Here is a 112,615-nt window from a genome sequence, read left to right as displayed (position 1 = left end):
GCACTGAAAGTGAAACTCAAGGATTCGCCGGTCTATGTCGGCGTGAACAAAGGCCAGCCTGAGCTGCTCGCCAAGGTCAACGAGATCCTCAACGCTGCCAAGGCTGACGGTGCGCTGGAGAAGAACTCCCAGACCTGGCTCAAGCAACCTCTGCCAGCCGATCTTTGATCGCCACGCTCTGATCTCTGCGTCCGGGAACTGCCAATGGCTTACCACTTCGACTTTCTACCGGTCCTGCAAAACGCCAACCTGTTGTTGCGCGGGGCCTTGTTCACGCTGGAGCTGACGGCCATCGGTACGCTGCTCGGGGTTGCCCTGGGCATCGTCGGCGCCATCGTCAGGGCCTGGAAGATTCAGCCGTTCTCGGCCATTTTCGGGGTCTATGTCGAGCTGATCCGCAACACGCCGTTCCTGGTGCAGCTGTTCTTCATCTTCTTTGGCCTGCCATCATTGGGAGTACAGATCTCCGAATGGCAGGCGGCGGTGCTGGCCATGGTGGTCAACCTGGGCGCCTATTCCACGGAGATTATCCGTGCCGGTATCCAGGCCATCCCCCGCGGCCAGCTTGAAGCGGCGGCGGCCCTGGCCATGACCCGTTTCGAAGCCTTCCGCTACGTGGTACTGATCCCCGCGCTGGGCAAGGTCTGGCCGGCGTTGAGCAGCCAGATCATCATCGTCATGCTCGGTTCGGCGGTGTGTTCGCAGATTGCCACTGAGGAGTTGAGCTTCTTCGCCAACTTCATCCAGTCGCGTAATTTCCGTGCCTTCGAGACCTACATCGTTACCACGCTGATCTATCTGTGCATGGCGTTGCTGATCCGCCAACTGCTGGCCTGGATCGGGCGTCGCTATATATCGAGGAGAGGTTGATGGATTTCACTCTTTGGGACGTAGTGCGCAACCTGCTCACCGGCCTGCAATGGACCCTGGCGCTGTCGCTGGTTGCTTTTGTCGGCGGCGGTCTGATCGGCCTTGCGGTGATGACCGCACGCATTTCTGAAAAAAAGCTGCCGCGACGTCTGGCGCGGGTGTACATCGAATTGTTCCAGGGCACGCCCCTGCTGATGCAGCTGTTCCTGGTGTTCTTCGGGGTGGCGCTGATCGGTTTCGATATTTCGCCCTGGGTTGCCGCCGCTTTGGCGCTGACCCTGTTCACCAGTGCCTATCTGGCGGAGATCTGGCGTGGCTGCGTCGAATCCATCGCCAGTGGTCAGTGGGAAGCTTCGGCCAGCCTGGCCATGACGCCTTTCGAGCAACTGCGCTATGTGATCCTGCCTCAGGCCCTGCGTATCGCCGTGGCGCCGACAGTCGGCTTCTCGGTGCAGGTGGTCAAGGGCACGGCCGTGACCTCGATCATCGGTTTCACCGAGCTGACCAAGACCGGCAGCATGCTGGCCAACGCCACCTTTCAACCTTTCATGGTCTACGGCTTCGTTGCCCTGGGCTACTTCCTGCTTTGCTACCCCTTGTCGCTCAGTGCCCGCTACCTGGAAAGGAGACTGCATGCCTCTGCTTAGAATTTCCGCCCTGCATAAATACTACGGCGACCATCACGTTCTCAAAGGCATCGATCTATCGGTCGAGGAAGGCCAGGTCGTCGCGATCATTGGCCGCAGCGGTTCGGGCAAAAGTACGCTGCTGCGCACCCTCAATGGCCTGGAATCGATCAACGACGGCGTCATCGAAGTCGATGGTGAATACCTGGATGCCGCCCGCGCCGATCTGCGCTCGCTCAGGCAGAAGGTCGGCATGGTGTTCCAGCAGTTCAACCTGTTCCCGCACCTGAGTGTCGGCGAGAACGTGATGCTGGCCCCGCAGGTGGTGCAGAAGGTCTCCCGGCCGGACGCGGCCAAGCTGGCCAGGCGCATGCTCGAACGGGTAGGTCTGGGCGAGAAATTCGATGCCTTCCCGGACCGGCTGTCCGGCGGCCAGCAACAGCGCGTGGCGATTGCCCGGGCGCTGGCCATGTCGCCCAAGGTGTTGCTGTGCGACGAAATCACCTCGGCCCTCGACCCCGAGCTGGTCAACGAGGTGCTCAGCGTTGTGCGGCAATTGGCCGCTGATGGCATGACGTTGATCATGGTCACCCACGAGATGCGTTTTGCCCGTGAAGTCGGCGACAAACTGGTGTTCATGCATCAGGGCAAGGTGCATGAGGTCGGTGATCCGAAAGAGTTGATGGCCAATCCGAAGACCCCGGAGCTGGCAAATTTCATCGGTTCCACCGAGCAATAGTCCTTCGCTTGAGGGCCGCTGACGCGCTTCGCGTTGGCGGCAGGCATGGATCATGGCAGGATGGCGCGGTTATCGACCGAGATTTGCTGACTATGCCGAATTCCACCGCCAAGAATCTTTCCCTGATTGCCGCTATCGACCTGGGTTCGAACAGCTTCCATATGGTTGTTGCCAAAGCCAATCTCGGGGAAATCCGCATTTTGGAGCGCCTTGGCGAGAAGGTTCAGCTGGCTGCGGGCATCGATGACGAGCGTCGCCTCAGCGAGGAATCCATGCAGCGCGGCCTGGACTGCCTCAAGCGCTTTGCCCAACTGATCAACGGCATGCCCCTGGGCGCTGTGCGTATCGTCGGTACCAACGCCCTGCGTGAAGCCCGCAATCGTGGCGAGTTCATTCGTCGCGCTGAAGAAATCCTCGGTCACCCTGTCGAAGTCATCTCCGGGCGCGAAGAAGCGCGTCTGATTTACCTTGGCGTGTCCCATACCCTGGCCGATACCCCCGGCAAACGTTTGGTCGCGGATATCGGCGGTGGCAGTACGGAATTCATCATTGGCCAGCGCTTTGAGCCGTTGCTGCGCGAAAGCCTGCAAATGGGCTGTGTCAGCTTCACTCAGCGTTACTTCAAGGACGGCAAGATCACCCCGGCCCGCTACGCCCAGGCCTACACGGCGGCGCGCCTGGAGATCATGAGTATTGAGCACGCGCTGCATCGCTTGAAGTGGGATGAGGCCATCGGTTCTTCGGGCACCATTCGCGCCATCGGCCTGGCCCTCAAGGCCAACGGCCATGGTTCGGGCGAGGTCAATGCCGAAGGCCTGGCCTGGCTCAAGCGCAAGATTTTCAAGTTGGGCGATGTCGACAAGATCGACTTCGACGGTATCAAGCCTGACCGCCGCTCGATCTTCCCGGCGGGCCTGGCGATTCTCGAAGCCATCTTCGATGCCCTGGAACTGCAACGCATGGACCACTGCGAGGGTGCCCTGCGTGAAGGCGTGCTCTATGACCTGCTGGGCCGCCATCATCACGAAGACGTGCGTGAGCGCACCCTGACTTCGTTGATGGAGCGTTACCACGTCGATATGGAGCAGGCCGCCCGTGTCGAGCGCAAGGCGCTGCTGGCGCTGGAGCAGGTTGCCGGTGCCTGGGGTCTGGAAGACGATCTGTATCGCGAGCTACTGAGCTGGGCCGCCAAGGTGCACGAAGTGGGGCTGGACATCGCCCACTATCACTATCACAAGCACGGCGCCTACCTGATCGAGCACTCGGACCTGGCCGGTTTCTCCCGCGAAGACCAGCAAATGCTGGCCCTGCTGGTGCGTGGCCACCGGCGCAACATTCCCAAGGACAAGTTTGCCGAGTTCGGCGATGAAGGCATCAAGCTGATTCGCCTGTGCGTGCTGCTGCGCTTTGCCATCCTGTTCCACCACATCCGCGGGACTCAGGAAATGCCCCAGCCGGTATTGAACGCCAACGACAATCAGCTGGACATTCAATTCCCGGATGGCTGGCTGGAAAACAACCAGCTGACTCAGGCCGACTTCGCGCTGGAAGCGGAGTGGCTGACCCGAGTCGGCATCGTCCTCACTGTACGCTGAGGACGGGGATGCTCAGGCGCTCGAGGAGAGTGGCCTGGGCGCTGCGCGGGTTCTGGTTGCCGGTTGGCGTGCTGCGGGTGTAGCGGCCGTCTGAGTGCAGAATCCAGCTGTGGGTGTTGTCCGTCAGATAGCTTTCCAGCTCCTTCTTGACCCGCAGAATCAGTTTCTTGCCCTCGACCGGGAAGCAGGTCTCGACGCGCTTGTCGAGGTTGCGTTCCATCCAGTCGGCACTGGAGAGGAACATCTGCTCTTCGCCGCCGTTGAGGAAGTAGAACACCCGGGTATGTTCCAGGAAGCGGCCGATGATCGAACGCACATGAATATTGTGCGAGACCCCGGCGATGCCTGGACGCAGGCAGCACATGCCGCGCACCACCAGATCGATACGCACGCCCGACTGACTGGCCTTGTACAGCGCACGGATGATCTTCGGATCGGTCAGTGAGTTGAACTTGGCGATGATGTGGGCCGGTTTGCCCTCGAGAGCGAACTGAGTCTCCCGGGCGATCATGTCGAGCATGCCTTTCTTCAAGGTGAAGGGGGCGTGCAGCAACTTCTTCATGCGCAGGGTTTTACCCATGCCGATCAGTTGGGTGAACAGCTTGCCCAGGTCTTCGCACAGGGCGTCGTCCGAAGTCAGCAAGCTGTAGTCGGTGTACAGGCGCGCGTTGCCGGCGTGATAGTTACCGGTGCCCAAGTGCGCGTAGCGAACGATTTCGCCCGCTTCGCGGCGCAGGATCAGCATCATCTTGGCGTGGGTCTTGAAGCCCACCACACCATAGATCACTACCGCACCCGCTGCCTGCAGGCGGCTGGCCAGTTGCAGGTTGGATTCTTCATCGAAGCGCGCGCGCAGCTCGATCACCGCGGTGACTTCCTTGCCGTTGCGCGCGGCATCGACCAGCGCGTCAACGATTTCCGAGTTGGCGCCGCTGCGATACAGGGTCTGGCGTACAGCCAGTACGTGCGGATCCTTGGCGGCCTGACGCAGCAGGTCGACCACCGGGGTGAACGATTCAAACGGATGGAGCAACAGGATGTCCTGCTTCTTGATCACGTTGAAAATATTGTCGCTGTTCTGCAACAGCTTGGGGATTGCCGGGGTGAACGGCGGATATTGCAGTTCCGGGTGGCTGTCCAGGCCGGTGATGCTGAACAGGCGGGTCAGGTTGACCGGGCCATTGACCTGATACAGCTCGGTCTCGGACAGGTTGAACTGCTTGAGCAGGTAATCCGACAGCTGTTTCGGGCAGGTATCGGCTACTTCCAGGCGCACCGCATCGCCGTAACGGCGGGAGAACAGCTCGCCGCGCAAGGCGCGGGCCAGGTCTTCGACGTCTTCGGAGTCCAGCGCCAGGTCGGCGTTACGGGTCAGGCGGAACTGATAGCAGCCCTTGACCTTCATGCCCTGGAACAAGTCATCGGCGTGGGCGTGGATCATCGACGACAGGAATACATAGTTGTCGCCAGGACCGCCGACGTCTTCCGGCACCTTGATGATGCGCGGCAGCAGGCGCGGGGCCGGGATGATCGCCAGGCCTGAATCGCGACCGAAGGCGTCGATGCCCTCCAGTTCGACGATGAAGTTCAGGCTCTTGTTCACCAGCAATGGGAACGGGTGTGTCGGGTCAAGGCCGATGGGCGTGATGATCGGCGCGATTTCGTCGCGGAAATAGCGGCGCACCCAGGTCTTGAGCTTCACCGTCCAGTGACGGCGACGTATGAAGCGAATCTGATGCTTCTCCAGCTCGGGCAGGAGAATGTCGTTGAGGATCGCGTATTGACGGTCAACATGACCGTGGACCAATTCGCTGATACGGGCCAGTGCCTGATGCGGCTGCAGGCCGTCAGCGCCCGCCTGTTCGCGGGCGAAGGTGATCTGCTTCTTGAGACCGGCGACACGAATTTCGAAGAACTCATCCAGGTTGCTGGAGAAGATCAGCAGGAACTTCAAGCGCTCCAGTAGTGGATACGACTCATCCAGTGCCTGTTCCAACACGCGAATGTTGAACTGCAGCTGGGACAGCTCGCGATGAATGTAGAGGCTGCTGTCGTCGATATTGAGGCTCACGACTGCCGGAGCGGCCACAACAGGCGGCTCGATGGCAGGAATGACCTCGATGCTTGGCTCGACCACTGGCAAAGCTTCCTGAGCGTCGACTTCGACTTTTGCTTCGACAGCGGCCTGGGTGAGTCCTTCGGTATTCATGGATATTCCTGTAGGGACTATTGCCCTTTCAACAGTTGAGCAGCGCGGACGGCAAAGTAGGTCAGAATGCCATCAGCTCCTGCGCGTTTGAAAGCGGTAAGGGATTCGAGAATCACCCCTTCGCTCAGCCAGCCGTTCTGAATCGCGGCCATGTGCATCGCATACTCGCCACTGACTTGATAGACAAAAGTCGGCACCTTGAATTCATCCTTGACCCGGAAAAGGATATCCAGGTAAGGCATGCCCGGCTTGACCATGACCATGTCAGCACCTTCCGCCAGGTCAGCCGCCACTTCGTGCAGGGCTTCGTTGCTGTTGCCCGGGTCCATCTGATAAGAGGCCTTGTTGGCCTTGCCCAGATTCAATGCCGAGCCGACCGCATCGCGGAACGGACCGTAGTAGGCGCTGGCGTACTTGGCCGAATAGGCCATGATCCGCACATTGACGTGACCGGCGTGCTCCAGGGCTTCACGGATGGCCTGGATGCGACCGTCCATCATGTCCGAGGGCGCAACGACCTGGGCACCGGCTTCAGCGTGGGACAGTGCCTGCTTGACCAGGGCATCGACAGTGATGTCGTTCTGCACATAGCCGCTGTCGTCGAGGATGCCGTCCTGACCGTGTGTGGTGAACGGGTCGAGGGCAACGTCGGTGATCACGCCCAGCTCCGGGAAGCGTTCACGCAGGGCGCGGGTGGCGCGCTGGGCGATGCCGTCCGGGTTCCAGGCTTCGGCGGCGTCGAGGGATTTCTTCTCGGGCGGTGTGACCGGGAACAGGGCCAGTGCCGGAATACCCAGGGCGACCCAGGCTTCGGCTTCCTTGAGCAACAGATCGATACTCAGGCGTTCGACGCCGGGCATCGAGGCAATGCTTTCGCGCTGGTTTTCACCATCGAGTACAAAAACGGGAAGAATCAGATCGTCGACGGTCAGAACATTCTCACGGACCAGTCGGCGGGAAAAATCGTCGCGGCGGTTACGACGCAGGCGAGTGAGAGGAAACAGGCGGTTTGCGGGGGTAAAGCTCACGGCGAGACTCCTGAGCCCGCATACGCGGGCAAGCGCGACAGTTATAAGCCGCCATTATGACTAATGTGTGACAGTCTGACTCAGGCTGCGACTCGAGGCCGCAGCCATGCGGTCCAGACGAGTGTCGCAGGACCTGTAAACATAATGTTCAGAGGCTGTGGGCATTGTCTTCGTCACAAACTTTAACGTCGAGACACATCTCCACACTTTCCTCAATGACACTGGCGGGTTAGGCTGCGCGTTCATTTCGCCAGCACCCAGAAAATGCTCCAACATTTCTTGCAGGAATTTGGTTACTTTGCCCTCTTTCTCGGCACCTTCTTTGAAGGCGAGACCATATTGGTTCTTGCCGGATTCCTTGCGTTCCGGGGTTACATGGATATCTACGTGGTCGTGGTGGTGGCGTTCTTCGGAAGCTATGCCGGTGACCAGCTCTGGTATTTCATGGGGCGCAGACATGGCCGCAAACTGCTCGCGCGCAAGCCGCGCTGGCAACTCATGGGCGATCGGGCACTCGAGCATATCCGCAAACATCCGGATATCTGGGTCCTGAGCTTTCGCTTCGTCTATGGCCTGCGCACGGTAATGCCGGTGGCGATTGGCCTGTCCGGCTACCCGCCGGGCCGCTACCTGTTGCTCAACGGCATCGGTGCGGCGATCTGGGCGGCGGCACTGGCTGCGGCGGCCTATCACTTCGGCGCCGTGCTTGAGGGCCTGTTGGGCAACGTCAAGAAGTACGAGCTGTGGGTCCTGGGCGGCCTGCTGCTGCTCGGCCTGGCCCTGTGGCTGCGTCGGCGCATCAAGAATGCCCGTGCTGCGCGTATCAAGGCAGCAGAAGCCGCAGAGGCCAGTGTTCAGCCGGTGGCGGTGGAAGTGCCGGTCGAGGTCAAGAAAACGGCCGACGAGTGAGCCACGTGGTGGCTCTACACAATCTGTAGGAGCTGCCGAAGGCTGCGAATGGCCTCAATGTGTGTAGCCGGCTTGCTGGTAATGCGGTCGGTCAGTCGATGCCGCCATCGCCAGCAAACCAGCTCCCACAAGATTCCATTCCATTTCAAGTCATGAAGGTTTGGCTGAGGCGGTCGCCAATCGCGTCAGTATCCGGTCCAGGGCATTGGCAAACGCCTGCCTTTCCCGCTCGCCATAAGGCCCCTGGCCTCCCCCCATCTGGCCTTGTTCACGCAAGTCGGTAAACAGATTACGCACCGCCAGGCGTTCGCCCATGTTCTGTGGGTCGAACTCCTTGCCGCGCGGGTCGAGCGCGGCCACGCCTTTCTTGATCAGACGATCCGCCAGAGGCACATCACTGCAAATCACCAGTTCGCCGGGTACCGCCTGCTCTACCAGGTAATCGTCGGCCGCATCCGGTCCCGCCGGGACCACGATCAATTTCACACAACTGAAGGCCGGTTTGATCTGGCCCTGGCCCGCTACCAGGACCACTTCGAATTTACGTTTGAGGGCAAATTTGACCACCTGCTCCTTGGCGGCCTTGGGGCAGGCATCGGCATCGATCCAGACGCGCATGTTCATGCCGGTTGCCTGCACAGGCAAAGCATCGGCGCAAAGCAGAACATGGAGGCGCAACGCAATGGCATTAAAGACTCGAGCAAGGTTGTGGAGGTGCCGCATTGTTCACCTGCTGGCCGCATCGCTCAAGGTGGATATACATATTTATTACCTGAAATGAGGGTGTAAAAGGTTCAATGCCGCTCGTCGAAAGGGCTGTGATGTCATTCACATGCTGGCAAATGGGGTTGAAAAGGCCATTGTTTTCACGATATGGCTGTTTATAATCGCCGCCTTCCTGCAAGCGCCGCGACCGCTCTGCTTTGCGGGTAATTCGACCCGATTTTATTACCGGGGCAAATGGACTTGCATGATGGCCTCTCAATCGGCCCGTCATGACTCTCTAAGGATTGAACGCATCATGTCCTCTCGTGTCCTGACCGTGGCCGCTCTGATTGTCTCCCTGCAGTTGGCTGGCTGCTCCGCATTTCGCAGTTATGACACCGAGCTGAAGGAAACCAACCAGCAATTGTCGGGCGGGAACGTCGATGGCGCCCTGCTGACCCTGGAAAAGAACAACACTGGCGCTGACAAGGACCTTCTCTATTACTTCGAAAAGGGCGAGATTCTGCGCGCCAAGGGTGACCTGACCGGCAGCCAGACGGCCTGGCGCTCGGCTGATGATGTGGTGTTCAAGTGGGAAGAGTCGGTCAAGTTCGATACCGACAAGTACGTGGCCCAGTTTGGCAGCTATCTGGTCAACGACAAGGTTCGCCGCTACGAAGGCTATGACTACGAGAAAGTCATGCTGACCACCCAGATGGCCCTGAACCTGCTGGCCCAGAATGACTTCGATGGCGCCCGTACCGAGATCAAGAAGACCCACGAGCGCGAAGCCGTTATCGCCGATCTGCGCGACAAGGAATACCTCAAGAGCGAAGACGAGGCCCGTGAAAAGGGTGTGACTACCCAGTTCAAGGATCTCAAGGGCTATCCGGTCGCGTCTCTGGACGCTCCGGAAGTCGTCGGCCTCAAGAACAGCTACCAGAGTGCGTTCAGCCACTACCTGTCCGGCTTCGTCTACGAAGCCCTGGGTGAAAAAGACCTCGCGGCACCGGGCTATCGTCAGGCAGCCGAACTGCGTCCGAACACGCCTCTGCTCGATCAGGCCCTGCTGGACCTGGATGACGGTGGCAGCAAAGTCACCGCCGGCAAAGCCAGCAAGGGCAAGAAAGGCAGCAAGGAGAGCAAGTCCGTCGTCGAAGCGGCGCCAGGCACTGAAGGCACCAGCGACGTGTTGATCGTCGTGCAGAGCGGCTTTGCCCCGGCCCGTGATTCGGTGCGTATCCCGTTGCCGTTGCCGATTGCCAACAACATCGTAATTACTGCCCTGTCGTTCCCGGTGATCAAGCCCGATACATCGACCCAGCGCTTTTCGCAAATCGTCGTCAACGGCGCGCCGGTCAACCTGACCCTGCTCAACAGCACCACGGACATGTCACGTCGTGCCCTGCGTGACGATATGCCGGGCATCATCGTGCGTACCACGGTGCGCGCAATCAGCCGCGGTGTGGCACAGAAACAGCTGAACGACGTCAACCCCCTCGCGGGCCTGGCCATGGGCATTACCTCGGCCATCGTCGAAGGTGCCGATACCCGTACCTGGCGCACCCTGCCGGACACGACTCAGGTCGTACGCTTGCGCTTGAAGCCGGGCGAGCACGATGTCGTGTTGCCATCCGTCACCGGTGGCACCCACGTCAAGGTCAGGATCGACCGTCCTTATCAGGTCGTGGCCCTGCGGGCCGTCAGTAATCAGGTCTACGCCGATGGCCTGATGGCCCAGGTCGTGCCATCGACCCTGCCGCAAGCCGTGGCTAGCAAACAACCTTGAACGGAGACACCCGCATGCGTATGAAGATGCTTGGCGCGCTGGCCTTGGCCCTGCTCGCCGGATGCGCCACCCCGCCGCCGCCCGCACCGGGCAGCGCAGCCAGCAAAGTGGTCTCGCTGGGCAGCATGGATAACATCGAAGTCGGCGCAATGCGCGTCGCTCGGGAAAACGGCTTCCTGACCGTGAAGGTCGAGCTGCACAACACCAGCTTCCGTAACAAAAGCATGTTTTATCGCTTTGCCTGGCTGGGCAACGACGGCTTCCCGGTGGGCGATGAGGACAGCTGGAAGAGCGTGACGCTGTACGGGTCCCAGACCAGCTTCCTGTCCGCCATCGCGCCGCTGCCAAAGGCCACTGACTTCCGCCTTGAAGTTAAAACCCCTTGATCCGTCTTCCCTTTCGATCAGTTCAAGAGAAACCGCATATGTTGTCTATCCGCCTCTGCTCTATTGCCGCTGTCGCCCTGCTGGCTACCGGTTGCGTTAACAACTCCCCGACCCTGGGCAGCAAGAACATCAGCTACGGTGATACCAAGGCTGTAGAGACTGTCACCAACGAGTTCGGCTCCACCGACCTGCAGATGATCGCCGAGAGCATGACCCGCTCCCTGGCCCAGTCCGGTGTGTTGCAAGGCCGTCCGGTGGTACAGGTCTACGACGTGAAGAACAAGACCAGCGAGTACATCGATACCCGCGAAATCACCACGTCGATCAAGACCCAGCTGATGAAGACCGGCACCGCCCGCTTCGCCAGCGACAATACTGACATGCAAAGCCAGGTCGACCAGCTCAAGCTGCAAAACCAGAGCGGCCTGTACAAGAAATCCACGGTCAGCAAGACCGGCAACATGCAGGCGGCCAAATACCGTCTGGAAGGCTCCATCAGCTCCATCGTCAAGCGCAGCAGCGACTACAAGGACGTCTTCTACAAATTCAGCCTGCAACTGATCGACGTCGAGAGCGGCATTGCTGAGTGGATGGACGAGAAAGAAATCCGCAAAACCACGGAGCGTTAATCAATGCGTGCATGGATCGGTATCCTCGGCCTGATGTGCGCCTTTGGCGTGCAGGCCGCGCCCAAGGTCGCCGTAGCGGACCTGGCGTTCCAGCAGCGTGTGGAGCAATACATCCACACGGTGTCTGCCCAGACCAATATGCAAGCCAACCGCTACAGCGCCAGCGCCTCGGGCAGCTACAACGAGTACGAGGAGCGCAGCAGCTATATCGAGCAGGGCGAACTGCGCAAATTTACCGGTGACATCAAGGGCGAGATCCTGCGCACCGGGATGTTTCAGCTGGTCCAGGGCACGCCTTACACGGCCAAGTCCACCGAAGACGTCTACGACGTCATCAAGCGCATCAAGAATGGCAACTTCAAAGGCGCCGACTATGTGCTGTTCGGCACGGTGTCGGATATCGACTTCAATCAGGACATGAACGAGCTGGCCAATACCGACAGCTACTCGGCCATCCTGAGCCTGACGCTGGTTGCAGACTTCAGCCTGATCAACACCCGTACCTTCGAGATTACCTCTGCCTTCACGGCAACGGGCGAAGGCCAGGACACCAAACTGGTCAATGGTCGCGACGTGCATGTCTCGCTCAATCGCGGGCGTGTGGTGCGTGATGTATCGAAGTCGATCGGTGAAGACGTGGCAGGCCAGCTGCGCCTGCAACTGCGCGGTGAGGTACCGTACGATCAGCCGCAGCCGATGCAACGCAACAACCTGCCGCCTGATGAGGCACCACGCATTCTGCGTTGAGTCTCGCTTGGCTTGGTTATGTAGAGTGAATCCTGTGGGAGCGAATTCATTCGCGAAGAGGCTAGTACATTCGACGTACTTGTACCGTCTATAAGTCAGCCTTCGCGAATGAATTCGCTCCCACAATCGCCTCTGTAACTCGCTCCAACATCCCCTCTCCCTATATCAAGCCCGATGCAAAGTCGCCAGAAACGCCGCCGCGCTGACAAACAGCCCGGCAAAAGTGCGGTTCATGCGGCGCTGCTGCTTCGGCGTCTTCAGAGCGCGCAATACCTTCGACGCCAGCCCGGTATAGCCCGCCATCACGGTCAGGTCCACGGCCACCATGGTTGCGCCGATGATCAGGTACTGCGTCAGCAGCGGCGCGTTGGGATCGATGAACTGCGGCAGGATCGCCAGCATGAACACCAGGGCCTTGGGGTTGCTGATGTTGACCAGAAAACCACGAAATACCAGGCTCAACGGCTTGCCAATGGGGCGCGGCGTAGCGTCGTCGGTGAGGTCGCTGGGCAGCGCTCGCCATTGCTTGACGCCCAGGTAGACCAGGTAAGCCACGCCGAACCATTTAATCAGGGTGAATGCGGTGGCCGAAGTCGCCAGCACCGCGCCAAGGCCGGCAGCAATGATCGCGATTTGCAGGACCAGCGCCAATTGCAGGCCCAGGGCATTCCAATAGCCGCGCCAGAAGCCGTATTGCAGACCGCTGGACATGGACGCAATGGCGCCCGCGCCAGGTGACAGGCTGATAACCCAACAAGCGGCAAAAAACGCCAGCCACGTTTCAAGTGACATCACACACCTCAGGCAGAACGGAGTAATCGTTAAGCTAATAGGTGTTGCAAAAAATGACCATCGATTTCTATGGGTTCTGTGGGGGCGTAGCTTACGAATCCTGCGGCTTGTCGATCAGTGAGGTCAGGGGCATGGCATCACTGCCGCGCCAGCGACGCACCGACTTCTGGAAGAACTGGCTGTTGGGTACCTGCACCAGTGCCCCGCCGTTTTCCGGTGGCTCGATCAGGGTGGTGAACATCAGGTTGATCGCTGTGACCCGGCCTTTGACGCCCGGTTTATCGAGCGTGTCGACCAGCTCCACGACATCGCCGATGCGGAACGGCCCGATGGTGAAGATCAGCACCGCACACAGCAGATTGGACAGCACGCTCCACATGGCGAAGAACGCGACTGCCGCGACGGCGACAAAGCCCGACAGAGCCGTCCACAGTACCGTGGCGGAGACCCCGAGCCGTCCCAGGACGATAACGAAGGCACTGCCCATGATCAGCCAACGCAAACCGCCGCGCACTGGGATCAGCAGTTCAGGTGGCAAGGGGTAGCGTTCGCCCAGATTGTTGAGGAAGCGCGCTACCAGCCGCTGCGCCAGGTAACCGGCCAGCAGGATCAGCAGGATTTGCAGGCCCAGCCAGATCGGTTCGATCCAGTGGGCGGGCAACATTACACCGAAAAACTCCATTACAACTCCTGAATCACGACGACAGGGCTTCCAGCTCGGCCTGCATCGATTCCAGCAGCTCCAGAGCCTCCATCCACGCCTCTTCCAGCTCGCCTTCACGAACCTTCAGCCTGGCCTGCTCGGCGAGCATGTCGCGCAGCTTGTCCTTGTTCGCCGCCTCGTAAATATCACTGTCGCCCAAAGCCGCTTCGACCTTGGCCAGCTTCTCGTGCAGGGTGCCCAGGTCCCGTTCCAGCTTGTCGGCTTCGCGCTTGTGCGGCGCGAGTTGCTGACGCAAGGCGGCAGCCTGCTGGCGCTGGGCCTTTTTATCAGTCTTGTCGGCGTTGACCGGCGTATTGCTGGCCGGGGCGTTGCGCAGGCGGTAGTCAGCGAGCCAGCGCGCATAATCTTCCAGATCGCCGTCGAACTCCTGGACGCGGCCGTCGGCGACCAACAGGAAGTCGTCGGTAGTGCTCTTGAGCAGATGACGATCGTGGGAAACCACCAGTACCGCGCCACTGAATTCCTGGAGGGCCATGGTCAAGGCCAGGCGCATTTCCAGATCCAGGTGGTTGGTCGGTTCGTCGAGCAGCAACAGGTTGGGTTTGTCCCAGGCAATCAATGCCAGGGCCAGACGGGCTTTTTCGCCGCCGGAGAAATTCAGCACCGGTTCATCCAGGCGCGCGCCACGGAAGTCGAAGCCGCCGAGGAAGTCGCGCAGGGTCTGTTCGCGTTCGGTCGGCGCGATGCGTTGCAGATGCAGCAGCGGGCTGGCCTTGGCGTCGAGTGAGTCGAGCTGATGCTGGGCGAAGTAACCGACAACGGTGTTTTCACCACGAGCCAGACGACCGCTCAGGGGCTCCAGCTCACCGGCCAGGTTCTTGATCAGGGTCGATTTACCAGCACCGTTGGGCCCCAGCAAACCGATGCGCGCACCGGGGGTGAGCTGCAGCTTGACCTTCTCCAGGATGGTTTTGTCACCATACCCAAGGCGCGCGTCGGACAGGTCCAGCAAGGGGCTGGAGATCTTGTCGGACTCGCGGAAGGTAAAGTCGAACGGTGAGTCGACATGAGCCGCCGACAGCTCCTCCATGCGTTCCAGGGCCTTGATCCGGCTCTGGGCCTGCTTGGCCTTGGTGGCCTGGGCCTTGAAGCGCGTAATGAATTTCTCCATGTGCGCGCGTTGGGCCTGCTGCTTCTCGTAAGCTTGTTGCTGCTGGGCCAGGCGTTCGGCGCGGGCGCGCTCGAAGGCGCTGTAGCCGCCGCGATAAAGGGTGATCTTGCGCTGTTCGACATGGGCGACGTGATCGACCACCGCGTCGAGGAAATCCCGGTCGTGGGAAATCAGCAGCAGTGTGCCGGGGTAGCTCTTGAGCCAGTCTTCGAGCCAGAGAATGGCGTCCAGGTCCAAGTGGTTGGTTGGTTCGTCGAGCAGCAGCAGGTCCGATGGGCACATCAGGGCCTGCGCCAGATTCAGACGCATCCGCCAGCCACCGGAGAAATCTCCGACTTGGCGTTCCATTTGTTCGTTGGTGAAGCCAAGGCCGGCCAGCAGCTTACGAGCCCGGGCATCGGCGGTATAGCCGTCGGCGCTGTCCAGCTCGGCATGCATGCGTGCCTGAGCGGCGCCGTCCTGGGACGCTTCGGCTGCGGCCAGCTCACGCTGCACCTGACGCAGGCGCAGATCGCCATCGAGGACATAGTCCACCGCCAGGCGCTCGAGGGTGTCGACCTCCTGACGCATATGGGCGATGCGCCAGTCGGCAGGCAGCAGGCAATCGCCGCCATCGGGGGTCAGTTCACCCCGCAGCAGGGCGAACAGGCTGGATTTACCGGCGCCATTGGCACCGATCAGGCCGGCTTTCTGGCCGGCGTGCAGGGTCAGCTCGGCGTCTTCTAGCAGACGTTGCGGACCACGCTGTAAGGTAAGGCTTTGAAGTCGAATCATAATGGCGGCGGAGTCTACCAGCTTCGTCTCGAACAAGTGGATCACTATGCCTTCTGACCTGTGGAGTTTCACCCTCGATTTCTACGCCCGACCGGGAATCGAGCAGGCCTGTCTGGACTTGCAGGCCAGCGGCGCCAATGTCTGCCTGCTGCTGCTGGGTGTCTGGCTGGATAAGCGCGGCGTGGCCTGGCAGGCCTCGCGAGCGCGGCAGATTGTCGAATTGACCGTGCCGTGGGACGAAGAAGTCATTCAGCCCCTGCGTCACTTGCGCACGCAATGGCGTGCAGCAGCGGGCAGTGATGCGATCCTGAGCGGCATGCGTGACGAGATCAAGGCACTGGAATTGAAGGCCGAGCGGGAGTTGCTGAGGCGTCTGGAAAAGCTTGTGCAGGCATGGCCGACGCACATCGCCCAGGGCGAACGTCAATGGCTGAAGGTGCTGGCGGGTGAGGCGCAAGGTCTGAGCCGCGACGCGCTAACAGCGTTGCGCGTCGCGGCGGACCAGGCGTGACGCTTAGGAAGCGCTTGGCGTTGTCGAGCTGGTAGCAGGTGCTGCTGGTGATGCTGGTGCAACCGGTGCAGCGGGAGCTGCTGTTGCAGTAGAGGCCGGAGTCGCTGGAGTTGCCGGCTTTGCAGCGGCAGGCTTGGCAGCAGGTTTGGCGGCGGCTGGTTTAGCGGCAGGCTTGGCAGCGGGTTTAGCTGCGGCCGTTGCAGCAGGCTTGGCTGCTGCTGGTTTAGCGGCAGGCTTGGCGGCCGGTTTTGCAGCGACTGGCTTGGCAGCAGGTTTAGCGGCTGGTTTGGCCGCTGCTGGTTTGGCAGGCGCTTTGGTTGCAGCAGGTTTGGCAGCCGCTTTTACCGGTGCTTTCGCAGCAGTGGCGGGTTTTGCAGCGGCAGCCGGAGCTTTCGCGGCTGCAGCCTTGGTCGCGGCCGGTTTAGCTGCGGGTTTGGCAGCCGGCTTTGCAGCGGCTGGCTTGGTAGCGGGTTTGGCAGCGGCCGGTTTTGCAGCGGCGGTTTTAGCAACCGGCTTGGCGGCCGGTTTAGCAGCAACCGGTTTGGCAGCAGGTGCAGCTTTGGTGGTGGCAGCGTTGCCAGTTGCTTTGGCCGGGGCCTTGGCTGGAGCTTTGGCGGCAACCGGTGCCTTGGCAGCAACAGCTTTGGCGGCTGGTTTAGCGGCAGGCTTGGCAGCGCGATCGATCAGCAGCTTGCCAACGGCTTCTTTGACGCGGCCAACACCCTGGGCCAGCTTCAGGCTTTCCTGAGCGTCGCGTTTGAGTTGCAGGATGTAGGCGCGGGTTTCGGTCTGGCGATCTTTGAGGGCATCGAGCAGGCCTTCGAGTTCGGCAACGCCGCTCTTGGCTTTCTCTTGCGCCTTGGCCTTGCCGGCGGTGGCGGCGGTTTGCAGCTTGGTGCGCGACTTGTGCAGTTTTTCCTGCGCTTTGACGCGTTGTTTTTCCAGCTTGGCGAGCAGTTTTTCTGCATCAGTCAGAGCTTGCGAACAGGCGCTTTCGAGATGCTCGAGCAAGCTGCCCGATAGTTGTTGGAGCAAATGCAACGGCGTGTTTACGGTCTTCTTCTTGGCCGACATGGTTTACCTCCTGACTGACTGAAATTGCGGCCCATACTAGCCCTCTGTATCCAGCGCCGCTAGGGCATGTTGACAGCATCCTTTGCACCTTGTTGCACGGGGCCGTAACTGAGTTGGATGGCTGTGCTGAAATTCCTTTGTAACTTCATCACATACATGCGCTCGCACTGGCATAATCGCTGCCTTCCCGGGTCGGAGAGCATGTATGTCGCGCTACCTGTTATCGTCTTTGTTCCTCTTGCTGCCGCTGGCTCAAGCCGCTGAGCCAGAACCTTCCACCGATGCCCACGACCTCGCCTACAGCCTGGGGGCCAGCCTCGGTGAGCGCCTGCACCAGGAGGTACCGGATCTTGATCTCAAGGCGCTGGTCGATGGTTTGCAGCAGGCCTACAAAGGCAAACCGCTGGCGCTGAAGAAAGAGCGCATGGACCAGATCCTGGCCGATCATGACGCTGCCGTGGCACAGGCCGAGGCAAGCGGTGATCCCGAGCCGCAGAGCGAAGCCGCCCTGGCGGTGGAGCGCAAGTTCATGGACGCGGAAAAAGCCAAGCCCGGAGTCAAGGAACTGGCCGACGGCGTCCTGATGACGGAGCTCAAGGCCGGCACCGGGGCCAAGCCTACGATCAACAGCCGGGTCCAGGTCAATTACGTGGGGCATCTGCCCGATGGCACGGTCTTCGATCAGAGCAGCCAGCCGCAATGGTTTCGTGTCGACAGCGTGATCAGCGGCTGGACCACGGCCCTTGAAAGCATGCCGGTCGGAGCGAAGTGGCGTCTGGTAATTCCGTCGGCGCAAGCCTACGGCGCAGAAGGTGCAGGCGATTTGATCGACCCGTACACCCCGCTGGTTTTTGAAATCGAACTGTTGGCCGTCTCGCAGTAAAAAAACTTTGCGTCAGACATGAAAAAGGGGCGCCTTGAGCACCCCTTGGTCAACACTGCATCAGCGCAATCAGGCCTGAGCCATGTTTTGCTCTTGATGGGCGTTATGCAGCACTTCGATCAGGCAGTCTTCCAGTTCGAAGCGTTCGTGCAGTTGGCTGCCAAGTTTTTTGAGCTTCTCTGCAACCTTCGCGCTATCCGAGCAATCACCCTTGTCGCAATGATCATTGAAAGCCAGAGCGGATTCGGTCAGGGCTTCAATGCGCGGGTAAATGGTTTTAGCCAATTCAAGGCCGCGTTCATCATTGAAAGCCTTGGCTTCGCTGTTGAGCTGCTCGTAAATTTCGAAGTGCCCGGCCGAAACGTAATCGAGCAAAGCCTGACAGAGCTTCAGCAATTGCGCTCGATCCATCGCTTCTGCGCCCAACTCGTCGTAGGTCTCGATCAACTTGGCGCGGTCCTGCAGCCAACGATCGATCAGAAGGTGGACACCACCCCAGCGTTCCTGAGCATTCCGACAACTTTCCAGCATGATCTTCTCTCTTCCCTTATGGGTATGCGCTCTGCGCCGGCCTCAAGACAAGAATCAACTCTCCAGATGAGAGGGGCCTGATAACGCAGCAGATGCGACATTGTTCCAGTGATTCATGCGGCCCAGATTATGCCCGCATGACAACCCCTTCAAGGTACGCAGGAGAGAAAGTTCATACAAGTGTTTAATCCTCAACGGTTGGAAACTGCCGCCAGCCCCGGCACAGCGCCCATAGCGCGAACAGACCGACAGCGCAGAACGCCAGCAGACTCCACTCGGGAATACTGAAGCCGAACAGTGACCAGTTGACCTCGGCACACATGAGCATTTTGGCTCGTAGCGGATCGATTTCGTGGAACAGTTGAAGTGCGTAGAGAATGCGTTCAAGCACCGCCATGAGTGGCACCAGGACGTCCATCGAGGCGGTCTGCAGCCAGACTTGGGTACCTGCCGCAGTACCTCCGCTCAGCGTCGCCAGCACGAGCAGCGCGCTGTACCAGCGTCCGGCAACCACGCCGGGACCGTGGACTGCAACGCACAGGCAGAGAAGCGCGCAGACAAGCATGATCAGCCGTTGCAGTAAGCACAGCACACAGAGCTCAAGGAAGAAGGCCTGTTGCAGGTAAATGGCTGCGCCAAGGATCGATGCACATGCGGTGAACGCCAGGAGGAACAGGAAGCGCAGGTGGCCCAGAGACATGGCAGATCCGTAACAAAAAACGAAGGCAGTTACGGTAGAGGAAAGCCCGTAGCCCTTTCAAGGCGCGTAGGTAGGGATATTTCCTTGATCCGATGGGGGTTTGCGGACTGGTAAGTGCGATTTTTTACTTCTGGATGCAGGAATAATCCCGAAAAATAAAAAAATCGAGAATATTCCTACAAAGTCTGCATGGCCACGCCGCGAAACCACGCCGTGGGAACGGCTTCAGCCAGGAGCGCTTCCTTGAAGCTAAAGCCAATCCTACAACGCGCATTTGAAATCTTGGGTTACGTTCAAACCCTGGCCAATGCCGGCAAAGGCCGTGACAGGAAGCGCTCGTCAAGCAGGCCGAGACCTTCCTGGAACAACTGGTTACTGCGTTCGGTCTCGCCCAGTTGGGCCAGCAGGCGGGCCAGTTCAGCGCAGGCTTCGGGGCTGCGTTGTTCGCGCAGGCTGCTTTCCAGGTAGTCCCGTGCCTTGCCCCATAAGCTGTTTTGCAGGCAAAGACGGCCGAGTGTCAGCAGCAGGCTCGGGTCGTTGGCGTGCTGCTTGAGCAACCCTTCGGCCATTTGCAGTTGCCTGGTCGGCTCGGCGCCATGCACCAGGCCGTACAGGCGGGCCAAATGGCTGCTGTACTCGCGCTTGAGGGCGGTACGCAGGACCTCTTCGGCCTGGGCATCGGCGCCAAGGCGGCGCAATTGTTCAGCGTAGGCCAGCACCAGCGGTGGTTCCTGGCGTTGGGCCGAGGTCAGTTGCTGCCAGGCCTTGTCCAGTGACGGCAAGCCGGTCAGGCCGTCCTCACCGTCGTTCTCGCGGTAGGCGGCGAGGCTGAGGTTTTCGCCCCATGCTCGGCGCTCCAGTTCGGCCAGCTCCTGAGGAGGCAGGATCTTGTCCTTGCGCAGCTCCGGCATCATGCGAATCAAGGCCGGCCAGTCACCACGTTGCTGATAGAGACGTTGCAAATGACGCAGCACCTGGGCGTTGTGGGGATGACGCTCGCGCATGGCTTCAAGCGTCGCCAGGGCGCCGTCGATCTCGCCGCGGTCTTGCTGCAACTGGGCATGACTCAGCGCAATTGCCAGCTCGGCCTGTGGCTGACGCTCCAGGGCGCGCTCGAGCAGGTTGTCGCTTTCTTCGTAGCGGCCCTGCTCGTTGGCGGCACGGGCGGCACCGAGGTAATACAGCAATGGTTGGCGTTCGGCTTCTGCGGCGCGATGCAGGTGACGTTGGGCGCTGGCCCAGCGGCCTTCGGCCAGGTCCATCTGGCCCTGTGCAATGGCGACCTGGGCGCGACGGCTGCGATGACGGCGCGACCACGGGTTAACCAGGCCGCCGGAAGTGGTCACCAATCTCACCAGGGCGCGAATCAGCACTACCACCAGCCAGATCACGGCTAACAGTGCCAGGGTGGCCCACAGGCTCGATTCATAGCGGAAGTTCTGGTACGCGATCAGCACGTAGCCGGAGTGCTCCGAAATGGCGACGCCGATCAGCGCTGCAATCAGGATGGCTGCGAACAGCAGCAGGTAGGTCCGCTTCATGGGCTGGTCTCCTGATGCGTCTGGTCAGGCTGGCCGCCTTTGCGCACCAGGTCTTCAGCCGGAGCATGGCGTCGATTGAGGTAGGCCTGGACCGAGCTGAGGCTCTGGGTCAGGTCCGGGGTCATCACGGCCACCGGTTGCTTGGCCAGTTCGTCGAGGCGCTCGTTGAGACTCTTGCTTTGCGGATTGTCGGGGTTGAAGCTGCCCTGCAGGACGTTCTTGGCTTCAACCAGGGCCTGGCTGTAGACCTTGGGCTCGCCGTTGAGGGCTGCCCATTGCGCCTGCTCCAGCGCCAGGCTCAGGGCCAGGCGCACCTGGCTCAGGCTCTGCCCGGCCAGCAGCGGACGCACGCTCTTGTCGGCGCTGAAATCGATCCGCACGTAATGGGAAAGGTCATTCCACCATTGGGCCCAATAGTTGTCCTGTTCCTTGCCGGTGGTCAGGCCGAACAGAGACTCGCCCTTGTCGACGTACTCGGGGGCAAGCTCGTTGAGCTGAGCGACTTGATCGCGCAGGGCGGCCAGTTGCAGGAACAGGCCGGTGCGGTCCGGCTGATCAATGCTGCGCAAGGCGGCGAGGCTCTTGGCCAGTTGCTCGCGTGCGGCGAACGCACCGGGGTCATCCTGTTCGCGCAGAATTTCGTCGGCACCCTGGACCAGCGCCTGGGCGCTGTTTATGTCCTGCAGAGCGGAAAGGCGCAGGCTGGCCAGGCGCAGCAAATGCTCGGCTTCGGCCAGGCGCCAATCCTTGCGGCTGGCACCGAGGACGGTTTCCAGGCGCTGGTTCAGGCGTTGCTGATCGCCCTGCAACTGGGTGACCAGTCGGCGTCGGTCTTCCAGTTCGCTGGCGGCCGGCAACTGCGCCAGTCGCGCAGACATTTGCTGCTCGCTCTGGGAGAGCGCCTGGGTCTGGGCAACGATATCTTCCATCTGGCTATGTTGCTGGACGTGGCTTGACTGCAGCGTGCGCAGTTGCAACACGCCCCAGCCAGCGACTGCGATACCTGCGGCGCCAAACAGCAAAGCAAGCAGGGCCAAACCATTGCCGCGGCCGCTCGTACGTTGCGGGCGGATTGCATCGGGCGCAGGTGCGGAAGTTGTCAGCACCGGCTCTGCATTATCTTTGGGCAAGATTGTTTCGCTCACGTATCCATCCTTTGCATGGGGGCGTATGTCAGTTCAATACGCCTGATCAGCGGGTGCGGGATGAGCCCGCAACGCCGCCAGCAAGGCCGCGGCGTTCGCGCCGCGACAATCCACAACTGTTAAAGCCCCGGCGCTATGCGCCAATTCGGCAACCCGGGGGCTCGGTGCGAACAAGGGCAGCCTGGCCAGTTCGGCCCAGCTTTCTCCTGCCAACTGCCGCAAGTGTGCAAAACCCTGCCCACTGCTGACCACCAGCCCGTTCAGGCGTTCCTCAAATACCCTCCGGGGTAGGGTTGACGCAGGGTAATCCGGGAGAAAGCGGCGGTACAGCGGCAGATAATCGACACTAACACCCTGTTCGCGCAAGCGCTCGGCCAACATCTCTCTGCCGTCCTCGCCACGCAGGATCAGAACCCGTGCGCCGGGAATGTTCAGGGCGCTCTGAAAGGCAGGGAGGTCCAACAGGGCTTCGCTGTCGTCACCTTGCTGTGGCCAGGCGACGTCCAGTCCATAGTCGCGCAACAGTTGACCGGTGCTGGCGCCGACGCTGAACCATGGTTGGATGGGCGGCTGCGGCCACCATTCGTCCAGCAACTCGATGCCTGCGCGGGCTGCAGGTTTGCTGACGACGATGACGGCGCAATAGCGATGCAGTTCGAGAATCGGCCCACGCTGAACATCGGTGATTTCCAATGGCTGGGTTTCCAGCAGCGGCAGGCTGCTGCTGAAAATTCCGGCGTCGGCCAATAGCTGGGAGAGCGCCGCAGATTCTTCAGCTGGGCGGGTCAGTAACAGGCGCCAACCTGTCACTCTTGCCCTGCCTCGCCATAGACGGCTTGCAGGATTGCCTGCGCGCCCTGGTCCAGCAAGGCTTCGGCGACTTGTACACCGAGGGCTTCGGGTTCGGTCTGCGGGCCGTGGGCATCAGCATTAAGCAACAGACTGCCAGCCGGATCGCCGACCAGGCCGCGCAACCAGATTTGCTCGCCTTGCAAGACTGCATAGCAGGCAATGGGTACCTGGCAGCCGCCATTGAGGTGCTTATTCATGGCGCGCTCGGCCCGCACGCGCAGGGCGGTTTCCTGATGGTGCAGGGGTTTGAGCAGTTCATGGATATCCAGATCGCCACTGCGGCATTCGATACCGACCGCGCCTTGGCCACCGGCGGGCAGGCTGTCGTCGATACTGATCGCCGAGGTGATGCGGTCTTCGAAGCCCAGGCGGATCAGTCCGGCCGCCGCCAGGATGATCGCGTCATATTCACCGGCATCGAGCTTGGCCAGACGCGTATTGACGTTGCCACGCAGGAAATGAATCTTCAGGTCGGGACGCCGGGCCAGCAGCTGCGCCTGGCGACGCAAGCTGGAGGTGCCGACGATACTGCCCGTCGGCAATTGCTCAAGGCTTGTGTAGGTATTGGAGACAAAGGCGTCACGAGGGTCTTCGCGTTCGCAGATGCAGAACAGCCCAAGACCTTCGGGGAAATCCATGGGCACGTCTTTCATCGAGTGCACGGCGATGTCCGCCTGGTTTTCCAGCAGGGCTGTTTCCAGCTCTTTGACGAACAGGCCCTTGCCGCCGATTTTCGACAGTGGCGAGTCGAGCAGCTTGTCGCCCCGGCTGACCATGGGCACCAGGATCACGCTCAGGCCTGGATGCGCCTGCTCAAGGCGAGCCTTGACGTATTCGGCCTGCCAGAGGGCCAAAGCGCTTTTGCGAGTAGCAATGCGGATTTCGCGAGAGGACATGGATCAATCCGTACCTGAATAGATGCGGCGGATGATAACAGCTCAAACCCAATGGCTTGAGTGCTGTCGTTAAACATCCGCCGCCTACTGATCACGGTCAATGTTTCAGCGGCCGCAACGATGTTCCCGGCGCCGGGACTACAGTTGCTGCATCATCTTGCGCACACCCGCAACATGTCGCCGGCTGACGATCAGGGCATCGCCATTGAGCCCCCTGAGGAACAGCTGGAAATGCCCCAGCGGCGTGCGCTGCATACGCTCGATGCGCTCTCGGGAGACCAAGGCATTACGATGGATACGCACGAATCGATTACCGAATTCGTCCTCCAGCGCCTTGAGTGGCTCATCCAGCAACACTTCGCCACCGTCGTGACGCAGGGTCACATACTTATGGTCGGCGATAAAAAAGATCACGTCGTCCAGCGGGATCAGCTCTATGCCCTTGCGGGTCCGCGCGCTGATATGACTGCGCGGACCATTGCCGCTCACGGCAGCCGGGCGGGTCAGTGCCGCCAGTTGCACGCGATTGGGCCGTTCAGCCTTTTTCAAGGCTTCCTGCAGGTCTTCGGGACGTACCGGTTTCACCAGATAGCCGACAGCACTGACCTGAAATGCATCCAGGGCAAATTCATCGTGTGCGGTACAAAAAACAACGGCGGGCGGTGTTTCCCGCTCGCACAGTTTTGCCGCAACCTGCAGGCCATCGAGGCCTGGCATGCGGATATCGAGTAAAACCACATCCGGCTTGAGGTTGTCGATCAGTGCCAAGGCTTCTTCGCCATTGGAAGCACTGGGTTCTAAGACCCGGTAGCCCTCGATTTTGCCGACCATACGTTCAAGTCGTTCGCGGGCTAGGGGTTCGTCATCAACGATCAGGACATTCATATTGCTCTGGCTTCCTGCGTGAGTCTCGCACAAGGATAGCGTAGACAGGTGAAGTGACGACCGTCACGGCGCTCCACGCTCAGACTGGCGTGAGGGCCAAAAAGTGCCGTAATGCGAGCACCAATATTTACCAGGGCCTGTTGAGTACCGTTGGAAGTCTGCCGCGTGGCAACATCTTCATAGGGATTGCTTACACACAATACGAACTCTCCCCGCTCATAATCTGCCTGGACTCTCACCACGCCGCCCTCGACGCGCGGCGCGATGCCATAGATCAAAGCGTTTTCCAGTAGTGGCTGCAAGGTTAGCTGTGGAATCGGCAAGTCTTCCGGGATTGCACTCACCGCCCACTCCAACTGTAGACGCTCACCAAGACGATATTGCTCAATCGATAAATATCGTTTTGCCAATTCCAGCTCATCGCGCCACATCACCACGTTGCCGGGACGGGCCAGACTGGCGCGGAAAAGATCCGACAGATCGAGTACCGCCTGCTCGGCCTTGACCGGGTCACTGGCCACCAGACTGGCAATGCTGTTGAGCGTGTTGAACAGAAAATGCGGCTGGATCCGCGCCTGCAATGACTCGAGCCGGGCGCGCAGCTCAGCCTGCTGCTGCTTGCGCCACTGACTCTGCAGGTAAAAGTAGCGTAGCAAAAGCGCGGACATGATCAGTGCGATCAAGGCATAACGGATATAACGTTCGACCATACCCACCGCCGACGCAGGGCCCGCCAGTTCACAGACATCGGTCACCGCCGTGCACAACAGAGTTATCCCCACTACCAGCAGGCAGCACAGCGTCCCGGCAACTCCCGTGGGCAGGCGCGCCAGCCAGGGGCGCAGGCCGCACAGCAGAGCGGCGGACAGCAGCACAATCCACTGCACGAACAGCGAAATCAACGCCAGACGCACCCAGTCGAAATCCGGGTGCATGGGTTCGACCAGCACCAGGACCATGACCAGCAGCTCGGCGAGGACGACGAGCACCAGCAATGCCTGGGGCAGGCACAGTTCAGGGATGAAAAACTCTTTGCCGGGGCTCACGTCGGCTTTCAGCCAGTTGTTTTGCATAGGGCCAGTCTCGGCGTTGGCGATGGCCTCGGCAAGCGGCCCGGGGATAAATAAACGACAACCCTGTTATTATCTGTAACGGCCCGAAACAAGCACGGGCACGTCACTATTTCCGCAGATCATTCGAGCGAATCCATGAGCACCGACAAGACCAACCAGTCCTGGGGCGGCCGCTTCAGTGAACCCGTCGACGCCTTCGTCGCGCGCTTCACGGCCTCCGTTACTTTCGACCAGCGCCTTTATCGCCACGACATCATGGGCTCCATCGCCCATGCGACCATGCTCGCCCACGTTGGCGTGCTGACCGATGCCGAGCGCGACACCATCATCGACGGCCTGAAAACCATTCAGACCGAGATCGAGGCCGGTACTTTTGAATGGCGCGTCGATCTGGAAGACGTGCACATGAATATCGAAGCCCGTCTGACCGACCGCATCGGCGTCACCGGCAAGAAACTGCACACCGGGCGCAGCCGTAACGATCAGGTGGCTACCGATATCCGCCTGTGGCTGCGTGACGAAATCGACCTGATCCTGGCCGAAGTCAATCGCCTGCAACAGGGCCTGCTGGGTCTGGCCGAGCGTGAAGCCGAGACCATCATGCCGGGCTTCACCCACTTGCAGACCGCTCAGCCAGTAACCTTTGGCCACCACATGCTGGCCTGGTTCGAAATGCTCAGCCGTGACTACGAACGTCTGGTCGACTGCCGCAAGCGCCTGAACCGCATGCCGCTGGGCAGCGCGGCACTGGCGGGCACCACCTACCCGATCGACCGCGAACTGACCTGCAAACTGCTGGGTTTCGACGCCGTGGGCGGCAACTCCCTGGACGGTGTTTCCGATCGCGACTTCGCCATCGAGTTCTGCTCGGCGGCCAGCGTGGCGATGATGCATCTGTCGCGCTTCTCTGAAGAGCTGGTGTTGTGGACCAGTGCCCAGTTCCGTTTCATCGATCTGCCTGACCGTTTCTGTACTGGCAGCTCGATCATGCCGCAGAAGAAAAACCCTGACGTTCCGGAACTGGTGCGTGGCAAGACCGGACGTGTTTTCGGCGCCCTGATGGGCCTGTTGACCCTGATGAAAGGCCAGCCGTTGGCCTACAACAAGGACAACCAGGAAGACAAGGAACCGCTGTTCGACGCCGCCGATACTCTGCGTGACTCGCTGCGTGCTTTCGCTGACATGGTCCCGGCCATCGTGCCCAAGCACGACGTGATGCGCGAGGCGGCCCTGCGCGGTTTCTCCACTGCAACTGACCTGGCGGACTATCTGGTACGCCGCGGCCTGCCATTCCGTGACTGCCACGAAATCGTCGGCCATGCCGTTAAATACGGTGTGGACACGGGCAAGGATCTGGCGGAAATGAGCCTCGAAGAGCTGCGCAAATTCAGCGATCAGATCGAGCAGGACGTCTTTGCCGTACTGACCCTGGAAGGCTCGGTCAACGCCCGTAACCATATCGGCGGTACTGCTCCGGCCCAGGTTCGCGCTGCGGTTGGCCGCGGCCGGGCATTGTTGGCTGCGCGCTGATCCCTGGCAGCAATCATCAATATTGTGGGGACCGGCTTCAGCCGGGAAGACACCTTCCCGGCTGAAGCCGGTCCCACCGAGCTGCGTCGATTCGCGCAGCAAATCTTTTGAGAAGCATCCCCATGACCGACCCAATCGACAACGATGAAGAAGAATTCGCCGAAGCCACGCTGATCCAGGCCATCGAGAATCAGATCGAAAGCGACAACCCGCCTGCCGCCAAGGCTACGTTCAACAAGCTGACCCTGGTGGGTTACGAGCGTGAAGAGATCCTGGAAATGATGGCCCACGTGCTGGCCGTGGAGATCGACGCCCTGCTCGAAGAAGACCGTGCCTTCAATACCGAATGGTACGAAAAGGCCCTGCGCGCCCTGCCAGAGCTGCCCCCGCAAGCCCAGTAAGATATCGGCTGCAAAAAAACCAGACGCTGGCTACACTGCAAAGGCCCCGCTGCCACAGGTTTCCACGGGGTCGTCACGCCAAGCCAGCTTTAACGGTCATTCAGAACCGACGAGCACCGACCGCGTGCTCACCAGCACTGGTTCCAGAACTGACCGCCCCCGCTCGCGAGGCGTATTACTAGAAAAGTCTGGAGTACCTATGTCGTATACCCCTGAGTTGGTTGCCGAACTGGAAATTCTTGCACTGTTCAATCTGGGCAGCACCCATGAAGGCCTCAAGGTCCATCATGTGGCTGCTCCAACTGCCATCGCCGCCGCGAAACGACTTTTCGACAAGGGCCTCACGACCCAGGTCGATGGCGGCTATCTGACGAGCCTTGGACTCGAAGCTGCCGAGCACGCGCAGTCGCTGCTGACCATTCTTAACGTAAAAAAAGAAGCCGCCTGATCCATATCGGGGGGAGTACGCCGGGGCTCGCCTTGCAAAAAGTCGTTGCGAGCCCTTAATCTTTGCCGGAATCGGCCGATAAAAAATTGGCGCCAGAATAATAATCAACGCAAAGCACGTATTCAGCTTTCGACTGCTTGATCCCTGAATGCCACCTTTCGAGCCTTGCCAGCCGGTTTAAAGTTGCGATGACGCGTACCTCCGAGATTCGCCCTGACCTGGATGAGGGCATCGACCGTAAGGTTCTCAGCCAGCTTCGTAACCGTTTCCTGACGCTCAACGCCGGGCGGCTCAGCCGTGCCATGGACGGGCTATCTACCCGCCAGCAAGCTGTCCTGACCCTTCTGCCGTTGTTCTTCCACGTCAATCATCCGCTCTTGCCCGGTTATGTTTCCGGCAGCACGCCTGCGGGTGTGTCGAGTTATGAGCCCGAGGCCCAGGTGCTTTCCGAGGCTCAGCGGCTGACGCGCTCTTTCTCCTATAAGCCGCGGCGCGGCCCTCAACCCGACCCGATCCACGGGATATTCCTGATGGGCAGCCTCGGCAGCCTGGCCCAGGCCGAACAGAGCGATATGGATGTCTGGGTCTGTCACGAGCCTGGCCTGGCCCCTGACGATATCGCCGAACTGCGCAAAAAATGTGCGGCACTGGAAACCTGGGCCGCGACCCAGGGCGCCGAAGTGCACTTCTTCCTGATCGACCCGCAGCGCTTTGCCGTGGGCGACCGCGATGCCCGGCTCAGTTCGGAAGACTGCGGCACTACGCAGCACTATCTATTGCTCGACGAGTTTTATCGCACTGCGATCTGGCTGGCCGGGCGCACGCCGGTGTGGTGGCTGGTGCCGGTCTACGAGGAACCGCGCTACGCCGAATACACCCACACGTTGCTATCCAAGCGTTTCATTCGCTCCGATGAGATCCTCGATCTGGGCAACATGGCCCATATCCCCGCAGGTGAATACATTGGCGCGGGCCTCTGGCAGCTGTTCAAGGGGATAGAGTCACCCTACAAGTCAGTGCTCAAGCTGTTGCTGACCGAGGTCTATGCCAGCGAGCACCCCAAGGTGCAGTGCCTGAGCATGCGCTTCAAGCAGGCGGTGTTCGCAAATCGGTTGCACCTCGATGAGCTGGACCCCTACATGATGGTTTACAGGCGTATTGAGGAGTATCTGACCGAACGGGCCGAGCCAGAGCGTCTTGAGTTGGTGCGGCGCAGTCTTTATTTGAAGGTGAACAAGCGCCTCACCGGCCTGTCCCGCTCGCGTAGTACCAGCTGGCAGCGAGATTTGCTTGAACGCCTGACCCGGGCCTGGGGCTGGGACGAGCGCCATTTGATGCTGCTCGACAGCCGCAACCAGTGGAAAGTCCGCCAGGTCACCCACGAGCGTCGGGCGCTGGTCAACGAGCTGAACTACAGCTATCGCTTCCTGACCCAGTTTGCCCGCACACAACAGGTGGCCAGCTCGATCAATACCCGCGACCTCAATGTGTTGGGGCGGCGTTTGTATGCGGCATTCGAGCGCAAGGCGGGCAAGGTCGAGTTCATCAATCCCGGTATCGCCCCGGACATGGCTGAAGACACCCTGACTCTGGTGCAGTCGCCCAACAAGCGTGAGCCGGGCAAGAATCAGTGGGGCCTGTACAACGGTAGTCTCGGTGCCCACGAGTGGGAGCATTTTGCCCCGATCAAGCGCAGCCGCGAGTTGCTTGAGTTGCTGGCCTGGTGTCATCGCAACAGCGTGATAGACAGCAGCACTCGCCTGGCGCTGCATCCGGGCAGCAGCGATCTGACGGAGCTTGAGCTGTTCAACCTGCTCGGCGCTCTGCAGCAGGCGGTCGAATTGCCGTTGCCGGTGGTCAGCGAAGAGCGTCTGCTCAGCCCCAGTGTGCCTGATCAGATTCTATTGCTGGTCAATGTCGGGGTCGATCCGCTCAAGCATCACCGCGAGCTGAATATCCTCATGACCACCGAGCGTACCGACTCGCTGAGTTATGCCGGGGTGCGGGAAAACCTGGTGCTGACTCTGGACCAGATCACCCTCAACAGCTGGAATGAAACCCAGGTCAGTCGCTTCGACGGTGCTCACGCCCTGCTCGACTGCATGAAGGAGCTGCTCAACAGCCTGCCCGAAGGCCAGCCGCAGCCAACCATTCGAGTGTGCTGCTTCTGCCACAACCGTGCGCCGGCCATTGCCCTGCGTGTCGAAGAACTGATCAAGACCGCCCGGCTGCTGTTGGCCCGACGCCTGAACCATCGCTATCTGATTCAGGTGCAGCAGCAGTATCACGTACTGGAAATGATCCCCGGCCAGGTCAATCACGTTTCGCTGCCGGACTGGTCGAGCCTGATTGATTACCTGGGCAGCGAACTGCCGAGCTACAGCCCGCTGCATCTGGACCCCCAGGCGCTGGATGATCACGACCTGACGCTGATCCTGCCCCATGGCCAGCCCGAATGCATTCAGGTGTTCTACCGGATCAACGAACCCAGCGCCGACCTTTATGTGCTCGACGAGCACAACGCGCTGTGGCACCAGCGCCTGCCGTATCACGACGAACAAAGCCTGCTGTTACCGTTGCAGCGTTTCTTGCAGGCGCTGGTTTACCGGCGTGGGGCAATGCTGCCGCTGGAAAACCCGCAGGAGCCGATTTCCCTGGAAACCCTGTACTACAAAATCCTGCCCACCGGGCCGGGCCGTGCCCGGCGCATCGAACAGCGCTCCGTACCGACGGCGGTGGACAAACCGTTCTACGACGTACAGGCGATTGTGGAGGAGGCCTCGCCGGGGCAGATCAGCGTGACTCTGTACTGCAACGATCAGGAAGTGTCGGAGCTGGAGTACGGCGATCAGCTCTTCGATGTGGTGGCGCAACAGATTCTCGAACAACGCCACGAACCCCAGCGCTATCGCTGCTACATCACCGACCTGGACCTGTCCGGGCTGCTCGGCGATACCCATGGGCAGAGTATTTTGTTCCTGCGCTATAAGGCGGATCTGGAGAAATCGCTGAACGAGGCGATGGCGCGGGCGTAGTAAGGCAACTCAAAGTGTGGGAAGTGAAAGCGAATTTTGTGGGAGCGAATTTATTCGCGAAGCGGTATTCCAGGCGATAAATAGCTATCGGATGTAAGGGCTTCTTCGCGAATGAATTCGCTCCCACAATGACCTGAAGGCTCAGGTGCTCTGCGAGGCACTTTCCCGGCGTAGTTGCGCCTGCGCCTTGATCTGCCGCCGCCTGTCGTCATCGGCCGAGCGCCATTCGCGGATGTCTTCCACATGACGAAAACAGCCCATGCAGACTTTCTGCTCGTCAAGGCGGCACAGGCTGACGCACGGCGACGACACCGCCGGGCTGACATTGCTGAATAGCGGCTTGGGCGGGCGTGGCGTCGGGGTGGTTGCGGGCGAGTCGCTCACCATCAGATCTCGTCGAACTCCAGATCCATACCGGTTTGTTCCTTGACCAAGCGCGCCAGCATTTCGCTCAGCAGCTCGTCGCTGCTGTCACAGCTCCAGCGTTTCTCTTCTTCGTCGTAGTCGAAGTGGAAACCACCGGAACGGGCCGCCAGCCACAGTTGGCGCAGGGATTCCTGGCGGCTGAAGATCAGCTGGGCGCCGTTTTCGAACTTCACGGTCAGCACGCCAGCCGAGTTTTCCAGGTCCACATCGAGACCACTTTCATCGAAAATATCCTCCAGCTTTTCCTGGGTGGCATCGACCAGATCGTGGAAGCGGGCTTCGGTCAAACTCATTACGGGAACCTCGAAAAGTGTCTACTGATGGCACAGCGACGCAAGATACGGTCGCTTTCAGGCAAATGCAAAGCCTACCGGCCAGGACGCCAATAATCCGCATCCTTGTCATAAATAGCCAATACTCGCGTCAAAGGCCCGCCGGACGGGAGGTTCGCCGCATAGGCAAGCTGACAGGTGGCCGGTATACTCGGGCGCAATTAACGCTTTCCAAAGGATTTCGCATGAAGCGCCTGATCTCTTCCGTTGCCGCGCTCCTCGCGGTCGCCTGCCTTGTTAGCGCCTGTGGCCAGAAAGGCCCACTGTATATGCCTGATGGCGAGACCTCGTCCGCCCAGCAAGGCAAATCGCAATCGCACAAGCACTCGACTTTGTAAGGACTAACATGGACGCCTTCAACTACCGCGACGGTGAATTGTTCGCGGAGGGAGTGGCATTGTCTGCCATTGCCGAGCGCTTCGGTACGCCGACTTACGTTTACTCCCGCGCGCACATCGAAGCGCAGTACCGGGCTTACGCCGACGCGCTGAGCGGCATGCCGCATCTGGTGTGCTTCGCGGTCAAGGCCAACTCCAACCTGGGCGTGCTCAATGTCCTGGCGCGTCTGGGCGCTGGTTTCGACATTGTTTCCCGTGGCGAGCTGGAGCGTGTGCTGGCTGCAGGTGGCCAACCTGACAAGATCGTGTTCTCCGGCGTCGGTAAGACCCGTGAAGACATGCGTCGCGCGCTGGAAGTGGGCGTGCACTGCTTCAACGTCGAGTCCACCGACGAGCTGGAGCGCCTGCAACTGGTTGCCGCCGAACTGGGCGTTCGCGCGCCGGTCTCCCTGCGCGTCAACCCGGATGTCGATGCCGGCACTCACCCGTACATCTCCACCGGCCTCAAGGAAAACAAGTTCGGCATCGCCATCGCAGACGCCGAAGACGTGTATATCCGTGCCGCGCACCTGCAAAACCTGGAAGTGATCGGCGTCGATTGTCATATCGGCTCGCAGCTGACCACTCTGGAACCCTTCATCGATGCCCTGGATCGCCTGCTGGATCTGGTCGATCGCCTCGGTGATTGCGGTATCCACCTGCGTCACATCGATCTGGGTGGCGGTCTTGGCGTGCGTTATCGTGATGAAGAGCCGCCGCTGGCCGAGTCCTATATCAAGGCCGTGCGTTCCCGTCTGGAAGGGCGCGACCTGGGCCTGATGTTCGAGCCGGGGCGTTTTATTGTTGCCAACGCCGGGGTCCTTTTGACGCAGATCGAATACCTCAAGCACACCGAACACAAGGATTTCGCCATTGTCGATGCGGCGATGAACGACCTGATCCGCCCGGCGCTGTACCAGGCCTGGATGGACGTCAAGGCCGTGCGTCCGCGCGATGGCGAGACCCGCAACTACGACATCGTTGGCCCGATCTGCGAGACCGGCGACTTCCTGGCCAAGAGCCGTGACCTGAGCCTTGCCGAAGGTGACCTGCTGACCGTCCACTCGGCCGGGGCCTATGGTTTCGTCATGAGTTCCAACTACAACACCCGCGGCCGCGCCGCCGAGGTGCTGGTAGATGGCGACCAGGCATTCGAAATCCGCCGCCGCGAAACCGTGGCCGAGCTGTATGCCGGCGAAAGCCTGCTGCCGGAGTGACCCATGCTGCTGCGTTTTACCAAGATGCACGGCCTGGGCAACGACTTCATGGTCCTCGACCTGGTCAGTCAGCACGCGCATATTTTGCCCAAGCACGCCAAGCAATGGGGTGACCGGCATACCGGTGTCGGCTTCGACCAGTTATTGCTGGTCGAGGCGCCGAACAATCCCGATGTGGATTTCCGGTACCGGATCTTCAACTCCGATGGCTCCGAGGTTGAGCAGTGCGGCAATGGTGCGCGCTGCTTTGCCCGCTTTGTGCTGGACAAGCGCCTGACCGCCAAGCGGCAGATTCGCGTCGAGACCAAGAGCGGCATCATCGAGCTGGATATTCGCAGCGACGGCCAGATCAGCGTCGACATGGGCCAGCCACGGCTGGTGCCGGAGCAGATTCCGTTCCAGGCCAGCGAACAGGCGCTGAACTACAGCGTGGATGTCGAAGGCCAGGCGGTCGAGCTGTTTGCCGTGTCCATGGGCAACCCCCATGCTGTGCTGCGTGTCGACGATATCAATGGTGCGCCGGTGCATGAGCTGGGGCCGAAGATCGAGAACCATCCGCGCTTTCCGGCGCGGGTCAATGTCGGTTTCCTGCATGTGGTGGACCGTCAGCGTGCACAATTGCGCGTCTGGGAACGTGGCGCCGGGGAAACCCAGGCGTGTGGCACTGGCGCTTGTGCAGCCGCAGTGGCCGCCATCAGCCAGGGCTGGATGGATTCACCGCTACTGATCGACCTGCCTGGCGGCAGACTGTCCATCGAATGGGCCGGTCCCGGCCAGCCGGTGGTGATGACAGGCCCGGCTGTACGGGTCTACGAAGGCCAAGTTCGTCTATGAGTGAGCATATCCAATGACTGATCAGCCTCAGACTTCAACCGAAAAGCCCAGCGAGTCGCCCGTCGATACCGCAACGCCCAACCTTGAAGCAGAGGCGGTCATTGCTTACCTGCTCCAGCATCCGGGCTTTTTTGCCGAGCACGACGAACTGTTGGTCTCGATGCGCATTCCCCACCAGCGTGGCGATACGGTCTCGCTGGTCGAACGCCAGCTCAAGTTGCTGCGCGAGCGCAATATCGAGATGCGCCACCGCCTGTCGCAACTGATGGACGTGGCCCGGGACAATGATCGTCTGTTCGACAAGACCCGGCGTCTGAACCTGGCGCTGATGGATGCCGTCAGCCTCGAAGAAATCGTGATTGCTGTGGAAGACAGCCTGCGCCAGGAATTCATGGTGCCGTTTGTCAGCCTGATTCTGTTCAGTGACAGCGCCATGCCGGTGGGCCGTTGGGTCAGCAGCGCCGAAGCACAGAAGGCCATTGGCGGCCTGATGGGCGAGAAAACCGTCTGTGGCACCTTCCGTGAGCATGAGCTGGCCTTTCTGTTCGGTGCCGAGCAGAGCAAGGAAGTCGGCTCCGCCGCCATCGTCACCCTGAACCATCTCGGCCTGCATGGCGTACTGGCCATCGGCAGCCGCGATCCGCAGCACTACAAGAGCTCGGTGGGTACGCTGTTTCTCAACTACATTGCGGATGTCCTGAGCCGCCTGCTGCCGCGCTTTACCCACGCCCTGCGTTCGGTGCGCTAGCGATGGAACGACAACTGGAAGCTTACTGCACGCATTTGCGCAGTGAGCGCCAAGTGTCGCCCCATACCCTGGATGCCTATCGCCGCGACCTGAACAAGGTCCTGGCGTTTTGCGAGAAAGAGCGGATCACCAGCTGGACCGCGCTGGATACGGCGCGCCTGCGCAGCCTGGTGGCCCGTCAGCATCAGAAGGGCCAGTCGTCTCCCAGTCTGGCGCGGCTATTGTCGGCGGTGCGCGGTTTCTACCAGTACCTCAATCGCGAAGGCCTCTGCCAGCATGATCCGGCCAATGGCCTGTCACCCCCCAAGGGCGAGCGCCGCCTGCCCAAGACTCTCGACACCGATCGCGCCCTGCAACTGCTGGATGGCGCCATCGAGGACGATTTTCTCGCTCATCGCGATCAGGCGATTCTGGAACTGTTCTATTCTTCCGGTTTGCGCCTGTCCGAGCTGACCGGGCTCAATCTCGATCAGCTGGATCTGAATGACGGTCTGGTGCAGGTGTTGGGCAAGGGCAGCAAGACTCGCGTGCTGCCTGTAGGCCGTAAGGCCCGTGAGGCGCTGCAGTCGTGGCTGTCGTTTCGTAGCCAGGCCAATCCTCAGGATGATGCGGTATTTATCAGCCAACAGGGTCGTCGCCTTGGCCCGCGGACCATTCAGGTGCGTATCAAGGCCGCAGGCGTGCGTGAGCTGGGGCAGAACCTGCACCCGCACATGCTGCGCCACTCCTTTGCCAGTCACCTGCTGGAGTCCTCCCAGGACCTGCGCGCGGTACAGGAGCTGCTCGGCCACGCAGATATCAAGACCACGCAGATTTATACGCACCTGGATTTCCAGCATTTGGCCACGGTGTACGACAGCGCCCATCCACGGGCCAAACGCAAAGGTTCTTCCGACAATGAGCATTAAGCTGGTTACGTTCGATCTGGATGACACGTTATGGGACACCGCGCCAGCCATTATTGGCGCCGAAGCCGGCCTGCGTGACTGGCTGGCGGAAAACGCGCCCAAGCTTGGACCGGTGCCGGTGGAACACTTATGGGAGATTCGCGCGCGGCTGGTGGAAGAGGACCCTTCGTATCGCCACCGCATCAGCGCGCTGCGCCGCCGGGTGCTGTTCCATGCCCTGGAAGACGCTGGCTACCCTAACGAGCAGGCATTCGAGCTGGCAGGGCAGAGCTTCGAGGTGTTCCTGCATGGGCGGCATCAGGTGGAGATATTCCCCGAGGTGGTGCCGACCCTGGAAATTCTCTCCCAGCGCTACACCCTGGGGGTGATCACTAACGGCAATGCCGACGTGCGTCGTCTGGGGCTGGCGGATTATTTCGCCTTTGCCCTGTGCGCTGAAGATCTGGGCATTGGCAAGCCCGACCCGGCGCCGTTCATGGAAGCGCTCAAGCGCGGCCAGGTCGAGGCCAGTGCCGCCGTCCACATTGGCGATCACCCCAGCGACGATGTTGCCGGTGCTCAGCGGGCAGGCATGCGCGCCGTCTGGTACAACCCGGGCGGCAAGGTCTGGGAAGGAGATGTGCGGCCGGATGCGGAGATCAGAAGGTTGACCGAATTGTCCGAGGTGTTGGCTCGCTGGGCCTGACCAATATCTTTTGTGGAAATCCATTGTGGGAGCGAATGAATCCGCTCCCACTGCTCCAAGGTTGGCCGTTCAACAGGCAAAAAAAAGCCCGCAGCGACAGCGGGCTTTTTTCATACAGCGGCCAACACCTTAGATAGGGCGGCTGCCGTATTTGTTGTCAGGCTTCTTGGGCGGATCGGCGACCACATTGGCCTCCACTTCCTGCACCTTGCCGCCACGAGCGAGGAACTCTTCCATAGCGCGAGCCAGAGCATCACGCTCTTTGTTCTTGGCCTCGACGCTAGGCAGTTCGTCCACCGAGACAGCGGCCTTGGCCTTGCCTTTGGTGGGAGTAGCCGAGACTTCTACGCTGTCGTCGACTTCCGTGCCATCGTCTTCGGGAGCAGCTGCAAGCTCCTCGCCGTCCTCTTCCCCTTCCAGATCATCAACCAGATCGTCGTTGTCGTCGTCGCTCATGTTCTACCTCATGACTTGCGAAAGCAGATTAGTTATAGCCCAGCTGCGTCCAATTTCGAACACAGCCAGAAAAAATTCAACAGCCGTCGGCATCCCGACGGTCATGCACCCTCGCCCTGCAAAGTGGCGAGGACGCTGCGAGCACCACCCGCATCACGGTGTTCGCCAAGATAAACGCCTTGCCATGTCCCCACTGCCAATCGCCCTGCCGTAACCGGCAACAGTAACTGGCAGCCTAGCAAACTGGCTTTGAAATGCGCCGGCAAGTCGTCCGGTCCTTCGTCGTCATGTTCATAACCGGCTATGCCCTGGGGCACCAGGCGGTTGAAAAAACGTTCGAAGTCACGGCGTACCGCCGGGTCGGCGTTCTCGTTGATGGTCAACGACGCCGAGGTATGTTGCAGCCACAAATGCAGCAGCCCGATACGACATTCACGAAGCCCTGGCAGGCCCGCGAGGATCTCGTCGGTCACCAGATGGAACCCTCGGGGCCTGGCCCTCAGGGTGATTCTGGTTTGTTGCCACATACCGTTCTCCGCATGCTCGGCGCGCATTCTAACGCGCCTGAAGAAAAAACAAAGAGCGTAATAAACCGGCTTTTCAACAAGTTAGCCAAAGGTCTGACAGGCAGGCTGCCAGTAAGACCCAACAATGACGAAATCATCGGCGAAAAAGCCGTCCCAGCGCAATAACGCTTGTGCTCCAACTTGGCTAATTGACAAACACCAGACAAAAAAATGCCCGGTAAACCGGGCATTTTTTTTGCGCTGACTTACAGGTTGTAGCCACGCTCGTTATGTTGAGCAAGGTCGAGGCCGACAGCTTCTTCCTCTTCGGTGACACGCAGGCCCATGACCGCGTCCAGCACCTTGAGGATGATGAAGGTCACGATCGCGGTGTAGATGACCGTGAAGCCTACGCCTTTGCACTGGATCCACACCTGAGCTGCGATGTCAGTCACGGTGCCGAAGCCGCCCAGCGAAGGCGCTGCGAAGACGCCGGTCAGGATCGCGCCGAGGATACCGCCGATACCGTGTACGCCGAAGGCGTCCAGGGAGTCGTCGTAGCCCAGTTTGCGTTTCAGGCTGGTGGCGCAGAAGAAGCAGACCACGCCTGCAGCCAGGCCGATGACCAGCGAGCCCATTGGGCCAACGGTACCGGCAGCCGGAGTGATGGCAACCAGGCCGGCAACCACACCCGAGGCGATGCCCAGGGCGCTTGGCTTACCGTGGGTCAGCCACTCGGCGAACATCCAGCCCAGCGCTGCAGCGGCGGTAGCGATCTGGGTAACCAGCATGGCCATGCCTGCGGTGCCGTTGGCAGCAGCAGCGGAACCGGCGTTGAAGCCGAACCAGCCAACCCACAGCATGGCTGCGCCGATTAGGGTGTAGCCCAGGTTGTGCGGAGCCATCGGGGTGGTCGGGAAGCCTTTGCGCTTGCCCAGCACCAGGCAGGCCACCAGACCGGCAACACCGGCGTTGATGTGCACCACGGTGCCGCCAGCGAAGTCCAGAACGCCCCAGTCCCACAACAGGCCACCCACGCCGCCCCAGACCATGTGAGCGATTGGTGCGTAGACCAGAGTGAACCAGATGCCCATGAACACCAGCATCGCGGAGAATTTCATGCGCTCTGCGAAGGCGCCGACGATCAATGCCGGAGTGATGATGGCAAAAGTCATCTGGAAGGTAACGAAGACGGCCTCAGGGAAGAGTGCAGCCGCGCCAGTGATGCTCGATGGTGTCACGCCCGCCAGGAACGCTTTACCCATGCCGCCGAAGAAGGAGTTGAAGTTGACAACGTTCGCTTCCATGCCGGTCGTGTCAAACGCGATGCTGTAGCCGTAGATGACCCACAGGATGCTGATCAGGCCAGTAATGGCGAAGCACTGCATCATCACGGAAAGAATGTTTTTCGAGCGCACCATGCCGCCGTAGAACAGCGCGAGGCCCGGAATGGTCATAAACAGAACCAGTGCTGTCGACGTCAGCATCCAGGCGGTATCGCCGGAGTTGAGGACAGGTGCTGGTACCGGGTCAGCCGCCAGGGCCAGACCAGGTATTACAAGGGACAACAGGGCTCCTAGCCCTGCGAATTGACGCAGAGTCATATTGTTTCTCCTGGGGCGTTGGGGTTTGGCGGCTTAGATTGCGTCGGTATCGGTTTCGCCGGTACGGATGCGAATAGCCTGTTCCAGATTGACCACGAAGATCTTGCCGTCACCGATCTTGCCGGTGTTGGCTGCTTTGGTTATCGCCTCGATAACGCGATCCAGATCCTTGTCGTCAATGGCAACATCGATCTTCACCTTGGGAAGGAAGTCGACTACATATTCCGCACCGCGATACAGCTCGGTGTGGCCCTTCTGACGACCGAAGCCTTTGACTTCAGTAACGGTGATGCCCTGCACGCCGATCTCGGACAACGACTCGCGCACGTCGTCCAGTTTGAACGGCTTGATGATTGCAGTGACTAGCTTCATGAAACTTTCTCCCGAATTGGTGGACTTGCCCCAGGAAAACAAACCCGTCTCAAGTCTAAGCGCAGTACCTGGCTTTGTAACGTGTCGGTCACCCGTTCAGGCCCGACCAACCCCAGAAAACCGCTTCTGACGAAACACATCCCCGCTCCGCCTGCCGCACTGCATTCGTCACAGCGACTGCATCAGTGCATGGGTCATTACCCCTTAAGCAGAAACCTTGCCATCTCGTGAATTTTCATTGAATTCAGGGTGTTGACCCTTGTCACGAGCATAAAACAGCATATCTCGACACAACGAACGCACAATTACAGTGCGATCGTGCCCACCGTGATGCGCGATAAATGTGCATCGCTGGTGCGCGTGAATTGACTATAGACGCTGCGTGCTACACTGCCGCCCATCTGATTCCGGAGGTTGACCATGCTGGCTCCCAAAGCTTTTCTCGATGCCCTGAGCGGCCACGCCTCGCGTCTGTTCAATGGCGACAGCCCCCTGCCACGCAATGAATTCGAAGCACAGTTCAAGGCGCTGCTGCAGAGCGGCTTCAGTAAACTGGATCTGGTCAGCCGCGAAGAGTTCGACAGCCAGATGGCCGTCCTCGCTCGCACCCGTGCCCGTCTTGAGGCACTGGAAGCCAAGGTGGCAGAGATGGAAGCGAAGCTGACGCCGCCAGTTGAGTAACCCTTGCAGGCGTCAAACGCGGCTCTAACAGAAAACGCCAGACCCGTTGGAGCCGAGCTTGCTCGCGAAGAGGCCAGTGCTGTCGCTGAATTATCCGGGTTTGACCCATAGATTTCGCGGGCAAGCCTCGCTCCAACCGATCCGCGCCCATTTCGTCACACCCTGCAACCCATTCCCTGATCCCTCCTTGCCTGCAATCGCGCAGGATGCGCAGTTCATGCATATCAAGGAATGATCCATGTCCCTCGCCATTGTCCACAGCCGCGCCCAGGTGGGCGTCGAGGCGCCTGCTGTTACGGTTGAAACCCATCTGGCCAACGGCCTGCCGTCCCTGACCCTGGTCGGGTTGCCGGAAGGTGCGGTCAAGGAGAGCAAGGACCGGGTGCGCAGCGCGATCCTGACTTCGGGCCTCGACTACCCGGCACGCCGTATCACCCTCAATCTGGCCCCCGCCGACCTGCCCAAGGACGGCGGGCGTTTCGATCTGGCGATCGCCCTGGGCCTGCTGGCCGCCAGCGGCCAGCTGCCATTGGTGGCATTGCAGGATGTCGAGTGTCTTGGCGAGCTGGCTTTATCCGGCGCCATTCGCCCGGTGCAGGGGGTATTGCCTGCAGCACTGGCGGCGCGGGCGGCGGAGCGCACCTTGATAGTGCCTGCGGCCAATGCCGAAGAAGCCTGCCTGGCGTCGGGTCTGCGCGTGATAGCGGTCAGCCATTTGCTCGACCTGGTGGCACATTTCAATGGCCGTACGCTCATCGTGCCGTATCAGTCCAGTGGATTGCTGCATCAGGTCCAGCCCTATCCGGACCTGAGCGAAGTACAAGGGCAGATCGCCGCCAAGCGTGCCTTGGTGGTTGCCGCAGCTGGCGCCCATAACCTGCTGTTCAGCGGCCCGCCCGGCACCGGCAAGACCCTGCTGGCCAGCCGCTTGCCGGGTTTGCTGCCGCCACTGGATGAGCATGAGGCGCTGGAGGTGGCGGCGATCCAGTCGGTGGCCAGTCAGGCGCCCTTGCAACACTGGCCGCAACGGCCCTTCCGGCAGCCGCACCACTCCGCGTCCGGGCCTGCTTTGGTGGGCGGCGGCAGTCGTCCCCAACCGGGGGAAATCACCCTGGCCCATCACGGTGTGCTGTTCCTTGATGAATTGCCCGAATTCGACCGGCGCGTATTGGAAGTGCTGCGTGAGCCTTTGGAAAGTGGCCATATCGTCATTTCCCGGGCCCGGGACCGGGTGCGTTTCCCGGCGCGCTTCCAGCTGGTCGCCGCGATGAACCCCTGCCCTTGTGGCTACCTGGGCGAACCCACAGGCCGCTGCCGCTGTTCCCCGGAGCAGATCCAGCGTTACCGCAACAAACTCTCCGGCCCCCTGCTCGACCGCATCGACCTGCACCTGACCGTCGCCCGCGAAGCTACAGCCCTGAATCCGGGCGCTCCCAGCGACGACACTACGGCCCGCGCTGCCGCTCTGGTGGCCCAGGCGCGGAATCTGCAACTGCGTCGCCAGGGTTGCGCCAATGCCTTCCTCGACCTGCCCGGTTTACGTCGCCACTGCCCGCTGTCCGGCGAAGACGAAGCCTGGCTGGAGACTGCCTGTGAGCGGCTGACCCTGTCCCTGCGCGCCGCGCACCGCTTGTTGAAAGTCGCGCGCACATTGGCCGATCTGGAGCAGGTGGAGGCTATTGGCCGTGGGCATCTGGCTGAGGCGTTGCAGTATCGGCCTTCAAGTAACTGACCCTAGCCAGAGCACACTTGCCGCACACACTCGCGCAACCACCGATGCGCCGCATCCGCATCCATTCGCGGGTGCCAGAGCATGGAGACGACCAGGGGGGGTGTGTCAAAGGGCAGTGGGAAGCTGAACAGCCCGTTCTGCTGCGCGCCGACATGCCGTTCGGGCACTGTGGCAACCATATCGCTGGCGCGGGCCAGGGCCAGGGCGGCAGGGAATTCGCCGACTATGGTGGTGATTTCCCGTTCCAGGCCCAACGCTTTCAGGCTGTCGTCCATCGGCGTGACGCCTTGGCTGCGTCTCGCGACCAGCACGTGACGGGCGGATGCGTAACGTTCAGGGGTTATCGCGCCCTGACTCAGTTCATGGCCTGCGCGCACTACACCGATGAAGCGATCACGCAGCAATATCCGCGAACGCACTTCGGGGCTGGCGCTGCTGCCGACTACGCCGATTTCCAGATCGACAGTGCCATCGCGCAGCAGGCTGTTGTCCTTGTCGAGTTTGGGCATGAAGCGCAGGCGTACGCCCGGCGCATCTTGCTCAAGGCGAGTGATCAGGGCGGCGCCGAAGTTTTCCACGAAGCCATCTCGGCTACGCAGGGTGAAGTTGCGTTGTAATTGCTTGAGGTCGATTTGCTCGGCCGGGCGCAATACGGCTTCGGCATCCTGCACCAGTTGCGCAACGCGTTCGCGCAGTTCCAGCGCCCGTGGCGTCGGCACCAGTCCGCGCCCGGCTCTGACCAGCAGCGGGTCACCGGTGGTTTCCCGCAGCCGCGCCAACGTCCGGCTCATGGCCGAAGCGCTGAGTTGCAAGCGTCGGGCGGCGCGGGCGACGCTGCCTTCGGTGAGCAAGGCGTCCAGGGCGATAAGCAGGTTGAGATCGGGTGTCGACATGGGTTTATCCATAGGCGGCGTTGCATGCAGGTATTAACTGCATAGCGTGCGCCTTCCGCCATGTATGGCACAAGCATAGGCTTCCCTCATTGCTTTGTGGGAGCGAGGCTTGCCCGCGAATTGAGCGGCGCGGTGTGTCAGGTGCACCGCGTCATCATTCTTCGCGGGCAAGCCTCGCTCCAACAGTGCTTGATCACTCCAGGGGAGCCATTTCATGACCGAGTCATCCATTCCTGCATCTACATCGAACCTTTCCGACAACAAGACCCGCTGGGCGCTGACGGGCCTCGCCCTGTCGATGCTGATGCCGTCGCTGGATGCCAGCATCGCCAATGTCGGTCTGCCGACCCTGGCGCAGGCACTTGGTGCTTCTTTCCCGCAGGTGCAGTGGATTGTGCTGGCTTACCTGTTGGTGATTACCTCGCTGATTGTCAGCGCCGGGCGCCTCGGCGACAGGGTCGGGCGGCGGCGGTTGCTGTTGGTTGGCATCGTGGTTTTCAGCGCCGCTTCTTTGTTATGCGCCTTGGCGCCGACACTGTGGATGTTGATCGCGGCCAGGGCGGCGCAAGGGCTGGGCGCGGCAATCATGCTGGCCCTGACCATGGCCCTGGTCGGTGATGCCGTGCCCAAGGCCCGCACCGGCAGCGCCATGGGCCTGCTGGGCAGCATGTCGGCGTTCGGCACGACCCTTGGTCCGTCTCTGGGAGGCGTGCTGATCGGGCACTTTGGCTGGCCGAGCATCTTTCTGGTCAATCTGCCGTTGGGGCTTGTCTGCTTCTGGCTTGCCTACCGGTTTCTGCCTGTGGATAACCTTGCGCCGGTGCGGCAGCGTCCTGGGTTCGACTGGCTCGGCACGTTAGTGTTGGCCCTGACCCTCACTGCCTTTGCTCTGTCCATGACCCTGGGCTCGCACAATGGCCCGTTGCTGGGCCTGGCGGTTTGCGGCGCAGGTCTGTTTATCTGGGTCGAGTCGAGCGTGGCGGCGCCCTTGCTGCGTCTGGTGATGTTCCGCGAGCGGTCTTTGAGTGGTGGCTTGGCGATGACCTTGCTGGTAGCGACGGTGATCGCGACTACCATGGTGGTCGGGCCGTTCTACCTGGCCCATAGTCTGGGATTGGCTACGGCAGCGGTGGGCCTGACCCTGTCGGTCGGGCCGCTGACGGCGGTATGTGCCGGAGTACCTGCCGGACGCCTGGTCGACCGCTTTGGCAGCCCGTTCATAACGACACTTGGGCTGCTGGGCATGGCGCTGGGGTGCGGTGTACTGGCGCTGTTACCGAAAACCTTCGGCGTGGCGGGTTATGTCTTGCCGATCATGCTGCTGACCGCCGGATACGCGCTGTTTCAGGCGGCCAACAACACGCGGATCATGAGCGGCGTGCGTGCCGATCAGCGCGGGGTGATTTCCGCCACGCTCAGCCTGTCACGCAATCTGGGGTTGATCAGCGGCGTTTCGGTGATGGGCGCGGTGTTCTCTGCGGCCTCTCGCACGACCGATATCAGTCGTGCCGGAGCCGAGGCAATTGCCCACGGCACAAGCGGCACTTTCGCCGTCGCCGCAGGACTGATCCTGCTGGCGATAGCGATTGCCTGGGTGAGCAATCAGCGGAAGCGGTCGACTTCCTGAGTCAGCTCCGCCGCCAGTGCGTTCAGCTCCCGGGCTGTATCGGCCAAGTGCGACACTACTTCGCGCTGTTCGCTGTTGCCCAAAGCGATGCTTTGCAGATTGCTGCTGAGCAGGGTCGCGGTGCTGCTCTGTTCCTGTGTGGCCGTAGTGATAGCGGCGAATTGCTCGCCAGCACTGCGGCTTTGCTCATCGATTCGCGCCAAAGCTGCCGCCACGTTGGCGTTGAGTTTCAAGCCTTCCTGCATCAGGGCATTGCCTTGCTGCATGGTGCTGATGGCGTTGCCGGTTTCCTGCTGGATACTGGCGATCATGCCGGAAATTTCGTCGGTGGCCTGACGGGTGCGCGAGGCCAGGCTGCGCACTTCATCGGCGACCACGGCAAAACCGCGTCCGGCTTCACCGGCTCGCGCGGCTTCGATGGCGGCGTTCAGGGCCAGCAGGTTGGTCTGGTCGGCAATCGAAGTGATGGTGCCGACGATGCTGCCGATCTCCTGAGAGCGCTGGCCAAGGGTGTCGATGACCTTGGCGGTGCTGTTGAGCGACCCGGCGATCTGTTCCAGGGACGCGGAGGCTTCCTGCATTGAGTTGCGGCCGATTCGGGTCTGCTGGGCGTTGTCCTGGGCCAGGCGTTCGGTGCTGGTCATGTTGTCGGCGATATTCAGGGAGGTGGCGCTGAACTCCTCCACCGCACCGGCCATGCTGGTGATCTCGCCCGATTGCTGCTCCATGCCTTCATGGGCGCCGCTGGACAGGCCGGACAGGCTATGGGCGCGGGTGCTGACTTCCTGCGCGGCGACGCGGATATGGGAGACCATGGTCGACAGCGCCTCACCCATGGTGTTGAAGCCATTGGCCAGCTGGCCGATTTCGTCGTTGCTGACCTTCGAACGCACGCTCAGGTTACCTGCGCCCAAAGCCTCGGCTTGAAGTACGAGGGCGGCCAACGGACGCAGCTTGCTGCGCAACAGCCAGATCGCCGCGCCCACGGCAATCAGCATGGCCAACAGGCTGCCGATGGCCAGTTGCGTGCCGACGCTCCAGGTCATGGCACTGATTTCCGCGCGAGGCATGCTGGCAAGCACTGTCCATGGGCCACCGGTAAAAGGCATGGCCACGCTATAGATGTCCTGTTTGCCGTCATTCCAGAAATGCCCAACGCCCGGTTTCTGGGTAAAGGACGTGACTGTCTTGGCGGCATCGTCCGGCGAATTAATGCCCGCAGGGGCTACAAGCCAATGGTTCTGTTCGTCGAGCAGGGCCAGAGAACCGGTATCGCCGATGCGGAAGTTCTTCAGGTTTTCGAACTGGACGTTCTGCGCGTCGGTGTAGTCGAAGCCGACGAACAGAGCAGCGATGACTTTGCCGCCGCTGTCGCGCACCGGGGTGTACTGAGTCATGTAATTGCGCCCGAACAACAGGGCGCGGCCCACGTAGTTCTGACCTGCCAGCAAACGGCCATACGCCGGGCTGGCATGGTCGAGCAGGGTGCCGATGGCCCGGGAACCGTCCTGTTTGGTCAGGGAGGTACTGATGCGGATGAAGTCTTCGCCATTGCGCACGAAGACCGTTGCCACACCGGCGGTCATCTTGCGGAAATCGTCCGCCTGGGTGAAGTCGTTGTTGAGCACCGTGTCGCCCAGCAGCAGGCTGGGGCTTTGCACGCCGGCGACGTTGACCTGCTTGTCCGCCGCAACCACCAGGCCACTGGCGAAACGCTGCTCGAACAGCCCGCTCAAACGCTGTGTGCTGTCGCGCAGGGTGCTGTGGAAGGTGTTGAGCTGGTCGGCGAGCAAACGTGCTTCGCTGCTCATATGCTCTTCGCGGATTCCCAGGTTGGCGGCGTCCAGGGAACGCAAGGCGAACAAGGTACTGGCGCTGATGACCACTGCCAGAATAATGGCCAGGGCGAGGCCCAGCTGCGAGGCGATACGGGCGCGGGGTTGGGACATGAAAACTCCTGGAGAACGATCGGGCTATCCGTGCCTCGGCTCATCTAAATGACGGATTGGGTCTGTACCGAATGGTACATACGTACGAATTCGGCCGACAGGACCAATACTTGAGTCCTATAGGTGGGTATAGCCAAACGCTCGTCGGTTTGCATGGCCAATGATACTTATTGCAGGATTTCCACCTCGGGCAGGACCATCGCCTGCACTTCGCTTTGCAAAAACTCGCTCAAGCGCCGTAGACGCTCGCCGCCAGGGCGAGTCTTGGGCCAGACCAGGTAATAGTTCTCGCCGCTGAACACCGCCGTGCGCCAAGGCAGGCTCAAGCGGCCTTGCGCCACATCTTCGGCCACCATCAGCAAATCGCCCATGGAAACGCCGTAGCCACGCGCTGCAGCAATCATGCCCAGTTCCAGCGTATCGAATACCTGACCGCCCTTGAGCGAGATCTGCTCCGACAGGCCCATGCGCTCCAGCCAATTGCGCCAGTCGCGGCGATCAGGCGTGGGGTGCAGCAGTTCTGCACTGGCCAGGCGTTCGACATCCCAGGGTTGGTCCTGCAACAAGGTCGGAGCGCCCACCGGGATCAGCCATTCCGGGAATAGTAGTGTGGCTTCCCAGTCCGCAGGAAAGTGCCCATGGCTGAGCAGGACGGCGCAGTCGAACGGTTCCTGAGTGAAGTCCACGCTGTCGATGTCCATCCAGGCACTGGTCAGTTGCACTTCGTTGCCCACCTGCAAGTGACGGAAGCGACTGAGCCGCGCCAATAACCAGCGCATGGTCAGGGTCGACGGCGCCTTCATGCGCAGGATGCCTTCTTCGGTCAGCAGAATGCTGCACGCCCGTTCCAGGGCCAGAAAGCCCTCACGCACGCCGGGCAATAGCGTGCGCGCCGCTTCGGTCAGTTGAATGTTGCGCCCGCTGCGCTGGAACAGGCGGCAAGCAAAATGATCTTCCAGAGTGCGGATATGCCGACTCACCGCGCTTTGGGTAATCGACAGTTCCTGCGCCGCACGGGTAAACGAGCTATGCCGCGCAGCCGCTTCAAATGCGCGTAGGGCATAAAGAGGAGGAAGGCTACGGGGCATTCAGAACTTTCCTATAGCTGGCTGGCGGGTAAATCGGGATTGAAACTGCGACATGAGTTTAACTCATGCAATTGATCGGATTTATCCCTTTGTGCAGCGCCGGTTAAATCATGAGAATGACCCGCTCATCAATGCCTGTGAATGAGTGTCGCGCCATGCAACAACCCGCCATTAAAGAACTTTGGGTCATCCTGCGCCTGGCCGGGCCGCTGATCGCCTCGCAGATGGCGCATATGCTGATGGTCTTTACCGATACCGTGATGATGGGCCAGCTGGGCCCGGAAGCACTCGCCGGCGGCGGTCTGGGCGTTGCCAGTTACAACCTGATTTCATTCTTTTGCGTGGGCGTGATGGCGGCCGTGGGCACTCTGGTATCCATTCGCCACGGTGCTGGCGACGCCATCGGCGCCACCCGGCTGATTCAGGCCGGGGTCTGGCTGGCGTGGGGCATGGCGTTGATCGCGGCGTTGTTGCTGTGGAATCTGGAGCCCATTCTCTATCTGTTCGGTCAGGAAGAAGCCAGCGTGCATATGGCGGGTCAATTTCTGATCACCCTGCCCTTTGCTCTTCCCGGCTTGTTGACCTTCATGGCCCTGCGCGGCTTTACCAGTGCGCTGGGCCGCGCAGGGCCGGTCATGGCGATCAGCCTGGGCGGTGCCGCTGCCAACTTCGGCCTCAACTATGCCTTTATCCACGGCCTGTTCGGTTTGCCGCATCTGGGCTTGATGGGGATCGGTCTGGTCACGGCGATTGTCACCAACTGCATGGCGGCGCTGCTGGCCCTGCACATCAGCCGGCACCCGGCCTACGCTGGGTTCCCGATCCGCGAGGGCTTCTGGTCACCGTCGTTGCAGCATCTCAAAGAGTTGTGGCGCCTGGGCCTGCCCATCGGCGGGACCTACGCGGTGGAAGTGGGCCTGTTTACCTTTGCTGCGTTCTGCATGGGTGCCATGGGTAGCAACCAGATGGCGGCGCACCAGATCGCCCTGCAATCGGTGTCCATGGCTTTCATGATTCCCGTGGGCATTTCCTACGCCGTGACCATGCGCATCGGCTTGCATTACGGCGCGGGTAACCTGCTGCTGGCGCGTACCGCCGGGCGTGTCGGCATCGCCTTTGGCGCCATGGTGATGCTGTGTTTCGGCATCCTGTTCTGGCTGGCGCCCCATCAGGTCATCAGGCTGTTCCTGGACATCAACAATCCGGAGTTCGCCCCGATTGTTGCCCTGGCCACGCAACTGCTGGCGATTGCCGCCTGGTTCGAGATCCTTGATGGCACCCAGACCATCGCCATGGGGGCAATTCGCGGTTTCAAGGACGCCAAGACCACTTTCCTCATCGGCCTGGGTTGTTACTGGCTGGTAGCGGCCCCGGCGGCATGGATGCTGGGGTTCTACACCACCGATGGCGCTGTGGGCGTGTGGTGGGGGCTGGCGTTGGGGCTGCTGTGCTCGGCGGTAGCTCTGACCTACGCCTTCGAGCGCAAGACCTCGCGGCTGCTGCGGCGCGAGGCGGCGGGTGCGGTGGTGATGGGGTGAGGCTCGCTCGAACTATTTGGAGCGAACCATGGGAGATTCTATGTTTGCTTTAAAGCCAGAGTAGCCCCTTCAGCGGATGAGTCCGCCCACAGATCCGACAATATGCACGCACTACTGTGGGAGATCCCGCCCCATCTACGACGCCGCGCTGTCACGCAGCAAACACTGACCGGGGCAGGAGGCAAATCTTGTGGGAGCGAATTCATTCGCGAAGAGGCCGGTACATTCGACGCATCTTCATCGCCTGGACCACCGCTTTCGCGAATGAATTCGCTCCCACAAAGTCTTTGTCAATCAGTACGTTGCGCGTTGTTTGATGAGAGCGAATTCATTCGCGAAAGCTTTATTCCGGACGCCGCCAATGTGTTGGCCCCTTCGCGGATGAATCCGCTCCCACGGTTTGCTCTTACATTGTGTACTTAGGCCGTTCGCTGTTCATGGAACGACTGGATCTGGTGATCCGCCAGCGCCTTGGCCATATCGACCAGGTACAACGCCGCAAATGCCAGGTGGCGGTGGGTGCCGCTTTGTTGGTCGCCGGACTCATACATCACCGCTGCGGCGCTGCGCAGCAGGTCGTAGATGCGGATAAGGGTTTCTTCGGTGGTGTGGGGTGGATCGGGGATCAGCTTCTTAATCATGTATCGCCTCGTATGTTCAGGAACTACCTCTTTGTCGTTTCCACGCGACGAAGAGGTGGCAGCTATGAACGGGGTGGAAAACCGAGCTACGAGGCCACCTCGGCCAGACCGAAGTCTGCCCGAACATAGCTGCCATAAAGCACTTGCCCGAGAGCAAATAAGCAGATGGAGCTGGCGCCTTAGTAGAGACAGGTTTCCACACCCGGCCACTGGTTTGCAGTGGCGGAGCGCAGGCTAGTTCCTGAAATCGACGAGCACAAGCGGGCGGAATTGTTTAGGAAATTTCACTCAATAGAAAGAGAGCGATCCTTCAGATTCGTCACTTTTCTTGTTGGCGCGGGCCGTAGGAGCGCCCTCAGGCGATCTGGCTAGCGCCCGATGCGTGCTGGTCATCCTGCATCAAATAATTCAGCAACTCCGCCAACGGCAGCGGTCGGCTGATCAGGTAGCCCTGAATCTGGTCGCATCCGAAGTCGCGCAGCATGGCCAGTTGCTCAGGGGTTTCCACGCCTTCGGCGACCACTTCCAGGCTCAGGTTATGGGCCAGGTTGATCATGGCGTGGACCAGTTTGCGGTTCTCTTCACGGGACTGCATCTCGCCGACGAAACTCTTGTCGATCTTGAGCAGGGCAATCGGCAGGCTGTTGAGGTGCACGAAGGACGAGAAGCCGGTGCCGAAGTCATCCAGGGAGAAGCGCACCCCCAGGCGGCCCAGGGCATCCATGGTCTGGCGCACCAGGTCGCTGCGGCGCATGACGGCGGTTTCGGTCAGCTCGAACTCCAGCCAGCGGGCATCGACGCCGCGTTCTTCGATCAGACGGCTGAGAGTAGCCAGCAACTGGTTGTCCTGGAACTGGCGGAACGACAGGTTAATGGCCATGTGCATGGGCGGCAGGCCCAGCTCGCGCAAGGCCTGCATGTCACGCAGGGCACGGGAGATGACCCAATAACCCAGCGGCACGATCAGCCCGCTCTGTTCGGCCAGTGGCACGAATTCGCTGGGCGGCAACAGGCCGCGTTCATGATGGCGCCAGCGCACCAGGGCTTCGAGACCGACCACGGTGCCACTGGTCAGGCACAGGCGCGGTTGGTAGTGCAGTTCCAGTTCGTCACGGCGTAGCGCCCGGCGCAGTTCGCTTTCCAGATCGGCGATGCTGCGAGCGTTGCGGTTGATGCGTTCGTTGAAGACGTGAAAAGTGCAGCCTTGAATGCTCTTGGCCTGCTGCATGGCGATATGGGCATGCCACATCAGCGGGTCGGCACCGGCTTCGGGGCGGGCGTGGGCGATGCCCAGGCTGCAACCGATCAACAGGCTTTCGCCGTCGACCCAATAGGGTTCGGACAGCACTTCGACGATGCGTTCGGCCATCCACTCGGCACGTTGCGGGGCATGGCGGGTGTCGATCAGCAGGGCGAATTCGTCGCTGCCCAGGCGCGCGACCTGATCGCCGACTTCCAGTTGGCTCTTGAGCCTTGCCACCACTTGCAGGATCAGGCGGTCGCCGGCCTGATGGCCGAGGGCGTCGTTGGCGCGGCGGAAATTATCCAGGTCCAGATGGCCCAGGGCCAGGCCACTGCCGCGGTTCTCGGCCAGGCGTGCGGCGAGCAGGGCATGGAAACCCTGGCGATTGGCGATACCGGTCAGCGGGTCCTGTTCGGCCAGGCGTTGCAGGGTATTTTCCAGCAGGCTGCGTTCACGCACATGGCGCAGGCAGCGACGCACCACATCGCAGGTCAACTGGCTACGGACCAGCCAGTCGCTGACCCCGGAAAGTCCGACGAACGGTTCTTCTTCGAGGAGCAAAATAACCGGGATTTTGCAGTTCGAGTCCAATGGACGCAGGGCCGCAGTGGTCAGCAGGACGGTATTGCGTTCATTCGCATACTGATCGCCTACCCCGTCCCAGCGAGAGAGTTGCACCAACGTTACCGACTTCCCCAGAGGCGTAAGGCAATTGCGCAAAAGCCCGAGCCACGCGGGCTCGTCGGCCAGCAGCAGCAACCGCAAGGGTTCGACAGGGTTGGACAAGCTAACTCCCTAAACGCAAAGGAAAATTTTTTAGCATCCTTCCAAAAGAGGGAACCGGATGCATTTTTTTGTGTCCTGTCAGCAAATGTAACAAAACCAAAAAAATTAGATAGCGTCAGACGGTCGCTGCACAAAATCTCCGGCCTGTTAAAATGCCCGCCCTTTACGTGCAGCGACCCCTCTAATCCCATGTCCCGACTCAATCCCCGGCAACAAGAAGCCGTGAACTACGTCGGCGGTCCGCTATTGGTTCTTGCCGGTGCGGGCTCCGGCAAGACCAGCGTGATCACGCGCAAGATTGCCCATCTGATCCAGAACTGCGGCATCCGCGCCCAGTACATCGTCGCCATGACCTTCACCAACAAGGCGGCGCGGGAAATGAAGGAGCGGGTCGGCACCCTGCTGCGCGGCGGCGAAGGGCGTGGCCTGACGGTCTCGACCTTCCATAACCTCGGCTTGAACATCATTCGCAAGGAGCATGCACGGCTGGGCTATAAACCGGGGTTCTCGATTTTCGACGAGACCGACGTCAAAGCCCTGATGACCGACATCATGCAGAAGGAATACTCGGGCGACGACGGCGTCGACGAGATCAAGAACATGATCGGCTCCTGGAAAAACGATCTGGTACTGCCTGCCGAAGCCCTGAGCAACGCGCGCAACCCCCGTGAGCAGACCGCCGCCATCGTGTACACCCACTATCAGCGCACGCTCAAGGCGTATAACGCGGTGGACTTCGACGACCTGATCCTGCTGCCGGTCAAGCTGTTCCAGGAACATGCCGACATTCTCGAAAAGTGGCAGAACAAGGTCCGCTACCTGTTGGTGGACGAATATCAGGACACCAACGCCAGCCAATATCTGCTGGTCAAGTTGCTGATCGGCCAGCGCAACCAGTTTACGGTGGTGGGCGACGACGACCAGTCGATCTATGCCTGGCGCGGCGCACGTCCGGAAAACCTGATGCTGCTCAAGGAAGACTACCCCTCGCTCAAGGTGGTCATGCTGGAGCAGAACTACCGCTCCACCAGCCGCATCCTGCGTTGCGCCAACGTGCTGATCTCCAACAACCCCCACGCCTTCGAGAAGCAACTGTGGAGTGAGATGGGCCACGGCGACGAGATCCGTGTGATCCGCTGCCGCAACGAGGAAGCCGAGGCCGAGCGTGTGGCCATGGAAATCCTCACTCTGCACCTACGCACCGACCGCCCTTACAGCGATTTCGCCATCCTCTATCGCGGCAACTACCAGGCCAAGCTGATCGAGCTGAAATTGCAGCACCATCAGGTGCCGTATCGCCTGTCCGGCGGCAACAGCTTCTTCGGCCGCCAGGAAGTGAAGGACCTGATGGCCTACTTCCGCCTGTTGGTTAACCCGGATGACGACAACGCCTTTCTGCGGGTGATCAACGTGCCACGCCGGGAAATCGGCTCGACGACCCTGGAAAAGCTCGGCAACTACGCCACCGAGCGCAAGATCTCGATGTACAGCGCCACCGAGGAAATCGGCCTGGGCGAGCACCTGGACAGCCGCTACACCGACCGTCTGCAACGCTTCAAACGCTGGATGGACGGCGTGCGCCAGCAATGCGCACAGAATGACCCCATCGCCGCGCTGCGCAGCATGGTCATGGACATCGATTACGAGAACTGGCTACGGCAGAACAGCTCCAGCGACAAGGCCGCAGACTATCGCATGGGCAACGTCTGGTTTCTGATCGAGGCCCTGAAGAACACCCTGGAAAAAGACGAAGACGGTGGCATGACCATCGAGGAAGCCATCGGCAAGCTGGTCTTGCGCGATATGCTCGAGCGGCAACAGGAGGAAGAGGAAGGTGCCGAGGGCGTGCAGATGATGACCCTGCATGCGTCCAAGGGCCTGGAATTCCCTTACGTGTTCATCATGGGCATGGAAGAGGAAATTCTGCCTCACCGCTCCAGCATCGAGGCCGATACCATCGAAGAAGAGCGCCGCCTGGCCTACGTGGGCATTACCCGGGCCCGGGAGATCCTGGCGTTTACCTTCGCCGGCAAGCGCAAGCAGTACGGCGAGATCATCGACTGTGCGCCGAGCCGTTTCCTCGATGAGTTGCCCCCGGACGACCTGGCCTGGGAAGGCAACGACGACACCCCTACCGAAGTGAAAGCCGTTCGCGGCAATACGGCATTGGCGGATATCCGCGCCATGCTCAAACGCTGAATTATTGCGCCCCTTGAGGAGCCGACGTGGAAGCACTGCAGCAGAAAATCCGTGATGAAGGCATCGTTCTGTCCGAACAGGTGCTCAAGGTCGATGCCTTTCTCAACCATCAGATCGACCCGTTGCTGATGCAGCAGATCGGCGACGAATTCGCCCGTCTGTTCGCCAACGAAGGCGTGACCAAGATCGTCACCATCGAAGCCTCGGGCATTGCCCCGGCGATCATGGCCGGGCTGAAACTCGGCGTGCCAGTGATTTTCGCGCGCAAGCACCAGTCCCTGACCCTCACGGAAAACCTGTTGTCGGCAACGGTCTATTCGTTCACCAAGCAAGTGGAAAGCACCGTCGCCATCTCGCCACGGCACCTGAGCAGCAGTGACCGTGTGCTGATCATCGACGACTTTTTGGCCAACGGTAAGGCATCCCAGGCGCTGATCTCGATCATCAAACAGGCCGGTGCGACGGTGGTCGGGTTGGGGATTGTGATCGAGAAATCGTTCCAGGGTGGTCGGGCAGAACTGGATTCCCAAGGGTATCGGGTTGAGTCGTTGGCGCGGGTCAAGTCCCTGGCCGGTGGTGCCGTGACCTTCGTCGAATAACGCAATCTCAATTTTATGATTTGGAATGAGGTTTTGTAGGAGCTGCCGAAGGCTGCGAAAGCTGTGTACCAGACAGCCTCATTCGCAGCCTTCGGCAGCTCCTACAGGGTGTGAGAGCCTCCTTAGGAAATCCCCAACGCCTTCAACCGCCTATACAAAGTCCGTTCGCTCAATCCCAATTCAACGGCCAATTCACTGCGCGAGCCCTTGAACACTTCCAGGGCATGGGCCAACTGTTCCAGTTCGCTGCGTTTGCGCGGGCGCATCAACTGTGGCGCCTCGGCCTGGCCGCGCACTTCTGCGGGGAGATGTTCGGCGCGAATCAAGCCATCATCGGCGAATAATCGCGCCCGTTCGAGGATATTGCGCAGCTCACGGATATTGCCCGGATAAGCATACTGGCACAGCAGTGTCATGGCCTGTTCATCGACCCGAGGCGGTGCGCCGGGGGCCAGGCGTTGCAGCAGGCTTTCGATCAGCAGGGGCAAGTCTTCGCTGCGTTCACGCAGAGCGGGCAGGCGGACCGGGAAGGCGCTGATGCGGTAGTACAGGTCCTGACGGAAACTGCCCGCCGCGACCATTTCCTTGAGTGGCTTGTGGGTCGCCGATACCAGGCGGAAATCCGAATGCACCGTGCGCAGGCTGCCCACCGGGCGGAAGCTGCCGGATTCGATCAGGCGCAGCAGCTTGACCTGCATGGCCAGTGGCACTTCGCCGATTTCATCGAGAAACAACGTGCCGCCGTGTGCCGCTTCGGCCAGGCCGATCTTGCGCTGCAAGGCGCCGGTAAACGCGCCCTTCTCATAGCCGAACAGCTCACTCTCCAACAGCGACTCGGTCAGCCCGGTGCAGTCGACTACCACCAAAGGTCCGTTGGCCCGCGGGCTGCTGGCATGCAGGGCCCTGGCGAACAGTTCCTTGCCGGTGCCGGACTCGCCTTGCAGCAACACGGGGATCTGCGCTGGCGCCGCGCGTTGCAGGGCGATCAGCGCTTCGTTGAAAGCTGCAGAGCGGCCGACCAGGGTGTTTTTCTGCGGCTGCACCGAGGCGACGGTCACGCTGGTCAGACGCTCGACATAAGCAAACACCTCGCCCTGGTCATCGAGGATCGGCCGCAACTCCACGTCCACATGCTCTGGCCCGCGCGGTGTGTGATGGATATGCAGCACGCGCTCGGGCGCCCCGGTTTCATGGGCCTTGCGCATTGGGCACAACTCCCCGGCCTGATCGCAGGGCACCGCGTACTGGTGCGAGACACGATGGCACTTGGCACCGATATGCGGCTTGCCCTCGACCCCGAACTGGCGCTGGTAGGCGGTGTTGGCGGCGATGATGTTGTACTCGGTGTCAAGCACGATGGTCGGCAGACCGTCGTGTTCGAGGTACGAGACCAGGGCCTGCATGTGGGAGGTGCGGGTTGAAGCCATGTCGGTTCCTGATCGTTGTTGAAGCGAGGCTTGCCCGCGAGGGGCCAGTACATCCGATGCATCTTGAGCGCTTGTGAACTGTCTTGGCGGGGCAAGCCTCGCTCCTGCGGATGCGTATTTGCTTTCTGCCAGTAGCTGCCAATGACTGCCATTTCAACTGCCAGAACTGGCAGGGCAACACCGCACAGCCTACCCGGATATTGACCTGTATCAAGCAGTTGTTGGGCTTTCCCGGCTGTCGGACGTTTGGCACGCAAATTGACACTGACAGTGTATGACTGCCAGCTATGTTTCTGGCAAAAGCACTGTTTGCGGAGCCTGCACATGATCATCAGCGAGACCCTGCACGTAGAAGCCCTGTTCGACCCGCACACCTGGACCATCAGCTACCTGGTCATGGACCGCAGCACCCGCCACTGCGCGCTGATCGACAGCGTGCTGGACTACGATCCCAAGTCCGGGCGCACCCGCACCGACACCGCCGATCAGTTGATCGCCAGGGTCAAGGCACTGGACGCCAGGGTGCAGTGGATTCTGGAAACCCATGTGCATGCCGATCACCTCTCGGCGGCGGCCTATCTCAAGGCGCAGCTCGGAGCGAAGACGGCCATTGGCAGCCATATCACGGCGGTGCAGAAAGTCTTCGGCAAGCTGTTTAACGCGCCGGCTGATTTCGCCCGTGATGGCAGCCAGTTCGACCAACTGTTCGAGGATGACGAGCGCTTCATGATCGGCTCGATCCAGGCCCGGGCCATGCACACCCCCGGCCATACCCCGGCCTGCATGACTTACGTGATCGAAGCCGATGGCCAGACCCTGGCCTTTGTCGGCGACACCCTGTTCATGCCGGACTACGGCACCGCCCGCTGCGATTTCCCGGGCGCCAGTGCGCGCACGCTGTATCACTCGATCAAGCGCATCCTCGCCCTGCCCGCCCAGACCCGTCTGTTCATGTGCCATGACTACCTGCCCAACGGTCGCGAGTTGCAGTACATGACCACGGTCGAGGAACAGCGCGTGAGCAATATCCACGTGCATGAGGGCATCGACGAAGAAGCCTTCGTACGCATGCGTGAAGCCCGGGACGCCACCCTGGACATGCCGGTGCTGATCCTGCCTGCGGTGCAGATCAATATGCGCAGCGGCCACTTCCCGGAACCGGAAAGCGATGGCGTGAGCTATCTGAAAATCCCGCTCAATGTCCTTTGACTCAATCGGAATTGCTGCCATGCCTGATTTTGCTTCTACCCACACCATGGGCGAACGCCATCACCAGATCCTGATCATCGGCGGCGGCGCGGCCGGTATTGCCACGGCGTCGAGCCTGATGGCCCGTGACGCGTCCCTGGATATCGCCATCGTCGATCCCGCCGACGTGCATTACTACCAACCGGGCTGGACCCTGGTCGGCGCCGGGGTGTTTCGCCCGCAGTCCACTGTCCGGACCCTTGGCTCGCTGATTCCCCGTGGCGTGCAGTGGATCAAGGCGGCAGTGGCGGGTTTCTCCCCTGAGGCCAATGCCCTGACCCTGGATAACGGCCGCACGGTCAGTTACGAACAACTGGTGGTTTGCCCCGGCCTCAAGCTCGACTGGGCTGCCATCGACGGGCTGACTGAAACCCTCGGCGCCAACGGCGTGACCTCCAACTATCGCTACGACCTGGCGCCTTATACCTGGCAACTGGTGCAGCAACTCAAGCAGGGTCGCGCGCTGTTTACCCAGCCGCCGATGCCGATCAAATGCGCCGGGGCGCCGCAAAAGGCGCTGTATCTGTCCTGTGATCACTGGCTGCGATCGGGGTTGCTGGGGCAGATCGATGCGCGCTTCTACAACGCCGGGGCCGTGCTGTTCGGCGTGGCCGACTATGTGCCGGCGTTGATGAGCTACATCGAGCGCTACGAGGTCGATCTGCAATTCAGCCACCGGCTTGTGGCTGTCGACGGGCCGGGCAAGCGCGCGACCTTTGTCCGCAGCCTGGCCGATGGCAGTACCGAGACGGTGGTTGAAGCCTTTGACATGCTGCATGTGGTACCGCCCCAGGTGGCGCCGGACTTCATTCGTGGCAGTGCCCTGGCCGATGCGGCGGGTTGGGTCGATGTCGATCCGGCGACCTTGCAGCACCGCCGCTTCGCCAATATCCACAGCCTGGGCGATGTCGCCAATACCAGCAATGCCAAGACTGCTGCGGCCGCGCGCAAGCAGGCGCCTATAGTGGCGAACAACCTGCTGGTGGCTTTGGGCCGCCGCGAGCGCCTGGCTCATTACGATGGTTATGGCTCGTGCCCGCTGACCGTGGCGCGGGGCAAGATCGTGCTGGCCGAGTTCACCTATGGCGGCAAGCTGGCGCCGAGCTTCCCGAGCTGGCTGCTCGACGGCCGCAAGCCGACCCGGCTGGCCTGGTGGCTGAAGGAACGCATCCTGCCTCCGCTGTACTGGCGCGGCATGCTCAAGGGCCATGAATGGCTGGCTGAGCCGAAATTGCAACCGGTCGGGCCCGCTGCGCAATGAATGAACATCAACTATTGGGTGGCGGGCTCGGAGCGCTGATCGGCATGATCCTGGCGCTGACCGGCGCCGGTGGCGGCATTCTTGCTGTGCCTTTGCTGGTATTTGGCCTGGGTCTGTCCATGGTCGAGGCGGCGCCGGTGGGCTTGTTGGCGGTAGGGCTGGCGTCGGCGGTGGGTGCCTTGTTGGGCTTGCGTCAGGGCATTGTGCGTTATCGGGCTGCGGCCTATATCGCCGGAATTGGCGTGCTGTTCGCGCCCGTTGGCCTGTGGCTCGCCCATCGCTTGCCCAATATGCCTCTGGCCCTGGGGTTTGCGGCAGTAATGGTCTACGCCTGCGGGCGGATTTTCCTCAAGGCCCGGCGCGAGCTGAAAACCGCCCAGCCTGCGCCGCGTGCGGCGTTTCTGCCTTGTGTGCTCAACCCGTTGCAGGGTCGGCTGCGCTGGACCTTGCCGTGCTTTCGCGCGTTGGCTGTGACCGGCGCGCTGTCGGGGCTGCTTTCCGGTTTGCTCGGGGTGGGCGGGGGCTTCGTCATCATTCCGGCCCTGACACGCTACACCGATCTGGAGATGAAAAGCGTGGTGGCGACGTCCCTGGCGGTGATTGCCCTGGTGTCTACCGGCAGCGTGGTGACGGCCAGCGTGGCCGGGGTCATGCATTGGGCGGTGGGGGCACCTTTTGCTATCGGCGCAGTGTTGGGGCTGATTGCGGGCAGGCAGTTGACCCGGTACCTGGCCGGGCCGCGCTTGCAGCAGTTGTTTGCGGTGGTTGGGGTGTTGGCGGCGATATTGATGGCAAGCAAGGCGCTGATGTAAACGCAGTGCTGAATCTGTAGGAGCTGCCGAAGGCCGCGAATCGGGCTATCTGACACATCGCTTTCGCAGCCTGCGGCAGCTCCTACAGAACCTCGTTCTCAGGCTTGCTTGGTGGACTGCAGGCCCGCCAGCAACAACCGCTGATACAACTCTTCACGCAAGCTGCGCGGCTGATCAAGCTCCATGCGCTGCAAATGTGCGGCAAAGGCCGCAGGTTCCGGGGCGTCGAGGGTCGCTTTGCCCAGTTCCAGCAGCTCGGTGAGCTTGAATTTGCTCTTGAGCCAGTTCAGTGCGCGCAGCAGGTCCTTTTCTTCGGCACAGAAGTCGCTGCCCAAGGGGTATTCGAGGAACAACGACGGATAACGTGCCTGGATCTCCTGTAATCGTTCGGGTGTATTGCGGGTAAAGCGCGGGTCCAGCACAAAGTCCCTGGGCAGCTTGCCCGCTCGCTGTGCCTGCTCGATCAGGCCATTCTGGAAGCGCGAATCAGTGATATTGAGCAGCGCCTCGATGACCTCTGCGTCGGTTTTCGCCCGCAGGTCGGCGATACCGTATTCGGTGATCACGATATCGCGCAGATGTCGGGGAATGGTCACGTGGCCGTAGTCCCAGACGATATTGGAGGTCACGTCGCCGCCGGATTCACGCCAGCTGCGCATGATCAGGATCGAACGTGCGCCCTCGAGGGCGTGGGCCTGGGCGACAAAGTTGTACTGGCCGCCAACGCCGCTCAGTACCCGCCCGTCTTCCAGTTGGTCGGATACCGCCGCGCCCAGCAGGGTCATCTTGAACGCGCTGTTGATAAAGCGTGCATCGCGGCGTTGCAGGCGTTTGAGTTCTTCGTTGCCGTACAGCTCGTTGATGTAGCTGATGGCGGTCATGTTGAACTGCGCCAGCCGGTCCGAGGGCAGTTCGCGCAAGCGCGCATAGAAACTTTGCGGCCCAAGGAAGAAGCCGCCATGTATCAGGGTTCCACCGTCCTGCTCGTTTTCGTCGAGCATGCCTTCGTTGGCCTGGCGTTGCAGGTCGATATCGGCGTAGACCCGTCGTCGGATGATGCCTGCATCAGCCAGCACCAGCAGGCCGTTGACGAACATTTCGCTGCAGCCATACAGGCCCATGCCAAAGGGCGCCAGGCCACCTTCGCGTTCGATCAGGGGCAGCCAGTCGCTGACCTCCAGTTCGGCCAGCAGGCTGTGATAACTGTCCTGATCGGCCTGGCGCGCGAGCAAGGCCGCGGTCAGGGCATCGCCCATGGCACCGATGCCGATCTGCAGGGTGCCGCCATCCCGGACCAGAGTGCTGGCATGCAGGCCGATAAAGTGGTCCTGCATGCCCACCGGCATGTTTGGCGTGGAAAACAGTGTGCTGCGCTCCTCTTCTTCCAGCACCAGGTCGAAGGCTTCTAAATCCAGTTCGGAGTCGCCGGGCATGTACGGCAGATCGGCGTGCACCTGCCCGAGCAGCAGAATGGTTTCGCCCAGCTCACGGCGTTTGGCGACCAGTCGCAGCAAGTCCAGGGTGACGTCGGGGTTGCAGCTCAGGCTCAGGTGGTCGGGTTTTTGCTCGTCCCGAGCGACCATCTGGGCAATCAGGTTGACGCCATTGGCGTTGATATCCCGCGCCGCATGGCTGTAGTTGCTGCTGACGTAACTCTGTTGCGCCTGGGTGCTGTGCAGCAGGCTGCCGGGTTGCATGAAGAATTGCTCGACGTGGATATTGTCCGGCAGCTTGTCGACATACAGATCGCTCAGGTATTGCAGCTCCGGGTAATCACCGAAGATCCGTGCCTGAAAAGGTTCGAGGAAGCGCGCAGGCAACCCTTCACCGACCTTTGGTCGACCCAGGCTGAGGGCGGTGTAAATGGTCAGTTGGCGTTCAGGCAGCTGTTTGATCCGAGTGTACAGCGCGTTGGCGAACCGATTCGGTTTGCCCAGGCCCAGAGGCATGGCCATACGAATATGGGTCGGCAATCGCGCGAGCACCTGATCGACGGCGTGTTCGATGGAACAGTACTGCGGCATCGGATTTTTCCCGGAGCATCCTGGATGTTCAGATTGGACCGGGATGTGTAGGAAATTACTGCATTGCTGTTGTTAAAGTGATGTAGAGGCGATTTTTTGTGGGAGCGCATTCATTCGCGAAAGCGATACATCTGGCGAACATAGGCGTCGGATGTACTGGCCTCTTCGCGAATGAATCGCTCCCACAGGCGATGTTTACAGCCCGGACATCTTCTTGATCGCGCCTTTGAGCTCATCATCAGAGCAGTCGGCGCAGGTGCCTTTCGGCGGCATGGCGTTGATACCGGTGATAGCCTTGGCCAGCAGCGCGTCGAGGCCGCCCTGTTCCTTGGCGCGTTTGCTCCAGTCTGCGCTGTCGCCGATCTTCGGCGCGCCCAGCAGGCCGGAGTTGTGGCAGGCATTGCAATGCTTGGCGATGACGTCGTCAGGGGATTTCGCCCCACCGCCGCCACCGGCCGACGCCGTCACGTTCATGCCGGCGCACTCCTTGCCCTGAATGCAGACCTGACCCACCGGCTCCAGTCGTTTGGCGATGTCATCATTGGTAGCGGCCTGAGCGCCGAAGGCCCAGAAGGCCAATACGGCGGTCGCTGCCAGAATCTTGTTAGTTAGGTCCACGCTTTACACCCTCATGGTGACTGATCACGCCCGCCGCCACGGTTTTAGCGGGCGGCAGAAGTATAGCCCTTCGTCTTTTACTCCGAAACATCCCTAATGAAAGAAGGGTTATTCGCTGGCGGCGGTGCAAATCAGCTTTCCAAGCCGATAGCCCACGTCGTGTGGGCCTTGGGCGGGGTTTCGCTCAGAAGTTGGCGGGCGTGGCTGCGCTGATTAGTCGCGCCGGGACATCGAACGGATTGCGGAAACGGTGGGGTTTGGTGCTATCAAAATAATAGCTGTCCCCCGCTTCGAGGATGTAGGTGTCTACGCCGACCACAAGTTCCAGGCGGCCTTCGACGAGGATGCCGGTCTCCTCACCCTCGTGCACCAGCATCTCGTCACCAGTGTCAGCGCCCGGCGGGTAGATCTCGTTAAGAAATGCAATGGCGCGGCTCGGATGGGCCTTGCCGACCAGTTTCATGGTCACAGCGCCGTCCGAGATATCGATCAGTTCGCTGGCCTTGTAGACGACCTGCGTGGGGTTTTCTTGCTCGAGCTCTTCGGAAAAAAACTCGACCATGGACATCGGGATACCGCCCAGCACCTTGCGCAGCGAACTGATCGACGGGCTGACGCTATTCTTCTCGATCATCGAGATAGTGCTGTTGGTCACGCCTGCCCGCTTGGCGAGTTCGCGTTGGGACAGGCCCCTGAGTTTACGAATGGATTGCAGTCGTTCACCGACGTCCAATACGGCAGCCCCCTTGATAGGTCTGGGATGGTCAGAAGTGCGCATGATGGCAACAGCGTTCAGTATTTACAACACCTGAACCGGTTGACGGCAAAGACAGGGGACTAGCGGCCGCCCCAATTGGGTGGCCGCTATGGGAGGGGGCACTGACGGTATCGCGTCAAGCCCCGCAATAGAGCCTTGGCACCCGGCGCAGGTTGCACAGGATTTGATACGCGATGGTCCCGGCGCGGGAGGCGACTTCACCGACCGGGACGTTTCTGCCCCACAGTTCGACGTCGCTGCCGAGTCCGGCACGGGGCAGATGGGTCAGGTCCACGCAGAGCATGTCCATGGAGACTCGCCCGAGCAACTGGCTTGGCTGGCCATCGATCCATACCGGCGTGCCGGTGGGGGCCTGGCGGGGATAACCATCGGCATACCCCATGGCGACCACGCCGATGCGGGTCGGGCGCTCGGTGACAAAAGCGCCGCCGTAGCCCACCGGCTCACCGGCAGGCAGTTCGCGCACGTTGATGATCTTTGATTCCAGGCTCATCACCGGTTGCAGGCGATCGGCCAGGGTTTGCGGCTGATCGAAGGGCGTGGCGCCGTACAGCATGATGCCGGGGCGTACCCAGTCACTGGGGATCTGCGGCCAGCCCAGTACTGCCGGGGAATTGCGCAGGCTGATCTCGGCGTTCAGGCCCTGGCGAGCGGCCTGGAAAATCTCCAGCTGTTCTTCGCTGCGCGGGCTGTCCAGCTCGTCGGCGCGGGCAAAGTGACTCATCAGGACAATCTTGCTGACCTTGCCGCTCGCTTGCAGGCGCTGATAGGCCGCCTGATATTCGTGAGGATGCAGGCCGACACGGTGCATGCCCGAGTCCAGCTTGAGCCAGACCGTAATTGGCTTGCTCAGCGCCGCTCGCTCGATGGCATCGACCTGCCATGGCGAGTGGGCGACGCACCAGAAGTCATGTTCGACGATCAGCGCCAGTTCATCGGCCTCGAAAAAGCCTTCCAGCAACAGGACCGGCGCCCGGATACCGGCTGCGCGCAGCTCCAGGGCTTCTTCGATGCAGGCCACGGCAAAGCCGTCGGCCTGATCCTGCAAGGCTTGGGCAACCTTTACCGCGCCATGGCCGTAGGCATCGGCCTTGATCACGGCTAGGGCCTTGGCCCCGGTGCTTTCGCGGGCGAGCTGGTAGTTGTGACGCAGGGCTTGAAGATCGATAAGGGCGCGAGCTGGACGCATGACGGGATTCTGAATTGAAGAAAATGAAGCCTTGTATGAGCTGCCGAAGGCTGCGAAGGCGGTGTATCCGGTGAAACCGCATCGCAGCCTTCGGCAGCTCCTACAGGGTACGGGGTATCGCTTTACGGCAACGCCGCTACAACAGACAACTCAACCAGAATCTCTGGCTCGCACAGCTTGGCTTCCACGGTGGCCCGTGCAGGCGCTGAGCCTTTGGGCAGCCAGGTGTCCCATACGCTATTCATGCCGGCGAAATGCGCATCGATGTCCTTGAGGTAGATGGTTACCGACAGGATACGGGTCTTGTCGGTCCCGGCCAGGTCCAGCAGTCGCTCGATGTTGTTAAGCGTCTCCCGGGTCTGTTGCTCGATCCCGGCGGCCATGTCGTCACCCACCTGGCCCGCGAGGTAGACGGTGCCGTTGTGGGTGACGAGCTGGCTCATGCGCTCATTGGTGAGCTGGCGCTGGATTGACATGTTTTGCGATCTCCTTGGAACTGCCATAGCGAGAAATATCGAGACCCGCGGCACTGATTTGCGGGGTTTTGCGGGCGATCAGGTCGGCCAGCAAACGCCCGGAACCGCAGGCCATGGTCCAGCCAAGGGTGCCGTGGCCGGTATTAAGGAACAGATTGCGAAACGGTGTGGCGCCGACAATCGGCGTGCCGTCCGGTGTGGTCGGGCGCAGGCCGGTCCAGAAATCGGCCTGGGTCAGATCACCGCCCTGAGGATAGAGGTCGCCGACGATCATCTCCAGCGTTTCACGCCGACGCGGATTGAGCGACAGGTCAAAACCGGCAATTTCTGCCATGCCGCCGACGCGGATACGGTTATCGAAACGGGTGATCGCGACCTTGTAGGTCTCGTCGAGAATGGTCGAAGTCGGGGCCATGGCCGGGTTGGTGATCGGTACTGTCAGGGAATAGCCCTTGAGCGGATAGACCGGCGCCTTGATACCCAGCGGTTTGAGCAGCTGCGGCGAATAGCTGCCCAAGGCCAGGACGTAGCGGTCGGCGGTTTCCAGCTTGCCGTCGATCCATACGCCATTGATGCGATCACCGGCGAAGTCGATACGCTCGATGGATTGGTTATAGCGGAATTCCACGCCCAGTTCCGCCGCCATGTCCGCCAGGCGAGTGGTGAACAGCTGGCAGTCGCCGGTCTGGTCGTTGGGCAGGCGCAGGGCACCTGCCAGGATGTTGGTGACACCCGCCAGGGCCGGCTCGACACGGGCGATGCCGTCGCGGTCGAGCAACTCGTAAGGCACGCCGGACTGTTCGAGTACGGCGATGTCCTTGGCGGCGTTATCCAGTTGCGCCTGGGTGCGGAACAGTTGCGTGGTGCCCAGGGTGCGGCCTTCGTAGGCGATGCCGGTTTCTGCGCGCAGTTCGTCGAGGCAGTCGCGGCTGTACTCGGACAGGCGCACCATGCGCTCTTTGTTCACGGCATAACGGCTGGCGGTGCAGTTGCGCAGCATCTGTGCCATCCACAGGTACTGGTCGATATCCGCCGTGGCCTTGATTGCCAGCGGCGCATGGCGTTGCAGCAGCCATTTGATTGCCTTGAGCGGCACGCCCGGCGCCGCCCAGGGCGAGGCGTAGCCCGGCGATACCTGTCCGGCGTTGGCAAAACTGGTCTCCATGGCGGCGGCTGGCTGACGGTCAACCACCGTCACCTCGAAACCGGCTCTTGCCAGATAGTAAGCACTGGTGGTGCCAATGACGCCGCTGCCGAGGACCAGAACGCGCATGTTGAATACTCCGTCGCGGATATCCGCTGAAGATGTGCAAATGTAAGCAAGGATGTGCTCAGTATAAAAAGCATTGGGCAGTGCTTTTCACTATATAAAGACCTATATTCAACGGGAATTCCCGGCAACAGTGCCTTTGGCAGAGAGGAGCTTTTCCATGCGCACCCAGCACCAGTCAAAACGTGAACTGGACAAGATCGACCGCAGTATCCTGCGCATCCTGCAGGCTGATGGCCGGATCTCGTTCACCGAGCTTGGCGAGCGCGTCGGCCTCTCTACCACGCCCTGTACAGAGCGGGTCCGGCGTCTGGAGCGCGAAGGCATCATCATGGGCTACAACGCCCGTCTCAATCCCCAGAGCCTCAAGGCCAGCCTGCTGGTTTTCGTCGAGATCAGCCTGGACTACAAGTCCGGCGACACTTTCGAAGAATTCCGCCGCGCCGTCCTGAAACTGCCCCACGTCCTGGAATGCCATCTGGTCTCGGGGGATTTCGATTACCTGGTCAAGGCGCGTATCTCGGAGATGGCCTCCTACCGCAAGCTGCTGGGCGACATCCTGCTCAAGCTGCCCCACGTGCGTGAATCCAAGAGCTATATCGTGATGGAAGAGGTGAAAGAGAGTCTGAATCTGCCGATTCCGGAGTGATGTTCAGGGGATCGTTAGCGGGATGGAGAACTGGTTGCATACGTACAATCGAGATTGGCTCAAACCCGCCAGGCCCAATTTGTACGACCCCTTGAGATCGGTCAGGCCAACCGACGATTTGAAGCCCGCAGCAGCAAGCTCGCGATGTTGATAGGCCTGGGCAACGTCCCGCCTCTTCTCGGAGGTGGTAGATACGAATACTCGCTGGCCCTGGGCATCGGTCAAGGTCAGGTACGTCTGATCAAATAAACGGGGGATATCCGTCGATAGCGCCAGCCAGCCTCGTACGTTAAGTACCTGTGTGGTGTCAAAGCTGCTCGATTGCGGAGCGGGGGGGTTACCCACTTCATCGATGGATGACAGACAGGTGATATTTATTTCATCGCCGCTGAAAGTCGGGGTCTTCAGCGGATTGGTATACAGTGCCACGAAACCATCAAGTTGTTGGGCGACACAATTGCTCTTGTCGATGTAGCGACGAGGTACCACCATGATCAGGGTAGGGTGCGGGAAGTAAATTTTTATTGCCCATGTTGTGCCATCGCCAACCGGTTCGCTTGCGCATATCTGCTCGCGAAAACTCAAGTCTGGACGCACCGATAAAACCGGTTTTGCCCCTTCGAATACAGAGGAGTAACCGATGGCATAAATAAGCAGGATGGCAATGATCGCGCTCTTTGCCACTGTTTTCATATAACCGGACTTAAGGTATTGGCCTGCCGAAATCGTTGCCAGGAGAATAGCCATTGCGTTAACGCCATAAAAATATTGATCGGCGGTCAGTATTTGGTACCCGGATAATAACCCTGTCAGGCCTGGCCGCATGACATTAGTGGCGATGGTATAAATGAACAGGCTCGATGAAAGCAGCTGAATAAACTGTCTGGATGGACGATCGGATTTTTTATAGGCGATCCTGACAAATTGTATGTAGGTAGCAAGAAAAATGATGCAAAGTGTGTTGGATAACTTGCTGTACCATGGAAATAGAAAGGCGTAGGCAATGGGGCGTCCTATCAACGATTCAATCAGGTTTTCGCCGTTAAATTGCCGGGCCATGCCGTAGTCTGCTCCCATCTTTGGAATGAGGCATAGTGCCAGGATGGCCAGCGGGATGCTCAGGCTCCAGGTGCTTGCCAAAAGAGTACCGATTCGGCGTAGGTCCCATAGTTTCAGCGCAAACCATGCTCCGCAGATTGCAAATACAACAGGATTCGTTCCTGCGCATAAGACCACCAGCATGTCCACGGCATAACGTCCGCGCTTGTGGATTATCACATCTCGCCAAAATAATAAGCAGGCGACGACCAAGGGAATAAAAAAACCGATTTGCGATAGTCTGCCGATAATGATGTTCATGCTGATGCCCAAGGGCATCAATAGGATCAGAAAGTAAGCCAGGTAACTCAGTCGCTCGGATATCATTTTCCGGGCAGTGATAAATACCAAAGTCGTTGCCGCGGAGTAAAAAAAGCCAGACATGATGGCGATCCCTTCCGGGAGCAGAAATAACGGATTTCCGCTCACAACAAGGCTTATTGTGCTGGATAGATAGAGTAAGAATATATTGATAAAGACAAAATAAGTGGGTTTTGCGTTGAGCAGGGCGTAGCCCCATCCTTGGTTCAGGCCTAACGCAACCCATACGCCGTCTTCTGTGTAGACGATGGGGTTCAGGAAAGGGTCCATGTTGCGTGCGTACAGTATCAGGCACCCAAGCGAAAACATTAGCAGGGGAATACCGTAGACTTTTGCTTTGCGAGACCAGGTGGTTCTGTTTTCTGCGGGACTGGTAGTTGGGATTGTCGTCGTGTTGTTGTTTTGATGTTCCATTGTCATCCGCCGTCATCAGTGCTTAAGTCGCAGAGGACGGCGGGTTTCTCTGTGAGGGTGTTTTGGATTAAAGCAGTCGAAGTTTGTTAATTCCAGCGCGAGCCGAGTATTTCAGTCACGAGGCTTGAGGCCTTGAGGGGTTACGGACTAAACAAGCACCTGCCGCGTACTGGCAATGTACTCATGTACCTGCTTTTCCACCCTTGGATGAATCATTTCCACCGGCCGCCGCCCGTTGGGGCAGGGCAGGCTTGGGGTGGTGCCGAACAATCGACATATCAGCGGGCGCTCGTCGTATACCGTGCAGCCGTTGGGGCCCAGGTGCACACAGTTCAGTTCGTTGAGGGCGGCTTCCTGCTCGGCAGCGGTCTTGCGCGGCAGGCGCGCCATTTCCTCAGATGAGGTGGTGACCGGACCGCAGCAGTCGTGGCAGCCGGGCACGCATTCGAATGAAGGAATCTGCTGGCGCAATGAGCGGATTTTCTGGCTGTTACAGCTCATTGGAAGGGTTTACCTGTTGGAGAAGGAGTTCGCGGATTTCCGTTGGAGCAAGGCTTGCCTGCGAAACAATCGCTGCGTTGAATCAGGCAAACCGCGTTATCTTTCTTCGCGGGCAAGCCTCGCTCCAACGGGCGCCATGGTGCGCGGGGGATTTTGCCTCACTTGCCCCTCCCTCAGCCAGCAGCCTATGCTCCGTAAAGTTTTTCACACAGGCCTGCGGATAAATCCTATGCAGCATACCGCCTCTTATTACGCCGCCAGCAGCCGCGAACAGCCTGTGCATCCGCCCCTGCAAGGCGAACTGGTCGCCGATGTCTGTGTGGTCGGCGGCGGTTTTTCCGGGCTCAATACAGCCATTGAGCTGGCCGAGCGCGGGCTGAAGGTGGTGTTGCTGGAGGCGCATCGCATGGGGTGGGGCGCCAGTGGGCGTAATGGCGGGCAGTTGATTCGCGGTGTTGGCCATGGCGTGGAACAGTTCGCGCCGGTTATCGGCAGCGACGGCGTGCGCCAGCTCAAACTCATGGGGCTTGAAGCGGTGGAGATTGTTCGCCAGCGCATCGAGCGTTATGGCATCGATTGCGACCTGACCTGGGGTTACTGCGACCTGGCCAACAAGCCTGCGCATCTTGCCGGTTTCGAGGAGGACGCTGCAGAGCTTCGCGAACTGGACTACCGCCATGAGTTGCGCCTGGTACAACCTCAAGACATGCACAGCGTCGTCGGCTCGGATCGTTATGTCGGCGGCATGATCGATATGGGCTCGGGGCATCTGCATCCCCTGAACCTCGCCCTTGGTGAGGCGGTTGTTGCCCGTACGCTGGGCGTGCACTTATTTGAACAGTCGGCAGTGACGCGCATCGACTATGGCCCCCAGGTGAATGTCCATACCGCCCAGGGCAATGTCCGGGCGAAGACGCTGGTACTGGCCTGCAACGCCTATATCAATGGCCTCGACGCACAGCTCAGTGGCAAGGTGCTGCCAGCGGGCAGCTACATTATTGCGACTGAACCCCTGAGTGAGGCGCTGGCTAACGAGATCTCGCCGATGAACCTGGCGTTGTGCGATCAGCGGGTCACGGTGGATTACTACCGGCTATCTGCCGATCGCCGTTTGCTGTTCGGCGGTGCCTGTCATTATTCCGGGCGTGATCCGCAGGATATTGCTGCGTATATGCGGCCCAAAATGCTCAAGGTATTTCCGCAACTGGCCGGGACGAAGATCGACTACCAATGGGGTGGGATGATCGGCATCGGCGCAAACCGTCTGCCGCAGATCGGTCGGCTCAAGGACCAACCCAATGTCTTCTATGCCCAGGCTTACGCGGGCCATGGCCTCAATGCTACGCATCTGGCGGGCAGGCTATTGGGCGAAGCCATCTCCGGTCAGCACAGCGATGGCTTCGAGTTGTTTGCCAGGGTTCCTCACATCACCTTCCCCGGTGGCCAGCATTTGCGTTCGCCCCTGCTGGCACTGGGGATGCTCTGGCACCGGCTCAAAGAGCTGACCTGAGCCATTCTTCATTCACGCCAGAACGGCTTGAGCCCTTCATTCCTGGCCTGTTCTGTGGTGATACCGATGTCGTGCAGTTGTTCGGTTGTGAGTCTGAGCAGGGTCTTGCGCGACATCCAGCGGTGACGATACAGCGCCCAGCGGTTCATGTTGGGCGGGCAGGACAGTTTGCTCCCGATCCCCTCGCCCAACTCTTGGCTGTAAAGCGCCAGACGCACATCGCTTAACCCGTTCATCTCCCTGCCTCCAATCACTGTGTGGTGTGGCTCCATAATGGCGGGGCGGGTAAAACCATTACAGATTCAAACAAAACTATTTATTTGCATACAGTCAGGTTATTTCGGTCGCTGAATGCTGTATTTTTGCGCTATCTGTATGGTCCTGTGTCCTGTAGCGAGAGTATTTCATGACGCTTTACGTCAATCTTGCCGAATTGCTCGGTGCGCGTATTGAAAACGGCTTCTACCGCCCCGGTGATCGCCTGCCTTCGGTGCGCGCCTTGAGCACGGAGCATGGCGTGAGCCTCAGCACCGTGCAGCAGGCCTATCGCTTGCTTGAAGACAACGGCCTGGCGGCGCCGAGGCCGAAATCGGGTTATTTCGTACCCGCCAGTCGTAAGGCGCCTGCCTTGCCAGCTGTAGGACGGCCAGCACAGAGGCCGGTGGATATCTCCCAGTGGGACCAGGTGCTGGAACTGATCAGGGCCAAGCTTGATCCCAGTGTGATTCAGCTGGGGCGCGGCATGCCGGATGTCAGCAGCCCGACCCTGCGGCCGCTCTTGCGCGCCTTGGGCAAGATCAGTCGGCATCACGATATGCCGGGCCTGTATTACGACAATATCTACGGCACTCAGGCCCTGCGCGATCAGATAGCCCGGTTGATGCTGGACTCGGGCTGCCGGGTCAATGCCAGTGAACTGGTAGTCACCACGGGATGCCATGAGGCGCTGTCTGCCAGCATTCGCGCGATTTGCGCGCCGGGAGATATCGTGGCCGTTGATTCGCCAAGCTTCTTCGGCGCCATGCAGACCCTCAAGGGCTTGGGCATGAAGGCGTTGGAGATTCCTACCGACCCTATCACTGGCATCAGTCTCGAAGCGCTGGAGCTGGCCCTGGATCAATGGCCGATCAAGGCCATACAGTTGACCCCCAACTGCAATAACCCGCTGGGCTACATCATGCCGGAGGCACGCAAGAGGGCCTTGCTGACCCTGGCCCAGCGCTATGACGTGGCCGTTATCGAAGACGATGTGTATGGCGATCTGTCCTACACCTACCCGCGACCACGGACGATCAAGTCCTTCGATGTCGATGGTCGTGTCCTGCTGTGCAGTTCATTTTCCAAGACCCTGGCACCCGGCCTGCGCATTGGCTGGGTTGCACCGGGGCGCTACCTGGAGCGGGTGTTGCACATGAAATACATCGGCACGGGTTCTACCGCGACCCAGCCGCAAATGGCTATTGCCGAGTTTCTTCAGGCAGGCCACTACGAGCCGCATCTGCGGCGCATGCGCAGCCAGTACCAGCGTGGTCGCGACCAGATGATCGACTGGATTACCCGTTACTTTCCGGCGGGCACCCGGGTCAGTCGGCCACAAGGTGGTTTCATGATGTGGGTGGAGCTGGCGGATGATTTCGATACCCTGCGCTTGAATCGGGCGCTACTGGATCAGGGCGTGCAGGTGGCGGTAGGCAGTATTTTCTCGGCGTCCGGCAAATACCGGAACTGCCTGCGCATGAATTATTCGGCCAAGCCGACCAGCGAAGTGGAGAATGCCGTGCGCAAGGTCGGCGCCGCTGTCAGCGAGTTAATGGCACAAACTGACTAAGTGACGGGCGTTGGCGAATGTTCAGGCAGCGACAAGGCGTAACTTTTACCTGATATCAGCGTCATATCGCCAGGATCTGTATTGCGGATGATTTCTTTGAAAAGCCAATGGGCGCTGCCCCTGTCGTTTGCGCTTTGCATCAGCGGCTGTGCCCATTTGCCGACGCCGGATCGGCCAAGCCAGGCGCTGCCGCCCTCGGACTCGGCCTTTGGCCGCTCGATCCAGGCCATGGCCGCGCCTCACGGTGGACGCTCGGGCTTTCGCCTGTTGTCCAGCAGCACCGAGGCCTTCATTGCCCGGGCCGAACTGATCCGCAATGCGAAAAGCAGCCTCGACCTGCAGTACTACATCGTCCATGACGGCTTGAGTACCCGAGCACTGGTCGATGAGTTGCTCAAGGCCGCAGATCGCGGCGTGCGGGTGCGCATATTGCTGGATGACACCACCAGCGATGGTCTGGACTCGGTTATCGCCACCCTGGCAGCCCATCCGAATATCCAGATTCGCCTGTTCAACCCTCAGGAGCTGGGCCGCGAAACCGGTGTGACGCGCAATGTCGGGCGTCTGCTGAATCTGTCGCGCCAGCATCGGCGCATGCATAACAAGCTATGGCTGGCTGACAGCAGCGTGGCGATTGTCGGCGGGCGTAACCTGGGTGACGAGTATTTTGATGCAGAGCCCAATCTCAACTTCACCGATATCGACCTTCTCAGCGTCGGGCCGGTGGCTGAGCAGCTAGGTCACAGCTTCGATCAGTATTGGAACAGCGCCCTGAGCAAGCCCATTGGCGATTTTGTCTATTTTCTGCCGACAGTGGCGGATTTGGCCGAGGGACGCAGGGAGCTGGAAGTTTCCCTTGAGCAATCCCATCTGCAGCACAAGGCGTTGTATGAACGTTTGATGGCCTACAAGACTCAGCCGCATCTCAGAACCTGGTTCAATGAGCTGATCTGGGCCTGGAACCAGGCGTTGTGGGATGCCCCGAGCAAAGTCCTGGCCCGTGATGAGCCCGATCCGCAGTTGCTGCTGACCAGTCAGCTGGCGCCCGAGCTCAAGGCTGTGCATGAGGAATTGATGCTGATTTCCGCCTACTTCGTACCCGGCCAGGAAGGATTGCTGTACCTGACGGGGCGCGCGGATGCCGGCGTTGCTGTCAGCCTGTTGACCAACTCCCTTGAAGCGACCGACGTGCCTGCCGTGCACGGCGGCTATGTGCCCTATCGCAAGGCGCTGCTGGCTCATGGGGTGAAACTCTTCGAGCTTCGCCGTCAGCCCGGTGATACCCATGGCGGCAGCGGTCCGCACCTGTTCAAGAAGGGCTCGTTCCGTGGTTCCGAATCCAGCCTGCACAGCAAGGCGATGATCTTTGATCGCGAGAAGGCCTTTGTTGGCTCATTCAACTTCGACCCGCGCTCGGTGCTGTGGAATACCGAGGTCGGTGTGTTGGTCTACAGCCCGGAGCTGACCGAAAAGCTGCGGGAGCTGGCATTGCAAGGCATGGCCCCGGCGCTGAGCTACGAGCCTCGTCTGGAGGATGGCGAGGTGGTGTGGGTGACCGAAGACAATGGCAGGCTGCATACCTTGCACAAGGAACCTGGCAGCATGTGGCGGCGCTTCAATGCGTGGCTCAGTGGAGCGGTTGGGTTGGAGAAGATGTTGTAGCGCCTCAACAAGGTATCGGCAAATACACGACCTGATGTGGGGCCGGCTTTATTGCCTGACCGATGCCATCTGTAGGAGCTGCCGAAGGCTGCGAATGGGTCTGCCAGATAAACCGCTTTCGCAGCCTTCGGCAGCTCCTACAGGTGCTAAGCCGCAACCGGTTCTACATTTCCAAACGCATGCCGCTGCCTTGCCAATATCACCAACCCCAACGCCCCCGCCGCCATCAACAATGGCAGCGCCTGGCCGCTGATCCACTGGCTGCCCGCCCCGGCTGCAAGCGGCCCCAGCAGGCAGCCGATGCCCCAGAGTTGCGCGACATGGGCATTGGCCCGGACCAAGGCGTCATCGCGATAGCGTTCGCCGATCAGGATCAGCGACAGGGTGAACAGGCCTCCGGCGCTGGCGCCGAACAGTACCCATAGCGGCCAGATCAGTGGCGTCTGGACCAATAGCGGAATCATCAGGCTCGACACCAGCAGCACCAGGGCGCAGCCGGAAAACAGGGCGCGCCGGGAGATGCGGTCGGCCAATGCGCCAATAGGCAGTTGCAGCAGTGCATCGCCTACGACCACGATGCTGACCATTGCCAGTGCCACTTGCGGAGTAAACCCTTGGCGCAGGCAATAGACCGGCAACAGCGTGAGAATCATCGCCTCGAATGCGGCGAAAAGTGCCACCGCCCAGGCAATTGCGGGCAGCCCCCTACAGAAACCGAAGAGATCGCCGAAGGTGACATGGGTATTTTCCGTACCGGGAGCGCCGCTGCGACCAAGCAGCAGCAGCGGTGAGGTTGCCAACAGGGCGACGCCGATCCAGAAGCCGTAGTCCGTGTCGGTGCCCATGACGCTCAGCAGCAACGGCCCGGCCAGTTGGCTCAGGGCATAGCTGCTGCCATACAGCGCCACCAACCGCCCACGCCATTGTTCGACCACCAGCTGGTTGATCCAGCTTTCGCCAAGGATAAACACAATGGTCAGGATCACCCCCAGCATCAGGCGCAATCCCAGCCAGATCGGGTAATACGGCAAAAGCGCCAGCAGGCCCACGGACAGGCCGCCAGCCCACAGGCAGGCACGCATCAGACTGGCGGTACCAAAGCGCGCGGCCAGCTTGCTGGCCAGCCCCGCGCCGAGCAGGACGCCTATGGCTGGCATCGCTGCCATTACCCCGATGGCGAAAGGCCCATAGCCCCAAGCCTCAAGGCGCAACGACACCAGCGGCATGCTCACGCCCAGCGCCAGCCCCACGCTCAACACCGAGGCCAGCACTGCAAAATAGCTTGCCCAACGCATGCCTTACTCCATGGCGGTTACAGCTTGATCCAGGTGGCCTTCAGCTCGGTGTATTTGTCGAAGGCATGCAGGGACTTGTCGCGACCGTTACCCGACTGCTTGAAGCCGCCGAAAGGTGCCGTCATGTCGCCGCCATCGTACTGGTTGACCCACACGCTACCGGCGCGCAGCGCCTTGGCGGTCAGGTGTGCCTTGGACAGGTCCGCCGTCCACACCGCCGCCGCGAGGCCATAAGGCGTGTCGTTGGCGATGCTGATCGCTTCTTCGGCACTGTCGAAAGTCAGCACCGAGAGTACCGGGCCGAAGATCTCTTCCTGCGCAATCTTCATGGCATTGCTGACACCATCGAAAATTGTCGGCTCGACATAAGTGCCGCCGGTTTCCTGCAGGATGCGTTTGCCGCCTGCAACCAGTTTGGCGCCATCAGCATGCCCGGCTTCGATATAGCCCAGTACGGTATTCATTTGCTGGGTGTCGACCAGGGCGCCAACATTGGTCGCCGGATCCAGCGGGTTACCCGGTTTCCAGGCCTTGAGAGCCTCGATCACCATGGGCAGGAATTTGTCTTTGATCGAGCGCTCGACCAACAGGCGCGAACCGGCGGTGCAGACTTCGCCCTGGTTGAAGGCGATGGCGCTGGCAGCGGATTCGGCGGCGGCCTGCAGGTCTGGTGCGTCGGCAAAGACGATATTCGGGCTCTTGCCACCGGCTTCGAGCCAGACGCGCTTCATGTTCGACTCGCCGGAATACACCAGCAGTTGCTTGGCGATTTTGGTCGAGCCGGTGAATACCACAGTGTCGACGTCCATATGCAGGGCCAGGGCCTTGCCGACAGTATGGCCATAGCCTGGCAGTACGTTGAGCACGCCAGCAGGGATCCCGGCTTCAATGGCCAGTTGCGCGATGCGGATGGCCGTCAGTGGCGACTTTTCCGACGGCTTGAGCACCACCGAGTTACCGCTGGACAGGGCCGGGCCCAGTTTCCAGCTGGCCATCAGCAGCGGGAAGTTCCACGGCACGATGGCGGCGACGACGCCGATAGGTTCACGGGTTACCAGGCCCAGTTGGTCGTGGGGCGTGGCAGCGACTTCGTCATACAGTTTGTCGATGGCCTCGCCGCTCCAGTTCAGGGCATTGGCGGCGCCGGGAATATCGATGCCCAGGGAATCGCTGATGGGCTTGCCCATGTCGAGGGTTTCGAGCAGGGCCAGCTCTTCCAGATTCTGTTTCAGCAGGCCTGCAAAGCGGATCATGGTCGCCTTGCGTTTGGCTGGGGCCAGGCGCGACCAGACGCCAGAGTCGAAGGTGCGACGGGCGCTTTCGACAGCGCGTTGCGCGTCGGCGGCATCACAGCTGACCACTTTGGCCAGCAGTCGGCCGTCGACCGGGCTGATGCAGTCGAACGTGGCGTTGTCAGCGGCGGCGGTGTACTCGCCATGGATGAAGGCGCGGCCTTCGATCTGCAATTCCCGGGCGCGTTGTTCCCAGTCAGCCTGAGTCAAAGTGGTCATCCGAACGTCCTCCTGTTGGTGTTTAGATATGCATCCAGCGCTGCAAGCGTACTCACCACCCTAAACCAGGGATTGGGCAAATTCCAATATATTTGACAGATGCCGCCTGGATCACCCTGTGATGTTCGATTTATTAAACGGCCTTTTCGGGCGGCTCAAGGCACTAACGCCTGACAGCCTCGTCAAAGGTCCATGTGCTTACGGCAGAGGAATCAACCGATGGATATCGAAGCGATCGTCGACTTCAGCAAGCCGGGTGTCGCCCCCGAACATTACCGGCCAGCGCCCGAGAAAGTCTTCAAGGGTGACCCCCGGCAAACCCTCTACAACCATTACAACAGCCCCTGCGGGCAGTTCAATGCAGGTGTCTGGGAGGGTGAGGTCGGGCAATGGCTGGTCAATTACACCGAGCACGAATACTGCGAGATCGTGCAGGGCGTGTCGGTGCTCAGAGACGAGGCCGGTGGCGCCAAGACCTTGCGCGCGGGTGACCGCTTCGTGATCCCGGCGGGTTTCAAGGGCACCTGGGAGGTGCTTGAGGCGTGCCGGAAGATTTACGTGGTATTCGAGGCGAAGCCGGTCTAGCTGTATTTCACGGACAACAAAAAAGGCCCGTATCTGACGATGCGGGCCTTTTTTGCAGAAGAAAAATCAATTACTTGATTTTGGCTTCTTTGTAGATCACGTGCTTACGTGCTACCGGATCGAATTTTTTGATTTCGATTTTATCCGGAGTAGTACGTTTGTTCTTGTCGGTGGTGTAGAAGTGACCGGTGTTAGCAGTCGACACCAAACGGATCAATTCACGCATGACGTTCTCCCTTAGATTTTGCCGTCGCGACGGAGTTCAGCGAGCACTACAGTGATGCCACGCTTGTCGATGATACGCATGCCTTTGGCAGATACGCGCAGACGAACAAAACGTTTCTCTTCTTCAACCCAGAAGCGGTGATGCTGCAGGTTTGGCAGGAAACGACGACGGGTTTTGTTGTTTGCGTGGGAAATGTTATTCCCGGTTACCGGACCCTTACCGGTAACTTGACATACTCTCGACATGCCTCAGCCCTCTAAAACCACATGCCCAACCCGGCATGGGTTGGCCGCTTAATCTCTCAGTCATTTGGCGCCAGGCGCCGCGTTTCTTTAAGGGTCTTACCGGCTACACCTACAGTGAAGGAACCGGGCCCCTAGAAAAGAGCGCTGCTTTATACCAGAAAGGCTTTTGACCTACAACAATCATCCCCGATTAGTTTTCTGTCGCGGCCCCGATGAGCCGCGATACACAGGCCCATAGGGCATGCTGGCTAACTGACCATTCGTCGCACGGTAACGATTGTTCTGGATCGGCGCATGGTCTAGGGTTAGCTCCTCACCAGACTGCGCGAGCAGATGGGGCCCTTTCTGAACAGGAATATCGCCATGCGTCTCGCCGTATTACCGTTTTTATTCGCCCCGCTGCTGGCCCAGGCAGCCACCACCCTGAGCGTCTGCACCGAGGCCAGCCCTGAAGGTTTCGATGTGGTGCAGTACAACTCCCTGACCACCACCAACGCTTCGGCGGACGTGTTGATGAACCGCCTGGTCGAGTTTGACGCCAAAAGTGGCAAGCTGGTGCCGAGTCTGGCCGAAAGCTGGACGGTATCGGCAGACGGTCTGACCTATGACTTCAAATTGCGCCCGGATGTGAAGTTTCATCATACCGATTATTTCACGCCGAGCCGTGGGCTGACTGCCGATGACGTGGTATTCAGCTTCCAGCGCATGCTCGATCCGGCCAATCCGTGGCACAAAGTCGCCCAGAGCGGCTTCCCCCATGCCCAGTCGATGCAACTGCCCGCGCTGATCAAGACGATCGAAGCGCCTGACGCCCATTCCGTGCGCTTTGTCCTCGACCACCCCGATTCGACTTTCCTCGCGACCCTGAGCATGGGCTTCGCTTCTATTTATTCGGCTGAATACACCGCCCAGTTGCTCAAGGCAGGCACGCCGGAGAAGCTCAATAGCCAACCAATCGGCACTGGGCCGTTCATCTTCAAGCGCTTCCAGAAAGATGCGGTGGTGCGTTACGAGGCCAATCCGGAGTACTTCGCAGGCAAGCCTGGCGTCGACGCGCTCGTATACGCCATCACTCCGGACGCCAACGTGCGCCTGCAACGCATTCGCCAGAACGAGTGCCAGATCGCCCTGTCGCCCAAGCCGCTGGATGTCGAGGCCGCCAGCAAGGATGCGGCGCTGAAGGTCGAGAAGAACAATGCGTTCATGACGGCATTTGTCGCGATCAACAGCCAGCACCCGCCATTGGACAAACCTGAGGTACGGCAGGCTATCAACCTGGCCTTCGACAAGAGCAACTACCTGAAGGCGGTCTTCGAAGGCACGGCCACGGCTGCCAACGGGCCTTACCCGCCGAATACCTGGAGCTACGCCAAGGACCTGCCCGGCTATCAGCATGATGTGGCCAAGGCCAAGGCGCTGCTGGCCAAGGCCGGGCTGCCGGATGGCTTCAAGACCACCATCTGGACCCGCCCTTCGGGCAGTCTGCTCAACCCCAACCCCAATCTGGGCGCGCAATTGTTGCAGGCTGACCTGAAAGCAGTCGGCATCACCGCCGAGATCAAGGTGATCGAGTGGGGCGAGCTGATTCGTCGGGCCAAGGCGGGCGAGCATGACCTGTTGTTCATGGGGTGGGCCGGCGACAACGGCGACCCGGATAACTTCCTGACGCCGCAGTTTTCCTGTGCTGCGGTGAAGTCCGGGACCAACTTTGCCCGCTATTGCGACGAGGGTCTGGACAAGCTGATCAGCGCGGGCAAGGCCACGGCCGATCAGGCTCAGCGCAGCAAGCTGTATCACCAGGCTCAGGAGCAGATTCAGCAGCAGGCCCTGTGGCTGCCGCTGGCGCACCCGACGGCGGCGACCCTGACACGCAAGAATGTCAGCGGCTATGAAGTCAGCCCGTTTGGTCGGCAGGATTTTTCCAGGGTGACCCTCAAATAATAGCGCTGCACAATTGTGGGACCGGCTTTAGCCGGGAAGGTGATACTAACGACGGCAGGAGTGTATCGATCCTGCCGGCGCCTTCCCGGCTAAAGCCGGTCCCACAGGTTCAGATCAACCCACACTCCGCCATCGACAACGGCTCGCCATCGCCGATGATCAGGTGATCCAGCACTTTTACGTCAACCAGCCATAACGCGTCCTTGAGCCTTCGGGTCAGTTCGATATCGGCCTGGCTCGGCTCGCTGACGCCGGAAGGATGGTTGTGGCAGAGGATCAGGCTGGCGGCGTTGTTGGCGATGGCGCGTTTGACCACCTGTCGCGGATGCACATATGCCTGATTGATCGAGCCCTGGAACAGAACTTCGAAGTTCAGGGCGCGGTGCTTGTTGTCGAGGAAAAGGCAGCCGAATACTTCGTGGGGTTCGTCACGCAGTTGTGCCTTGAGGTAGCGGCGGACCTGATCCGGGTTTTCCAGGGCGGAGTCGCGGCGCAGGTTTTCTGCCATGTGGCGCCGGGCCATTTCCATCACGGCCTGCAATTGTGCAAACTTGGCCGGCCCCAGACCCAGATGGCCGCTGAAGGTTTGCAGGTCTGCATCCATTAACAATCGCAGGCTGCCGAATTCATTCAATAGATAACGCGCCAGGTCTACCGCGCTTTTTCCGGCCACGCCGGTACGCAGGAAGATTGCCAGCAGTTCAGCGTCGGAGAGGCTGTTCGCTCCCAGTTCCAATAGTCGTTCCCGGGGCCGTTCAGCCGCAGGCCAGTTGCGAATACTCATAACACCTCCATGTGTGGGCGCGCCGCTGCTCCGGTGCGGACGCTGTGATATCGTAGCCCAACTTTTTTACGCGATGACCGGGCCTGGGGAGGCGTCATGGGCGTCGCGTGTTCACTTGACCAAAAAGGCAGGCCTATGCAGCGGCTGTATCGGAAACGCATTGTTCTCGGCGTCGGCGGCGGCATCGCAGCCTACAAAGGCGCTGAGCTGGTTCGCCGTTTGCGCGACCAGGGTGCGGAAGTGCGGGTGGTCATGACCCGCGGCGGCGCCGAGTTCATCACTGCGCTGACTATGCAGGCCCTTTCCGGGCACCCTGTGCACATGGATTTGCTCGATCCCGCCGCCGAAGCTGCGATGGGCCATATCGAACTGGCCAAATGGGCCGACCTGATCCTGATCGCCCCGGCCACCGCCGATTTGATTGCGCGCCTGGCCCAGGGCATCGCCAATGACCTGCTGACAACCATTGTGCTGGCTACCGATGCCACGGTCGCCATCGCCCCGGCGATGAACCAGGCCATGTGGCGCGATCCGTCCGTGCAGGCCAACACGCGCCTGCTGCAAGAGCGCGACTTCCGAGTATTCGGCCCTGCCAGTGGCAGCCAGGCCTGCGGCGACGTGGGCATGGGCCGCATGCTCGAAGCCAACGATCTGGCGCAACTGGCCGCCGATTGCTTCCAGCGCCTGACCCTGACCGGCAAGCATGTGTTGATTACGGCCGGGCCAACCCAGGAAAACATCGATCCGGTGCGTTACATCACCAACCACAGCTCCGGGAAAATGGGTTTTGCCCTGGCCGAAGCAGCGGTGGAAGCGGGTGCACGGGTGACTCTGATCACGGGGCCGGTCAATCTGGCAACGCCTGATCGCGTGACGCGGGTCGACGTGGTCAGCGCCCGCGACATGCTGGCCGCCTGCGAGGCGGCGATCCCTTGCGATCTGTTTATCGCCTCGGCTGCGGTGGCGGACTACCGCCCGGAAGTGATCGCCCCGCACAAATTGAAGAAAGACCCTACAAACGGCGACGGCCTGTTGCTGCAGATGGTTCGTAACCCGGACATTCTCGCAACCATCGCCACGCGCCCTGACCGCCCTTACAGTGTCGGTTTCGCCGCCGAGACCGAACATCTGCTTGACTATGCTGCACGCAAGCTCAAGGACAAGAACCTCGACCTGATCGTCGCCAATGATGTGGCAAACCCCAGCATCGGCTTCAACAGTGAGGAAAACGCCTGCAGCGTGATCGATCGAGCCTTGCATGCAACGCTCTTTGCCCAGACCAGCAAGGCCAAGATTGCCCGCCAGCTGATCACTTTTATCGCCGAACGTATGAACCAGGTTTAATCACGAATGCATGCTCTACAAGCCAAAATCCTCGACCCGCGCATTGGCACTGACTTTCCGCTTCCCGCCTACGCTACTCCTGGCTCGGCCGGTCTCGACCTGCGCGCCATGCTCAAGCAAGACACCCTGCTGGAGCCGGGCCAGACCTTGCTGATCCCGACCGGACTGTCGATCTACATCGGCGATCCGGGCCTGGCGGCGATGATCCTGCCGCGCTCGGGGCTGGGGCATAAGCACGGCATCGTGCTGGGTAATCTGGTCGGGCTGATCGACTCCGATTATCAGGGCGAACTTATGGTTTCCTGCTGGAACCGTGGGCAGACCGCCTTCAACATTGCCGTTGGCGAGCGCATCGCCCAATTGGTCCTGGTGCCAGTGGTTCAGGCGCACTTCGAGCTGGTCGAGGCTTTCGACGAAAGCCAGCGCGGCGCTGGCGGCTTTGGCCATTCCGGCAGCCACTGATCCCTGCTGCTATACCTACAAGCCAATTTTCTGCGCCATTTCGTCTAAGGATGAGAGCCAGATTCAGGATGAATAACCGGAGAGAAAGTTGGTGAAGGGTAATCAGCGCAAGGCCAAGGCAGTCACGAAGCCTGATCACCATCTGCCACCGGCGGCGAGCCTGTCCGGCCTCGTGCGCGGAGTCATCCCTGCCATGTTTGGCCTGGGTGCGGCGGCGGTGTTGGTCTGGCTCGCGTTCGTCGACCCGCTGCACCAGCGCGAACTGGAGCAAGGCTGGGGTGTTAGTCAGGCCAGTGCTGTGAGCCTGGCGCTCAAGCAGATGGGTGCCGACACCCAGGCGGCCGCTGCCAACCCCGCTCTGCTGCAGGATGCCAATACTGTGGCGGCGGCTCTGGCGTCGTTGAAGTTCTCGAGTGGCGTTGTTGCTGCGCGAATCAATCCGCCGGGCATGAGCGAGGTCGACAACCAGGCGGCTTTGCCGATCAGTTTCGCGACCCTCGATATGCTCGGCAAGGCAGCTCAGGGCCAAGCGGTCGCGCCTGAGGCGCGCAAAGTGGGCGAGCGCTGGATGATCTACAGCGCCGCCCCGCTGCGCGCCAGCCCCGGCGCGCCTGTCAGCGGTACGCTGTTGCTGGCATACGATCAGCAGCGGTTGCTCAATGCCTTGCCGGAGATCCCGGCAAGCACCGGTTTCGTGCAACTGATCCAACAGTTTGGCAATGGTCCGGCCCAGGTGCTGGGCCAGCGCGGCCAGGCAAATGGCGGCCACCCGCTGCGTTTCGAAACGGCCTACGCCAGCTGGTGGCTGGAATTCACTCCCGGCCCGCTGCTGAAAACCGAACCGTCGTGGCTGTTTTTACTCCTGGCGGCGCTGGTCGCGCTGGGGGGCGTGGTATTGGGTCTGCGCTTCAATGAGCGGGCGTTGCATCGACGCGTCTGCGCGGACGCCCGACAACTGGAGCAGATGGTTGCCGAACTCTCTGCCGGAAATACCGTCAAACCCTTCGGTTTGAGCCTTGCGGCCCTTAATGGCCTGGCTCAGGTACTGGCCCGTTTTTCGCCTGCCAGCAAGCCCGTGGTGCCGACCACGAGTACAGCAGCAGTCGAGGAGTCCGAGCCTGTACCCAGCTATACGGCAAACGTTATTTCAGCACCGGTCAAGCCCACCGCCGAGAGCGACGGGTGGACCGACCCGCTGTTTCAAAATACCGATATTTTCGATATCGACTTTCTCGATGAACATCAGGACATCCTGAGCTCGGAGCACTCCCACGCCATGAACAGCACAGTATCCATTGCCCCCGAATTTCCCGAGACGATCTTCCGTGCCTACGACATTCGCGGCGTTGTCGGCGATACGTTGAGCGCTGAAACGGCGTACTGGATCGGTCGCGCCATCGGTGCCCAGAGCCTGGCGCAGGACGAGCCGAACGTTTCCGTCGGTCGCGACGGACGCCTGTCCGGTCCGGAACTGGTCAGCAAACTGATCCAGGGCCTGCATGACAGCGGCTGTCATGTCAGCGATGTCGGTCTCGTGCCGACGCCTGCGCTGTATTACGCCGCCAACGTACTGGCGGGCAAGACCGGCGTCATGCTGACCGGCAGTCACAACCCCAAGGATTACAACGGCTTCAAGATCGTCATCGCTGGCGACACCCTGGCCAACGAGCAGATCCAGGCCCTGCACGATCGCATCAAGCAGAACAACCTGCCGACCGCCAAGGGCAGCATTACCCAGGTCGACATCCTCAAGCCGTACTTCGAGGAAATCACCAAGGACATCGCCCTGGCTCGTCGCCTGAAAGTAGTGGTGGACTGTGGCAACGGTGCGGCCGGTGTGATCGCCCCGCAACTGATCGAAGCGCTGAACTGTGAGGTCATCCCGCTGTTCTGCGATGTCGACGGCAACTTCCCGAACCATCACCCGGATCCGGGCAAGCTGGAAAACCTCGAAGACCTGATCGCCAAGGTCAAGGAAACCGGCGCCGACCTGGGCCTGGCCTTCGACGGCGACGGCGACCGCGTAGGTGTCGTGACCAATACCGGCAGCGTCGTATATCCCGACCGCCTGCTGATGCTGTTTGCCCGTGATGTCGTAAAACGTAACCCTGGTGCGGATATCATCTTCGACGTGAAATGCACCCGTCGCCTGATTCCGCTGATTCAGGAATACGGTGGCCGTCCGGTAATGTGGAAGACCGGTCATTCGTTGATCAAGAAGAAGATGAAGCAAAGCGGTGCGCTGCTGGCCGGGGAAATGAGCGGCCACATCTTCTTCAAGGAGCGCTGGTTCGGTTTCGACGACGGTATCTACAGCGCTGCGCGCCTGCTGGAAATCCTCAGCCAGGAAACCCTCAGTGCCGAAGAACTGTTCGAAACCTTCCCGAATGACGTTTCCACGCCGGAGATCAACATCAAGGTCACCGACGTCACCAAGTTCACCATCATCGAGGCTCTGGAGCGCGATGCGCAGTGGGGTAATGCCAACCTGACCAGTATCGACGGTGTTCGCGTCGATTACCCGAAAGGCTGGGGTCTGGTTCGGGCTTCCAATACCACGCCGGTACTGGTATTACGCTTCGAAGCCGAGACCGAGGACGAACTGGAGCGCATCAAGGACGTGTTCCGCACCCAACTGAAGCTCGTTGCGCCGGATCTTGAAATACCTTTCTGATTGATTTGTTTTTTGACTGGAGCCCTGAATGACCCTCGAACGTGATGCCGCCACCAACGCTGCCAAGGTCTTGTCCGAAGCGTTGCCTTATATCCGCCGTTTTGTCGGCAAGACGCTGGTCATCAAGTACGGCGGCAACGCCATGGAGAGCGAGGAGCTGAAAACCGGCTTCGCGCGCGACATCGTGCTGATGAAGGCGGTAGGCATCAACCCGGTGGTGGTTCACGGCGGGGGGCCGCAAATCGGTGACCTGCTCAAGCGTCTGTCCATCGAGAGTCACTTCATCGACGGCATGCGCGTTACCGATGCCCAGACCATGGACGTCGTGGAAATGGTCCTGGGCGGCCAGGTCAACAAAGACATTGTCAACCTGATCAACCGTCATGGCGGCAGCGCCATCGGCCTGACCGGCAAGGACGCGCAGCTGATCCGCGCCAAGAAACTCACGGTTTCGCGCCAGACACCGGAAATGACCAAGCCTGAAATCATCGATATCGGCCAGGTTGGCGAGGTGGTCGGCATCAACACCGATTTGCTGAACATGCTGGTCAAGGGCGACTTCATTCCGGTCATCGCCCCCATTGGCGTCGGCCCGAATGGCGAGTCCTACAACATCAACGCCGACCTGGTGGCGGGCAAGGTTGCCGAGGCTTTGAAAGCCGAGAAGCTGATGCTGCTGACCAATATCGCCGGCCTGATGGACAAGGAAGGCAATGTCCTGACCGGCCTGACCACCGAGCAGGTCAACGGCCTGATCGCCGATGGCACCATCTACGGCGGCATGTTGCCGAAGATTCGTTGCGCGCTGGAAGCGGTCCAGGGCGGTGTGACCACCTCGCACATCATCGATGGCCGGGTGCCGAATGCCGTGTTGCTGGAAATCTTCACCGATACCGGTGTAGGTACCTTGATCAGCAATCGCAAGCGTCACTGATTCGATTGGCTGGATAAAAAAGACCTCACCGGTTTTGCCGGTGAGGTCTTTTTTTGTCCGGATTTTATTGCTGAGTCAGCCTCTGCACTCGAACCCGATCCGCTGCAAAGTCGGTCTCGGCCTGCTTGCGAGCGGTCTGGTAGCGGGCGATATCGGCCTGCAGGGCTTGCTGACGTTCGCGCAGATCATTGAGTTGATCGAGCAGTTGCTGCTGCACCGGGCGCCCGGCACGCTCCTGATCGGCAGCCTGGCTTTGCAGGCTGCTTTGCTGGTTGGTGACGCCTTTGAGGTTGCCCTGGGCCAGGTTGGCCAGGCCATCCAGCTCGGCAAGTTTGCGCGCTTTGGCACGATCGACGTCTTCAACGTTGCTATACAGGTGCAGCAATTGTGCGTCGGCATTGGCCTGTGCCTTGGCTGCCTCGGCTGCGCGAATTTCCTCGGCCGTAGGCGCGGGTGGCACGACCTGTACTACCCGGCCACGCTGATTGAGCACTTCATAGCCCTTGCCCGAATACTCAGGAGGTACGCCCTGACGGTCCAGTACGGTGACACCCTTGTCATCTATATACCGATACAACAGGACTTCGGGCGCCTTGTCCGTCGCCCAGGCCCCCAGTGACGAGCACAGGCCCAACGAAAGAGACAGGCCGATGACGCTCAATCTACGCATAAGAACCCCTGGGCGTTACAGACTTAAATCCCGTATTGCGCCCGATAGGCCTCAACGGCAGGAAGGTGTTGCTTCAACTGTGGATCATCGGCCAGGAATTGCAGGACTTGAGTCAGCGACACAATGCTGACGACCGGGATGCCAAAGTCGCGCTCGACTTCCTGGATGGCCGACAGCTCGCCATTGCCGCGTTCCTGGCGATTGAGTGCGATCAGCACGCCAGCGGCGGTGGCGCCCTGATCCTTGATGATCTGCATGACTTCGCGAATGGCGGTACCGGCGGTAATCACATCATCGATGATCAGTACATTGCCGCTCAGGGGGGCGCCGACCAGGCTGCCGCCTTCGCCGTGGGCCTTGGCTTCCTTGCGGTTGAAACACCAGGGCGTATCGATCTGATGCTGCTCCGCCAAAGCCACCGCCGTCGCGGCCGCCAGGGGGATTCCCTTGTACGCCGGGCCGAACAGAACGTCGAAGGAGATACCGCTTTCAACGACGGCCGCCGCATAAAAACGACCCAGTTGAGCCAATGCCGAACCACTGTTGAACAGGCCGGCATTGAAGAAGTAAGGGCTGGTGCGCCCGGACTTGAGAGTGAACTCACCGAAGCGCAAAACGCCGCGATCGATGGCAAAACGGATGAAATCGCGCTGATACGCTTGCATGAAAAAAGTCCCGGATAGCACGGATTTAGCTAATTAGGTAGAGCTCGGGTATCATACACGCACGTGATTTTTGGGGCCATTTATGCGGATCATCAGTGTGAACGTAAATGGCATTCAGGCCGCAGTCGAGCGTGGTTTGCTCAGTTGGCTGCAGGCTCAGAATGCCGACGTCATCTGTCTTCAGGACACCCGCGCCTCCGCCTTTGAACTGGACGACCCAGCCTTCCAACTGGATGGCTACTTCCTTTATGCCTGCGAGGCTGAAGTTCCCGCACAAGGTGGCGTGGCGCTTTACTCTCGGTTGCAGCCAAAGGCGGTTATCAGCGGCCTGGGCTTTGAAACAGCCGACCGTTACGGGCGTTACCTGCAAGCAGATTTCGACAAGCTCAGTATTGCAACGTTGTTGTTGCCGTCGGGTATGAACGGCGACGAGGACTTGAATCAGAAATTCAAGTTGATGGACGACTTCGGCAAATATCTGGACAAGCAGCGGCGTAAACGTCGCGAGTACATTTATTGTGGCTCGCTGTATGTTGCGCAGCAGAAGCTCGACATCAAGAACTGGCGTGACAGCCAGCAGTCTCCGGGCTTCCTGGCGCCGGAACGTGCCTGGATGGACGAGATTGTCGGCAATATGGGCTATGTCGATGCCCTGCGCGAAGTCAGTCGTGAAGGCGATCAGTACAGCTGGTGGCCGGATAACGAACAGGCCGAAATGCTCAATCTGGGCTGGCGTTTTGACTATCAGTTGTTGACCCCAGGCCTGCGTCGCTTTGTACGCAGTGCCCGTCTGCCGCGTCAGCCGCGTTTCTCGCAGCACGCGCCGCTGATCGTGGATTATGACTGGACGTTGACCATCTGATTGCCGGATGCCGCCCATGAAAAAGCCGACGTTGAGTCGGCTTTTTCATGGGCTTGTCGGAAACCGGGGCGATAATCGTACGGTGGGAGCGAATTCATTCGCGAAAGAGGGGGCAGACGACGCATGTGTATCGGATGTACAGGCCTCTTCGCGAATGAATTCGCTCCCACTACAGTTCCCGCAGTTTTCTATTTCACCGGCCGCCAGCAGAACGGATAACGGTACGACAGACCGTCGTTGGCCTTGATCGCCGCAATGATGGTCAGCACCGTCGCGCCGATGCCGATCAGAAACAGCAGTGGGAAGCCGATGATCACCACGATCAGCATGATGCTCACGGCGATGGCCAGGGATGCGGTTATCTGGAAATTCAGGGCCTCCTTGCCCTGGGCATCGATGAACGGATCGGTCTCTTTCTTCATCTGCCAGAGAATCAGCGGTCCGATCAGGTTGCCGAATGGCAGGACCAGGCCCAGGAAGGCAGCCAGGTGACAGAACATCGCCCATTGACGGATTTGCGCTGTGGGCGTGGGTATCGGCGATTGGCTGTCACTCATTGCTGCAACTCCCTGTGTGCATTGATCAGTCGGCCAGTGCGGCCTGTTGCAGTTCGAAAATCTCGGTCATGCCTTTTTGTGCCAGGGCCAGCATGGCGTTCAGGTCGGCAGGCTGGAACGGTGCGCCTTCAGCGGTGCCCTGGACTTCAATGAAGCCGCCAGTGCTGGTCATGACGACGTTGAGGTCGGTCTCGGCGGCTGAGTCTTCCAGGTAGTCCAGATCCAGGACCGGCTCACCTTGGTACATGCCCACCGAAACAGCGGCGATCATCTGCTTGAGTGGGTCGCCGCCTTTGAGGCCGCCACGTTTCTTGATCACTTTCAGGGCGTCGACCAGTGCCACCATGGCGCCGGTGATGGACGCGGTGCGAGTACCGCCATCAGCCTGGATCACATCGCAATCAATGTACAGGGTGATATCGCCCAGCTTGGACATGTCCAGGGCCGCGCGCAGGGAGCGGCCGATCAGGCGCTGGATTTCCAGGGTGCGGCCGCCCTGTTTGCCACGGCTGGCTTCGCGCTGGTTACGCTCGCCGGTGGCGCGGGGCAGCATGCCGTATTCAGCGGTCAGCCAGCCTTGGCCCTGGCCTTTGAGGAAACGCGGAACGCCATTTTCGACGCTGACCGTGCAGATGACTTTGGTATCACCGAACTCGACCAGTACGGAACCCTCGGCGTGTTTGGTGTAGTTGCGGGTGATGCGGATCGAGCGAAGCTGATCGGCGGCGCGACCACTTGGACGTTTCATCTGGGATACCTGTACTGGGACGGAAAACTGCCGACCATTATAGGGGCGGATGCTGTTTCAGCGCGAGCCGCGGGCTGCGCGGCGGTCTGGCTGAACCGGCATCAACCCTCAGGGTCACAACCTTTATAGGGCATATCTAAAAGTCGGCAACTTGGTTTCATGTTGTTGCCGAAGCTCAATAACGGGGCTTTGCGGCATGCTTTCGGGCTGGTGGACGCGACCATGACTTATCTGTCGCACTGTCGGATTGGGAGCCTGTGCCGCTCTGCGCTACAATCCTGCGCCTTCGCAGCCTGTCAGCTATTCATGACGTTCAATCGGCAAGGCATCGCCTGCGGCAGCGCTCTTAAACGCATTCAAGAGGGACTTCCCATGGTGCACAGCATGACGGCTTTTGCCCGAGTAGAACGGGCAGGCGTTCAAGGCACACTGAGCTGGGAGCTACGCTCGGTCAATCATCGCTACCTCGAACCGCACCTGCGGCTGCCGGAATCGTTTCGCGATCTCGAAGGTGCCGTGCGCGAAGCGCTGCGTCAGGGGTTGTCCCGGGGCAAGGTAGAATGCACCTTGCGCTTTACTGAAGAGACGGCGGGCAAGCCGTTGCAGGTCGATCGTGAGCGCGCCACCCAGCTGGTGGTTGCGGCAGAAATCGTTGCCAGTCTGATCAAGCAGCCAGCAGCGCTCAATCCTCTGGAAGTGCTGGCATGGCCCGGCGTTCTGGTGGCCGACGCCAGCGATCCCCAGGCTCTGAATGTCGAGGCGATGGAGTTGTTCAACGACGCGCTGACCGAACTCAAGCTCGGTCGCGGTCGTGAAGGCGCTGATCTGGCCAAACTTCTCGACGAACGGTTGGTTTCGATCTCGGCAGAGGTCGCTACCTTGCGTACCCTCGTGCCGCAGATGCTGGCAGCCCAGCGGCAGAAAGTGCTGGATCGTTTTGCCGATATGAAGGCCGAGCTCGATCCGTTGCGCCTGGAACAGGAAATGGTCCTGCTGGCGCAGAAAAGTGATGTCGCCGAAGAACTTGATCGTCTGAGCACCCATGTCACCGAGGTGCGCCGGGTGCTCAAGGCGGGTGGACAAGCCGGGCGTCGCCTGGATTTCCTGATGCAAGAGCTCAACCGCGAAGCCAATACACTAGGCTCCAAAGCCTTCGACCCACGCAGCACCCAGGCTGCGGTCAACCTCAAGGTGTTGATCGAGCAGATGCGTGAACAAGTGCAGAACATTGAGTAAGGCTACCCCTACATGACCCATAGCACCGGCACCCTGTACATCGTTTCCGCACCTTCGGGTGCAGGCAAGACCAGTCTGGTCAAGGCTCTGGTCGACGCGCAGCCGCAGATCCGCGTTTCGGTTTCCCACACTACCCGTGCCATGCGCCCGGGCGAAGTCGACGGTGTGAACTATCACTTCGTCGATCGGACTGAATTCGTGTGGATGATCGAACATGGCGATTTCCTCGAGCAGGCCGAGGTGTTCGGCAATCTCTACGGCACCTCGCAAAGCCACTTGCAGCAGACGCTCGACGAGGGGCACGACCTGATCCTGGAAATTGACTGGCAGGGCGCGCAACAGGTGCGTGCGGTGATGCCGGATGCGCGGTCGATATTCATCCTGCCGCCGACTCAGCAGGCCTTGCGCCAGCGCCTGACCAATCGGGGCCAGGACAGCGACGACATCATCGAAGGCCGCATGCGTGAGGCTGTCAGCGAGATGAGCCACTACGTCGAGTACGACTACGTGGTGATCAACGACGATTTCGCCAGCGCTCTGGAAGATCTCAAGGCGATTTTCCGCGCCAACCGTCTCACCCAGCCGCATCAGCAGGAACAATTCAGCAATCTGCTCAGCGAATTGCTCGCCTGAGCCTGTTGCAGGCTGCGAAAAGCCGACCGCTTGTGGCGTGCCGCTTGAAGCTTGTACCTGTCCGCTTGTAAACTATCGAGTCCGCTCGCCCATCCGGGCATCGCGCATCCGCATTTGCTACGAGGAATACCCATGGCCCGCGTAACCGTTGAAGACTGCCTGGAACACGTCGATAACCGCTTTGAGCTGGTCATGCTCTCTACCAAGCGTGCTCGTCAACTGGCAACCGGCGGCAAAGAACCAAAGCTGGCGTGGGAAAATGACAAGCCTACCGTGATGGCTCTGCGTGAAATCGCAGCAGGCCTGATGGATTACGCTGTAATCGCAGAAGCTGAAATCGTTGAAGATGAACCATTGTTCGCTGCGTTCGAGGACGAGTCCAACGAGGCTCTCTAAGCCTATGCCGGGTCGACGTAGTAAGGCGCAGAGCACAAGCCATCGGCAGGGAGTCTTATCTTGCCGAGCATAGACGCTCTCGCCGATCGCCTGTCGGCCTACCTCGGCCACGACCAGGTCAATCTGGTCCGCCGAGCGTATTTCTACGCCGAACAGGCCCACGATGGTCAGCGCCGCCGCAGCGGTGAGGCCTACGTCACGCACCCGCTCGCGGTCGCGAATATTCTTGCCGACATGCACATGGACCATCAGAGCCTGATGGCCGCCATGTTGCATGACGTGATCGAAGACACCGGTATTGCCAAGGAAGCGCTTTGTGCGCAGTTTGGCGAGACCGTGGCCGAACTCGTCGATGGGGTCAGCAAGCTGACCCAGATGAACTTCGAGACCAAGGCCGAGGCTCAGGCCGAGAACTTCCAGAAGATGGCCATGGCCATGGCGCGGGACATTCGCGTCATTCTGGTCAAGCTGGCCGACCGTCTGCACAACATGCGCACCCTGGAAGTGCTGTCGGGCGAGAAGCGCCGACGCATCGCCAAGGAAACCCTGGAAATCTATGCGCCCATCGCCAACCGGCTGGGCATGCATGCCATTCGTATCGAATTCGAAGACCTGGGTTTCAAGGCCATGTATCCGATGCGCTCCTCGCGCATCTATCAGGCGGTCAAGCGTGCCCGTGGCAATCGCAAGGAACTGGTCAACAAGATTGAAGAATCCCTGAGCCACTGTCTGGCCGTGGACGAGATTCAGGGCGAAGTCAGCGGACGGCAGAAGCATCTTTACGGCATCTACAAGAAGATGCGCGGCAAGCGCCGGGCCTTCAACGAGATCATGGATGTCTATGCGTTCCGGATCGTCGTCGACAAGGTCGATACCTGCTATCGCGTGCTCGGCGCCGTGCATAACCTGTACAAGCCGTTGCCCGGACGCTTCAAGGATTACATCGCGATTCCCAAGGCCAACGGCTACCAGTCGTTGCACACCACGCTGTTCGGCATGCATGGCGTGCCCATCGAGATCCAGATCCGTACCAAGGAAATGGAAGAGATGGCCAACAACGGCATTGCCGCTCACTGGCTGTACAAGTCCAGTGACGACGAGCAGCCCAAGGGCACCCACGCCCGCGCCCGTCAATGGGTCAAGGGCGTGCTGGAAATGCAGCAGCGTGCCGGCAACTCCCTGGAATTCATCGAGAGCGTGAAGATCGACCTGTTCCCGGACGAGGTCTACGTCTTCACGCCAAAAGGCCGGATCATGGAGCTGCCCAAAGGCTCCACGGCGGTTGACTTCGCCTATGCAGTGCACACCGACGTCGGCAACAGCTGCATTGCCTGTCGCATAAACCGTCGTCTGGCGCCGTTGTCGGAACCGCTGCAAAGCGGTTCGACCGTGGAAATCGTCAGTGCACCCGGGGCTCGGCCGAACCCGGCCTGGCTCAATTTCGTCGTGACCGGCAAGGCGCGCACCCATATTCGCCACGCCCTCAAGCTGCAGCGTCGTTCGGAATCCATCAGCCTGGGCGAGCGCCTGCTGAACAAGGTCCTCAACGGTTTCGACAGCAGCCTGGAAAAAATCCCGGGCGAGCGAGTCCAGCAAGTCCTGGCCGAATACCGGGTGGAGGTCATCGAAGACCTGCTCGAAGATATCGGTTTGGGCAATCGCATGGCCTATGTGGTTGCCCGCCGTCTGCTTGGTGAAGGCGACCAGTTGCCAAGTACCGAAGGTCCGCTGGCGATTCGCGGTACCGAAGGGCTGGTACTCAGTTACGCCAAATGCTGCACGCCGATCCCTGGCGACCCGATTGTCGGTCATCTGTCTGCGGGCAAAGGCATGGTCGTGCACCTGGATAACTGCCGCAACATCAGTGAAATCCGCCACAACCCGGAAAAATGTATTCAGTTGTCGTGGGCCAAGGACGTCACGGGCGAGTTCAATGTGGAACTGCGCGTCGAGCTGGAGCATCAGCGTGGCCTGATCGCCCTGCTGGCCAGCAGCGTCAATGCCGCCGACGGCAACATCGAGAAAATCAGCATGGACGAGCGCGATGGTCGTATCAGCGTGGTCCAGTTGGTGGTCAGCGTGCACGACCGCGTGCACCTGGCCCGCGTGATCAAGAAACTGCGCGCCCTGACCGGGGTGATCCGCATCACCCGCATGCGCGCGTAGCCCAAAGCCCATCAGGAGTTTTTCATGTCCAAGACCGTTATCAGCAGCGACAACGCCCCGGCGGCCATCGGCACCTATTCCCAGGCGATCAAGGCTGGCAATACCGTGTACATGTCAGGGCAGATCCCGCTGGACCCGAAAACCATGGAGCTGGTCGAGGGCTTCGAAGCCCAGACCGTTCAGGTCTTCGAAAACCTCAAGGCGGTGGCTGAAGCTGCCGGCGGTTCGTTCAAGGACATCGTCAAGTTGAACATCTTCCTGACTGACCTGAGCCACTTTGCCAAGGTCAACGAAGTCATGGGTAGATACTTCGAACAACCTTACCCTGCTCGCGCCGCCATCGGTGTTGCCGCGTTGCCGCGTGGCGCTCAAGTCGAGATGGACGCGATTCTGGTTCTCGAATAAATCCCCAGGCGCAACGCTTCTGCCGTTGCGCCCTCCCGCTTAGGAAGGACTCTGCTATGCGCTTTGCGCTCGCCCTCTCACTGCTGGCCGCTGTCCTGAGCGGCTGCGCCAGCCACAGCAACCGCTCCCCGGATGGCACCTGGATCAACCAGGCTGCGATCGATGCTGCCGCCAAGAGCGAAAATCTGCGTCAGGCGTTGCTGGCCAACGGGCCGAACCTTGAGTGGCAGATCAATACCAAGGCGAACCAGGCGACCTATTCCAACGGTTTCGAATTGGGTGAAGGCAAGATTACCAGTGTTGCCAACGGTAAGGTCCACGTTGACTACTACAACAACTCCGACGAGTTGAGCGTTAAGGGCGACGAACTGGTCCAGGCCGCCAGTGATGTAGGCCCTGAGCAGCACTTCCAGGCGCCCAAGGACCCGGCGCCCGCCGGTGCCCCGGTTGGCGCAAGTTTCGAGCGGGCGTTATATGGCGCCTATCTGGGCGGCAAATGGACCATTGTCAGCGGTGATGGCCAAGGCAGTACCGTGCAGTTCATGCCGGATGGCAGCGTTCAGGGCCTGCCCGAAAATGATCGTTACGCACTATGCCTGGCTGGCGATTGCGCGGCCATGAGCGGTGAGTACGACAGCATGTGGCTGGAAAAGAACGAGCAAGGCAACCCGTGGATCTTCGTGCGCAAGGGCAAGCAACTGGAGATTTTCCAGGCGCTGAACAAAGCCCAGGAAACCGAGATGCCAGAGCTGCATCCGGGCAATCGTCGCTGGTTGCTTGAGCGTAATTGACGGCCGGTGCTCGTCGCCCTCTAGGAGCCAATTGTGGGAGCGAATTCATTCGCGAAGGAGCCAGTACATCCAACACATTGGCGGCGTCCGGAATAAAGCTTTCGCGAATGAATTCGCTCCCACAGTAGCGCGTGCATATCGCCGGACCTGTGGGAGCGGATTCATCCGCGAAGGGGCTGCTCTGGCTTTACAGCAAACATAGAATCTCCCACAACCTTCATATCAGGCCTCGTCGGAAAGCAACGCCGCATACCCCTCGCGATAGCTCGGATACTGCGGCACCCAACCCGTCGCCCTGGCCCTGGCATTGCTGCAACGCTTGCTGCCGGTGCGGCGCAGGGTGCTGTTCTCGGCCCACTGTGTGACGTTCAACCGCTCCCGCATCCAGTCCACGACTTCGGCCAGCGGCGCAGGCTCGTCGTCGACACCTATATAGATGTCCTCCAGCACTTGCCCCTGCGCATCGCTCAATAGCAGCCATGCCAGCAGCCCGGCGGCGTCATCGGCATGAATCCGATTGGCGTATAGCGGCGGCTCGCTGGCGACGCTGTAACCCTGGCGCACCCGATTGGACAGATCGCTTCGGCCCGGTCCGTAAATGCCGGTAAGGCGCACGATACTGGCAGGCAGGCCACTGTTCAGGGCGGTCTGCTCGGCCTCGAGCATGATCTGCCCCGAGAAGCCGCCGGGCGTAGTTGCCGAGGTTTCATCGACTCGCTCGCCGTGCTGCTGGCCGTACACGCTGCTGCTGCTGACGAAAATGACTCTTCGCGGTTTTTGCTCATGCTGGCGTAACCAATCCAGAACATGCCGCAATCCTTGGACATAGGCGGTCCGATAGCCTGCTTCGTCGCGTTCCGTCGGGGTGGCGCAGTACACCAGATAATCGATGCTGGTCGTCGGCCAGCCGGCCGGGATTTGCGCGTCGAACAGGTTGCCGGCAATGCCGTGGACCCCATCGGGCAGGTGCGCGATGTTGCGACGCATGCCGTAGACGAGCCAGTCATGGGCGTGTAACTGCCGGGCCAGACGGCTTCCTATATCGCCGCAGCCAGCGATCAGCACGGAAGGGGCAGACATTTCGATTCTCCGGAATAGGTCAGTTGTAACGCTCGAAACGAAAGAAAAATCTTCCAGTCGGCGTCGCAAGGCTCATAAAAAAAAGCGTAATGCTTTTGTTAACAAGAATTACTTGCAATAATGCCGCACCATTTGTTCGCCTCCAGTGCGTCTAGCGCGTTCCTGACGCACAGAACGAAGCCCTCTTTATCTCCTCAGGTCAGGCCAGCATGACACGTATTCAATCCTCCGCTTCGCCAACCAACCCACCTAGCGCTCGTCGCGTCTGGGGGGGTATCGCAGCATTTGTGTTGAGCATGATGCTCGCGCCTGTTGCCCTGGCCGATGAGACGACCACCTCGACACCGCCCGCCGCTCATGGCGAAGCAGCGCCAGCGGCTCCCGCAGCAGCCCCTGTTGCTGCCGGCGAGTCGTCGGCTGCCGCGCCGGTCGAAACCCTTCAAACCCTGCCGGAAGAAGGCGCCAACAGCCTCGGCATGGCCCATGACCTGTCGCCATGGGGCATGTATCAGAATGCTGCCCTGGTCGTTAAGGCGGTCATGATCGGTCTGGCCATTGCCTCGATCCTGACCTGGACCATCTGGATCGCCAAGGGTTTCGAACTGATCGGCGCCAAGCGTCGTCTGCGCAAGGATATCGCCCTGCTCAAACGCTCGCGCACCCTTAACGAAGCCAGCGAACACGCCAGCCGCGAAGGCACCCTGGCGCACTTGCTGGTGCAAGATGCCATGGAAGAAATGCGTCTGTCGGTCAACAGCCGCGAGCGCGAGGGCATCAAGGAGCGTGTCAGCTTCCGTCTGGAGCGTCTGGTTGCCGCCTGTGGCCGCAACATGAGCATCGGCACCGGCGTTCTCGCCACCATCGGTTCCACCGCGCCATTCGTGGGACTGTTCGGTACGGTCTGGGGCATCATGAACAGCTTCATCGGTATCGCCAAGACCCAGACCACCAACCTCGCCGTCGTCGCACCGGGTATTGCCGAAGCATTGCTGGCAACTGCCCTGGGCCTGGTAGCGGCCATTCCTGCGGTGGTCATCTACAACGTCTTCGCCCGCTCCATCGCCGGCTACAAGGCTCAGGTCTCGGATGCCTCGGCACAGGTTCTGCTGCTGGTCAGCCGCGACCTGGACCACCTGCCACCAGAGCGCAAAGAACAACCGCACATGGTCAAGGTGGGCTAAGCCGTGGGCCTGCATTTAAACGAAGGTGGCGATGATCTCGCCGAAAACCACGAAATCAACGTAACGCCGTTTATCGACGTGATGTTGGTGTTGCTGATCATCTTTATGGTGGCGGCGCCACTGGCCACGGTCGATATCAAGGTCGACCTGCCCGCTTCCACCGCCAAGCCCCAGCCCAGACCCGAGAAGCCGGTTTTCCTCAGCGTCAAGGCTGACCAGAACCTGTATCTGGGCGACGATAAGGTCACCCGTGAGCAACTCGGTGCTGTCCTGGACGCCAAGACCCATGGCAAGAAGGACACCACGATCTTCTTCCAGGCGGACAAAGGCGTGGACTACGGCGACCTGATGGACGTGATGAATGCTCTGCGCAGTGCGGGCTATCTGAAGGTCGGTCTGGTGGGCCTCGAGACGGCTGGCAAGAAATGATCACGATGCGCCAACAAATGACGCGCTATGGCGGCAGCCTGATTGTGGTCCTGCTGATACATGCCGTTGCGATTATCCTGGCGCTTCGTTGGCCGGCCACTCAGGCCGTGGAACTTCCCCCCGCGCCCATGATGGTGGAGCTGGCCCCGATACCGGAGCCTGCGCCGCCACCACCGCCCAAGGTCGTTCAGCCACCAACGCCGCCGACGCCAGTGGAAGAGCCGCCCATGCCCAAGCTGGTCGAGGCGCCGAAGCCGGAAATCGCCATTCCCAAGCCTGTGCCAAAGCCCAAGCCGAAACCGCAGCCACCCAAGCCGCAGAAGAAGCCCGAGCCGCCCCAGGAAAAACCGGCTGAAGAAACGCCCGTGGATACGCCTCCGGCACCGCCAAGCCCGGCCAAACCGGTTGCGCCCCAGGCCGCGCCGCCATCGCCACCGAGCAGCGCATTGCCAAGTTGGCAAGGTGAGCTGCTGCAGCACCTGAGCAAGTTCAAGAAGTACCCGGAAGACGCTCGTCGTCGTGGTACCCAAGGGATTGCCCGGTTGCGCTTCGTCGTTGATGCCGAAGGCAACATATTGTCTTACTCGATCGCCGGCAGCTCCGGCAGTCCGGCCCTGGATCGCGCCACGCTGGAGATGATCCGTCGCGCCCAGCCGGTGCCCAAGCCACCCAAGGAAGATTTGAACAACGGTACCATCGAGATTCTCGCGCCGTTCGTTTACTCCCTGGATCGCCGCTAAGGGTATTGTTGCCGTTTCAGTGCCCATGCTGAAACGGCAACAACTGCTCTCAAATGTCCTTTTGATGTAAAACAGTGCTGTTGATAACGTGCGTCTATCGATTGCAGCCGCTATGCTGGGGCCGCAACTTCATGGACGCACGCTATGACTCTCACAGAATTGCGCTATATCGTTACCCTCGCTCAGGAACAGCACTTCGGCCATGCCGCCGAGCGCTGCCACGTCAGCCAGCCGACACTCTCGGTGGGCGTGAAAAAGCTGGAAGATGAACTCGGTGTGCTGATTTTCGAGCGCAGCAAGAGTGCCGTGCGCCTGACTCCGGTTGGCGAAGGCATTGTCGCCCAGGCACAAAAGGTCCTCGAGCAAGCCCAGGGCATTCGTGAACTGGCCCAGGCCGGCAAGAACCAGCTGACCGCACCGCTCAAGGTCGGCGCCATCTACACCGTCGGCCCTTACCTGTTCCCGCACCTGATCCCGCAACTGCATCGGGTGGCGCCGCAGATGCCGTTGTATATCGAAGAAAACTTCACCCATGTGCTGCGCGACAAGCTGCGCAATGGTGAGTTGGACGCGATCATTATTGCGCTGCCGTTCAACGAAGCCGATGTGCTGACCCTGCCGCTGTATGACGAGCCTTTCTATGTCTTGATGCCTGCGGATCATCCGTGGACACAGAAGGAGACCATTGACGCCTCGGCCCTCAATGACAAGAGCCTGCTGCTGTTGGGCGAAGGTCACTGCTTCCGCGACCAGGTGCTGGAAGCCTGCCCGACCCTGACCAAGGGCAGCGAAGGTGCCAAGCACACCACGGTCGAGTCCAGCTCGCTGGAAACCATCCGCCACATGGTCGCCTCCGGTCTGGGGATTTCGATCCTGCCGTTGTCGGCGGTGGACAGCCATCACTATGCTGCTGGCGTTATCGAAGTTCGGCCCCTGACGCCGCCGGTACCGTTCCGTACCGTCGCCATTGCCTGGCGCGCCAGCTTCCCGCGGCCCAAGGCCATCGAAATCCTCGCGGACTCGGTACGCCTGTGCTCGGTCGCAAGGCCCAAAGAAGTGAGCACTGCCGCGACATGACTGAGTTGTCAGAGGTCTCGGTCACGGCGCTCAAGGGTGTCGGCGAGGCCATGGCCGAGAAACTGGCCAGAGTGGGGCTGGAAAATCTGCAGGATGTGTTGTTCCACCTGCCATTGCGTTATCAGGATCGTACCCGTGTCGTGCCCATCGGGCAGTTGCGGCCGGGGCAGGATGCGGTGGTCGAAGGGGTGGTCAGCGGCGCCGATGTAATGATGGGCAAGCGCCGCAGCCTGCTGGTGCGCATGGGCGATGGCACCGGTGTGCTGAGTCTGCGTTTCTATCACTTCAGCAATGCCCAGAAGGAAGGCCTCAAGCGCGGCACACACTTGCGCTGTTTTGGCGAGGCTCGCCCCGGCGCGTCGGGGCTGGAAATCTATCACCCCGAGTACCGCGCGCTGACTGGCGATGAGCCGGCACCTGTCGCCCAGACCCTCACGCCAATCTATCCGCTCACCGAAGGCCTGACCCAGCAACGCCTGCGCCAGTTATGCCAGCAAAGCCTGGAGATGCTCGGGCCGCAGAGTCTGCCGGACTGGCTGCCCGAAGCCCTGGCCCGGGACTACCAACTGGCGCCCTTGGCCGACGCCATTCGTTACCTGCATCACCCGCCCGCCGACGCCGATGTTGAAGAGCTGGCCCTCGGTCACCACTGGGCGCAGCATCGTCTGGCCTTTGAAGAGCTGCTGACTCACCAGTTATCCCAGCAACGCCTGCGCGAAAGCCTGCGCTCCTTGCGTGCGCCGGCCTTGCCCATCGCGAAGAAACTGCCGAAAAAATTCCTCGCCAACCTCGGGTTCCCGCCCACGGGCGCGCAACAGCGGGTTGGTAACGAAGTTGCTTACGACCTGAGCCAGCCGGAGCCCATGCTGCGCCTGATCCAGGGTGACGTCGGCGCGGGCAAGACCGTGGTCGCTGCCCTCGCCGCCCTGCAAGCGCTGGAGGCCGGTTATCAGGTAGCACTGATGGCGCCGACCGAGATTCTTGCCGAGCAGCACTACATCAACTTCAAGCGCTGGCTCGAGCCTTTGGGTATCGAGACGGCCTGGCTGGCAGGCAAGCTCAAGGGCAAGGCCCGGGCGGCCTCCCTGGAACAGATTGTCGGTGGCACGCCGATGGTGGTCGGCACCCACGCGCTGTTCCAGGATGAGGTGCAGTTCAAGAACCTGGCTCTGGTGATCATCGACGAGCAGCATCGTTTCGGCGTACAGCAGCGTCTGGCCCTGCGTAATAAAGGTGTCGGCGGGCGGATGTGCCCGCATCAGCTGATCATGACGGCCACGCCGATTCCCCGGACTCTGGCCATGAGCGCCTACGCCGACCTCGACACTTCAATCCTCGATGAGCTGCCGCCGGGGCGTACGCCGGTCAATACAGTACTGGTCGCCGACAGTCGCCGGGTGGAAGTCGTCGAGCGTGTACGGGCAGCGTGTGCAGAGGGACGGCAGGCCTATTGGGTTTGCACATTGATCGAGGAGTCAGAAGAGCTGACCTGCAAGGCCGCAGAAACGACCTTCGAGGAACTGAGCAGTGCGTTGGGCGAGCTGCGCGTTGGCTTGATCCACGGGCGCATGAAGCCTGTGGAAAAAGCGGCGGTCATGGCTGAATTCAAGCAGGGACACTTGCAGTTGCTGGTAGCGACCACTGTGATCGAGGTGGGGGTCGATGTGCCCAACGCCAGCCTGATGATCATCGAGAACCCCGAGCGTCTTGGCCTGGCTCAATTGCACCAGCTGCGCGGCCGAGTGGGCCGGGGCAGTGCGGCCAGCCATTGCGTGCTGCTGTACCATCCGCCGCTGTCGCAGATCGGCCGCCAGCGCCTGGGGATCATGCGCGAAACCAATGACGGCTTTGTCATTGCCGAGAAAGATCTCGAGCTACGTGGTCCGGGTGAGATGCTCGGTACCCGACAGACGGGCTTGCTGCAATTCAAAGTTGCCGATTTGATGCGTGACGCGGATTTGCTTCCTGCCGTTCGCGATGCCGCTCAAGTCTTGCTCGAACACTGGCCCCACCATGTCAGCCCACTTTTGGCTCGCTGGTTGCGGCACGGACAGCAATACGGCCAGGTGTGACGCACGTCTATGCCTGAACAAGGAGTGAGGCCCACAATAACCAAGCCGGGTATACTTCGGCGATTGTAGGAAATTGGACAAAGATCATGACAGAAGTTGCTCACGTTGCAGACGACCACCATGCCCCGTCCGTTATCCGGACTTTGCTAGGCAAGCTGGGCATCAGTTACAACGAAGTCGTGGACGATGCCGGCCTTCCTGCGGCGCGCAAGGTTCAGGCAGTGCTGGTTGAGGACGCCGTCGGCGCTCTGCTGATCCTGTTCTGCCAAAACCAGCTATTGGATCTCAAGCGGGTGACCGAGCTGACCGGTCGCGATCTCAAGGCTGTGCCCTACGCGCGCCTGATGAGCATGCTCAGCAAGCACAGCCTGCGCATTTTGCCCGGTATCCCGGCCCTGACCAGTTCGCCTTGCCTCTACGACGAGCAAATGCTTCAGGAGCCTTGCCTGCTGATCGATTCGGGTGAGCCCGGCCTGCTGCTGGAAATCACCAGCGAAGACTTCAAGAGCATGCTCAGCAAAGCCAGCGCCGCCAACTTCGGCGAGCCGCTGGACAAGATTTCTCCAAACCTTGATCGTCCTCACGATGACGGCCAGGAGATTCACTCTGCCGTAAACGCCTTTACTGCCCGGCGTATTCAGCAGCGTCTGGAATCGACTCTGGAAATACCGCCACTGGCTGGCACCGCGCAGAAAATCATCAAGCTGCGGGTCGATCCCGATGCAACCATCGATGACATCACCGGCGTGGTAGAAACCGACCCGGCCCTGGCTGCACAAGTGGTCAGCTGGGCGGCATCGCCTTACTACGCCTCCACCGGCAAGATCCGCTCGGTAGAGGACGCCATCGTGCGCGTGCTGGGCTTCGATCTGGTGATCAACCTGGCCCTGGGCCTGGCGTTGGGCAAGACCCTTAGCCTGCCCAAGGATCACCCGCAACAGACCACGCCGTACTGGCAGCAGTCGATCTACACCGCTGCTGTCATCGAAGGCCTGACCCGCGCCATTCCGCGCCCTGAGCGTCCGGAGGGCGGCCTGACCTACCTGGCCGGCCTGCTGCACAACTTCGGTTACCTGTTGCTTGCCCATGTATTCCCGCCGCATTTCTCGTTGATCTGCCGCCAGCTGGAGGTCAATCCGCATCTGCATCACAGCTACGTCGAGCAGCATTTGCTGGGCATCAGCCGCGAGCAGATCGGCGCCTGGCTGATGCGCTACTGGGATATGCCGGAAGAACTGTCCACCGCCCTGCGCTTCCAGCACGACCCGTACTACGCGGGCGATCACCACAAGTACGCCAACCTGGTTTTCCTGTCGGTGCGCATGCTGCGCAACCACAATATCGGCACGGGACCGAAGCAGGACATTCCTGACGAACTGTTCGAGCGCCTGCACCTGACCCGGGAAAAGGCTGAAGAAGCCGTGGCCAAAGTGTTGGAAGCCGAAGTGCTGCTGCGCGAACTGGCCTCACAGTTCGGGCATTGATTCAATTGCTTTGAGAAATACTTGTGGGAGCGAATTCATTCGCGAAGAAGTTGGTACACCCAATACATCTCGATGGTTTGGAATGCCGCTTTCGCGAATGAATTCGCTCCCACAAATCACGTCATCATATTCTTGAGCTTTTGTAAGAATTTTCCGAAGCGAAAGCTGGCTGAAAGCTTGTCCCTTTAGCATCACACCATCGTCGGCAACAGACCGACGCTCACAAAAATAATGGTGATGCTGATGTCCGCTACTTCCTCTCTATTTGCTTGTCCCCCATTCCGACTCCATGCGCCGCTCATCCTGAGCTGATTCGCTTCTTTCGCTGTTTTCAAATCGCGTAACGCCTGGAGTATTCCTATGCTGACCTTCCTCGGCTTTGCCATGGTCGTGGCTTTCATGTACCTGATCATGAGCAAGCGCATGTCTGCGCTGATTGCCCTGATCCTGGTACCGATCATTTTTGCCCTGTTCGGCGGCTTTGGTGCCGACATCGGCCCGATGATGCTCACCGGTATCACCAAGCTGGCGCCAACCGGCGTCATGCTGATGTTCGCCATTCTCTACTTCGCATTGATGATCGATTCCGGCCTGTTCGACCCGGCCGTGCGCAAGATCCTCAAACTGGTCAAGGGTGACCCGGTCAAGGTCTCGGTAGGTACTGCCGTGCTGGCCCTGGTGGTGTCTCTTGATGGCGACGGCGCCACTACCTACATGATCTGCGTGGCCGCCATGCTGCCGCTGTACAGCCGCATCGGCATGAGCCCGCGGATCATGGCCGGTCTGATCATTCTGGCCGGTGGCGTGATGAATATGACGCCTTGGGGCGGCCCTACCGCACGGGCGGCCAGTGCGCTGCATGTCGACCCTTCGGCGATTTTCGTGCCGATGATTCCGGCGATGCTGGCTGGTGTCGTGGCGATCCTGGTCATCGCCTACTTCTACGGCAAACGTGAGCGTGCTCGCCTTGGTGAGCTGCACGTCGTCGGCGATGAAGTGGATCACAGCGAAATCAGCGTCTCGCAATTCCCTGACGCGCGTCGTCCCAAGCTGATCTGGTTCAACGGCGCCCTGACCCTGGCCTTGATGGTTGCGCTGATCATGGGTCTGTTGCCGCTGCCGGTGCTGTTCATGATTGCTTTCAGTATCGCCATGATCGTCAACTACCCTTGTCTGCAGGCGCAGAAGGATCGGGTTGCGGCCCATGCTGGCAGCGTGCTCGCGGTGGTCGGACTGATCTTTGCGGCAGGTATTTTCACCGGTATTCTGTCGGGTACAGGCATGGTCGATGCCATGTCCAAGAGCCTGCTGGCGGTGATCCCGGATGCCCTGGGCCCTTACCTGGCGGTCATCACGGCTCTGGCCAGTATGCCTTTCACCTTCTTCATGTCCAACGATGCGTTCTACTACGGCGTGCTGCCAGTACTTGCCGAGGCTGCCGCCCACTACGGCATCAGTCCGGTCGAAATGGCCCGAGCTTCTATCGTTGGCCAGCCGGTACACCTGCTCAGCCCGTTGGTCCCTTCGACTTACCTGTTGGTCGCGTTGGCCGGCATTGAGTTTGGTGATCACCAGCGCTTCACTCTCAAGTGGGCTGTGCTGGTGTGCCTGTGCATCCTGCTCGCTGCCTTGCTGATGGGAATCTTCCCGCTGTTCAGCACGCTTTAATACACAACACCCGCCTCGCTGCCGCTCCCGGCAGCGGGGTTTTATCGTGCAAAGGAATACCTTATGGAATGGCTGCTCAACCCGGAAATCTGGGTTGCTTTCTTGACTCTGACCGCCCTCGAAATCGTGCTGGGCATCGATAACATCATCATGATTTCGATCCTGGTCAGCCGCATGCCCAAGGCCATGCAACCGCGTACCCGGCTCTTCGGCCTGGCCCTGGCGATGATTACGCGGATCATGCTGCTGCTGTCGATCACCTGGGTCATGCGCCTGACCGACGATCTGTTCGCGGTCCTGGGCCAGGGCATTTCCGGACGCGACCTGATTCTGTTCTTTGGTGGCCTGTTCCTGCTGTGGAAAAGCTCCCAGGAGATCTACCACGGGCTGGAAGGCGAAGAGGAAACCCTGGACGAGCCCAAGGGCAAGGGCGGCCTGTTCCTCTACACCATCATTCAGATTGCCATTATCGACATCGTGTTCTCTCTGGACTCGGTCATCACCGCGGTAGGCATGGTGTCCAACGTACCGGTCATGATCGCGGCAATCATCGTCGCGGTATTGGTGATGATGCTCTGCGCCGGTGCCATCAGTGATTTCATCGACAAGCACCCTTCCCTGAAAATGTTGGCCCTGTCGTTCCTGATCGTGGTCGGTACCGTGCTGATTGCCGAAGCCTTCGATGTGCATGTGCCAAAGGGCTATGTGTACTTCGCCATGGCGTTCTCGCTGGCGGTGGAAGCCATCAACATCAAGATGCGTACTGCCCGGGCTAAAAAGGAAGCCCAAAGCGAGCCAGTGAAACTGCGCAAGGATGTACCGGGTCAATAAATCGCCCCAAAACTGTGGGAGCGAATTCATTCGCGAAGGGGTCGGTACATTCGATACACCTTCAGCGCCTGGAATCGCGTTTTCGCGGATGAATCCGCTCCCACAGGCTTTCATTTTTGACAAATTCAATAGCGGCGCCCATCAATTCCAGTAACCGCCAAACTGTTCAAAATCTGAACAAAACCTTGTTTTGTGACAGATTTATTTCAAATGCAAGTTTCCCTATGCCATGCTGGCGCTCTGGCTAAAGGCCAACTAAAGCTTAGTTGGGCGCAACCCATCACCCACTTCGCGCTCTACATCGCCATATCTTCATCTTCTTGCCTTCCAATGGCACATTTCAGGGGGCTTTCCGTATGCTGACCCTGCTCGATTTATTGTCGGCGGTTTCCCTGTTGATCTGGGGCACTCACATCGTTCGCACCGGCATCCTGCGCGTGTATGGCACGCAGCTTCGCCGTGTGCTGAGCCAGAACATGTCGAAACGGCCACTGGCGTTCATTGCCGGGATTCTGGTTACCGCACTGGTGCAGAGCAGTAACGCCACCGCTATGCTGGCGACCTCTTTCGTTGGCCAGGGGCTGATGGCGCTGACCCCGGCCCTGGCGATCATGCTCGGTGCCGACGTCGGTACGGCGTTGATGTCGCGGGTGCTGACCTTCGACCTGTCCTGGTTGTCGCCGCTGCTGATTTTCCTCGGGGTGATTTTCTTTCTGTCGCGCAAGCAGACCCGCATCGGCCAGTTGGGCCGGGTTGCCATCGGCCTTGGCCTGATCGTGCTGGCGCTGCAACTGATCGTCACCGCCGCCGCGCCCATCACCCATGCGGCCGGGGTCAAGGTACTGTTCGCCTCGCTGACCGGCGACCTGCTGCTCGATGCCCTGATCGGCGCCCTGTTCGCGCTGATCTCCTACTCAAGTCTCGCGGCGGTATTGCTGACTGCGACCCTGGCCGGTTCCGACATCATCAGCCTGCACGTGGCCATCGGCCTGGTAATCGGTGCCAATATCGGCAGCGGCCTGCTGGCCTTTCTCACCACCAGCATGCAGAACGTTGCCGGGCGCCAGGTGGCCTTGGGCAGCTTGCTGTACAAACTGCTGGGGCTGGTGCTCATCACCCCGGTGCTCAATCCGTTGGTGGTATGGATGGACAGCCTCGGCTTCAGTTCGTCGGATATGGTCATCGGCTTCCACCTGAGCTACAACACCCTGCGCTGCCTGCTCATGTTGCCCACGGTCGGGCCCATGGCGAAGCTGTGCGAGAACATCCTGCCGATGCGCGCCGAGGTCAATGGCCTGGCCAAGCCCCGTCATCTCGATCTGACAGCCTTGGCGACCCCCAGCCTTGCCCTGGCCAATGCCGTGCGCGAAACCCTGCGCATGGGTGATCTGATCGAAGCCATGCTGGCGTCGATGCTGGAAGTGCTGCGCGGCACGCAAACCGCCGTGACTCAGGAAATGCGCCGTCTCAATGACGACGTCGAGGCGCTGTACAGCGCGATCAAACTGTACCTGGCGCAGATGCCCCGGGATGACCTCAGCGAGCAGGACAACCGTCGCTGGGCCGAAATCATCGAGCTGACCATCAACCTGGAGCTGGCCAGCGGTCTGATTGAGCGCATGTTGCGCAAGATCCAGCAGCAGAAGACTTCCCAACGCCGCTCTTTCTCGGAAGTCGGCCTGGAAGAACTCAGCGACCTGCAAAGCCAGTTGCAGTCCAATCTGCGTCTTGGCCTGTCGGTATTCCTCAGTGGTGACCCTGAAAGTGCCCGTCAGTTGCTGCGCGAGAAACGCCGCTTCCGCGCCCAGGAGCGGCGTCTGGCCCATGCCCACGTCAGCCGCTTGCAGCGCAAAGTGGTGCAAAGCATGGAGACCAGCTCCTTGCACCTGGAGTTGATCGCTGATATGAAACGCCTCAATTCGCTGTTCTGCAGCAGCGCCTATGCGGTCCTCGAGACAGCTGAGACCGGCGCTCTATCCAGTGAAGTTGAAGCGGATCCTGCTCTGTAGGCTAATGAATTGCAGTGGAAACGGCTTTAGCCGGGAAGGCGTCGGGATGATCATGCATATGCAGTGCATGTACCGACCCTTTCCCGGCTAAAGCCGGTGCCACGGTTTGCCATGCGACAGCCCGAACATGTGAACGTAAACAATCTACTGAAGTCTGTTACACGTACTGGCCCGCAAGGAAGCCTGTTTTATGCGTTGCCTGCTGTTCGCTTGCCTGCTGCTGATTTCATTGCCTTCGATGGCCCTCGACCGCTTTCAGGTGGAGGGCTATATCCTGCCCAATGGTTTGCAGGTACTGCTCAAGCCCGGCTATGAAAAAGGCCATGTGGCGATTCGTCTGGTGGTGGGCGTCGGTTTCGATGACTTCCCCTGTGCAGACAAGGAACTGCCGCATCTGCTCGAACACCTGCTGTTCAGCGGCATAGACGACGGCGGCGAAGGTGCGCTGGAAGAGCGCATGCAGGCTCTGGGCGGCGACTGGAACGCCTTCACCAGCAACGCCGACACCACCTTCGTCATCGAAGCCCCGGCGCAGAACCAGCGCAAGGTGCTGGACCTGCTGCTGGCGATCCTTACCCGTACCCGCTTCGATCAGAGCGACCTCGACACCGCCCGGCGTATTGTCGAGCGTGAAGACGGCGGTCATTACTCGCACCTGCAACGCTGGCTCGACCGCCGCGACCTTGGCCATAGCGCCAGTGGCCAACTTGCCGTGGAACTGGGGCTCAAATGTGCCGAGCGCCCCGAAGCCGACGGGCTGACCCTGGCGCAGGTCGAAGGCGTCTACAAAGGCTGGTACGCGCCCAACAACATGACTCTGATTGTGGTCGGTGATCTCGATCGCCTGTTGCCGAGCTATCTGGAGCGCACCTTTGGCCAGATGACTGCCGTGGAGCCCACCGATCATCCGCCCTTGCCTGCCGTCGATGGTCACGCCGAAACCCGCCGCACCCTGATGCGCGGCATGCTCGGTGACGGCGCGCGCATGCACCTGATTTATCCGGAGCCCGAACTGGGCGAGCAGCACGATGAAACCCTGGAGCTGCTCAAGGCCTACCTCGACTGGGCGCTGTACAGCGATCTGCGCCTCAAAAGCGGTTTGTCCTACGGGCCATGGGCCGAACGCGAGGTGTTTGGTGACAGCGGCTTCCTCAGCCTCAATGCGGATCTCGATCGCCGGGACATCGACGAAGCAGAAGACGACATCCACAGCCTGCTCCAGCGTCTGAATAAAGACGGCCTGGATCCGGCCACATTTGCCCGCCTGCAGCAGACCCTGATCGCCAGGCAGGCCTGGGCTGTGCAAGGCAACAGCGCCCTGGCCGATTACTATTGGGGCTCGCTGAACGAGTACGACGATGGGCATTTCGATGACCCGGCCAAGCGAATCAAGGCCGTCAGCGTCGATACCGCCAATCAGGCCCTGCACCGACTGCTGGCACAGACACCCTATACACGCATTGAAAAGCCACTATTGAGCTATGACGGCTTATATTGGCTCGTTGCCGCTGTCGCGGGCCTGCTGCTGTTGTGCATGGCGCTGATCTGGCGCAAGCGCAGGTAGACGCTGTTATCCTGCGGCCCCTTTTTTTGTAACGACAAAGCGAACGCCTGAATGCTCGATTGGAACGCCCACATATCCCGCGTGCTTGGCCTGATGAAGCGCTATCCGGGGGTGATTGCGGCGGGCGGTTTCATTTCGGGGATTTGCAGCTTCATTCTGGTCGACCGACAGCAGGGCCTGGCCACCTGGATTGCTACAGTGATGCTGATCAGCTGGCTGTGGCTGATGGTCGAGAACAGTGCCACCGCCCTGTTCACCCGGTTGTTCAAGCGCGAGATTCCCCAGGGTCTGCTGCGCTACGGCACCCAGATGATCCATCAGGAAAGCCTGTTTTTCGTCCTGCCGTTCTTCTTCATCACTACCACCTGGAACAGCGGCCAGTCGGTGTTCACCACGGTACTGGGCATCGCCGGGTTGATTTCCATCACCGACCCGCTGTATTACCACTGGCTGGCACCGCGGCGCTGGCTGTTCATGGCCCTGCACACCCTGACCCTGTTCGCCGCGCTGCTGACGGCGCTGCCGATCATCCTGCATTTGACCACCGCCGAGAGCTACAAGCTGGCTCTGGGCATTGCCATGCTGCTGTCGTTTCCCAGTCTGGCCACGAGTTTCCCCATCAATACCTGGCGCCGAGGCATCGTACTGGTGCTGATGACCTTTTCCATCGGCGCGGCGGGCTGGACCCTGCGCTCCTGGGTGCCGCCAGCGACCCTGTGGATGACCGAATTCGCCGTCAGTACCACCTTCGATGAAAAGAACCGCACGCCCGGTGATAACGTCCAGCAGATCAGCGCCAATCAGATGCGCAGTGGCGGCCTTTATGCCTATACCTCGATCAACGCGCCGCGCGGCCTGGACGAGCAGATTTTCCACGTCTGGTCCCGGGATGGCGTGGAGATGGATCGGATTGCCATGAACATTCATGGCGGGCGCAAAGAAGGCTATCGTGCGTGGACACACAAGCAGAATTTTCCGGCTGATATCATCGGCCACTGGCAGGTTCGGGTGTTGACTGAAGACGGACAAATGATCGGCGTGCTGCGCTTTGACGTGGTTGACGGCGACCAGCCCGCGGTAACCAGCCCTGTGGTCAAACCCCTGGGCCTGAAGCCGCGCGACTATTCGGCCCCTGACAAGGCAGACGCTCCGACGAACTAGAGGTCCCATGACCACGCACACGCTGACCGCACATGGCCAATCTCCGGCAGCCACTGCCCCTGAACGGGCAGGCAGCGCCGTGCTGGATACCTCTACCCAGCCCGCACAGCTGCGTATCGACGGCGACTGGACACTGCCGCACTACCGGGTTCTGAAGCGCCAGACCGACGCCCTTGGTGGCAACTACGATGCCGGCGTGCCGGTGGATATGAGTCGTTTGCATGCGCTGGATACGGCCGGCGCTTCGCTGCTGGTGGAGTTGCTCGGCGCCGACCGTCTGGCCCGGCTGGCGGTGAATGCTCCGGAACTGCCCCTGTCCAGCCGCGCTCTGCTGCAAACCATTCAGTCGGCCTTGTGTGATTATTGCGCCCCGGTCAAAGAGCCGGAAATTGCCGTCGGCGTACAGTTGCTCTCGCGTATCGGCTGCGCGGTGGACAAGGTCTGGACGGACACCCTGCAACTGCTGGGGTTTATCGGCCTGATCCTGCAAACCGTGGTGTTCAACCTGCCCCGCCCCAAGCGCTGGCGCATGACGTCGGTGATCACCCATATCGAACAGACCGGCCTCGATGCCGCGCCTATCGTAGCGCTGCTGACCTTTCTGGTCGGCGCCGTGGTGGCGTTTCTCGGTGCCACGGTGTTGAAAACCTTCGGTGCCAGTATCTTCACCGTTGACCTGGTGGCGTTCTCCTTCCTGCGCGAGTTTGGCGTGCTGCTGACCGCGATCCTGATGGCGGGGCGCACTGCCAGTGCCTTTACCGCGCAGATCGGCTCGATGAAGGCCAACGAAGAAATCGACGCGATTCGCACCCTGGGCCTGAGTCCGGTGGAGTTGCTGGTCGCACCGCGGGTCTTGGCCTTGCTGATTTCCCTGCCGTTGCTGACCTTTCTGGCAATGATCTGCGGCATCATCGGCGGCGGCGTGGTCTGCGCCCTGTCCCTGGATATTTCCCCGGCCATGTTCCTTTCGTTGTTGCAGGCTGATATTGGCGTGCAGCACTTCCTGGTGGGGATCGTCAAAGCGCCGATCTTCGCTTTCCTGATCGCCGCCATTGGTTGTCTGGAAGGCTTTAAAGTCAGCGGCAGCGCCGAATCCGTCGGCGCCCACACCACCTCCAGCGTGGTGCAATCGATTTTCGTGGTCATCGTCCTCGACGCCATGGCCGCACTGTTTTTCATGGAGATGGGTTGGTGATCACGAATCCGCACCCGCGCAGCGAAGCGGTGATCGAAGTGCGTGGTCTGTGCAATCGGTTTGGCAGTCAGAGCGTGCACGAAAACCTCGATCTTGACCTGTATCGCGGCGAGATCCTCGGTGTGGTCGGCGGCTCGGGGACCGGCAAGTCGGTACTGCTGCGCAGCATCGTCGGCCTGCAGTTGCCCAGCGCCGGGAGCATCCGGGTCTTCGGCGAGGATTTGCAGCAGTTGTCCGAGACAGCCCGCTCCCAGGTCGAACGGCGCTTTGGCGTGCTGTTTCAAAAAGGCGCGCTGTTTTCCTCCCTGACGCTTACGGAAAACGTTGCCCTTCCCTTGATCGAACACGCCCGGCTCAGTCGCGACGAAGCCGAGCATCTGGCCGGGGTCAAGCTGGCTTTGGCCGGGTTGCCATTGTCGGCCGCCCACAAGTACCCTGCGTCGCTCTCCGGCGGCATGATCAAGCGCGCCGCTCTGGCCCGCGCGCTGGCCCTGGATCCGGACATTCTGTTTCTCGACGAGCCCACTGCGGGGCTTGATCCCATCGGCGCCGCAGCCTTCGACCAGTTGATCCTGACTCTGCGCGATGCTCTGGGTTTGAGTGTGTTTCTGGTCACCCATGACCTGGACACGCTCTACACCATCACCGACCGGGTCGCGGTGCTGTCGCAGAAACGCGTGCTGGTGGCCGCGCCCATCGACAAGGTCGCGGCGACCAAGGATGAGTGGATTCACGAGTATTTCCACGGGCCGCGCGGGCGCGCTGCCTACTCCGCCATGTCCCTTCCCAAAGAGGTTTGATGATGGAAACCCGTGCCCATCATGTCTTGATCGGCCTGTTCACTGTGATCGTGGTGGCGGCGGCGCTGCTGTTCGGCCTGTGGCTGGCCAAGTCCAGCGTCGACAGCGCCTTCAAGGATTACGAAGTGGTGTTCAACGAGGCGGTGACCGGCCTGACCAAGGGCAGCGCCGTGCAGTACAGCGGCATCACGGTCGGTAGCGTGATGCAGTTGCGTCTGGACCCCAAGGACCCGCGCCGGGTGCTGGCGCAAATTCGCCTGGTCGGCGAGACCCCGATCAAGCAGGACACCCAGGCCAAGCTGGCGCTGACCGGTATTACTGGCACCTCGATCATCCAGCTCAGCGGTGGTACGCCGCAAAGCCCGGAGCTGATCGGCCTCGACGGGCGCCTTCCGGTGATCATTGCCTCGCCCTCGCCCATCTCGCGGCTGCTCAACGACAGTAACGACCTGATGAGCAGCATCAACGAGCTGCTGCATAACGCCAATCAGATGTTCTCCGCCGAGAATGTGCAGAACCTCTCCGCCAC

Annotated in this window: 108 protein-coding genes and 1 pseudogene (2 of these 109 only partly in view); 62 read left to right on the top strand and 47 right to left on the bottom strand. The window is 60.3% G+C overall.

The genetic code is table 11. The features are described 5' to 3' along the window. The 5 genes from ACCD02_RS01085 to ppx form a co-directional block, all read left to right on the top strand. Positions 1–168, top strand: partial view of a transporter substrate-binding domain-containing protein gene (locus ACCD02_RS01085; RefSeq protein WP_413298094.1) — the end only. 618 nt of this gene lie to the left of the window's left edge; only the last 168 of its 786 coding nucleotides appear in the window; its start codon lies beyond the left edge, outside the window; the stop codon is at positions 166–168. A 36-nt stretch (positions 169–204) separates the two neighbouring features. Further along, entirely contained in the window at positions 205–870 is a 666-nt protein-coding gene (locus ACCD02_RS01080) for an amino acid ABC transporter permease (RefSeq protein ID WP_413298093.1), read from the top strand. Beyond that, positions 867–1,517 (top strand): amino acid ABC transporter permease, encoded by a 651-nt coding sequence (locus tag ACCD02_RS01075; protein WP_413298092.1) that lies wholly within the window; start codon positions 867–869, stop codon positions 1,515–1,517. The genes ACCD02_RS01080 and ACCD02_RS01075 overlap by 4 nt, the downstream gene beginning before the upstream one ends. Beyond that, a complete protein-coding gene (locus ACCD02_RS01070; RefSeq protein WP_413298091.1) occupies positions 1,504–2,235 on the top strand; it encodes an amino acid ABC transporter ATP-binding protein in 732 nt (243 codons plus the stop codon). Before ACCD02_RS01075 ends, ACCD02_RS01070 begins: the two co-directional genes overlap by 14 nt. Before the next feature lie 92 nt (positions 2,236–2,327). Continuing rightward, positions 2,328–3,830, top strand: a complete 1,503-nt coding sequence (ppx, locus tag ACCD02_RS01065; protein ID WP_413298090.1) for an exopolyphosphatase — start codon at positions 2,328–2,330, stop codon at positions 3,828–3,830. Here ppx and ppk1 read toward each other — a convergent pair. Both ppk1 and hemB read right to left on the bottom strand, forming a co-directional pair. Continuing rightward, entirely contained in the window at positions 3,817–6,039 is a 2,223-nt protein-coding gene (gene ppk1 / locus ACCD02_RS01060) for a polyphosphate kinase 1 (RefSeq protein WP_413298089.1), read from the bottom strand. The genes ppx and ppk1 overlap by 14 nt on opposite strands. A gap of 17 nt (positions 6,040–6,056) precedes the next feature. Beyond that, positions 6,057–7,067, bottom strand: coding sequence for a porphobilinogen synthase (gene hemB, locus ACCD02_RS01055; protein ID WP_413298088.1), 1,011 nt, complete (start codon positions 7,065–7,067; stop codon positions 6,057–6,059). A gap of 264 nt (positions 7,068–7,331) precedes the next feature. On the opposite strand from hemB, the gene ACCD02_RS01050 reads away from it, so the two are divergent. Continuing rightward, a complete protein-coding gene (locus ACCD02_RS01050) occupies positions 7,332–7,976 on the top strand; it encodes a DedA family protein (protein WP_413298087.1) in 645 nt (214 codons plus the stop codon). Between the two features lie 150 nt (positions 7,977–8,126). Here ACCD02_RS01050 and ACCD02_RS01045 read toward each other — a convergent pair whose 3' ends face one another. Beyond that, positions 8,127–8,594, bottom strand: a complete 468-nt coding sequence (locus tag ACCD02_RS01045) for a YaiI/YqxD family protein (RefSeq protein WP_413298315.1) — start codon at positions 8,592–8,594, stop codon at positions 8,127–8,129. A 403-nt stretch (positions 8,595–8,997) separates the two neighbouring features. Between ACCD02_RS01045 and ACCD02_RS01040 the strand changes: the two genes are divergently transcribed. From ACCD02_RS01040 to ACCD02_RS01025, 4 genes are read left to right on the top strand one after another with little or no spacing between them, the layout of a single operon-like run. Then, the gene (locus ACCD02_RS01040) at positions 8,998–10,470 is read left to right on the top strand and encodes a COG3014 family protein (RefSeq protein WP_413298086.1); all 1,473 of its coding nucleotides are present in this window, start codon (positions 8,998–9,000) and stop codon (positions 10,468–10,470) included. A gap of 14 nt (positions 10,471–10,484) precedes the next feature. Further along, positions 10,485–10,856, top strand: a complete 372-nt coding sequence (locus ACCD02_RS01035) for a YcfL family protein (protein ID WP_413298085.1) — start codon at positions 10,485–10,487, stop codon at positions 10,854–10,856. A 38-nt stretch (positions 10,857–10,894) separates the two neighbouring features. After that, positions 10,895–11,485, top strand: coding sequence for a penicillin-binding protein activator LpoB (gene lpoB / locus ACCD02_RS01030; RefSeq protein WP_413298083.1), 591 nt, complete (start codon positions 10,895–10,897; stop codon positions 11,483–11,485). A gap of 3 nt (positions 11,486–11,488) precedes the next feature. Further along, complete coding sequence (locus ACCD02_RS01025; protein WP_413298081.1) at positions 11,489–12,232, top strand: penicillin-binding protein activator LpoB; 744 nt, start codon at positions 11,489–11,491, stop codon at positions 12,230–12,232. Positions 12,233–12,397: 165 nt separating this feature from the next. On the opposite strand, the gene ACCD02_RS01020 is transcribed toward ACCD02_RS01025, so the two are convergent. The 3 genes from ACCD02_RS01020 to ACCD02_RS01010 all read right to left on the bottom strand — a co-directional run bounded on the left by ACCD02_RS01020 (position 12,398) and on the right by ACCD02_RS01010 (position 15,633). Beyond that, on the bottom strand, positions 12,398–13,024 hold the full coding sequence (locus tag ACCD02_RS01020; RefSeq protein ID WP_413298080.1) for a LysE family transporter: 627 nt from the start codon (positions 13,022–13,024) through the stop codon (positions 12,398–12,400). A gap of 91 nt (positions 13,025–13,115) precedes the next feature. Further along, a complete protein-coding gene (locus ACCD02_RS01015; protein WP_413298078.1) occupies positions 13,116–13,706 on the bottom strand; it encodes a mechanosensitive ion channel domain-containing protein in 591 nt (196 codons plus the stop codon). A gap of 13 nt (positions 13,707–13,719) precedes the next feature. Beyond that, positions 13,720–15,633, bottom strand: coding sequence for an ATP-binding cassette domain-containing protein (locus ACCD02_RS01010; RefSeq protein WP_413298077.1), 1,914 nt, complete (start codon positions 15,631–15,633; stop codon positions 13,720–13,722). Between the two features lie 46 nt (positions 15,634–15,679). Between ACCD02_RS01010 and ACCD02_RS01005 the strand changes: the two genes are divergently transcribed. Next, positions 15,680–16,144 carry a TIGR02444 family protein gene (locus ACCD02_RS01005; protein ID WP_413298076.1) on the top strand — a complete coding sequence of 155 codons (465 nt, stop codon included), beginning with the start codon at positions 15,680–15,682 and terminating at the stop codon, positions 16,142–16,144. A gap of 3 nt (positions 16,145–16,147) precedes the next feature. Here the strand turns inward: ACCD02_RS01005 and ACCD02_RS01000 are convergent, their stop codons facing one another. Continuing rightward, a complete protein-coding gene (locus ACCD02_RS01000) occupies positions 16,148–17,218 on the bottom strand; it encodes an AlgP family protein (RefSeq protein ID WP_413298075.1) in 1,071 nt (356 codons plus the stop codon). A 205-nt stretch (positions 17,219–17,423) separates the two neighbouring features. Between ACCD02_RS01000 and ACCD02_RS00995 the strand changes: the two genes are divergently transcribed. After that, the gene (locus ACCD02_RS00995) at positions 17,424–18,101 is read left to right on the top strand and encodes an FKBP-type peptidyl-prolyl cis-trans isomerase (protein WP_413298073.1); all 678 of its coding nucleotides are present in this window, start codon (positions 17,424–17,426) and stop codon (positions 18,099–18,101) included. A gap of 69 nt (positions 18,102–18,170) precedes the next feature. Here the strand turns inward: ACCD02_RS00995 and rsd are convergent, their stop codons facing one another. From rsd to ACCD02_RS00955, 8 genes are all read right to left on the bottom strand, one after another. Then, entirely contained in the window at positions 18,171–18,632 is a 462-nt protein-coding gene (rsd, locus tag ACCD02_RS00990) for a sigma D regulator (protein ID WP_413298072.1), read from the bottom strand. A 184-nt stretch (positions 18,633–18,816) separates the two neighbouring features. Next, positions 18,817–19,332, bottom strand: coding sequence for a disulfide bond formation protein B (locus ACCD02_RS00985; RefSeq protein WP_413298071.1), 516 nt, complete (start codon positions 19,330–19,332; stop codon positions 18,817–18,819). Positions 19,333–19,625: 293 nt separating this feature from the next. After that, on the bottom strand, positions 19,626–20,873 hold the full coding sequence (locus ACCD02_RS00980) for a heme biosynthesis protein HemY (protein ID WP_413298070.1): 1,248 nt from the start codon (positions 20,871–20,873) through the stop codon (positions 19,626–19,628). After that, positions 20,870–22,018, bottom strand: a complete 1,149-nt coding sequence (locus tag ACCD02_RS00975; RefSeq protein ID WP_413298069.1) for a uroporphyrinogen-III C-methyltransferase — start codon at positions 22,016–22,018, stop codon at positions 20,870–20,872. Before ACCD02_RS00975 ends, ACCD02_RS00980 begins: the two co-directional genes overlap by 4 nt. Before the next feature lie 33 nt (positions 22,019–22,051). Continuing rightward, positions 22,052–22,828: a uroporphyrinogen-III synthase gene (locus ACCD02_RS00970; protein ID WP_413298068.1), complete on the bottom strand. Its 777-nt coding sequence runs from the start codon at positions 22,826–22,828 to the stop codon at positions 22,052–22,054. Then, positions 22,825–23,766 (bottom strand): hydroxymethylbilane synthase, encoded by a 942-nt coding sequence (gene hemC, locus ACCD02_RS00965; protein ID WP_413298067.1) that lies wholly within the window; start codon positions 23,764–23,766, stop codon positions 22,825–22,827. Before hemC ends, ACCD02_RS00970 begins: the two co-directional genes overlap by 4 nt. A gap of 138 nt (positions 23,767–23,904) precedes the next feature. Further along, positions 23,905–24,651 (bottom strand): LytR/AlgR family response regulator transcription factor, encoded by a 747-nt coding sequence (locus tag ACCD02_RS00960; protein ID WP_413298066.1) that lies wholly within the window; start codon positions 24,649–24,651, stop codon positions 23,905–23,907. Further along, positions 24,648–25,724, bottom strand: coding sequence for a sensor histidine kinase (locus ACCD02_RS00955; protein WP_413298065.1), 1,077 nt, complete (start codon positions 25,722–25,724; stop codon positions 24,648–24,650). The genes ACCD02_RS00960 and ACCD02_RS00955 overlap by 4 nt, the downstream gene beginning before the upstream one ends. 135 nt (positions 25,725–25,859) lie before the next feature. Here ACCD02_RS00955 and argH point away from each other — a divergent pair, with 135 nt between their 5' ends. The 4 genes from argH to ACCD02_RS00935 all read left to right on the top strand — a co-directional run bounded on the left by argH (position 25,860) and on the right by ACCD02_RS00935 (position 31,138). Beyond that, complete coding sequence (gene argH, locus ACCD02_RS00950; RefSeq protein WP_413298064.1) at positions 25,860–27,254, top strand: argininosuccinate lyase; 1,395 nt, start codon at positions 25,860–25,862, stop codon at positions 27,252–27,254. A 122-nt stretch (positions 27,255–27,376) separates the two neighbouring features. Continuing rightward, the gene (locus ACCD02_RS00945) at positions 27,377–27,655 is read left to right on the top strand and encodes a hypothetical protein (protein ID WP_413298063.1); all 279 of its coding nucleotides are present in this window, start codon (positions 27,377–27,379) and stop codon (positions 27,653–27,655) included. Between the two features lie 199 nt (positions 27,656–27,854). Next, positions 27,855–28,103 (top strand): TIGR02647 family protein, encoded by a 249-nt coding sequence (locus ACCD02_RS00940; RefSeq protein ID WP_413298062.1) that lies wholly within the window; start codon positions 27,855–27,857, stop codon positions 28,101–28,103. Between the two features lie 188 nt (positions 28,104–28,291). Beyond that, positions 28,292–31,138 carry a class I adenylate cyclase gene (locus tag ACCD02_RS00935; protein WP_413298061.1) on the top strand — a complete coding sequence of 949 codons (2,847 nt, stop codon included), beginning with the start codon at positions 28,292–28,294 and terminating at the stop codon, positions 31,136–31,138. A gap of 141 nt (positions 31,139–31,279) precedes the next feature. Here ACCD02_RS00935 and ACCD02_RS00930 read toward each other — a convergent pair whose 3' ends face one another. Together ACCD02_RS00930 and cyaY are read right to left on the bottom strand one after the other, a co-directional pair. Further along, positions 31,280–31,525: a DUF1289 domain-containing protein gene (locus ACCD02_RS00930; RefSeq protein ID WP_413298060.1), complete on the bottom strand. Its 246-nt coding sequence runs from the start codon at positions 31,523–31,525 to the stop codon at positions 31,280–31,282. Further along, a complete protein-coding gene (gene cyaY, locus ACCD02_RS00925; protein WP_413298059.1) occupies positions 31,525–31,857 on the bottom strand; it encodes an iron donor protein CyaY in 333 nt (110 codons plus the stop codon). The genes ACCD02_RS00930 and cyaY overlap by 1 nt, the downstream gene beginning before the upstream one ends. Positions 31,858–32,081: 224 nt before the next feature. Here cyaY and lptM point away from each other — a divergent pair, with 224 nt between their 5' ends. Genes lptM through ACCD02_RS00895 form a run of 6 tightly spaced genes read left to right on the top strand, consistent with a single transcriptional unit; the run spans position 32,082 to position 36,665 of the window. Beyond that, on the top strand, positions 32,082–32,234 hold the full coding sequence (gene lptM, locus ACCD02_RS00920; protein ID WP_259101289.1) for an LPS translocon maturation chaperone LptM: 153 nt from the start codon (positions 32,082–32,084) through the stop codon (positions 32,232–32,234). 8 nt (positions 32,235–32,242) lie between these two features. Then, positions 32,243–33,490: a diaminopimelate decarboxylase gene (gene lysA / locus ACCD02_RS00915; protein ID WP_413298058.1), complete on the top strand. Its 1,248-nt coding sequence runs from the start codon at positions 32,243–32,245 to the stop codon at positions 33,488–33,490. 3 nt (positions 33,491–33,493) lie between these two features. Then, the gene (gene dapF, locus ACCD02_RS00910; protein WP_413298057.1) at positions 33,494–34,324 is read left to right on the top strand and encodes a diaminopimelate epimerase; all 831 of its coding nucleotides are present in this window, start codon (positions 33,494–33,496) and stop codon (positions 34,322–34,324) included. 13 nt (positions 34,325–34,337) lie between these two features. Continuing rightward, positions 34,338–35,072 (top strand): DUF484 family protein, encoded by a 735-nt coding sequence (locus ACCD02_RS00905; RefSeq protein WP_413298056.1) that lies wholly within the window; start codon positions 34,338–34,340, stop codon positions 35,070–35,072. Between the two features lie 2 nt (positions 35,073–35,074). Further along, the gene (gene xerC / locus ACCD02_RS00900; RefSeq protein WP_413298055.1) at positions 35,075–35,980 is read left to right on the top strand and encodes a tyrosine recombinase XerC; all 906 of its coding nucleotides are present in this window, start codon (positions 35,075–35,077) and stop codon (positions 35,978–35,980) included. Beyond that, positions 35,970–36,665, top strand: a complete 696-nt coding sequence (locus ACCD02_RS00895; RefSeq protein WP_413298054.1) for an HAD family hydrolase — start codon at positions 35,970–35,972, stop codon at positions 36,663–36,665. Before xerC ends, ACCD02_RS00895 begins: the two co-directional genes overlap by 11 nt. A 129-nt stretch (positions 36,666–36,794) precedes the next feature. On the opposite strand, the gene sutA is transcribed toward ACCD02_RS00895, so the two are convergent. The 4 genes from sutA to glnK all read right to left on the bottom strand — a co-directional run bounded on the left by sutA (position 36,795) and on the right by glnK (position 39,603). Next, on the bottom strand, positions 36,795–37,121 hold the full coding sequence (gene sutA / locus ACCD02_RS00890) for a transcriptional regulator SutA (protein WP_259101300.1): 327 nt from the start codon (positions 37,119–37,121) through the stop codon (positions 36,795–36,797). A gap of 101 nt (positions 37,122–37,222) precedes the next feature. Further along, positions 37,223–37,648 (bottom strand): secondary thiamine-phosphate synthase enzyme YjbQ, encoded by a 426-nt coding sequence (locus tag ACCD02_RS00885; RefSeq protein ID WP_413298053.1) that lies wholly within the window; start codon positions 37,646–37,648, stop codon positions 37,223–37,225. 245 nt (positions 37,649–37,893) lie between these two features. Then, on the bottom strand, positions 37,894–39,231 hold the full coding sequence (locus ACCD02_RS00880) for an ammonium transporter (RefSeq protein WP_413298052.1): 1,338 nt from the start codon (positions 39,229–39,231) through the stop codon (positions 37,894–37,896). A gap of 33 nt (positions 39,232–39,264) precedes the next feature. Then, a complete protein-coding gene (gene glnK, locus ACCD02_RS00875) occupies positions 39,265–39,603 on the bottom strand; it encodes a P-II family nitrogen regulator (RefSeq protein WP_002555808.1) in 339 nt (112 codons plus the stop codon). Between the two features lie 420 nt (positions 39,604–40,023). On the opposite strand from glnK, the gene ACCD02_RS00870 reads away from it, so the two are divergent. Both ACCD02_RS00870 and ACCD02_RS00865 read left to right on the top strand, forming a co-directional pair. After that, positions 40,024–40,284, top strand: coding sequence for an accessory factor UbiK family protein (locus ACCD02_RS00870; RefSeq protein ID WP_413298050.1), 261 nt, complete (start codon positions 40,024–40,026; stop codon positions 40,282–40,284). A gap of 238 nt (positions 40,285–40,522) precedes the next feature. Next, a complete protein-coding gene (locus ACCD02_RS00865; protein WP_413298049.1) occupies positions 40,523–42,016 on the top strand; it encodes a YifB family Mg chelatase-like AAA ATPase in 1,494 nt (497 codons plus the stop codon). A 2-nt stretch (positions 42,017–42,018) separates the two neighbouring features. Here the strand turns inward: ACCD02_RS00865 and ACCD02_RS00860 are convergent, their stop codons facing one another. Beyond that, positions 42,019–42,909, bottom strand: a complete 891-nt coding sequence (locus ACCD02_RS00860) for a LysR family transcriptional regulator (RefSeq protein ID WP_413298047.1) — start codon at positions 42,907–42,909, stop codon at positions 42,019–42,021. Positions 42,910–43,123: 214 nt separating this feature from the next. Here ACCD02_RS00860 and ACCD02_RS00855 point away from each other — a divergent pair, with 214 nt between their 5' ends. Continuing rightward, positions 43,124–44,536 (top strand): MFS transporter, encoded by a 1,413-nt coding sequence (locus ACCD02_RS00855; RefSeq protein ID WP_413298046.1) that lies wholly within the window; start codon positions 43,124–43,126, stop codon positions 44,534–44,536. Here ACCD02_RS00855 and ACCD02_RS00850 read toward each other — a convergent pair. From ACCD02_RS00850 to ACCD02_RS00840, 3 genes and pseudogenes are all read right to left on the bottom strand, one after another. Then, the gene (locus ACCD02_RS00850) at positions 44,512–45,234 is read right to left on the bottom strand and encodes a methyl-accepting chemotaxis protein (RefSeq protein WP_413298314.1); all 723 of its coding nucleotides are present in this window, start codon (positions 45,232–45,234) and stop codon (positions 44,512–44,514) included. The genes ACCD02_RS00855 and ACCD02_RS00850 overlap by 25 nt on opposite strands. A 132-nt stretch (positions 45,235–45,366) precedes the next feature. Beyond that, positions 45,367–46,485: pseudogene (locus ACCD02_RS00845) on the bottom strand (Cache 3/Cache 2 fusion domain-containing protein); the annotation flags it as partial. Positions 46,486–46,652: 167 nt separating this feature from the next. Next, entirely contained in the window at positions 46,653–47,573 is a 921-nt protein-coding gene (locus ACCD02_RS00840) for a LysR substrate-binding domain-containing protein (protein ID WP_413298045.1), read from the bottom strand. Positions 47,574–47,728: 155 nt separating this feature from the next. Between ACCD02_RS00840 and ACCD02_RS00835 the strand changes: the two genes are divergently transcribed. Further along, entirely contained in the window at positions 47,729–49,111 is a 1,383-nt protein-coding gene (locus ACCD02_RS00835; protein ID WP_413298044.1) for a NorM family multidrug efflux MATE transporter, read from the top strand. A gap of 419 nt (positions 49,112–49,530) precedes the next feature. Here ACCD02_RS00835 and ACCD02_RS00830 read toward each other — a convergent pair whose 3' ends face one another. Both ACCD02_RS00830 and ACCD02_RS00825 read right to left on the bottom strand, forming a co-directional pair. Then, positions 49,531–49,752 carry a DUF6124 family protein gene (locus ACCD02_RS00830; RefSeq protein WP_413298043.1) on the bottom strand — a complete coding sequence of 74 codons (222 nt, stop codon included), beginning with the start codon at positions 49,750–49,752 and terminating at the stop codon, positions 49,531–49,533. A 355-nt stretch (positions 49,753–50,107) separates the two neighbouring features. Beyond that, positions 50,108–51,781 (bottom strand): putative bifunctional diguanylate cyclase/phosphodiesterase, encoded by a 1,674-nt coding sequence (locus ACCD02_RS00825; RefSeq protein ID WP_413298042.1) that lies wholly within the window; start codon positions 51,779–51,781, stop codon positions 50,108–50,110. 189 nt (positions 51,782–51,970) lie between these two features. Between ACCD02_RS00825 and rep the strand changes: the two genes are divergently transcribed. After that, entirely contained in the window at positions 51,971–53,980 is a 2,010-nt protein-coding gene (rep, locus tag ACCD02_RS00820; protein ID WP_413298041.1) for a DNA helicase Rep, read from the top strand. Between the two features lie 26 nt (positions 53,981–54,006). Continuing rightward, entirely contained in the window at positions 54,007–54,579 is a 573-nt protein-coding gene (locus tag ACCD02_RS00815) for a xanthine phosphoribosyltransferase (RefSeq protein WP_413298040.1), read from the top strand. Positions 54,580–54,701: 122 nt separating this feature from the next. Here the strand turns inward: ACCD02_RS00815 and ACCD02_RS00810 are convergent, their stop codons facing one another. After that, the gene (locus tag ACCD02_RS00810; RefSeq protein ID WP_413298039.1) at positions 54,702–56,006 is read right to left on the bottom strand and encodes a sigma-54 interaction domain-containing protein; all 1,305 of its coding nucleotides are present in this window, start codon (positions 56,004–56,006) and stop codon (positions 54,702–54,704) included. Between the two features lie 324 nt (positions 56,007–56,330). Here ACCD02_RS00810 and ACCD02_RS00805 point away from each other — a divergent pair, with 324 nt between their 5' ends. Genes ACCD02_RS00805 through ACCD02_RS00795 form a run of 3 tightly spaced genes read left to right on the top strand, consistent with a single transcriptional unit; the run spans position 56,331 to position 59,327 of the window. Further along, positions 56,331–57,215 carry an MBL fold metallo-hydrolase gene (locus tag ACCD02_RS00805; RefSeq protein WP_413298038.1) on the top strand — a complete coding sequence of 295 codons (885 nt, stop codon included), beginning with the start codon at positions 56,331–56,333 and terminating at the stop codon, positions 57,213–57,215. Positions 57,216–57,261: 46 nt separating this feature from the next. Continuing rightward, positions 57,262–58,515 carry an FAD/NAD(P)-binding oxidoreductase gene (locus ACCD02_RS00800; protein WP_413298313.1) on the top strand — a complete coding sequence of 418 codons (1,254 nt, stop codon included), beginning with the start codon at positions 57,262–57,264 and terminating at the stop codon, positions 58,513–58,515. After that, a complete protein-coding gene (locus ACCD02_RS00795) occupies positions 58,512–59,327 on the top strand; it encodes a sulfite exporter TauE/SafE family protein (RefSeq protein WP_413298037.1) in 816 nt (271 codons plus the stop codon). Before ACCD02_RS00800 ends, ACCD02_RS00795 begins: the two co-directional genes overlap by 4 nt. A gap of 98 nt (positions 59,328–59,425) precedes the next feature. Here ACCD02_RS00795 and ACCD02_RS00790 read toward each other — a convergent pair whose 3' ends face one another. The 6 genes from ACCD02_RS00790 to dadA form a co-directional block, all read right to left on the bottom strand. Then, on the bottom strand, positions 59,426–61,351 hold the full coding sequence (locus ACCD02_RS00790) for an acetyl-CoA hydrolase/transferase C-terminal domain-containing protein (RefSeq protein ID WP_413298036.1): 1,926 nt from the start codon (positions 61,349–61,351) through the stop codon (positions 59,426–59,428). 195 nt (positions 61,352–61,546) lie between these two features. After that, the gene (locus ACCD02_RS00785) at positions 61,547–61,969 is read right to left on the bottom strand and encodes a c-type cytochrome (RefSeq protein ID WP_413298035.1); all 423 of its coding nucleotides are present in this window, start codon (positions 61,967–61,969) and stop codon (positions 61,547–61,549) included. A 184-nt stretch (positions 61,970–62,153) separates the two neighbouring features. Next, positions 62,154–62,702: a cupin domain-containing protein gene (locus tag ACCD02_RS00780; RefSeq protein WP_413298312.1), complete on the bottom strand. Its 549-nt coding sequence runs from the start codon at positions 62,700–62,702 to the stop codon at positions 62,154–62,156. A gap of 160 nt (positions 62,703–62,862) precedes the next feature. Next, positions 62,863–63,936, bottom strand: coding sequence for an alanine racemase (gene alr, locus ACCD02_RS00775; protein WP_413298034.1), 1,074 nt, complete (start codon positions 63,934–63,936; stop codon positions 62,863–62,865). 122 nt (positions 63,937–64,058) lie between these two features. Then, positions 64,059–64,412 carry a RidA family protein gene (locus tag ACCD02_RS00770; RefSeq protein ID WP_259101338.1) on the bottom strand — a complete coding sequence of 118 codons (354 nt, stop codon included), beginning with the start codon at positions 64,410–64,412 and terminating at the stop codon, positions 64,059–64,061. Further along, the gene (gene dadA, locus ACCD02_RS00765; RefSeq protein ID WP_413298033.1) at positions 64,384–65,685 is read right to left on the bottom strand and encodes a D-amino acid dehydrogenase; all 1,302 of its coding nucleotides are present in this window, start codon (positions 65,683–65,685) and stop codon (positions 64,384–64,386) included. Before dadA ends, ACCD02_RS00770 begins: the two co-directional genes overlap by 29 nt. A 157-nt stretch (positions 65,686–65,842) precedes the next feature. On the opposite strand from dadA, the gene ACCD02_RS00760 reads away from it, so the two are divergent. Continuing rightward, positions 65,843–66,331, top strand: a complete 489-nt coding sequence (locus ACCD02_RS00760) for an Lrp/AsnC ligand binding domain-containing protein (RefSeq protein ID WP_259101343.1) — start codon at positions 65,843–65,845, stop codon at positions 66,329–66,331. Positions 66,332–66,334: 3 nt separating this feature from the next. Here the strand turns inward: ACCD02_RS00760 and ACCD02_RS00755 are convergent, their stop codons facing one another. Beyond that, positions 66,335–68,164 carry a hypothetical protein gene (locus ACCD02_RS00755; RefSeq protein WP_413298032.1) on the bottom strand — a complete coding sequence of 610 codons (1,830 nt, stop codon included), beginning with the start codon at positions 68,162–68,164 and terminating at the stop codon, positions 66,335–66,337. 147 nt (positions 68,165–68,311) lie between these two features. Continuing rightward, entirely contained in the window at positions 68,312–68,665 is a 354-nt protein-coding gene (locus ACCD02_RS00750) for a YkgJ family cysteine cluster protein (protein ID WP_413298030.1), read from the bottom strand. Between the two features lie 229 nt (positions 68,666–68,894). Here ACCD02_RS00750 and ACCD02_RS00745 point away from each other — a divergent pair, with 229 nt between their 5' ends. Then, on the top strand, positions 68,895–70,175 hold the full coding sequence (locus ACCD02_RS00745; protein ID WP_413298029.1) for an NAD(P)/FAD-dependent oxidoreductase: 1,281 nt from the start codon (positions 68,895–68,897) through the stop codon (positions 70,173–70,175). 8 nt (positions 70,176–70,183) lie between these two features. Here the strand turns inward: ACCD02_RS00745 and ACCD02_RS00740 are convergent, their stop codons facing one another. After that, positions 70,184–70,411, bottom strand: a complete 228-nt coding sequence (locus ACCD02_RS00740) for a DUF1127 domain-containing protein (RefSeq protein ID WP_413298027.1) — start codon at positions 70,409–70,411, stop codon at positions 70,184–70,186. A gap of 170 nt (positions 70,412–70,581) precedes the next feature. Between ACCD02_RS00740 and ACCD02_RS00735 the strand changes: the two genes are divergently transcribed. Next, the gene (locus tag ACCD02_RS00735) at positions 70,582–72,003 is read left to right on the top strand and encodes a PLP-dependent aminotransferase family protein (protein WP_413298026.1); all 1,422 of its coding nucleotides are present in this window, start codon (positions 70,582–70,584) and stop codon (positions 72,001–72,003) included. An 87-nt stretch (positions 72,004–72,090) separates the two neighbouring features. Then, positions 72,091–73,665 carry a phospholipase D family protein gene (locus ACCD02_RS00730; protein ID WP_413298025.1) on the top strand — a complete coding sequence of 525 codons (1,575 nt, stop codon included), beginning with the start codon at positions 72,091–72,093 and terminating at the stop codon, positions 73,663–73,665. A 146-nt stretch (positions 73,666–73,811) separates the two neighbouring features. Here ACCD02_RS00730 and ACCD02_RS00725 read toward each other — a convergent pair whose 3' ends face one another. Together ACCD02_RS00725 and ACCD02_RS00720 are read right to left on the bottom strand one after the other, a co-directional pair. After that, complete coding sequence (locus tag ACCD02_RS00725) at positions 73,812–74,960, bottom strand: MFS transporter (protein WP_413298024.1); 1,149 nt, start codon at positions 74,958–74,960, stop codon at positions 73,812–73,814. 17 nt (positions 74,961–74,977) lie between these two features. After that, entirely contained in the window at positions 74,978–76,471 is a 1,494-nt protein-coding gene (locus tag ACCD02_RS00720; RefSeq protein ID WP_413298023.1) for an aldehyde dehydrogenase, read from the bottom strand. A gap of 219 nt (positions 76,472–76,690) precedes the next feature. Here ACCD02_RS00720 and ACCD02_RS00715 point away from each other — a divergent pair, with 219 nt between their 5' ends. Continuing rightward, on the top strand, positions 76,691–77,056 hold the full coding sequence (locus tag ACCD02_RS00715) for a cupin domain-containing protein (protein ID WP_413298022.1): 366 nt from the start codon (positions 76,691–76,693) through the stop codon (positions 77,054–77,056). A gap of 70 nt (positions 77,057–77,126) precedes the next feature. Here ACCD02_RS00715 and rpmG read toward each other — a convergent pair whose 3' ends face one another. Both rpmG and rpmB read right to left on the bottom strand, forming a co-directional pair. Next, positions 77,127–77,282: a 50S ribosomal protein L33 gene (gene rpmG, locus ACCD02_RS00710; RefSeq protein ID WP_062379766.1), complete on the bottom strand. Its 156-nt coding sequence runs from the start codon at positions 77,280–77,282 to the stop codon at positions 77,127–77,129. 11 nt (positions 77,283–77,293) lie between these two features. After that, entirely contained in the window at positions 77,294–77,527 is a 234-nt protein-coding gene (rpmB, locus tag ACCD02_RS00705) for a 50S ribosomal protein L28 (RefSeq protein WP_007920377.1), read from the bottom strand. A 363-nt stretch (positions 77,528–77,890) separates the two neighbouring features. On the opposite strand from rpmB, the gene ACCD02_RS00700 reads away from it, so the two are divergent. Further along, positions 77,891–79,468: an ABC transporter substrate-binding protein gene (locus tag ACCD02_RS00700; protein ID WP_413298021.1), complete on the top strand. Its 1,578-nt coding sequence runs from the start codon at positions 77,891–77,893 to the stop codon at positions 79,466–79,468. A 109-nt stretch (positions 79,469–79,577) separates the two neighbouring features. Here the strand turns inward: ACCD02_RS00700 and radC are convergent, their stop codons facing one another. Continuing rightward, positions 79,578–80,252, bottom strand: coding sequence for a RadC family protein (radC, locus tag ACCD02_RS00695; protein ID WP_413298020.1), 675 nt, complete (start codon positions 80,250–80,252; stop codon positions 79,578–79,580). Positions 80,253–80,387: 135 nt separating this feature from the next. Between radC and coaBC the strand changes: the two genes are divergently transcribed. From coaBC to argB, 4 genes are all read left to right on the top strand, one after another. Beyond that, a complete protein-coding gene (coaBC, locus tag ACCD02_RS00690) occupies positions 80,388–81,596 on the top strand; it encodes a bifunctional phosphopantothenoylcysteine decarboxylase/phosphopantothenate--cysteine ligase CoaBC (RefSeq protein ID WP_413298019.1) in 1,209 nt (402 codons plus the stop codon). Positions 81,597–81,602: 6 nt separating this feature from the next. Continuing rightward, complete coding sequence (gene dut / locus ACCD02_RS00685) at positions 81,603–82,058, top strand: dUTP diphosphatase (protein ID WP_413298018.1); 456 nt, start codon at positions 81,603–81,605, stop codon at positions 82,056–82,058. A 1,276-nt stretch (positions 82,059–83,334) separates the two neighbouring features. Next, on the top strand, positions 83,335–84,732 hold the full coding sequence (locus tag ACCD02_RS00680) for a phosphomannomutase/phosphoglucomutase (protein ID WP_413298311.1): 1,398 nt from the start codon (positions 83,335–83,337) through the stop codon (positions 84,730–84,732). Between the two features lie 28 nt (positions 84,733–84,760). Further along, complete coding sequence (gene argB / locus ACCD02_RS00675; protein ID WP_413298017.1) at positions 84,761–85,666, top strand: acetylglutamate kinase; 906 nt, start codon at positions 84,761–84,763, stop codon at positions 85,664–85,666. A 64-nt stretch (positions 85,667–85,730) separates the two neighbouring features. On the opposite strand, the gene ACCD02_RS00670 is transcribed toward argB, so the two are convergent. Both ACCD02_RS00670 and pyrE read right to left on the bottom strand, forming a co-directional pair. Further along, complete coding sequence (locus ACCD02_RS00670; protein WP_413298016.1) at positions 85,731–86,336, bottom strand: DUF4124 domain-containing protein; 606 nt, start codon at positions 86,334–86,336, stop codon at positions 85,731–85,733. A 23-nt stretch (positions 86,337–86,359) separates the two neighbouring features. Further along, a complete protein-coding gene (gene pyrE / locus ACCD02_RS00665; protein ID WP_413298015.1) occupies positions 86,360–87,001 on the bottom strand; it encodes an orotate phosphoribosyltransferase in 642 nt (213 codons plus the stop codon). A gap of 82 nt (positions 87,002–87,083) precedes the next feature. Between pyrE and ACCD02_RS00660 the strand changes: the two genes are divergently transcribed. Then, positions 87,084–87,863, top strand: a complete 780-nt coding sequence (locus ACCD02_RS00660) for an exodeoxyribonuclease III (RefSeq protein WP_259101429.1) — start codon at positions 87,084–87,086, stop codon at positions 87,861–87,863. A gap of 188 nt (positions 87,864–88,051) precedes the next feature. Here the strand turns inward: ACCD02_RS00660 and ACCD02_RS00655 are convergent, their stop codons facing one another. Together ACCD02_RS00655 and rph are read right to left on the bottom strand one after the other, a co-directional pair. Then, entirely contained in the window at positions 88,052–88,420 is a 369-nt protein-coding gene (locus ACCD02_RS00655) for a DUF4870 domain-containing protein (RefSeq protein WP_413298014.1), read from the bottom strand. A 25-nt stretch (positions 88,421–88,445) separates the two neighbouring features. Then, positions 88,446–89,168, bottom strand: coding sequence for a ribonuclease PH (rph, locus tag ACCD02_RS00650; RefSeq protein ID WP_413298012.1), 723 nt, complete (start codon positions 89,166–89,168; stop codon positions 88,446–88,448). 372 nt (positions 89,169–89,540) lie between these two features. Between rph and ACCD02_RS00645 the strand changes: the two genes are divergently transcribed. The 6 genes from ACCD02_RS00645 (at position 89,541) to ACCD02_RS00620 (ending at position 94,795) form a co-directional block, all read left to right on the top strand. Next, complete coding sequence (locus ACCD02_RS00645) at positions 89,541–90,404, top strand: YicC/YloC family endoribonuclease (RefSeq protein ID WP_413298011.1); 864 nt, start codon at positions 89,541–89,543, stop codon at positions 90,402–90,404. A gap of 12 nt (positions 90,405–90,416) precedes the next feature. Then, entirely contained in the window at positions 90,417–91,037 is a 621-nt protein-coding gene (gmk, locus tag ACCD02_RS00640) for a guanylate kinase (RefSeq protein ID WP_413298010.1), read from the top strand. 132 nt (positions 91,038–91,169) lie between these two features. Further along, the gene (rpoZ, locus tag ACCD02_RS00635; RefSeq protein ID WP_259101440.1) at positions 91,170–91,433 is read left to right on the top strand and encodes a DNA-directed RNA polymerase subunit omega; all 264 of its coding nucleotides are present in this window, start codon (positions 91,170–91,172) and stop codon (positions 91,431–91,433) included. Between the two features lie 60 nt (positions 91,434–91,493). Continuing rightward, complete coding sequence (spoT, locus tag ACCD02_RS00630; RefSeq protein WP_259101441.1) at positions 91,494–93,599, top strand: bifunctional GTP diphosphokinase/guanosine-3',5'-bis pyrophosphate 3'-pyrophosphohydrolase; 2,106 nt, start codon at positions 91,494–91,496, stop codon at positions 93,597–93,599. A gap of 24 nt (positions 93,600–93,623) precedes the next feature. Continuing rightward, positions 93,624–94,004: a RidA family protein gene (locus tag ACCD02_RS00625; RefSeq protein ID WP_413298008.1), complete on the top strand. Its 381-nt coding sequence runs from the start codon at positions 93,624–93,626 to the stop codon at positions 94,002–94,004. A 56-nt stretch (positions 94,005–94,060) separates the two neighbouring features. Next, entirely contained in the window at positions 94,061–94,795 is a 735-nt protein-coding gene (locus ACCD02_RS00620; protein WP_413298007.1) for a hypothetical protein, read from the top strand. Positions 94,796–95,017: 222 nt separating this feature from the next. Here ACCD02_RS00620 and ACCD02_RS00615 read toward each other — a convergent pair whose 3' ends face one another. Beyond that, the gene (locus tag ACCD02_RS00615) at positions 95,018–95,875 is read right to left on the bottom strand and encodes an SDR family oxidoreductase (RefSeq protein ID WP_413298006.1); all 858 of its coding nucleotides are present in this window, start codon (positions 95,873–95,875) and stop codon (positions 95,018–95,020) included. Between the two features lie 209 nt (positions 95,876–96,084). On the opposite strand from ACCD02_RS00615, the gene exbB reads away from it, so the two are divergent. The 14 genes from exbB to ACCD02_RS00545 all read left to right on the top strand — a co-directional run. Further along, positions 96,085–97,056 (top strand): tonB-system energizer ExbB, encoded by a 972-nt coding sequence (gene exbB / locus ACCD02_RS00610; RefSeq protein ID WP_413298005.1) that lies wholly within the window; start codon positions 96,085–96,087, stop codon positions 97,054–97,056. A gap of 3 nt (positions 97,057–97,059) precedes the next feature. After that, complete coding sequence (gene exbD, locus ACCD02_RS00605) at positions 97,060–97,485, top strand: TonB system transport protein ExbD (protein WP_413298004.1); 426 nt, start codon at positions 97,060–97,062, stop codon at positions 97,483–97,485. Further along, positions 97,482–98,225, top strand: coding sequence for an energy transducer TonB (locus tag ACCD02_RS00600; RefSeq protein WP_413298003.1), 744 nt, complete (start codon positions 97,482–97,484; stop codon positions 98,223–98,225). Before exbD ends, ACCD02_RS00600 begins: the two co-directional genes overlap by 4 nt. A gap of 144 nt (positions 98,226–98,369) precedes the next feature. Continuing rightward, positions 98,370–99,302, top strand: coding sequence for a hydrogen peroxide-inducible genes activator (locus ACCD02_RS00595; RefSeq protein ID WP_413298002.1), 933 nt, complete (start codon positions 98,370–98,372; stop codon positions 99,300–99,302). Then, positions 99,299–101,374: an ATP-dependent DNA helicase RecG gene (recG, locus tag ACCD02_RS00590; RefSeq protein WP_413298001.1), complete on the top strand. Its 2,076-nt coding sequence runs from the start codon at positions 99,299–99,301 to the stop codon at positions 101,372–101,374. The genes ACCD02_RS00595 and recG overlap by 4 nt, the downstream gene beginning before the upstream one ends. An 86-nt stretch (positions 101,375–101,460) precedes the next feature. Further along, positions 101,461–102,858 (top strand): aminoacyl-tRNA deacylase and HDOD domain-containing protein, encoded by a 1,398-nt coding sequence (locus ACCD02_RS00585; RefSeq protein WP_413297999.1) that lies wholly within the window; start codon positions 101,461–101,463, stop codon positions 102,856–102,858. A gap of 360 nt (positions 102,859–103,218) precedes the next feature. Beyond that, a complete protein-coding gene (locus ACCD02_RS00580) occupies positions 103,219–104,526 on the top strand; it encodes a CitMHS family transporter (protein WP_413297998.1) in 1,308 nt (435 codons plus the stop codon). 63 nt (positions 104,527–104,589) lie between these two features. Further along, positions 104,590–105,357, top strand: coding sequence for a TerC family protein (locus ACCD02_RS00575; protein ID WP_413297997.1), 768 nt, complete (start codon positions 104,590–104,592; stop codon positions 105,355–105,357). Positions 105,358–105,713: 356 nt separating this feature from the next. Then, positions 105,714–107,366 carry a Na/Pi cotransporter family protein gene (locus ACCD02_RS00570; RefSeq protein ID WP_413297996.1) on the top strand — a complete coding sequence of 551 codons (1,653 nt, stop codon included), beginning with the start codon at positions 105,714–105,716 and terminating at the stop codon, positions 107,364–107,366. Between the two features lie 190 nt (positions 107,367–107,556). Next, on the top strand, positions 107,557–108,930 hold the full coding sequence (locus tag ACCD02_RS00565) for a M16 family metallopeptidase (protein ID WP_413297994.1): 1,374 nt from the start codon (positions 107,557–107,559) through the stop codon (positions 108,928–108,930). A gap of 51 nt (positions 108,931–108,981) precedes the next feature. Further along, complete coding sequence (locus ACCD02_RS00560; RefSeq protein WP_413297993.1) at positions 108,982–110,091, top strand: DUF5924 family protein; 1,110 nt, start codon at positions 108,982–108,984, stop codon at positions 110,089–110,091. Between the two features lie 7 nt (positions 110,092–110,098). Further along, entirely contained in the window at positions 110,099–111,286 is a 1,188-nt protein-coding gene (locus ACCD02_RS00555; RefSeq protein ID WP_413297992.1) for an MlaE family ABC transporter permease, read from the top strand. Then, positions 111,286–112,086 (top strand): ABC transporter ATP-binding protein, encoded by an 801-nt coding sequence (locus ACCD02_RS00550; RefSeq protein WP_413298310.1) that lies wholly within the window; start codon positions 111,286–111,288, stop codon positions 112,084–112,086. The genes ACCD02_RS00555 and ACCD02_RS00550 overlap by 1 nt, the downstream gene beginning before the upstream one ends. Positions 112,087–112,088: 2 nt before the next feature. Continuing rightward, positions 112,089–112,615, top strand: partial view of an MlaD family protein gene (locus ACCD02_RS00545; protein ID WP_413298309.1) — the 5' portion only. 412 nt of this gene lie beyond the right edge of the window; only the first 527 of its 939 coding nucleotides appear in the window; the start codon lies at positions 112,089–112,091; its stop codon lies off the right edge, out of view.

This window comes from Pseudomonas sp. Pseusp88, from assembly GCF_047303955.1.
Taxonomy (GTDB): Bacteria; Pseudomonadota; Gammaproteobacteria; order Pseudomonadales; family Pseudomonadaceae; genus Aquipseudomonas.
This window is presented reverse-complemented; position numbering and strand designations above follow the sequence as displayed.

Coding starts and splice junctions, on each gene's coding strand:
- ACCD02_RS00985 (WP_413298071.1), bottom strand. CDS start 19,332: ATGTCTCTGGGCCACCTGCGCTTCCTGTTCCTCCTGGCGTTCACCGCA.
- ACCD02_RS00575 (WP_413297997.1), top strand. CDS start 104,590: ATGGAATGGCTGCTCAACCCGGAAATCTGGGTTGCTTTCTTGACTCTG.
- ACCD02_RS01010 (WP_413298077.1), bottom strand. CDS start 15,633: ATGATTCGACTTCAAAGCCTTACCTTACAGCGTGGTCCGCAACGTCTG.
- ACCD02_RS00555 (WP_413297992.1), top strand. CDS start 110,099: ATGACCACGCACACGCTGACCGCACATGGCCAATCTCCGGCAGCCACT.
- ACCD02_RS01045 (WP_413298315.1), bottom strand. CDS start 8,594: ATGCGCGTCTGGATCGATGCCGATGCCTGCCCCAAGGCCGCCAAGGAG.
- ACCD02_RS00745 (WP_413298029.1), top strand. CDS start 68,895: ATGCAGCATACCGCCTCTTATTACGCCGCCAGCAGCCGCGAACAGCCT.
- ACCD02_RS00790 (WP_413298036.1), bottom strand. CDS start 61,351: ATGCCGCAGTACTGTTCCATCGAACACGCCGTCGATCAGGTGCTCGCG.
- dadA (WP_413298033.1), bottom strand. CDS start 65,685: ATGCGCGTTCTGGTCCTCGGCAGCGGCGTCATTGGCACCACCAGTGCT.
- xerC (WP_413298055.1), top strand. CDS start 35,075: ATGGAACGACAACTGGAAGCTTACTGCACGCATTTGCGCAGTGAGCGC.
- ACCD02_RS01005 (WP_413298076.1), top strand. CDS start 15,680: ATGCCTTCTGACCTGTGGAGTTTCACCCTCGATTTCTACGCCCGACCG.
- ACCD02_RS01015 (WP_413298078.1), bottom strand. CDS start 13,706: ATGGAGTTTTTCGGTGTAATGTTGCCCGCCCACTGGATCGAACCGATC.
- radC (WP_413298020.1), bottom strand. CDS start 80,252: ATGAGTATTCGCAACTGGCCTGCGGCTGAACGGCCCCGGGAACGACTA.
- ACCD02_RS00615 (WP_413298006.1), bottom strand. CDS start 95,875: ATGTCTGCCCCTTCCGTGCTGATCGCTGGCTGCGGCGATATAGGAAGC.
- ACCD02_RS00800 (WP_413298313.1), top strand. CDS start 57,262: ATGGGCGAACGCCATCACCAGATCCTGATCATCGGCGGCGGCGCGGCC.
- ACCD02_RS01050 (WP_413298087.1), top strand. CDS start 7,332: ATGCTCCAACATTTCTTGCAGGAATTTGGTTACTTTGCCCTCTTTCTC.
- pyrE (WP_413298015.1), bottom strand. CDS start 87,001: ATGCAAGCGTATCAGCGCGATTTCATCCGTTTTGCCATCGATCGCGGC.
- ACCD02_RS00805 (WP_413298038.1), top strand. CDS start 56,331: ATGATCATCAGCGAGACCCTGCACGTAGAAGCCCTGTTCGACCCGCAC.
- ACCD02_RS00645 (WP_413298011.1), top strand. CDS start 89,541: ATGGTGCACAGCATGACGGCTTTTGCCCGAGTAGAACGGGCAGGCGTT.
- hemC (WP_413298067.1), bottom strand. CDS start 23,766: ATGTCCTCTCGCGAAATCCGCATTGCTACTCGCAAAAGCGCTTTGGCC.
- ACCD02_RS00885 (WP_413298053.1), bottom strand. CDS start 37,648: ATGTGGCAACAAACCAGAATCACCCTGAGGGCCAGGCCCCGAGGGTTC.
- ppx (WP_413298090.1), top strand. CDS start 2,328: ATGCCGAATTCCACCGCCAAGAATCTTTCCCTGATTGCCGCTATCGAC.
- ACCD02_RS00870 (WP_413298050.1), top strand. CDS start 40,024: ATGCTGGCTCCCAAAGCTTTTCTCGATGCCCTGAGCGGCCACGCCTCG.
- lpoB (WP_413298083.1), top strand. CDS start 10,895: ATGTTGTCTATCCGCCTCTGCTCTATTGCCGCTGTCGCCCTGCTGGCT.
- ACCD02_RS00810 (WP_413298039.1), bottom strand. CDS start 56,006: ATGGCTTCAACCCGCACCTCCCACATGCAGGCCCTGGTCTCGTACCTC.
- ACCD02_RS00755 (WP_413298032.1), bottom strand. CDS start 68,164: ATGGAACATCAAAACAACAACACGACGACAATCCCAACTACCAGTCCC.
- ACCD02_RS00735 (WP_413298026.1), top strand. CDS start 70,582: ATGACGCTTTACGTCAATCTTGCCGAATTGCTCGGTGCGCGTATTGAA.
- ACCD02_RS00715 (WP_413298022.1), top strand. CDS start 76,691: ATGGATATCGAAGCGATCGTCGACTTCAGCAAGCCGGGTGTCGCCCCC.
- ACCD02_RS00995 (WP_413298073.1), top strand. CDS start 17,424: ATGTCGCGCTACCTGTTATCGTCTTTGTTCCTCTTGCTGCCGCTGGCT.
- ACCD02_RS00730 (WP_413298025.1), top strand. CDS start 72,091: ATGATTTCTTTGAAAAGCCAATGGGCGCTGCCCCTGTCGTTTGCGCTT.
- ACCD02_RS00835 (WP_413298044.1), top strand. CDS start 47,729: ATGCAACAACCCGCCATTAAAGAACTTTGGGTCATCCTGCGCCTGGCC.
- ppk1 (WP_413298089.1), bottom strand. CDS start 6,039: ATGAATACCGAAGGACTCACCCAGGCCGCTGTCGAAGCAAAAGTCGAA.
- ACCD02_RS00595 (WP_413298002.1), top strand. CDS start 98,370: ATGACTCTCACAGAATTGCGCTATATCGTTACCCTCGCTCAGGAACAG.
- ACCD02_RS00865 (WP_413298049.1), top strand. CDS start 40,523: ATGTCCCTCGCCATTGTCCACAGCCGCGCCCAGGTGGGCGTCGAGGCG.
- ACCD02_RS00585 (WP_413297999.1), top strand. CDS start 101,461: ATGACAGAAGTTGCTCACGTTGCAGACGACCACCATGCCCCGTCCGTT.
- ACCD02_RS00935 (WP_413298061.1), top strand. CDS start 28,292: ATGACGCGTACCTCCGAGATTCGCCCTGACCTGGATGAGGGCATCGAC.
- ACCD02_RS01025 (WP_413298081.1), top strand. CDS start 11,489: ATGCGTGCATGGATCGGTATCCTCGGCCTGATGTGCGCCTTTGGCGTG.
- ACCD02_RS00750 (WP_413298030.1), bottom strand. CDS start 68,665: ATGAGCTGTAACAGCCAGAAAATCCGCTCATTGCGCCAGCAGATTCCT.
- ACCD02_RS00850 (WP_413298314.1), bottom strand. CDS start 45,234: ATGGCCGGTGCGGTGGAGGAGTTCAGCGCCACCTCCCTGAATATCGCC.
- ACCD02_RS00960 (WP_413298066.1), bottom strand. CDS start 24,651: ATGAATGTCCTGATCGTTGATGACGAACCCCTAGCCCGCGAACGACTT.
- ACCD02_RS01040 (WP_413298086.1), top strand. CDS start 8,998: ATGTCCTCTCGTGTCCTGACCGTGGCCGCTCTGATTGTCTCCCTGCAG.
- ACCD02_RS00660 (WP_259101429.1), top strand. CDS start 87,084: ATGCGGATCATCAGTGTGAACGTAAATGGCATTCAGGCCGCAGTCGAG.
- ACCD02_RS00930 (WP_413298060.1), bottom strand. CDS start 31,525: ATGGTGAGCGACTCGCCCGCAACCACCCCGACGCCACGCCCGCCCAAG.
- ACCD02_RS00905 (WP_413298056.1), top strand. CDS start 34,338: ATGACTGATCAGCCTCAGACTTCAACCGAAAAGCCCAGCGAGTCGCCC.
- ACCD02_RS00955 (WP_413298065.1), bottom strand. CDS start 25,724: ATGCAAAACAACTGGCTGAAAGCCGACGTGAGCCCCGGCAAAGAGTTT.
- cyaY (WP_413298059.1), bottom strand. CDS start 31,857: ATGAGTTTGACCGAAGCCCGCTTCCACGATCTGGTCGATGCCACCCAG.
- recG (WP_413298001.1), top strand. CDS start 99,299: ATGACTGAGTTGTCAGAGGTCTCGGTCACGGCGCTCAAGGGTGTCGGC.
- ACCD02_RS00570 (WP_413297996.1), top strand. CDS start 105,714: ATGCTGACCCTGCTCGATTTATTGTCGGCGGTTTCCCTGTTGATCTGG.
- ACCD02_RS00855 (WP_413298046.1), top strand. CDS start 43,124: ATGACCGAGTCATCCATTCCTGCATCTACATCGAACCTTTCCGACAAC.
- ACCD02_RS00840 (WP_413298045.1), bottom strand. CDS start 47,573: ATGCCCCGTAGCCTTCCTCCTCTTTATGCCCTACGCGCATTTGAAGCG.
- ACCD02_RS00580 (WP_413297998.1), top strand. CDS start 103,219: ATGCTGACCTTCCTCGGCTTTGCCATGGTCGTGGCTTTCATGTACCTG.
- ACCD02_RS01035 (WP_413298085.1), top strand. CDS start 10,485: ATGCGTATGAAGATGCTTGGCGCGCTGGCCTTGGCCCTGCTCGCCGGA.
- ACCD02_RS00655 (WP_413298014.1), bottom strand. CDS start 88,420: ATGAGTGACAGCCAATCGCCGATACCCACGCCCACAGCGCAAATCCGT.
- exbB (WP_413298005.1), top strand. CDS start 96,085: ATGACACGTATTCAATCCTCCGCTTCGCCAACCAACCCACCTAGCGCT.
- ACCD02_RS00720 (WP_413298023.1), bottom strand. CDS start 76,471: ATGACCACTTTGACTCAGGCTGACTGGGAACAACGCGCCCGGGAATTG.
- dapF (WP_413298057.1), top strand. CDS start 33,494: ATGCTGCTGCGTTTTACCAAGATGCACGGCCTGGGCAACGACTTCATG.
- coaBC (WP_413298019.1), top strand. CDS start 80,388: ATGCAGCGGCTGTATCGGAAACGCATTGTTCTCGGCGTCGGCGGCGGC.
- ACCD02_RS00670 (WP_413298016.1), bottom strand. CDS start 86,336: ATGCGTAGATTGAGCGTCATCGGCCTGTCTCTTTCGTTGGGCCTGTGC.
- ACCD02_RS01020 (WP_413298080.1), bottom strand. CDS start 13,024: ATGTCACTTGAAACGTGGCTGGCGTTTTTTGCCGCTTGTTGGGTTATC.
- ACCD02_RS00880 (WP_413298052.1), bottom strand. CDS start 39,231: ATGACTCTGCGTCAATTCGCAGGGCTAGGAGCCCTGTTGTCCCTTGTA.
- rep (WP_413298041.1), top strand. CDS start 51,971: ATGTCCCGACTCAATCCCCGGCAACAAGAAGCCGTGAACTACGTCGGC.
- lptM (WP_259101289.1), top strand. CDS start 32,082: ATGAAGCGCCTGATCTCTTCCGTTGCCGCGCTCCTCGCGGTCGCCTGC.
- ACCD02_RS01000 (WP_413298075.1), bottom strand. CDS start 17,218: ATGTCGGCCAAGAAGAAGACCGTAAACACGCCGTTGCATTTGCTCCAA.
- ACCD02_RS00860 (WP_413298047.1), bottom strand. CDS start 42,909: ATGTCGACACCCGATCTCAACCTGCTTATCGCCCTGGACGCCTTGCTC.
- ACCD02_RS00895 (WP_413298054.1), top strand. CDS start 35,970: ATGAGCATTAAGCTGGTTACGTTCGATCTGGATGACACGTTATGGGAC.
- lysA (WP_413298058.1), top strand. CDS start 32,243: ATGGACGCCTTCAACTACCGCGACGGTGAATTGTTCGCGGAGGGAGTG.
- sutA (WP_259101300.1), bottom strand. CDS start 37,121: ATGAGCGACGACGACAACGACGATCTGGTTGATGATCTGGAAGGGGAA.
- ACCD02_RS00725 (WP_413298024.1), bottom strand. CDS start 74,960: ATGCGTTGGGCAAGCTATTTTGCAGTGCTGGCCTCGGTGTTGAGCGTG.
- rsd (WP_413298072.1), bottom strand. CDS start 18,632: ATGCTGGAAAGTTGTCGGAATGCTCAGGAACGCTGGGGTGGTGTCCAC.
- ACCD02_RS00740 (WP_413298027.1), bottom strand. CDS start 70,411: ATGAACGGGTTAAGCGATGTGCGTCTGGCGCTTTACAGCCAAGAGTTG.
- ACCD02_RS00620 (WP_413298007.1), top strand. CDS start 94,061: ATGCGCTTTGCGCTCGCCCTCTCACTGCTGGCCGCTGTCCTGAGCGGC.
- ACCD02_RS00560 (WP_413297993.1), top strand. CDS start 108,982: ATGCTCGATTGGAACGCCCACATATCCCGCGTGCTTGGCCTGATGAAG.
- ACCD02_RS00940 (WP_413298062.1), top strand. CDS start 27,855: ATGTCGTATACCCCTGAGTTGGTTGCCGAACTGGAAATTCTTGCACTG.
- ACCD02_RS00830 (WP_413298043.1), bottom strand. CDS start 49,752: ATGATTAAGAAGCTGATCCCCGATCCACCCCACACCACCGAAGAAACC.
- argB (WP_413298017.1), top strand. CDS start 84,761: ATGACCCTCGAACGTGATGCCGCCACCAACGCTGCCAAGGTCTTGTCC.
- rpoZ (WP_259101440.1), top strand. CDS start 91,170: ATGGCCCGCGTAACCGTTGAAGACTGCCTGGAACACGTCGATAACCGC.
- dut (WP_413298018.1), top strand. CDS start 81,603: ATGCATGCTCTACAAGCCAAAATCCTCGACCCGCGCATTGGCACTGAC.
- rpmB (WP_007920377.1), bottom strand. CDS start 77,527: ATGTCGAGAGTATGTCAAGTTACCGGTAAGGGTCCGGTAACCGGGAAT.
- ACCD02_RS01080 (WP_413298093.1), top strand. CDS start 205: ATGGCTTACCACTTCGACTTTCTACCGGTCCTGCAAAACGCCAACCTG.
- rpmG (WP_062379766.1), bottom strand. CDS start 77,282: ATGCGTGAATTGATCCGTTTGGTGTCGACTGCTAACACCGGTCACTTC.
- ACCD02_RS00760 (WP_259101343.1), top strand. CDS start 65,843: ATGCGCACCCAGCACCAGTCAAAACGTGAACTGGACAAGATCGACCGC.
- glnK (WP_002555808.1), bottom strand. CDS start 39,603: ATGAAGCTAGTCACTGCAATCATCAAGCCGTTCAAACTGGACGACGTG.
- rph (WP_413298012.1), bottom strand. CDS start 89,168: ATGAAACGTCCAAGTGGTCGCGCCGCCGATCAGCTTCGCTCGATCCGC.
- ACCD02_RS00680 (WP_413298311.1), top strand. CDS start 83,335: ATGAACAGCACAGTATCCATTGCCCCCGAATTTCCCGAGACGATCTTC.
- ACCD02_RS00980 (WP_413298070.1), bottom strand. CDS start 20,873: ATGAAGCGGACCTACCTGCTGCTGTTCGCAGCCATCCTGATTGCAGCG.
- argH (WP_413298064.1), top strand. CDS start 25,860: ATGAGCACCGACAAGACCAACCAGTCCTGGGGCGGCCGCTTCAGTGAA.
- ACCD02_RS00795 (WP_413298037.1), top strand. CDS start 58,512: ATGAATGAACATCAACTATTGGGTGGCGGGCTCGGAGCGCTGATCGGC.
- ACCD02_RS00600 (WP_413298003.1), top strand. CDS start 97,482: ATGATCACGATGCGCCAACAAATGACGCGCTATGGCGGCAGCCTGATT.
- ACCD02_RS01070 (WP_413298091.1), top strand. CDS start 1,504: ATGCCTCTGCTTAGAATTTCCGCCCTGCATAAATACTACGGCGACCAT.
- alr (WP_413298034.1), bottom strand. CDS start 63,936: ATGCGTCCAGCTCGCGCCCTTATCGATCTTCAAGCCCTGCGTCACAAC.
- ACCD02_RS00565 (WP_413297994.1), top strand. CDS start 107,557: ATGCGTTGCCTGCTGTTCGCTTGCCTGCTGCTGATTTCATTGCCTTCG.
- gmk (WP_413298010.1), top strand. CDS start 90,417: ATGACCCATAGCACCGGCACCCTGTACATCGTTTCCGCACCTTCGGGT.
- ACCD02_RS00700 (WP_413298021.1), top strand. CDS start 77,891: ATGCGTCTCGCCGTATTACCGTTTTTATTCGCCCCGCTGCTGGCCCAG.
- ACCD02_RS00625 (WP_413298008.1), top strand. CDS start 93,624: ATGTCCAAGACCGTTATCAGCAGCGACAACGCCCCGGCGGCCATCGGC.
- ACCD02_RS00945 (WP_413298063.1), top strand. CDS start 27,377: ATGACCGACCCAATCGACAACGATGAAGAAGAATTCGCCGAAGCCACG.
- ACCD02_RS00770 (WP_259101338.1), bottom strand. CDS start 64,412: ATGTCAATCCAGCGCCAGCTCACCAATGAGCGCATGAGCCAGCTCGTC.